The organism is Fibrobacter sp. (assembly GCA_024398965.1).
Classification (GTDB): domain Bacteria; phylum Fibrobacterota; class Fibrobacteria; order Fibrobacterales; family Fibrobacteraceae; genus Fibrobacter.
This window is the reverse complement of record JAKSIF010000010.1, coordinates 1-89,846: the sequence shown is the minus strand read 5'-3', so window position 1 is coordinate 89,846 and position 89,846 is coordinate 1. Positions and strand designations below refer to the sequence as shown.

At 50.0% G+C, this 89,846-nt stretch carries 56 protein-coding genes, 2 tRNA genes and 1 other RNA gene; 31 read left to right on the top strand and 28 right to left on the bottom strand.

Annotated elements, in window-relative coordinates; all coding sequences use genetic code 11:
* The coding region (gene thrH, locus MJZ26_06295; GenBank protein ID MCQ2105383.1) for a bifunctional phosphoserine phosphatase/homoserine phosphotransferase ThrH at positions 1–553 on the bottom strand (553 nt) is incomplete at its 3' end.
* 114 nt (positions 554–667) lie between these two features.
* Positions 668–1,588: an Hsp33 family molecular chaperone HslO gene (locus MJZ26_06290; GenBank protein ID MCQ2105382.1), complete on the bottom strand. Its 921-nt coding sequence runs from the start codon at positions 1,586–1,588 to the stop codon at positions 668–670.
* Between the two features lie 239 nt (positions 1,589–1,827).
* On the opposite strand from MJZ26_06290, the gene MJZ26_06285 reads away from it, so the two are divergent.
* The 5 genes from MJZ26_06285 (at position 1,828) to MJZ26_06265 (ending at position 9,881) form a co-directional block, all read left to right on the top strand.
* On the top strand, positions 1,828–3,630 hold the full coding sequence (locus MJZ26_06285) for an OmpA family protein (protein ID MCQ2105381.1): 1,803 nt from the start codon (positions 1,828–1,830) through the stop codon (positions 3,628–3,630).
* A 244-nt stretch (positions 3,631–3,874) separates the two neighbouring features.
* Positions 3,875–4,732, top strand: a complete 858-nt coding sequence (gene dapF, locus MJZ26_06280; protein MCQ2105380.1) for a diaminopimelate epimerase — start codon at positions 3,875–3,877, stop codon at positions 4,730–4,732.
* Between the two features lie 160 nt (positions 4,733–4,892).
* Entirely contained in the window at positions 4,893–6,101 is a 1,209-nt protein-coding gene (locus MJZ26_06275; protein ID MCQ2105379.1) for an LL-diaminopimelate aminotransferase, read from the top strand.
* Between the two features lie 71 nt (positions 6,102–6,172).
* Positions 6,173–7,693 carry a sigma 54-interacting transcriptional regulator gene (locus MJZ26_06270; GenBank protein MCQ2105378.1) on the top strand — a complete coding sequence of 507 codons (1,521 nt, stop codon included), beginning with the start codon at positions 6,173–6,175 and terminating at the stop codon, positions 7,691–7,693.
* A gap of 139 nt (positions 7,694–7,832) precedes the next feature.
* A complete protein-coding gene (locus MJZ26_06265; protein MCQ2105377.1) occupies positions 7,833–9,881 on the top strand; it encodes an NAD(+) synthase in 2,049 nt (682 codons plus the stop codon).
* A gap of 115 nt (positions 9,882–9,996) precedes the next feature.
* Here MJZ26_06265 and MJZ26_06260 read toward each other — a convergent pair whose 3' ends face one another.
* The gene (locus MJZ26_06260) at positions 9,997–12,537 is read right to left on the bottom strand and encodes a DNA gyrase/topoisomerase IV subunit A (protein MCQ2105376.1); all 2,541 of its coding nucleotides are present in this window, start codon (positions 12,535–12,537) and stop codon (positions 9,997–9,999) included.
* 2 nt (positions 12,538–12,539) lie between these two features.
* The gene (locus tag MJZ26_06255) at positions 12,540–14,390 is read right to left on the bottom strand and encodes a type IIA DNA topoisomerase subunit B (GenBank protein MCQ2105375.1); all 1,851 of its coding nucleotides are present in this window, start codon (positions 14,388–14,390) and stop codon (positions 12,540–12,542) included.
* Positions 14,391–14,648: 258 nt separating this feature from the next.
* Between MJZ26_06255 and MJZ26_06250 the strand changes: the two genes are divergently transcribed.
* From MJZ26_06250 to MJZ26_06220, 7 genes are all read left to right on the top strand, one after another.
* Positions 14,649–15,143: a hypothetical protein gene (locus MJZ26_06250; protein MCQ2105374.1), complete on the top strand. Its 495-nt coding sequence runs from the start codon at positions 14,649–14,651 to the stop codon at positions 15,141–15,143.
* 31 nt (positions 15,144–15,174) lie between these two features.
* Positions 15,175–16,254 (top strand): NAD-dependent epimerase/dehydratase family protein, encoded by a 1,080-nt coding sequence (locus MJZ26_06245; protein ID MCQ2105373.1) that lies wholly within the window; start codon positions 15,175–15,177, stop codon positions 16,252–16,254.
* Positions 16,255–16,271: 17 nt separating this feature from the next.
* Positions 16,272–17,048 (top strand): glycosyltransferase family 2 protein, encoded by a 777-nt coding sequence (locus MJZ26_06240; GenBank protein MCQ2105372.1) that lies wholly within the window; start codon positions 16,272–16,274, stop codon positions 17,046–17,048.
* An 80-nt stretch (positions 17,049–17,128) separates the two neighbouring features.
* Positions 17,129–18,040, top strand: coding sequence for a MoxR family ATPase (locus tag MJZ26_06235; protein MCQ2105371.1), 912 nt, complete (start codon positions 17,129–17,131; stop codon positions 18,038–18,040).
* Between the two features lie 164 nt (positions 18,041–18,204).
* Positions 18,205–19,419 carry a DUF58 domain-containing protein gene (locus tag MJZ26_06230; protein MCQ2105370.1) on the top strand — a complete coding sequence of 405 codons (1,215 nt, stop codon included), beginning with the start codon at positions 18,205–18,207 and terminating at the stop codon, positions 19,417–19,419.
* A complete protein-coding gene (locus tag MJZ26_06225; protein MCQ2105369.1) occupies positions 19,416–21,494 on the top strand; it encodes a transglutaminase-like domain-containing protein in 2,079 nt (692 codons plus the stop codon). The genes MJZ26_06230 and MJZ26_06225 overlap by 4 nt, the downstream gene beginning before the upstream one ends.
* Positions 21,495–21,502: 8 nt before the next feature.
* Positions 21,503–22,273 carry a hypothetical protein gene (locus tag MJZ26_06220; protein MCQ2105368.1) on the top strand — a complete coding sequence of 257 codons (771 nt, stop codon included), beginning with the start codon at positions 21,503–21,505 and terminating at the stop codon, positions 22,271–22,273.
* 132 nt (positions 22,274–22,405) lie between these two features.
* Here the strand turns inward: MJZ26_06220 and putP are convergent, their stop codons facing one another.
* Positions 22,406–23,950: a sodium/proline symporter PutP gene (gene putP / locus MJZ26_06215; protein MCQ2105367.1), complete on the bottom strand. Its 1,545-nt coding sequence runs from the start codon at positions 23,948–23,950 to the stop codon at positions 22,406–22,408.
* 98 nt (positions 23,951–24,048) lie between these two features.
* Between putP and tsaA the strand changes: the two genes are divergently transcribed.
* Positions 24,049–24,789, top strand: a complete 741-nt coding sequence (gene tsaA, locus MJZ26_06210) for a tRNA (N6-threonylcarbamoyladenosine(37)-N6)-methyltransferase TrmO (GenBank protein MCQ2105366.1) — start codon at positions 24,049–24,051, stop codon at positions 24,787–24,789.
* 88 nt (positions 24,790–24,877) lie between these two features.
* Complete coding sequence (locus tag MJZ26_06205) at positions 24,878–25,402, top strand: hypothetical protein (protein MCQ2105365.1); 525 nt, start codon at positions 24,878–24,880, stop codon at positions 25,400–25,402.
* A 71-nt stretch (positions 25,403–25,473) separates the two neighbouring features.
* Here MJZ26_06205 and MJZ26_06200 read toward each other — a convergent pair whose 3' ends face one another.
* From MJZ26_06200 to rpsO, 5 genes are all read right to left on the bottom strand, one after another.
* Complete coding sequence (locus tag MJZ26_06200) at positions 25,474–26,583, bottom strand: hypothetical protein (GenBank protein MCQ2105364.1); 1,110 nt, start codon at positions 26,581–26,583, stop codon at positions 25,474–25,476.
* A gap of 126 nt (positions 26,584–26,709) precedes the next feature.
* Positions 26,710–27,477 carry a hypothetical protein gene (locus MJZ26_06195; protein MCQ2105363.1) on the bottom strand — a complete coding sequence of 256 codons (768 nt, stop codon included), beginning with the start codon at positions 27,475–27,477 and terminating at the stop codon, positions 26,710–26,712.
* 32 nt (positions 27,478–27,509) lie between these two features.
* Positions 27,510–29,216: an HD domain-containing protein gene (locus MJZ26_06190; GenBank protein ID MCQ2105362.1), complete on the bottom strand. Its 1,707-nt coding sequence runs from the start codon at positions 29,214–29,216 to the stop codon at positions 27,510–27,512.
* 166 nt (positions 29,217–29,382) lie between these two features.
* Positions 29,383–31,650 carry a polyribonucleotide nucleotidyltransferase gene (gene pnp, locus MJZ26_06185; GenBank protein MCQ2105361.1) on the bottom strand — a complete coding sequence of 756 codons (2,268 nt, stop codon included), beginning with the start codon at positions 31,648–31,650 and terminating at the stop codon, positions 29,383–29,385.
* Positions 31,651–31,670: 20 nt separating this feature from the next.
* On the bottom strand, positions 31,671–31,943 hold the full coding sequence (rpsO, locus tag MJZ26_06180) for a 30S ribosomal protein S15 (protein ID MCQ2105360.1): 273 nt from the start codon (positions 31,941–31,943) through the stop codon (positions 31,671–31,673).
* 328 nt (positions 31,944–32,271) lie between these two features.
* Here rpsO and MJZ26_06175 point away from each other — a divergent pair, with 328 nt between their 5' ends.
* From MJZ26_06175 to MJZ26_06155, 5 genes are all read left to right on the top strand, one after another.
* Positions 32,272–34,542 carry a carbohydrate-binding protein gene (locus MJZ26_06175; GenBank protein ID MCQ2105359.1) on the top strand — a complete coding sequence of 757 codons (2,271 nt, stop codon included), beginning with the start codon at positions 32,272–32,274 and terminating at the stop codon, positions 34,540–34,542.
* Positions 34,543–34,731: 189 nt separating this feature from the next.
* Positions 34,732–37,071: a carbohydrate-binding protein gene (locus MJZ26_06170; GenBank protein ID MCQ2105358.1), complete on the top strand. Its 2,340-nt coding sequence runs from the start codon at positions 34,732–34,734 to the stop codon at positions 37,069–37,071.
* Positions 37,072–37,315: 244 nt separating this feature from the next.
* Positions 37,316–39,592, top strand: a complete 2,277-nt coding sequence (locus tag MJZ26_06165) for a carbohydrate-binding protein (protein ID MCQ2105357.1) — start codon at positions 37,316–37,318, stop codon at positions 39,590–39,592.
* 93 nt (positions 39,593–39,685) lie between these two features.
* Entirely contained in the window at positions 39,686–41,428 is a 1,743-nt protein-coding gene (gene ispG / locus MJZ26_06160) for a (E)-4-hydroxy-3-methylbut-2-enyl-diphosphate synthase (GenBank protein ID MCQ2105356.1), read from the top strand.
* A 148-nt stretch (positions 41,429–41,576) separates the two neighbouring features.
* Positions 41,577–42,743, top strand: coding sequence for a phosphoglycerate dehydrogenase (locus tag MJZ26_06155; GenBank protein MCQ2105355.1), 1,167 nt, complete (start codon positions 41,577–41,579; stop codon positions 42,741–42,743).
* Between the two features lie 143 nt (positions 42,744–42,886).
* Here the strand turns inward: MJZ26_06155 and MJZ26_06150 are convergent, their stop codons facing one another.
* Positions 42,887–44,659, bottom strand: coding sequence for a long-chain fatty acid--CoA ligase (locus MJZ26_06150; protein MCQ2105354.1), 1,773 nt, complete (start codon positions 44,657–44,659; stop codon positions 42,887–42,889).
* Between the two features lie 310 nt (positions 44,660–44,969).
* Here MJZ26_06150 and MJZ26_06145 point away from each other — a divergent pair, with 310 nt between their 5' ends.
* Positions 44,970–47,444, top strand: coding sequence for a T9SS type A sorting domain-containing protein (locus MJZ26_06145; protein MCQ2105353.1), 2,475 nt, complete (start codon positions 44,970–44,972; stop codon positions 47,442–47,444).
* A 197-nt stretch (positions 47,445–47,641) separates the two neighbouring features.
* On the top strand, positions 47,642–50,413 hold the full coding sequence (locus tag MJZ26_06140) for a CIA30 family protein (protein MCQ2105352.1): 2,772 nt from the start codon (positions 47,642–47,644) through the stop codon (positions 50,411–50,413).
* Between the two features lie 119 nt (positions 50,414–50,532).
* Here the strand turns inward: MJZ26_06140 and tgt are convergent, their stop codons facing one another.
* The 8 genes from tgt to MJZ26_06100 all read right to left on the bottom strand — a co-directional run bounded on the left by tgt (position 50,533) and on the right by MJZ26_06100 (position 55,907).
* Positions 50,533–51,669: a tRNA guanosine(34) transglycosylase Tgt gene (tgt, locus tag MJZ26_06135; GenBank protein ID MCQ2105351.1), complete on the bottom strand. Its 1,137-nt coding sequence runs from the start codon at positions 51,667–51,669 to the stop codon at positions 50,533–50,535.
* Between the two features lie 104 nt (positions 51,670–51,773).
* Positions 51,774–51,857 (bottom strand) — tRNA-Leu (locus tag MJZ26_06130).
* 281 nt (positions 51,858–52,138) lie between these two features.
* On the bottom strand, positions 52,139–53,506 hold the full coding sequence (murD, locus tag MJZ26_06125) for a UDP-N-acetylmuramoyl-L-alanine--D-glutamate ligase (protein MCQ2105350.1): 1,368 nt from the start codon (positions 53,504–53,506) through the stop codon (positions 52,139–52,141).
* Positions 53,507–53,677: 171 nt separating this feature from the next.
* Complete coding sequence (locus MJZ26_06120; GenBank protein MCQ2105349.1) at positions 53,678–53,908, bottom strand: hypothetical protein; 231 nt, start codon at positions 53,906–53,908, stop codon at positions 53,678–53,680.
* A gap of 69 nt (positions 53,909–53,977) precedes the next feature.
* Positions 53,978–54,061 (bottom strand) — tRNA-Leu (locus tag MJZ26_06115).
* Positions 54,062–54,126: 65 nt separating this feature from the next.
* Positions 54,127–54,528, bottom strand: coding sequence for a preprotein translocase subunit SecG (secG, locus tag MJZ26_06110; protein ID MCQ2105348.1), 402 nt, complete (start codon positions 54,526–54,528; stop codon positions 54,127–54,129).
* A gap of 45 nt (positions 54,529–54,573) precedes the next feature.
* Positions 54,574–55,335 carry a triose-phosphate isomerase gene (gene tpiA / locus MJZ26_06105; GenBank protein ID MCQ2105347.1) on the bottom strand — a complete coding sequence of 254 codons (762 nt, stop codon included), beginning with the start codon at positions 55,333–55,335 and terminating at the stop codon, positions 54,574–54,576.
* 131 nt (positions 55,336–55,466) lie between these two features.
* Positions 55,467–55,907, bottom strand: a complete 441-nt coding sequence (locus MJZ26_06100) for a hypothetical protein (GenBank protein MCQ2105346.1) — start codon at positions 55,905–55,907, stop codon at positions 55,467–55,469.
* 81 nt (positions 55,908–55,988) lie between these two features.
* Here MJZ26_06100 and MJZ26_06095 point away from each other — a divergent pair, with 81 nt between their 5' ends.
* Positions 55,989–56,969 (top strand): hypothetical protein, encoded by a 981-nt coding sequence (locus MJZ26_06095; protein MCQ2105345.1) that lies wholly within the window; start codon positions 55,989–55,991, stop codon positions 56,967–56,969.
* On the opposite strand, the gene MJZ26_06090 is transcribed toward MJZ26_06095, so the two are convergent.
* From MJZ26_06090 to MJZ26_06080, 3 genes are all read right to left on the bottom strand, one after another.
* Positions 56,889–57,659 (bottom strand): hypothetical protein, encoded by a 771-nt coding sequence (locus MJZ26_06090; GenBank protein MCQ2105344.1) that lies wholly within the window; start codon positions 57,657–57,659, stop codon positions 56,889–56,891. The genes MJZ26_06095 and MJZ26_06090 overlap by 81 nt on opposite strands.
* A gap of 103 nt (positions 57,660–57,762) precedes the next feature.
* The gene (gene recA, locus MJZ26_06085) at positions 57,763–58,857 is read right to left on the bottom strand and encodes a recombinase RecA (protein ID MCQ2105343.1); all 1,095 of its coding nucleotides are present in this window, start codon (positions 58,855–58,857) and stop codon (positions 57,763–57,765) included.
* 55 nt (positions 58,858–58,912) lie between these two features.
* Complete coding sequence (locus tag MJZ26_06080) at positions 58,913–59,428, bottom strand: CinA family protein (GenBank protein MCQ2105342.1); 516 nt, start codon at positions 59,426–59,428, stop codon at positions 58,913–58,915.
* Between the two features lie 154 nt (positions 59,429–59,582).
* On the opposite strand from MJZ26_06080, the gene MJZ26_06075 reads away from it, so the two are divergent.
* Complete coding sequence (locus MJZ26_06075) at positions 59,583–60,545, top strand: DUF5683 domain-containing protein (protein MCQ2105341.1); 963 nt, start codon at positions 59,583–59,585, stop codon at positions 60,543–60,545.
* Here MJZ26_06075 and MJZ26_06070 read toward each other — a convergent pair.
* Positions 60,542–61,159 carry a histidine phosphatase family protein gene (locus MJZ26_06070; protein ID MCQ2105340.1) on the bottom strand — a complete coding sequence of 206 codons (618 nt, stop codon included), beginning with the start codon at positions 61,157–61,159 and terminating at the stop codon, positions 60,542–60,544. The two genes, MJZ26_06075 and MJZ26_06070, sit on opposite strands and share 4 nt — an antisense overlap.
* Before the next feature lie 181 nt (positions 61,160–61,340).
* An RNA gene (gene ffs, locus MJZ26_06065) (signal recognition particle sRNA small type) lies at positions 61,341–61,437 on the bottom strand.
* Between the two features lie 237 nt (positions 61,438–61,674).
* Here ffs and MJZ26_06060 point away from each other — a divergent pair.
* From MJZ26_06060 to MJZ26_06030, 7 genes are all read left to right on the top strand, one after another.
* Positions 61,675–67,212, top strand: a complete 5,538-nt coding sequence (locus MJZ26_06060; protein MCQ2105339.1) for a cadherin domain-containing protein — start codon at positions 61,675–61,677, stop codon at positions 67,210–67,212.
* Positions 67,213–67,533: 321 nt separating this feature from the next.
* Positions 67,534–77,526 (top strand): cadherin repeat domain-containing protein, encoded by a 9,993-nt coding sequence (locus tag MJZ26_06055; protein ID MCQ2105338.1) that lies wholly within the window; start codon positions 67,534–67,536, stop codon positions 77,524–77,526.
* Between the two features lie 89 nt (positions 77,527–77,615).
* Complete coding sequence (locus tag MJZ26_06050; protein MCQ2105337.1) at positions 77,616–77,945, top strand: stress response translation initiation inhibitor YciH; 330 nt, start codon at positions 77,616–77,618, stop codon at positions 77,943–77,945.
* 89 nt (positions 77,946–78,034) lie between these two features.
* The gene (locus MJZ26_06045) at positions 78,035–79,642 is read left to right on the top strand and encodes a FecR family protein (GenBank protein MCQ2105336.1); all 1,608 of its coding nucleotides are present in this window, start codon (positions 78,035–78,037) and stop codon (positions 79,640–79,642) included.
* A 44-nt stretch (positions 79,643–79,686) separates the two neighbouring features.
* Positions 79,687–82,740 carry a right-handed parallel beta-helix repeat-containing protein gene (locus MJZ26_06040; protein MCQ2105335.1) on the top strand — a complete coding sequence of 1,018 codons (3,054 nt, stop codon included), beginning with the start codon at positions 79,687–79,689 and terminating at the stop codon, positions 82,738–82,740.
* 1 nt (position 82,741) lies between these two features.
* Complete coding sequence (locus MJZ26_06035; GenBank protein MCQ2105334.1) at positions 82,742–83,569, top strand: deoxyribonuclease IV; 828 nt, start codon at positions 82,742–82,744, stop codon at positions 83,567–83,569.
* 180 nt (positions 83,570–83,749) lie between these two features.
* Positions 83,750–85,465, top strand: a complete 1,716-nt coding sequence (locus tag MJZ26_06030; GenBank protein MCQ2105333.1) for a glycoside hydrolase family 9 protein — start codon at positions 83,750–83,752, stop codon at positions 85,463–85,465.
* Positions 85,466–85,477: 12 nt separating this feature from the next.
* Here the strand turns inward: MJZ26_06030 and MJZ26_06025 are convergent, their stop codons facing one another.
* From MJZ26_06025 to MJZ26_06010, 4 genes are all read right to left on the bottom strand, one after another.
* On the bottom strand, positions 85,478–86,329 hold the full coding sequence (locus MJZ26_06025) for a YdcF family protein (protein MCQ2105332.1): 852 nt from the start codon (positions 86,327–86,329) through the stop codon (positions 85,478–85,480).
* A 1-nt stretch (position 86,330) separates the two neighbouring features.
* Entirely contained in the window at positions 86,331–86,765 is a 435-nt protein-coding gene (gene rimI / locus MJZ26_06020) for a ribosomal protein S18-alanine N-acetyltransferase (GenBank protein ID MCQ2105331.1), read from the bottom strand.
* Between the two features lie 18 nt (positions 86,766–86,783).
* A complete protein-coding gene (gene tsaB / locus MJZ26_06015; GenBank protein MCQ2105330.1) occupies positions 86,784–87,428 on the bottom strand; it encodes a tRNA (adenosine(37)-N6)-threonylcarbamoyltransferase complex dimerization subunit type 1 TsaB in 645 nt (214 codons plus the stop codon).
* A 123-nt stretch (positions 87,429–87,551) separates the two neighbouring features.
* Positions 87,552–88,586, bottom strand: coding sequence for a D-alanine--D-alanine ligase (locus tag MJZ26_06010; GenBank protein MCQ2105329.1), 1,035 nt, complete (start codon positions 88,584–88,586; stop codon positions 87,552–87,554).
* 265 nt (positions 88,587–88,851) lie between these two features.
* Here MJZ26_06010 and MJZ26_06005 point away from each other — a divergent pair, with 265 nt between their 5' ends.
* Positions 88,852–89,772 carry an NAD(P)-dependent oxidoreductase gene (locus MJZ26_06005; protein ID MCQ2105328.1) on the top strand — a complete coding sequence of 307 codons (921 nt, stop codon included), beginning with the start codon at positions 88,852–88,854 and terminating at the stop codon, positions 89,770–89,772.
* Positions 89,773–89,846 lie beyond the last annotated feature (74 nt).

The window sequence follows — 89,846 nt, the reverse complement described above, 5'->3', positions numbered from 1 at the left end:
GCTGGGGGAACTGTGCCACGATGGAATCCGGAGCGCAGAAGAAGCAACCCTTGTCGGCCTGCTTCAGCATGCCTGTGTCATTGAAGGAGTCGCCGCTTGCGAAAACCTTGAAGTTCAAATTCTGCAGGGACTTGACCACCTTGGTCTTCTGGTCGTTGAGACGCAGGTGGTAACCCTTGATCATGTCGTCTTCCACAATCAGGTTGTGGCAGAAAATGGTGGGCATGCCCAGGTTCTGCATAATGGGGTAGGCGAATTCCTGGAAGGTGTCAGAAAGAATGATCACCTGTGCTTCGTCACGAAGAGTATCCATGAATTCGCGGGCGCCCTTCAGAAGACCTAGGTTGCGGATTACGTCCTGGATGGTAGAAAGCTTGAGGCCTTCGCGTTCCATGATCTTGATTCGGCCCTTCATCAAAACATCGTAGTCGGGGATGTCGCGGGTGGTGAGGCGCAGGTCTTCGATGCCGGTTTTTTCGGCTACGGCAATCCAGATTTCAGGAGCGAGAACGCCTTCCAGGTCCAGAGTCACGACACATTGCTTAGTAAACATATAAATCCTTCAAAATTAGTGAACAATGAAAAATGAAAAGTGAAAAATTGAAACTAGGCGGCGGAGCCGCGAAATCTAAAATTCTTCATCCTTCATCTTTCATTTTTTTTCATTTTAAACTTCTCTTTCCTTAATCAAATTTCTTAAGTCGTCGATGGTTACAACGTACTTGGTGCGGCAGAAGTCGCAGATCATTTCCAGGTCCTTGCCTTCCTTTTCAAGATCCTTCAAGTCGTTGATGGGCAGGGCTGCCAGGGAACTGATGGTGCGTTCCTTGCTGCAGGGGCAGAATGCCTTGGCGCCGAATTCCTTGATGACTTCGATTTCGTAGGGACCTTCGAACTGGTAGAGCAGTTCGTCCAGCATGGTCTTGCCACCGCTCTGCTGGGTGGCGTACATGTCGGCGAACTTGGGCAGGTTCAGCACCACCTGTTCCAGGATGGTGGTGTCCTTTTCTTCCATTTCGGGGAAGGCTTCCACATAAAAGCCGATGGCGTAGTCTAGTTTGCTCGGGTCCTGCTTGTTGAATTGGGCTTCGATACCAACAGCAGAAAGAATCTGTTCGGACTGGTACAGGTAGGTTGCCAGGTTCTGTCCCATGGAGGCACTGACGGCCTGCACCATACTTTCATGAACACGCTTGCCAAATTCGTTCAGCTTTACCACCTGGTAGGTCTGGGGAATCAGGGCCGGTTCGTCGCCTTTGATTGCCTGCAGGTCGTCATGGGGAATCATGGCGCGTACAAAGTAGTAGGATTCTTCGTCTTCCTTGCGGCTGATGAGCGGACTGGTGTCTGCCTTGGCGTAGGAAATTTCACCGCCGAAGGTGGCGGTTACGCTTACCGTGCCCTTCATCTTGAGGCTGCTGCTCAAGAAAATGGACGAAATTGCCGTTTCTGCCAGCAACTTCAGGGAGTAAGACTGTGCGCCATGCTTTGCGCCGATTTCGTTCATTGTATTGGTGATGTCTACAAGAACTAGGCGGAAGGGTGCCTTCTTACCCGTAGATCGAATAATGCGGTCCTTTAAATTCATGTGGCCAAATGTAGAAAATCTTATAGGATATGTTCAACCAAGGGGGCGTTTTCAAGCATTTGTTGACATTTTGACAAGGAAAATTTCATGTAAGAAGAATAACAAGTCTTTGAAAGAAGGACGTGTTTTTTTAAATTTGGCGCGGAATTATTTAAGAAGGACAATTCTTTATGGTACGTAAGTCCATATTATTCATAGTGTTATGCTTGTCTGTACTAGCATCGGCGCAGACAGGTCTCATGGGTGGATCTGATGGTATCCACCAGCAAAATGCCAAAAGTTTGGGGCAGTGGCGCTTTATCGGTGGTACCGGTGGTAACGTCTCCTTTGACCCTTGGGCCTTGGCTCGAAATGGCGTTTTTTATGATGATGCAGAAAGAAAAAAACTTAAACATTTTAAACTTTCTGCTACGGGTAACTTTTTTGTGGCTGTAGGTCTTTCTGATTATGTAGATGGGGGTGTTGCTTTCAACATCAACTATGACCGTTCCTATGCAGATGGTTACTTGCAGGCGACTAGCAATATCCGCCAGGGCGATCTTGACATCTGGACCAAGGTCAGAGCTCCTTTCATAAGCGATTCCAGCGTGCTTAGCTTGGCTGCTCAATTCGATGTATACCTGCCCATTGGCCGAAAGGCTTTGGGACTTCGTCCTCGCCATGCCTGGTATATTCGCGGTGATGGTACTACCAACGCCTATACCGCAGACGAAGTTGTCGTGGGTGCTACTGCCATCGCATCCTTGGACTTCGGCAAGCTGGACATTCCTATTCGCTGGAATATCAGCGCTGGTATGATGTATGCTAATGAAGGTTCCAATACCTTGGTCTACAGCACAGGTTTTGACTGGGATTGGGCCAAGTGGATTACAGCCTTCCTGGAATACTCCGGAGAATTCCGTGTCGAGAACAACGGCATGCCTCTTGACTTCTTTGAAGATCCTATGCTTGTGACTCCGGGTTTGAGACTTCACTTGCCCTACAATATTGAAATGGCCGGCGGTCTTGACTTGTCTCCCCGTATGATGCGAGTAGGATATAACCGCGACAAGGAAATGGAAAATATTGAGGACTACACCCTTCATTATGTAGACCAGAAGGGTCACCGAAAGTCCTATGGTTATGTTCCCACGGTTACCTATGCCTTTACCGGCTTGCTGACCATTTCCTTCGGTGGTGCAGAAAAGGCTCCGGAACGCGAGTGCCCGCAGGGCTTGCCTGACACCGTTGTTGTTCATGATACTGTTACCGTTACTGCCGCTGATACGGTAGTTGTAAGAGATACCGTTATTCAACAGGTTCTTGACCGAGACGGTGATGGCGTTGTCGATAGCCTTGACAAATGCCCCAACACTCCGGAAGGAATCCAGGTTGGCTCGGATGGCTGTCCCCTTGACTTTGATGGCGACGGAGTTCCGGATTATCAGGATAGGTGCCCCAACACCAAGCCGGGCGTGGCTGTGGATTCCGTGGGCTGCCCTGCCGATGCTGATGGCGATGGCGTTTCTGATGAAATGGACAAGTGCCCCAATACTCCGAAGGGCATTGAAGTCGATACGACTGGATGCCCCATGGATACCGATGGCGACGGAGTTCCTGACTATCAGGACAAGTGCCCCAATACTTTGCCTGGCATCAAGGTGAATAAGAAAGGCTGCCCGCTGAACAAGAAGGAAGACCTGGATAACTTGAAGAAGGGTATTCAGTTCCAGACAGGCTCTGCCAAGATCAACAAGAAGAGCTATAGAACTCTGAATGATATCGTGGCTCTCCTTAAGAAGATTCCTGTGGCCAACCTCGAAATTCAGGGACATACTGATAATGTCGGTTCCGCAGAACTGAATAGAAAGTTGTCTCAGGATCGAGCCCAGGCCGTGGTGGATTATTTCATTGAAAATGGAATTTCTTCTGATCGTCTGAGAGCTGCAGGTTATGGCCCGGATAAACCGGTTGCAGACAACAAGACCAAGAAAGGTCGAGCAATGAACCGTCGTGTGGAACTTATCCCGTTCCAGAAGAACGATGATGATGATGCTCAGTAAAGTATAGCAGGACAAAAAATGAATCCTCCGAAAAAATCGGAGGATTTTTTTATGGCTTGAACAGCATTTTACATTTTGTGTAAAACGAAATCATTGTGTTTACACAAATTGTAAAATCTTTCAAATCTTGAAATTCTGGAATAGGCGCAAGTCGCTGAAATTTTAACGAAATCGCCACTTTTACTGAAAATGTAAAAGTGGCATGTTTTTTGCTTTATTAGGGCGAAAATAAGGATTACAATTTATGTCTTTGAAATTTTCTAAGTGGACTGGCCTGGGAAACGACTTTGTTTTGGTAGAACCGGGTGAATCTTTCGATATGACTCTGGGCAAGGACCTGGAGCAGCGTGTCATTGAACTTTGCGACCGTCGCTTCGGTATTGGTGCCGATGGCGTGGTGGTGGTGACTCCCCTGAAGAGTTCCGAAGAATACGTGGTGGCCGAAAAGGATATTCGTGCAACTAGCGACGGCAAGGGTAACGGCGTCGATTTCGAGATGCGCATCTTTAACGCCGACGGTTCCGAAGCTGCCATGTGCGGTAATGCCACCCGTTGCGTTGCGAAGTTTATTGTGTCTCGTGGCCTCGGCAACGGGACTTCTTTTGTTTTGCACACCAAGAGCGGCCTGATCAAGCCCACCATTCTGGACGATGGCCGTGTCTGTGTGGATATGGGTGCTCCCCGCGATTTTTTGGGCACCATCAAGCTGACTGCAAATACTTTTGACTTTACCGGCGAAACGGTTTCCATGGGTAACCCCCACACGGTGATTTTCGTGGATGACATCGACAAGGTGGAACTGGAAAACTGGGGCCCCGTTCTGGAACATGATAAGCAGTTCCCGGACCGCTGCAACATTGAATTCGCCCAGGTGCTGGAACCGGGCAAGATCCGTATGCGCGTGTGGGAACGCGGTTGTGGCATTACCATGGCTTGTGGCACCGGCAGTTGCGCCACTTTGGTAGCAGCCCAGCGCACAAACCGCGTAGGCCTTGAATCCGACGTGATTCTGGATGGCGGAACCCTCCACATCAAGCACGAAGAAGGCGGCTCTGTCCTTATGACCGGCCCCGCGAAGGAATGCTTTACCGGACTTTATTAAATGAAAGATGAAGTATTAAAAATGAAAAGAATGGCGCCTTCGGCGCGTGGTTAAAACATTCTTCATCTTTCACACTTCATTCTTCATTAAAAACTCTATTATCGAAAGTTTATAAACAAAAAATCCTCGGGCCTCGAGCCTGAAACCTGGAATCTAAATTATGAACGAATCCATCATTAATCCATTTTACGATCGTCTTCCTGGCAGCTACCTTTTCTCTACCATCGCCAAGAAGATCAAGGAATACCAGGGCACCCACGCCAATGCCGACATTATCCGTCTGGGTATCGGCGACGTGACCACTCCCATTATCCCTGCCGCTATTGAAGCCATGCACAAGGCTGTTGACGAAATGGCCTGTAAGGACACCTTCCGCGGTTACGGTCCGGAACAGGGTTACGACTTCTTGCGCGAAGCCATCATCCGTGGCGAATACACTCCCCGCGGTGTTGAAATGGATCCAGACGATGTGTTCGTCAGTGACGGTTCCAAGTGCGACGTGGCCAACATCCAGGAACTTTTTGCCGCCGACGTAAAGATCGCTATTCCCGACCCGGTTTATCCTGTCTACCTGGATTCCAACGTGATGGCTGGCCGTACCGGCTTTATGCAGGACGATGGCCACTTCTCTGAAGTTACCTACCTGGCTTCTACTGCCGAAAACAATTTCCAGCCGGACCTTCCCAAGAACCCGGTGCAGCTGATTTACCTGTGCAGCCCCAACAACCCGACTGGCACCGTGCTTAGCCGCGAAACGCTCCAGAAGTTCGTGGACTACGCCAACGAAACTGGCGCTCTCATCCTCTTCGATGGTGCTTACAACTGCTACATCCAGGATGAATCCCTGCCTCACTCCATTTACGAAATCCCTGGCGCCCGCACTTGCGCTATCGAGTTCCGCAGCTTCAGTAAGACCGCTGGCTTTACCGGCGTCCGTTGCGCTTACACCATCGTTCCTCACGAACTGGGCAAGCTCCGCGCCATGTGGAATCGCCGTCAGTGCACCAAGTTTAACGGCGTGAACTACGTGGTTCAGCGCGCCGCCGAAGCCATCTACACTCCCGTTGGCTGGGAACAGACCAAGGCCGTGATCAAGGGCTACATGGACACCGCTGCCATGATCCGCACCGAGCTCACCGCCGCCGGCTACACCGTATTTGGTGGCGAACACGCTCCCTACATCTGGTGGAAACTGCCCGAAGGCGAAAAGTCCTTTGACTTCTTCGATCGCCTCCTTGGCACTTGCGAAGTGGTGGGTACCCCGGGCTCGGGCTTCGGTCCCTGCGGCGAAGGTTACTTCCGCTTGACCGCCTTCGGCGACCACGAACAGACCAAGGTGGCCTTGAAGCGTATTAAGGAAAAACTTTAAAAATAAGTTGACTTAGAAAAAAACTTATTTTACATTTTATGTAAAATCAGATTCCGAACCAAGAGACTCCTATGAAACAACCAATCGGCCCAGAAATTGCTGTTATTCAGAAGATCAGTGCAGCCATTATCCACGAACGTAACGTGGAAAAGCTCCTGTCCAACGTTCTGTCCATTCTGGATTCGGAACTCGGTATGCTCCGCGGCACCTTTACGCTGCGTTTTGGGGATACCCTGAAGATTGAATCCTCCCACGGGTTGGATGATGCCGAAAAGCAGCTGGGCCAGTATCATATTGGTGAAGGTATTACGGGCCATGTGGCAGAAACTCGCCGCAGCCATGTGATTCCGGACCTGCGCAAGGATTCCCGCTTTTTGAACCGTACCGGCTCCCGTAATTACGATAGCCAGGTGGCCTTTATTTGCGTACCTCTGATTCATGACGAAGATTTGATCGGTACTCTTTCTGTGGACCGCCCGGTGGACGGCGCTACGGATCTGGACCGCGACGTAGCTCTTCTGGAAATTATCGCCAACATCACTGGTGATGCTGCCAACGAATGCATCGAAATGCACGCTGAGCAAGATGCCCTTCGCGAAGAAAACCGCAAGCTCCGCGACATGCTCAGCAACAATCCTTCCGACCTGGTGGGCAACTGCCGCGAAATGCAGATTGTCTACGAACAGGTTCGCCAAGTGGCTCCTTCCGATGCCACGGTGCTCATCCGCGGTGGAAGCGGTACCGGTAAGGAAATGATCGCCCGCGCCATCGTGAATATGTCCGGCCGTAAGGACAAACCCTTCATTACCTTGAACTGCGCCGCCCTTCCCGAGAACCTGGTGGAAAGCGAACTTTTCGGTCACGAAAAGGGTGCGTTCACTGGTGCAGTGAACCGCAGAATTGGCCGTGCAGAGGCTGCAAATGGTGGTACTTTGTTCCTGGATGAAATTGGTGATTTGACCATGCAGACCCAGGTGAAGTTGCTCCGCTTCTTGCAGGAAAAGACTTTCAGCCGCGTGGGCAGTAACGAAGAACTTCATTCCGACGTGCGCTTCCTTGCAGCAACCAGCCGCAATCTCGAAGAATTGATGGAAAAGAAACTGTTCCGCGAAGACTTGTTCTACCGCTTGAACATTTTCCCGATTTCCATGCCGGACTTGGCAAAGCGCCAGAGCGACATTATCTTGCTGGCAGAACATTTCATCGAAAAGATGAACTTGCGCTACAACAAGAAGGTGGCTCGTTTGTCTACAACCGCCATCAACTTGCTCATGAGCTATCATTGGCCAGGTAACGTCCGTGAACTTGAAAACTGCATGGAACGTGCCGTGCTTACGGCAAGCGACGACTGCGTGCACAGCTACAACTTGCCGCCTTCGTTGCAGACAAGCTTGAGCACCGGTTCTGTGATTTCTGCAGAAATGAAGAGCGCTCCGCTGGACGTAATGATGAACAACTACGAACGCGAGCTGATCACCGAAGCCATCAAGCGCCACAACGGAAACCTTTCTGCTGCAGGCCGCGAGCTGGGCGTAAGCCCCCGCATGATGAACTACCGCATGAACAAGCTGGGAATCAAGTCTAGCAAGTAAATGATAGATGGCGCTCGCGAGGATGTCATTCTGAACAAAGCTCTAGAATCAAGAATGTCATTCTGAGCGAAGCTCGTAGAGCGTAGTCGAAGAATCTAGAACGCAAGTTAGTCTTGCGTTCTTTTTTTATATTTAAGCCATGTTCGGATTTTATCGATTTGCTTCTGTCTGCCCCAACCTGAAGGTTGCGGATACTGCTTTTAATACCGCAGAAATTATTCGCTGCGGTAAGACTGCTCTAAATGAGGGTGCCGCCGTTACGGTGTTCCCGGAACTTTGCATTACAGGCTACACCTGTAGCGACCTGTTCCACCAGGAACTGCTGTTGAAGAATGCATATGCAAGCCTGCAGAAAATTGCAGATGCTTTTGCCGATTCCGACATGATTGTTGCTGTGGGCTTGCCCCTCCGCATGTTTGGTCGCCTTTATAACTGTGCCGCCTTTGTTCAGCGCGGTCATTTGATTGCGGTGACCCCGAAAATTCATTTGCCTAACCAGCGTGAATTCTACGAGAAACGTCACTTCAATAGCGGTCGCGATCTGCTGAATTCTGCCGACCGCATTACCTGGGATTTCCCTGGCTTTGGTGAAGTGCCTGTAACCAATTTTATTCGCAGTGGCGTAAGTTCCGTTGGTGATGGTGTTGCTGCAAGTGGATGCTCCGCAGAAAGTGCCGGCTCTGAAATCTGCTTCGGCGTTGAACTTTGCGAAGACCTTTGGACTCCCATGCCTCCCAGTGGTGAACTTGCCCTGGCTGGTGCCAACGTCATTTTGAATCTTTCCGCCAGTGATGCTCTGGTAGGCAAGGGTGACTACCGCCGCAACCTGGTGATGAACCAGTCCGCTCGCTGCATGGCGGCCTACGTCTATGCCTCCGCCGGCGTTCAGGAATCCACCACCGACATGGTGTTCAGCGGTCACCTGATGATTTCTGAAAACGGAAGTATGTTGGCTGAAAGTAAGACCTATGGCCGTGATTCCGAAATCATTTACGCAGATGTTGATGTGCAGCGCTTGAATATGCAGCGCCTGAGCGAAGGTTCTTTCCAGGACTTTGACGCAACGCCTTACTTTGCTACAGCTGCGGAATTTGGTCCGTTGCCGGAAATCGCTGCGGGTGAAAACGTTGATGCGCTCAAGTATCGTTATGTTTGCCCCACGCCCTTTGTTCCGGGAAATATTGAAGCTCGTGATGCCAACTGCAAGGAAATTTTTAACATCCAGTGCGCGGGTCTCGCTAAGCGTATAGAAGCGTCCCATTCCAAGCGCGCCGTTGTGGGCTTGAGTGGCGGTCTTGATTCCACTTTGGCTTTGTTGGTAATTGCCGAAACCTTCAAGCTTCTGAAGCGCCCTGCTTCCGAAATCCTGGTGCTGACTATGCCCGGCTTTGGAACTACCAACCGCACCAAGAACAATGCGGTGGAAATGGCAAACCTTTTGGGCGTTGAACTGCGCACCGTGTCCATCAAGGACGCCTGCATGCAGCACTTCAGCGACATCGGTCATGATCCTGCTGTACTGAACGTGACCTACGAAAATGTCCAGGCCCGCGAACGCACCCAGATCTTGATGGACGTTGCCAACAAGGAAGGCGGCATTGTGGTAGGTACCGGCGACCTTTCTGAAATCGCCTTGGGCTGGAGCACTTACAATGCGGATCACATGTCCATGTATGCGGTAAACTGCGACATCCCGAAAACGCTGGTCCGCCATGTGGTTGCCTGGTACGCCGATCGCGCCCGTAGTTTTATTCCTAAGGAAAAGACGGCTGATGCCTTGGCTGTCGTACTTCGCGACATCTTGGATACGCCTGTTTCTCCGGAACTTCTGCCTGCCGACGCCAACGGCCAGATTGCCCAGAAGACCGAATCCATTCTTGGCGCCTACGAAATCCACGATTTCTACCTGTACCATTTTGCGAAGTACGGTGCGGAGCCTGCAAAGATGCTGTTCCTGGCGAAGAAGGCCTTTGGTGCCACCACGGAAAACGGAGTCGCGGTTCCTGCCAAATATCCAGACGAAGAACTGGAACGCTGCTTGAAACTCTTTGTACGCCGCTTCTTTACCCAGCAGTTCAAGCGTAGCTGCATTCCCGATGGCCCCAAGGTAGGTACCATCAGTTTGTCTCCCCGCGCCGACTGGAGAATGCCTTCTGACGCCAGCTTTGGCGACTGGCTTTTAGACTAGCTGGCTGCAAGCTTCAGCGATTCAAAAAACACCTTGGCTTTTACCAAGGTGTTTTTCTTATTCTAGACGATTTTACGAATTCTGGATTGCGGTGCGAACCGCATCGCCGGAATCCTTACTTGAAGAGATCCGGCTCTTCGCCACTGTCTTCATCGCCGTCTTCTTCTACGGAATCGCAGAACGGATCGGCGGGGGAGATACGGCTGACGCGCTTTACCTTCTTGGCGGTGAACTTGCTGCCCAGAGCCTTATAGCCCTTGACATCGGCCATTTCCGTCAGATCCAGTTCTTCCTTCTGGACTTCGCGGCCAACCTGGTATTCCATCAGTTCGCGGGCGTCGTCGGTTGCGAAGAACTCGATCATCTGGGAATCCTTATGGTCACTGATGAGGCTGAACTCCGTTGTCATGGGGCAGCCTTCCAAATTGAAGCGCTTGACCATGTAGTTGAAGTTCCCGCCTTCGAAGTACAGTATACTGAAGACCTGTGCAGGATCGTACTTGTGAATGTACTTGATGCCTGTACCGATCAGGATCGGGTCTGCCATGTCATGGACTCGTGCAGTTCCGTTTTCCTTCACGATAAGGATCTTGTCCTTTTCGCCGAATTCACCGATGCGGTCGCCCTTCTTCTGGGTGCTGATGATGCCGCTGGGGGCATCGAAGTACAGCACGCGTGCGCCCAAGGTGCTAACGCCCTTGCGGGTGCGCTTGATGCTCTTGATGGGGTACTTGGTGACGATATTGCCAATGGCGCCACGACCCTTCACTTCTACAGAACTGAAATCCACTTCGAAGTTCAGCTTGGTACGGGGGCGGGGCTTCAGGGTGACTTCCACCACTTCGGCTTCGCCGTTTAGGTTGCTGGACAGGTAAAGAATCTTGCTGCCCGGCTTGCCCTTGCCCATGAAGTAGTCCTTGTCGCGGGTAACGCCACCCACGTTGAAGCGCTTGATGTAGGCGGTGCCTTCCTTGCCATCCTGGTGGATGACGTTATAGATATGGCGGTCGTCGTCCTTCTTGAACTTTTCAACAAGGATGATGTCCTTGCCTACGAAGTCCTTGTCGCTGACCTTAACCACCTTGAAGCTGCCATCGGCCTTGAACACGATAAGGTCGTCGTACTCGGACACGTCGAAGAGGTATTCTTCCTTCTTCATGCCGGTGCCGACGAAGCCTTCCTTGCGGTTCACGTAGAGCTTCTGGTTGGCCAGAGCCACATGGACTGCGCTGACGGTGCCAAATTCGCCGATTTCAGTCTTGCGGTCGCGACCTTCGCCATACTTCTTGAGAATGTTCTTGAAGTAGTTGACGGCGTAGTCGGTCAAATGCTCCTTGTTGTAGTTGACTTCTTCAATCTTTGCGTCCAGTTCCTTCAGCAATTCGTCGGCCTTCTTGCGGTCGAAACGGCTGATTCTGCGGACGGGGATTTCTGCCAACTTGAGAATTTCTTCGCGGGTCACTTCGCGACGGAGCTTGCGCACATAGGGCTTCAAGCCGTCGTCGATCAACTGCACCATTTCTTCGTGGGTCTTGGCCTGCTTGATCACTTCATAGACTTCGTGCTCGATGAAGATCTTTTCAAGGCTGGTCATGTGCCACTGGTCCTGCAGGTGCTTGAGCTGGTTATCCAGTTCCCAGTCCAGCAGGTGAACGGTGTGGTCTGTAGAAAGCTTCAGAAGTTCGGTAGTGCTACTGAACTTGGGCTTCTTGTCGATAATGACGCAGGAGTTGGCTGCCAAGGTGGTCTGGCAGTCGGTAAATGCATAGAGGGCGTCGATTGCCACCTGGGGGTCGGTACCAGGCTGCAGATGAACCAGGATTTCCACGTTTTCGGTGGTGTGGTCCACGATCTGCTTCACCTTGATCTTGCCCTTGTCATTGGCCTTGACGATGGAGTCGATCAGGCTGTCCGTAGTGGTTCCGAAGGGGATTTCACGGATGGCGAGAGTCTTGTTGTCCACCTTTTCGATGCGGGCGCGGACCTTGAGGCGGCCGCCGCGACGACCGTCGTCGTATTCGCTGACGTCGATGATGCCGCCGGTAAAGAAGTCCGGGTAAAGAACGAACTTACGGCCACGCAGGTAGTCGATGCTGGCCTGGCAAAGTTCCTTGAAATTGTGGGGGAGGATGGTGGTGGAAAGGCCTACGGCAATACCATCGACGCCCTGTGCAAGCACAATGGGGAACTTGGCGGGCAAGGAAACCGGTTCCTTGGAACGACCATCGTAGTTGGGAATCCATTCCGTAGTTTCCGGGTTGAACATCACCTCGACGGCGAAGTCGGAAAGCTTACCTTCGATGTAACGGGGAGCAGCGGCTTCGTTACCGGTGAGGGGGTTACCCCAGTTACCCTGGGGCTCGATGAGCAGGTTCTTCTGGCCCATGTTCACCAGGGCGCTGTAGATAGAAGCGTCGCCATGGGGGTGGTAATGCATGGTATCACCTACGATACCTGCCACCTTGTGGAAGCTGCCATCGTGCATTTCGAAAAGGGTGTGCAGAATGCGGCGCTGCACCGGCTTGAGGCCGTCTTCGAAATAAGGCACGGCACGGTCAAGGATGGTGTAGCTTGCGTAGTCCAGGAACCAGCCGTTATACAGCTTTTCCAGATGATTTACGTTGGAGAGGCCTAGTGTTTTCTGTTCTTCATCCATGATTACAGCTCCTCAACGGCTTCAGTTCTAAGGTTTTCAACAATAAAGTCCTGACGGCTCTGGGTGTTCTTGCCCATGTAATATTCAAGCATTTTACCCAGGGAAGCGTCGGTAGGCATGGTCACTGTTTCCAGGTGCATGTTTTCGCCGATCAGAAGCTTAAAGTCTTCGGAGTCCATTTCGCCAAGACCTTTGAATCGGGTGATTTCCAGATCCTTCTTGGTGATTTCCTTGGCGGCGCGGTCGCGCTCCTCTTCGTCGTAGCAGTAGAAGGTCTTGGTCTTGTCCTTCTTGTGGCGGACGCGGAACAGGGGGGCCTGCAGAATGTACAGGTGCTTTTCTGCCACCAGTTCCGGGAAGAACTGCAGGAAGAAGGTCATGAGAAGCAGGCGGATGTGCATACCGTCCACGTCGGCATCGGTTGCAATAATCACCTTGTCGTAGCGCAGGTCTTCCAGACCGTTTTCGATGTTCAAGGCTGCCTGCAGCAGGTTCCATTCTTCGTTTTCGTAAACAATCTTCTTGCTCAGGCCGAAACTGTTCAGCGGCTTACCGCGAAGGCTGAACACTGCCTGGGTCTTGGGATTGCGTGCCGTAGTGATGGTACCGGATGCAGAGTTACCTTCGGTAATGAAGATCATGGTTTCGTTCTTCAGCGGGTTCTTTGCATCGGTAAGGTGTACGGAACAGTCACGAAGCTTCTTGTTGTTAAGATTTGCCTTCTTGGCGCGTTCGTTGGCCAGCTTTTTTACACCAGCCAGGTCCTTGCGGAGCTTTTCGTTCTGGTTGATGCGGTCCAGCATTGCCTTGGCAACGGCTTCGTTCTTGTGAAGGTAGTTGTCCAGTTCCTTGGCCACGTAGTCCACGATCCAGGAGCGAAGTGCGGGGCCGTTGGGAGCGGTAGTGGTGCTGCCCAGCTTGGTCTTGGTCTGGGATTCGAAAACCGGTTCCTGGATACGTACGGAAATGGCGCCGATAATGCAGTTACGCACGTCGCTGGCGTCGAATTCCTTCTTGAAATGGTCGCGGATGCCCTTGACCACGCCTTCGCGGAAGGCTGCCTGATGAGTACCACCCTGGGTGGTGTGCTGGCCGTTCACGAAGCTAAAGTAATGTTCACCTTCCTGGTTGGAATGGGTGATGGCGAACTCGATATCCTTGCTCTTGCAGTGGATGACGTCGTAGCGGATGGTGTCGTCGGTACGGCTGTGCAAGAGGTCCAAAAGACCGTTGGGGCTTACGTAGGTCTTGTCGTTCATGATGAGGGACAAGCCTGTGTTCAGGTAAGCGTAGTTCCAGATCTTTTCTTCCATGTAGGCCGGAAGGAACCTGAAGTTCTTGAAAAGGTCGTTGTCGGGCACGAAGTAGATTTCGGTACCGTTCTTTTCGTTGGTAGCCTCGATCTTGTAGTCCTTGGTAAGGATACCCTTGCTGAATTCGGCCTTTTTCACGCGGCCGTCGCGGATACTGCGGACAACGAAAGTGGTGGAGAGGGCGTTCACCGCTTTGGTACCCACACCGTTCATACCCACGGACTTCTGGAAGGCTTCGGAATCGTACTTACCACCGGTGTTCATCTTGCTGACGCAGTCGATGACCTTTTCCAGGGGGATGCCACGGCCATAGTCGCGGACGCGGCAGGCATGGTCTTCCATGGTGATTTCAATCTTCTTGCCGGCACCCATGGCGAATTCGTCGATGGAGTTGTCGATCACTTCCTTTGCGAGAACATAAATGCCGTCATCGGGGCTCTGACCATCGCCAAGTTTACCGATGTACATACCCGGACGCATGCGGATATGTTCGTACCAATCCAATGTTTTAATATTGCTTTCGTCGTATTTTACTGCCATAGCCTAGATAAACCCTTAATTTCGCTAGTAAAATCTATAGTTGAGTCAAATTTTTGGCAATTTTAGGAATTTTTCCGGTATTTCCTGGGACGGAATCACCCTTAAATCCTTGATTCGCGGATAATATATAAAAAATTTTTGTCACTGAGTGACATTTTGTGCAGTATGTTCGGTTTTTTATCACTAGATTTTGCGCTTTTTTGCAGAGATGGTTTGGTTTTTATATATTAACCCCTGTAAAAAAAGATGAGGTTTAATATGAAGTTTACCCGTTCCCTGGTTTTGTCTGTTGGTTTGGCTGCATTTGGTTTGGTCGCTTGCGACGATTCCTCTTCCGCATCTTCCGAAGATTCTCCCAAGTCTTCTTCCAGTAAGGAAATTTCTTCTTCTAGTGAGGAAGGTTCTTCCAATTTGCCTGCTCTGGACTGCTCTGTTTCTAACGGGGTAAAGGTTGTTGCACCTAAGGAAGGTGAATCCTTCAAGATGGGTGAAACCATTACCGTGATTTACGGTTCCGACGTTCAGGGATCCGGCTATCGCTTTGTATTCAAGACCTCCGAAGATGACGAAGGCGTGGATATGCTGGAAGAATCTGCAGGTCCCGAAGAACCGGATGGTAAGACTTGCTACGAACAGAAGGTCAAGCTGACCGAAGATGTGGCTGAACCTACCGAAACCGCCATTATCCGAGTGATTCCCTACGAACAAACCCGTAAGGCCGGCAATTCTGCCACCTTCAAGGTGACCAAGTAACCCTTGCCTTTTGCAGGGTGAATTTGGAAACGTGAATCCCCGTTACCTAAACTTTCAGGATAATTCCATCACCGTGGCTCTTGTGGGCTGCGGTGGTTTTATTGGTAGTCACCTTCTGCAGGCGGTCCTTGAAAGAACCAATTGGCGGGTCTTTGGCGTAGACCTGGAATCCTACCGCATCCAGCAGCACTTGGCAAACCCTCGGGTAGAATTCCTTTGTGCAGACCTGGCGAACCCGCTGGTGGTGGAACGTATAGCACGTTTCCCGCTGGTTGTGAATCTGGCTGCCATTTGTACGCCAAGCCGTTATATGGCTGAATCCGCAGAGGTTATCCGCAGTAACTACGATCATCCGGCACGTCTGGCGGATGCCTGTGCCAAGAGCGGTTCATGGCTCATTCATTTTTCCACGTCGGAAATCTACGGAAAGACTAGCGCTACCTCCGGCCTTCTCGACGAGGACTCTTCCGAACTGACTTTTGGCGCTGTGACGGCTAGCCGCTGGAGCTATGCCACGGCGAAACTTCTGGCGGAACGCTATATCGCAGGCTTGCCCGGCTTGAACTGGACAGTGGTTCGCCCCTTTAATTTTGTGGGCCCCTTCATGGACTTTATGCCCGGAGTTGATGGGGAAGGTATCCCGCGAGTCCTTGCCAACTTCTCTACGGCCCTGGTTCGAGGTGAACCCTTCATGCTGGTGAACGGAGGTGCTGCAAAGCGCAGCTTTACTTCTGTTCACGATGCGGTGGACTTTATGTTTAGTCTTTTTGCCGCAGGTGCCGAAGGCGAAAATCCCGCCCTGGGCCAGGCATTCAATGTTGGCAATCCCGATAATGAGCTGAGCATTGCCGAACTTTCCCAGATGATGAGAAACATTTACGCTCAGATTCGTGGTGTTGATGAAAATTCCATTCCTGTACCGCAAATCGTAGATGGTGTTGCGTACTACGGTGCCGGCTACGAAGATTCCATGCGTCGTCTGCCCAACGTTGAAAAGGCGGAGCGCCTGCTTGGTTTCAGGGCTAGAACTCCCTTGAAAGCTGTGCTGGAAGAATCCTTGCGTTGGTTTGTGAAATACTATTCTGTTGAACGTCATTCTGGAGAGGCGTAGCCTCGATAGAATCTAAGATGCGGTTTGATTCTTTTATCTTCGTTCCCGCCTACAACGTGGAAAAGACCCTGGCGGAGGTTCTTTCGAAGATTCCTGCCGAAGTGTGGGATCGCTCCAGAATACTTGTTGTAAATGATGGCTCAAGGGACGGAACGGAAAAGGCTTTTTACGAGTATGCAAAGCTAGTCCGAGAAAAGTACGGAGACCAGGCTGCTTGCCGTTTGGATTATTTCTGCTTTGAAAAAAACAGCGGTTATGGAGCTGTGGTAAAGAAGGGCTTGACCGAGGGAATTGCCTCTGGTGCAAAGTTCGTTGCCTGCCTTCACGGGGATGGTCAGTATCCTGCAGCTTTGCTGGACAAGTTCTTGGATCATCTGGAAAAATTCAGAGCCACGGATAGACAGGGTAGGGAGTCTGCACCGCTTGCTTTGCTGCAGGGCTCTCGTCACGCGGTTGCCGGCGGTGCCAAGAAGGGAAACATGCCCCTCCATAAACGTGTTGGCGGCGCTTTCTTGACGGCGTTGGAAAACCTGGCGTTCAAACAGAAGTTGACGGATCGTCATAGCGGCTTTATACTGTACCGAACGGATTTCCTGAAAACCTTGGACCTTGAAAAACTGAGTACCAGCTTTGATATTGATCTGGAGCTGATCGCCATTGCGGACGCCCGAGGATTTAAGGTTGGGGAACTTCCCATTCCAACGGTCTATGCCGAGGAAACCTCCAACTTGAATGTGGTAAATTACGGTTTGCGTTGCCTTCGTCTGGTATGGCGGCGCTTATGGATGAAATAAACATAAATCAGTGATAAAACCTATTCCAATCCGTATGGTTGCGTGAACCAGACGGATTTTTTTGAATATATATTTGTGGTATGATCAAGTCTTTAACTTCCGCTTTGAATAATGTTCTTCTTGGCAAGAACGATACCGTTGAACTTTTATTGATGGCCTTGCTGGCTGATGGCCACGTGCTCATTGAAGATGTTCCTGGTACAGGTAAGACTACGCTTTCCAAGGCCTTGGCTGCCGCTGTGGGGGCGGACTTTGCACGAATCCAGTTTACTCCGGATCTGCTTCCTGCTGATGTGACGGGCGGTGCGGTCTATAACGCAAAAACTGGCGAGTTCAATATCAAGAAGGGTCCTGTGTTTACCCAGATTCTTCTGGCGGATGAAATCAATCGTGCATCCCCAAGAACTCAGAGTTCCCTGCTTGAGGCAATGGAAGAACGTCAGGTGTCTTTGGAAGGGGATCGCCACAAGCTGCCGGAATTGTTTATGGTGCTGGCTACGGAAAATCCGGTGGAATTCCATGGTGTGTTCCCGCTGCCCGAAGCCCAGATGGACCGCTTCATGATTCGCATTTCCGTAGGGTATCCTACTGAGGAAACGGAACTGCAGATTTTGCGCAGCCATCGAGAAGGTCGACCCATCGATAAGGTGGTAGCAGTGACTACGCCGGAAGAAATTCTGAAGACTCGCGAAGCTGTGCAAAAAATTCACGTAGATGAATCTTTGGAACGTTATGTGGTTACCCTAGTGCAGGCAACCCGTAATGACGGTGGCGTACGTTTGGCCGCAAGTCCTCGAGCCGGCTTGAACTTGATCCGTATGGCTCAGGCTTGCGCGTTCATGAATGGTCGTGACTTTGTAAATCCCGACGACATCCAGCGGGTGTTCTTCCCGGTGATGGAACATCGCGTGTTTGCCAAGGACAGCGCCAATCCCGAGGCCAGCAAGAATATTCTGCAGAGCATCCTGAAGAAGGTGAATATCCCGAAATAGGATAAAACGGAAAGGATAAAGGATAAAGATTGTTGTGTCATCCTGAGCGAAGCCCGTAAGGGCGAAGTCGAAGGATCTAGAAGATTGCTCCGCGGTATATGAAATCTTTTGCTTCATGGTTTGTAAATAGCGTTCCCCGTGCGCCTCGGCGTGCTGGGCTTTTGATGCATATTTACTACCTGTGGCAAGAATACTTTACTCCGGCTGGTCGCGCTGCTGCTGCCTTGTTCCCGCTGTCCATGGCGCTGGGCATGGTTCCCGGCTTTTGGGCTGCCTGGGTGTTCTGCGGTTTGGATTTTTTGCTGTTTCTAGGGATGATTCTTTCCTTGTTTGCTTCTTGCAAACTGAATTATGTTTCCATTGAAAATGTGGTTGTGACGCCGGCATACGAAGGCGAGGTTGCAACAATCTCTGCAGAGATTGGCGTTGGTGGTGATTCTGCTGTTAATGCAGTTGGAAAAAAGAAGGGCTTCTTCCGTAAGAACAATCGCTTGGATTCCGTTCAGCTTTCGTCTTTCAGAATGGATCCGTCCTTGACGGTAGAGCCGTCGGAACTTGTGCGGGTAACTAAGGCGGATGGTTTCAAGAAACTGGAGTGTTCCATCCAGACAAAGAATCGAGGAGCCTTTCCCTTAAGGAAAATTGCGGCCAACGTTCCCGAGATTATGGGCCTTATGTGCTGGCCTTATCCATACATGGGTTCCGCTGAACTTCTGGTTTATCCTCGCCCTATAAAGGTGGGCGAGTTCCCGTTCCTTACGTCGGGCGCCAGCGGTATGGTGTTTGCACCGCTGCTCATGCCGAGCCTTACCCGCGGTATGAATTTCGTGGGCGTTCGGGAATATCGTGAGGGTGATGCCCTACGAGACTTGCACCATAGGGCCTTTGCCCGATACGGACGTCCTTTTACCAAGGAATTTGAAACAGAACGTGGGGCCGGCGCCATTCTGGTGCTGGACACGGCGGCGCCTTCTTTCGTGGAACGTCAACATTTGGAAAACGCCATCAGGCTTACCGCAGGCATTGGCATTTGGCTTCTGGAACGGAACATCCTGGGACGTTTCTTTATCGACGACGAGGAAATCCCGCTTGCCGGCAGTGGCGCCGCCAATGGCGAAGGCCGCAAGAACTTGCTAGATGCATTGGCTCGAATTCCTGCGGCCAACCTGATTTCCGCGAAGAAACCGGGGCCCTGGTCTCCGGCGGCCCGCCCTATGGATCCGGTGCTTCGCGTGGGCCTTTTTGCAAAGGATGACCCGCTGGTTCACAAGCATATTGTTGTGACCCGCTTCAAGGGCGATGCTCCTGCGGGAGATGCTGCCAGTGATCACAAGACGCTGTTTGTGAATGCGAAAATTTCTGGCGGAGTGTCTCTATGAAAAAAGAAATCGTAGACATCCGCTATATCGCCAAGGTGCTGTTCCTGGTGTTAGCCTCTTTCAATCTGGGGCACACGTTCGACATGACCTGGCTTGGTTTGGTTTTTGCCGTATACTTCGCTGTAATCGGAGTTGTTAACGCAACCAGTCGCCGTGAATTTTCCAAGCGTCCGCGGTACAACAAGATTCCCGCCTATGGCGCCATTGTCCCGCTGGCTTTGTACTGGGTCATGACTCCGGGTGTAGAAAATGGTGTGAATCCGGTTATGGTTTTCTTGCCCGGATTATACCTACTTTTCCTGGCTGCGCTTCAGGAGCGGAGCCGCGGTAATGGAGGCTATGAAACCTTTGTCGCCTTCGATGGTGTGGCAGCCCTTCTGTTTGGAATGTTCATGATTCCTAAGGGTTGGGCTGGCGTTGGAATTGCGGGCCTATTGCTTGCCCTGTTCGCCTACAATCGACGCGGAACTGCCTGGTACAAGTATTTGCTGTTTGGGTTTCTGATTATAGCCTTGTCAGGGATTTCTTACGGAGGTTGGCGTTACTGGCGGGCCCACCGATACGAAAACGGAGCCCGTTGGGCGGAAGATTTTTACCAGCGGGAACGAGTCATGGGTTTTGACCAGGTGGCCGCCTTGGGTAGCTTCGGCAGCAATTACAACGGAAAGTACAACAGCCAGGTGGTACTCCGCGTTTGGGATACACAGCCTTCCCGCTACCTAAAGGCCGCCAGTTATGAAAAGTATGTTGCCGGAATCTGGAAGTTGCCGACTGAAGTTGTAAAGACCTTGATGCCTGCTTACTATCAAGTGGACTATGCTGTTCTTGAAGTGGCGGATTCGTTGACTCGTCCTTTGGATTCTGCCGGCATTGTTCGTAAGCCTCGTCAGGTTTGGGTGCAATCGACACTTAATAATTTCGGCTTTGTCTTTGCTCCCTATGGATCTGTAGGATTTGCCGCCAAGGATTTGGATTCCCTCCATTACTTCGCCGGAGGTATGGTCAATGGTCTAGACAAGAATGGCAAGCGATCCGACTGGCATTATTTCGTTTGCGAGAACGGTTCCGTATCTGTTGGAAAAAATGATTCCGTATCTGCTGAAATATCGACGAATCCCTGTGCAATACCGGACTCCTTGCTGGTCTACAATGAAGGGGACTTGCTTATTGGTTCTCGTTACGAACCTCTCATAGATTCCGTGGTGGATGCCATGGGGTTGGTTCGTCGCGACGTTTCTAGTAGCGATTCAGAAAACCTCCAGCGCATACTCGCCTACTTCAAGGAAAACTTCACCTATTCCCTGCAGATTCCGGGCCTTGAACGTTGGCGTGGTTCTGGCAGCGACGTAAAAAAAGATCCCCTCTCCATCTTCTGGCATGCCAAGCAGGGCTTCTGCGAATATTATGCGACCCTGGCAACTTTAACCTTGCGTCGTGTAGGAATTCCCGCCCGCTATGCCACCGGCTTTGCAAATCCCGAGGTGGTGGAGGGCCGCCCCTACGCCGTCTTCCGCCGTAAGCATTCCCATTCCTGGGTTGAGGCGTTTGTGGATGGTCGCTGGGTTGTCTTTGACCCCACACCGCCTATGCTTACTCCAATGGGCTCTGAACCAAGTTGGCTGAGTGCCAAGTGGGAAAGCCTCCAGGGGCGTGCTGCTCGCCTTATGCACTTCCTTAAGGAAGGTGAATGGCGCCGCACCGTGGACAGCTGGCAGAACTACACGCAAAAGATTACCGATGGTATTGCCATTTACGTGGCTCTTGTAATTGCAATCCTTGCTTTTGTTGGACTGAAGGTTCGCGGATACCTAAAGGGACGTCGTCGCAACATCATTACCCCGAAGAATGCTGCAGCTGCCGAATTGGCCCGTAAGCTGACCAAGGCTGAACTTGTTTTAACAACATTAGGTTATCATCGAGAAGATGGAGAAACCGTAGGTGCGTTTGTTAAACGATTGCAACGGGCGGATGCCGGTACTTTGGGCACGAAGAAGGCCGATCCTTCGGCAAATGAAAAGTTGCAACAGACAATAAAGATTCTTCAGGATTACGAAGAACATAGATGGATGAAATAGGAGGAATCATGAAATATTTATGGAGTTCTGTTGCCGTAGCAGCACTTCTTGCTGCTTGTGGTGATGAGCCTACGAATAATGTGTCGAATGCGGAAGATGTAGAATCATCCTCGTCTATATCTAAGGTGGATTCTGTAGAATCTTCTTCATCGGTATCTAAGGCTGATTCTGCAGGTTCTTCTTCTTCAATATCTAAGGTTGATTCTACGGCAACGTCTTCGTCAAGTAAAGGAACGAAGTATGAAACTGTTGTTTCTTACGGCGAAATGACTGACCCTCGAGACTCAAAAACATATAAGACCATTACCTTGAAATATTTTGATGGCGAGGATTCTATAACCAGCGATACCTGGATGGCCGAAGACCTTGCGTACGATGCAGAATATCCCGATCAAACATTTGCTGGTAGTAAATACTTCTATTATGATGTTGGATCTGCAATGGATTCCTTAAAATCAGGCTGTGGCACGATATGCTCGGATTGTATGTGGTACTGCAACTTACCGGAAAATTTCCAAGGTATTTGCCCTGACGGTTGGCGCTTGCCGTCCTTTGCTGAAATTGAAAAGTTTGCTTCGATATTAGAAAACGATGATGAAGCTATGAAAGCGTTCTATCATTCGTCCCCTTCCGACGAATGTCAGGATGATGAACGTTTCTGGACCAGTACTGAACTCGGATATGGTCTTTTTGCCGGACTTGGAAACACAGAAGCGTGCTTTAGCCCGTATGAATATCCTATAGAATTCTTTGCATCGGTCCGTTGCTTGAAGGACTAAAAAATCCTGTTGCAAAAATGGTAATAAAAGAAACCCGAACCGAGAGGTCCGGGTTTTCTTGTTTAAAATTATCGTCAATTACAAACTATAAATCGTAATTCATAATTCATAATTCATAATTGCGCGAAGCGCTTAAAGCTTCATGTCGGAAAGGCGGGTGTGTTCCACGGCGTCGAATTCGTCCTGGATTTCCTTGCTGGGCTGCTTGGTCAGAAGGCTTACCACGATGATGGTAATCATGCTGAAGACAAAGCCCGGAACCAGTTCATAGATCTGGAAGATTTCTGCGCTAAGGCCAGAGAGGTAGAACTTCCATACGAAGGTGGTGATACCGCCAACCAGCATACCGGCAACGGCTGCGGGCAGGGTGGTACGCTTCCAGAAGAGGGCGAGCAGTACCAGCGGGCCGAAGGTAGCGCCAAAGCCACCCCAGGCGAAGCTAACGAGGCTCATGACCACATCCAGGAAGTTCTTGCCGGTCTTGGCAGCGCCGTCGGCAGAGGGTGCGCCCTGGAGAGCCACGAGAACGGCGATGATAGCGATAACGGCAACCACAATGCGGCTTACCCACATGATTTCCTTGTTGGAAGCGTTCTTGCGGAAGATGTGCTTATACATGTCGTTACTGAAGGCGGAAGCAGAAACCAGGAGCTGGGAGTCTGCGGTACTCATGATAGCGGCAAGGATTGCAGCCATGAGGATAGATGCGATTGCCGGGTGGCAGAGTGCCTGGCAGAGAACCATGAAGATACGTTCAGGGTCGGTAACGGAGAGACCGTTGGCGCTAACGTAGTAGCGGCCCAGGAGACCAATCATGATCACGGCACCAAGGCAGATGATAACCCAGGTCATGGCGATACGGCGAGAGTGGGTGATTTCTTCTGCGTTCTTGATGGACATGAAACGCACCAAGATGTGAGGCATACCGAAGTAGCCAAGACCCCAGGCCAGGCTGGAAATCAGGGAAATGAAACCGATTGCCTTGCCGGTGGATGCGTTGGTGAAGAGGCTCATGAGGTAGGGATTCTGGACATTCACTGCGTCCATGGTAGCGGCAAAACCACCGCCGGAGATGCAGATGATGGTAGGAATCACGAGTACGGCGATGAGCATCATGGATGCCTGGATGAAGTCGGTCCAGCAAACGGCGAAGAAGCCGCCCATGAAGGTGTAGCTGACAACCACAACGGCGCCGATGATAAGGCCGGTGGTGTAGTCCAGGCCGAAGATGGTGCCGAACAGCTTAGCGGAAGCCACAAAGCCGGAAACGGTGTAGAACAGGAAGAATGCCAGAATGAAGAAGGAGGCAATCACGCGGATAACGCCCTTCTGGTCACGGAAGCGGTTGGAGAGGAAGTCGGGGAGGGTAATGGAATCGCCGCAGAAGTGGGAATACTTGCGGAGACGACGGCCCACAATCTTCCAGTTGAAGTAGGTACCGATCACAAGACCGATACCGATCCAAGCTTCGGAGAAGCCGCTGAGGTAGATGGCGCCCGGAAGACCCATGAGCATCCAGCCACTCATGTCGGATGCCTGGGCAGACATTGCCACCACCCACTTATTCATGCCACGGTTGCCCAGGTAATAGGCGTTGAGGCTGTTTGCCTTTCTGGAGAAGTAGGCACCGATGCCCAGCATCATCAGAAGGTAAAGAATAAAGACTACAACAGTCATTTGTTCCTCTTCTTTGTTACGGCGTTGTTCTTGGAATAAGAGACGCCTGTGTTAATAATTCCACTCGGGAAGATAGTAAATTTTCTATATAGTCCTGTGTGAACGAATCCCGCAAAACCCCGTCTGTATACCCCTTCAAGGTCATCGCCAAAATCAAGGGCGATTTCCCAGATAAATTCGGTATTCCCCGCCAAAGCGGTCTCCTGAAGGAACTGCGTTCCGCCATCCGTTTCGAGCCGGAGTTTCGCGTAGCTGACGCCCTGCGAGGGCTTGAAGGTTTCAGCCACCTTTGGATCCTCTGGATTTTTTCAGAAAATGTAAGAATGGGCGAGGATGGCGAAAATCGCTGGAGCCCAACAGTGCGCCCCCCGCGTCTTGGGGGCAACAAGCGCCTGGGCGTCTTTGCAACCCGTAGCAGCTTCCGCCCCAATCCGGTGGCCATGAGTTGCGTCAAGATTGAGGAAATCCGGCTGAACGTTTCCGATGGCGACTACAATGGGCCTGAAATTATCGTCAGCGGCGCCGACATGATGGATGGTACGCCCATCGTGGATATAAAACCCTACCTGCCTTACGCCGATTCCGTTCCCGAGGCTCTCGGAGGCTTTGCGGAGCAGGTTCGCTTTAATACCCTGCAGGTTGATTTCCCGGAGAATCTTGCGGCTAAATTTCCGACAGAAAAACTGAAAACCCTTCAGGAAATCCTGTCCGAGGACCCAAGGCCCGCATATCAGAAGGATCCGGAACGAGTCTACGGCTTTAAATTTGCCGGATTCGAGGTGAAATTCAAGGTGCTTGACCAGATTCTCCACGTAGTGAACCTGGAAAAACTGCGCTAATCCTCTGTTGCCGGGTAAATTATTTGCAAAAATGTTCCTTTGTTTCCAACTTTTTCTTATATTCAAGAAAAAATTAATGAGGTGTATAATGATCAAGAAACTGTCTCTGCTGGCTGGCATCTGCGCTATGGGTCTCATGACCGCTTGTAGCGATGACTCCACTCCGGATCCTACCAAGGCTGAACTTTGTGGCGCAGGCATTACCCATGACTGCCTCGTGGGTACCTGGACAGCAAAGGGTGCCGCAGACAAGAATTCCGGTGCAATGTTTGCAGAAATGGATTATTCCGGCAATCCGGGCTCCCTTATCCTTAACAAAGATGGTTCCTTTGAATTTGATCTGCCTCCCATGAACCCCAATGCAGGATATCCTGACTGCAATCCGGTATATGGTACTTGGACTGTCGAAGGTGCTGTTTTGAACCTGGCTTCCAACATCAACAATATGTGCCTGTATTCCAAGAAAGCAAATTTGACCCCGAAGGTCGAAGTTGTTGGTGCCGAAGTCAAGCTTTCTTTCGAACAGATGTGGTTCTTCTACGGTGATACCGACGAAATGGCTATCCGTAACACCGGTACCGAAATCTTCACAATCAGCGCTTCTGCCAAGTAATCAATCTTGACACAAAGCAAAAAGCCTAGGTTCATCACCTAGGCTTTTTTTTGTATCGATGTGAAATCGGATTACTGGATGCCGCCGTCGATAACGGTGCCGTCAGGCATGACGGAGTCGTTCATGCCTTTGATGGGGGCGTAGCGGACTTCGTTCTTGTCGTTGATGATGATGGCAACGCCTGCCAGGTAGTTAAGCCAGTTACGGGGAGCTTCGGTATTGTGCAGCTTGAGGTCAATCTGCCTACCGGTGGCCCACACGGTAAGGGGCATCAGTACCTGGTCGTGGGAAGCGACTACGGTGTACTTGGGCATTTCGGCATAGTCCTTGATCAAGTAGGTACTGATCAGTTCCTGGCTACGTTCTTCAAGATCGTAGAAGGCTTCTGCGTACTTGCCGTCGTAAGCCCATGCTGCGTACATTACGTTCACGTTCTTGATGGAATCTGCTGCCATGTAGGCGTCTCGGGCGTCCTTGTCTTTCAGGAACCAACCATCCTTAAGGGCCGGAATGGTGTCCGCTGTAAATTCGGGAGAGACAACCGTAAAGTGCTCATTGCCATCTTCGCCTTCTGCATAGGTGATTGTGAAGGTTGCATCGCCGCGGCCTGCAGCAATACCGAGGGCTGTCTGCATGGTTCGGGTCATGCCGGAGTAGATATACTTGAACTGGCCTTCGCCTATAAGCTTCTTGCCTGCGTTGACTGCCGCTTCGAAACCATCTTCGGTAAGGGCTGAAACAGATCCGGTAAATCCTTCACGTTCTGCATGTCGAACGATGAATACGACCTTTTCGTCGCACTGGATGTTCTTGTAGACTTCGCCAATATCGTTGAACTTTGACTGCTCAAAGGCTACAGGTGCAGAAGCTTGTCCTGCTGCACAGCCGGCCTGATCCTGCTGGCCGGGGGTGACTACAGGAGTGTCTCCTGTATTATCGCCTGGCTGTACGGGGGTGTCAATGGGAGTTTCTGCGGGTAATCCGCCTTGACCGTTGTCGTCGGGATTGGTAATCTCGGCACCGTTACCGCTGGGATTTTCAGGAGTAACCTGCCCGTTGGGATTTTCGGGAACAACGGGGCTGGTGCCGGAGGAGGAGTCGTCGCCGCAAGCTACAGTGCCCATTGCTACGAGAGACATCATTGTAGCAACAGTTAATGGCGCAAATTTTTTCAAGTTCATAAAAAATCCTTATACTAGTCATTCCTAATATAAGAATTTTGATGATTTAAAGTTGTAAACTAATATAAAACCGTAACAGCCGTCACCTAGGAAGGCGTGTCACGGGGGCTCTGACCTAAAGCGGTTTTAGCAGTTGTTGTAATTTATGTCGTTACGTCGCTTTAGTTCCTTGTTTAAAAGCATATAGGGCGGCGTAAAAACGGTCCATCCGATAATCAGCACAATCCAGTGATTGAGACCAAACCAAAGCTCCGTGTAGCGCATGATAATGAACATGAACGGCCCCACCATTAGGAATACAGGTAGCTGTCGGCACTGGTCTCCAAGAGAAAATCGACTTTCGTAGCTCACGATGGAATTCATCATGGGGAAGCTGGTGCAGAAGCCCTGCATAAAGCTCTTGATAACCATAAGCCCGCCTACGACGCAAGCGATAGCAGGGGCCTTGATGTACACCGGCAGAGGCGTCTTGTAGCGTACTCCGGACTGGTACTTTTGTTTTTGGAACAGGACGATGCCAACAAGGAAATCAAAAAGGCAGGCTCCCAGAAAAACGCCTTCCCCTTGAGGCAGGTGGGGTAGGGTGAATGTTCCGGCAAAGACCACAAAGGCGAGTCCTAGAATGATGGAAATGACAATGGGGCACTTTAATTTGTAGGTTAAAAAACGGACCAGGTTCGCAAAGAGCATGCAGTAGAACCCTGCAATCACGTTGGGCGTATCGATGATCTTTCCGACAGCAAGGTAGGCAAAGCCAAAGGGGATGGGTATGGTTGCCGTAACGGCCTTGAGCTGGGGGTCCTTAAGGTAGGCGCTCACGGTACCAAGGGCAGTCACCATGACAACCAGTAGCCAGTCGTAAAAAGAAAAATGAAAATTCAGGGCGTCAAACATTTTGGCCCAAATATAAAAAGTTCGCTATAGCCTTATCTGTCGGTATAATCGGAACTTGCCTTGGAGTAATACTCTTCCAGCTTTGCACGGCTGTTGTAGAAACACTTCCATAGCTTCGGGTCGAACTGAGTTCCCATTCCTTCGGTAATGATACCAAATGCCTTTTCGAAGGAGAATTCGTCCTTGTAGTGCCTTTTGCTGACAAGGGCGTCGTAAACGTCGGCTATGGCCATGACTCTTGCTTCGAAGGGAATGTTTTCTCCAGCAAGTCCGCTGGGGTAACCCTTGCCGTCGTAACGCTCGTGATGATAGTTGGCAACGTTCTTGGCAATTTGTACGAAATTCGGGTCCTGTACCTGGGAAAGCAGGTTCTCCACAATGACCGCACCCTTTTGGGAATGGGTCTTCATCACTTCGTATTCCTCGGGGGTAAAGCGCCCCGGCTTTCTTAGAATCTGGTCGTCAATGGCAATCTTGCCAAGATCGTGCATAGGAGCAGCCTTAACCAGTGCGTCAAAGAATTCCTTGGAAAAACTAAGGCTCTTGTCTCGGCGAAGTTCGTTTACCAGGATGGCGACAACATCGCTGGTTCTTTTGATATGGCCACCGGTGTTGCTGTCGCGGCTTTCGACCATGCTGGCAAGGCCAACCATCATCTGCTGTTGCATGGTCTGGATCTTGTTGGCGTTATCCTTGACCATGGTTTCCAGGTGGTCATTGCTGGAACCGAGCATCTGGATATAGCGGTGCAGCTTTGTGTCTTCTTCGATCTTGAACAGGTTAACCGTGACTTGCTTGGATATGGAAATCTGTTTGACTGTCAACTTGTAGTGCTTTCCGGAGAATTCGTAGTTCTTGCTATCAGGAGCTTCGCCGCTATTAATCTGCAGAACCCATTCCAGCAGGTAACCGACAATCCCCTTGGTCGAGATAATCGTATGGTCCACTCGGCAATCTGTAAGTTCGGGGAAGTTGGTGTAGGCGATGTCGTTGCATCCTAAAAATTTCAGGTTTGAGGAAATGGATACGTAACTGTCTGTGTTGTTTTCCTCAAGGGCATCCACCACACTCTGGGTTATGTCGTAACGCTTGATGCGGTTACAGATGTAGAGCATTACGAACTGGTCGAATACATAGACTGCGGGCATCACCAGGGTGTCTCCACCGAGGAATCTTGCTAGGAAGAAGGAAATAATGGTGGCGACTTGCAAAAGGGCAAATGCAATCAGGCACTTGTAGGAAACATTTTTTTTCTTGAGGAAGGCGTAGATAAGCACACCGAGATTGGCACACACATAGAATGCCAGCATCAGGTTGAATAAGGCATGCCCGGGGCCGTAGGTTGCTTCAAAATTTCCGGCACCAAAGGTGAGGATATATTTTGCCGAAGTGTAGTATAGGTCGCTAAATCCTACGGTTGCAGACAGACCGTAAACAACGAATGCAAGCAGAATCAGGACCGTGCCAAGAAGGTTGGGAATCTTGATCTTGCAAATCTGGAGAATAGCAAAGAAGGAGAATAGGGGGAGGAATATGGCGCCAACGTAGTTCATCTTGTTGGCAAGAAGGACCTCGGAAAGGTCCGAGGAAAGAGCCATCAACAGAAAGCCTACGCACGAGACGAAGGCCGACATGAAAATGAGTGCATAGGGGCCGTTCTGCCTAGGGTAAAGGCGGAAGAGGATTATGATGTTCACTGCGGCAAGAACGCACAGCGCTAATAAATATCCGATAACCATACAAAGACCTATTCGCCAAACAGTATGAATAATAAAAATATTTAGTGTGCGCTACGTCACAGATTTGAAAATATCTCGTGATATTTGTTTATTCGATTTTACAAAAAAAGAAAGCCCAACCACCATTGGTGGTTGGGCTCGTGTTCAAAGAACGATTTTGTCGAAATTATGCTTCGGCAGGTGCTTCAGGAGCGGCAGCTTCTGCTGCGGGAGCTTCAGCGGCCGGTGCTTCTGCTGCAGGAGCAGCTTCAGCCGGCTTCGGAGGGAGCAGTGCCTTCATGGAAAGCTTTACCTTGCCCTTCGGATCGACACCGAGGCAGAGAACTTCAACTTCGTCACCGACGTGAACAACGTCTTCGACCTTGTCGACGCGATGGTCTGCAAGTTCGGAGATGTGCACGAGACCGTCGCGACCCGGGAGGATTTCAACGAAGGCGCCAAACGGCTGGATCGTCTTCACCTTGCCCTTGTACTTGCGGCCGGCTTCCGGTTCTGCAGTGAGTTCTTCAATCATGCGGCGGCAAACTGCGGCAGCCTTACCGCTGGGTGCAGCGATATCGATATTGCCGTTGTCGTCGATGTTGATGGTGCAACCGGTCTGAGCCTGCATGCCCTTGATGACGGAGCCACCGGAACCGATCACGTCGCGGATCTTGGTGGTAGGAATCTTCATCTTGAGCATGGTGGGTGCCTTTTCGGAAACCTTGGGGCGAGGTTCTGCGAGACCCAGGGTAGTCATCTTGTTCAAGATGTGGAGACGACCCTGCTTGGCCTGTTCGAGAGCCTGGCGCATGAGTTCCGGAGTGATACCGCGGATCTTGATATCCATCTGGAAGGCGGTGATACCTTCGGCGGTACCAGTCACCTTGAAGTCCATATCGCCGAGGTGGTCTTCAGTGCCGGTAATGTCGGACAAGATTTCGATCTTGCCGCCTTCCTTCACGGAACCCTTTTCGGAGATGAGGCCCATTGCGATACCGGCAACCGGAGCCTTGATAGGAACGCCTGCGTCCATCAAGGAAAGGCAGCCACCGCAAACGGAAGCCATGGAAGAAGAACCGTTGGATTCTTCGATTTCAGAGCAAACGCGGATGGTATAGGGGAAGTCTTCGGGCAGCGGAAGAACTGCTGCGAGAGAACGTTCGGCCAAGTGACCGTGACCGATTTCACGGCGGGAAAGGCCAAGCTTCTTGCATTCACCGACGGAGTACGGCGGGAAGTTGTAATGAAGCATGTAGCTCTTGGAGCCTTCGCCCTGCAAGCTTTCGTAGCGCTGTTCGTCAGCCTTGGTGCCGAGGGTACAGATAACGAGACCCTGGGTTTCACCGCGCTGGAAGATAGCGGAACCGTGAGCACGCGGGAGCACGCCCATTTCGATTTCGATGGGGCGGACTTCGGTAGTGGTACGGCCGTCGAGACGAACATGTTCGTTCAGGATCATTTCACGCATTGCGGTGCGTTCGTAATCGCTGAAGATTGCCTTAGCATCGGCAACGAGCTTTGCATCAGCTTCGTCGCCAGCACCGGTAATAGCGGTAATGCGTTCATCTTCAAGCATGCGCTTGCAGAGGTCTGCCATTGCCGGATAGAAGTCGGTCTTCACCATGTTGGAATGAACGTCCTTGTTCAGTTCTTCCCAAACGACTTCCTTAACGGTAGCGAGGAGCTTTTCGTGTTCTTCGCCCACATGCTGGGGCTTCAGTTCCATCTTGGGCTTTGCGCAACGTTCAACCAGCTTCTGCTGGGCCTTGCACATTTCCTTGATGACTTCGTGACCGGCGAGGATTGCGCCAATCATGGTGTCTTCGGAAACTTCGTAAGCACCACCTTCGACCATGCAGACAGAGTCTTCTGTACCGGCGACCACCAGGTCAAGATCGGCCACAGCGAGCTGGTCGTAAGTCGGCATCACGATGTTCTGGCCGTCGACGACAGCAACGCGCACTGCTGCAACCTGCTGTTCGAACGGAAGTTCGGAAAGGCCGATGGAAAGAGATGCGGCGCTAACACCGAGAACGTCCGGAGCAAAGGACTTGTCGGCAGAAAGAACCTGGACGATGACCTGGACTTCACGGGTGAAGTTTTCCGGGAACATCGGGCGGATCGGGCGGTCGATGATACGAGCGGAGAGGATTTCTTCGTCGGAGGGACGACCCGGTTCGCGCTTGCTGTAGCCACCCGGAAGGCGACCAGCAGCGTAAGACTTTTCGCGATATTCAACAGTCAGAGGGAAGAAGTCTCCATCCTTTTCTTCGCCGTAGCAGACGGTGGAAAGGAGGAAGGCATCACCCATCTTGGCAACAGCAGAACCGCGAGCCTGCTTTGCCAGTCTGCCAGTTTCGAACGTGAGTACACGGCCGTCGGGAAGAGTAACGGACTCTTCCTTCGGATCGAGCATCTTGCCGTACTTGGCCTGGTATGCGTCAATAGACATAGTTTAAATCTCCAGTTGTATTAGCCGCGGAGACCGAGTTCCTTGATGAGAGCGCGCTGAGCGACGATGTCCTTTTCGCCGTAGTACTTGAGGAGGTTCTTGCGCTTTGCAACCATCATGGCCAGACCACGCAGGGAGTGATGGTCCTTCTTGTGCTGCTTGGCGTGTTCAGTGAGGTTCTTGATCTTTTCGGTCAAGAGAGCGATCTGAACGCGGACGTTACCGGTGTCCTTTTCGTTTGCGCCAAACTTAGCGGTGATTTCTGCAGCCTTTTCTTTAGTAATAGTAGCCATTTTACTACCTGTTCCTTTTGGTTTGTTTGTTTTACTTAGTTACACGTTTGCACCCGAGTATTCTACTTGCACTCCCAGTGGAATAAACTGGTCGGGAATACCAAGGTGAAATGACGCTTGGATAAAGATAGGATAAAGTTTAGAGGTTAAAGGTTAAAGAATTGAAAAAGGGGGGTAAAATTTGTGTGTTTTTAAGAAAAGTGAACAAATGTTTACTATTTCGCCTTGGATAATTCGTCCACGGTATTTATTTGTGGTACCATGTTTGCAGGTAAAAAAATGGAATACATTTATGCTAGTGTATGGAATGTGCAATATGGAGTGTCACATGATTAATATTAAAAAGACTGTATTTGGATTGAGCATGCTTGCTGCTGCCGCTATGGCAGAAAATCCGATTTCCTCTTATCACTACCTTGCAGACCCCTCTGCAGCTTCTGATGGCGATACCTTCTACATTCTGACTGATACCGATGATATGTGCGTAAGTGACAATCCGTTTGCTTATAATATTATCGGTCTGTATGCTTTCAGTTCCAAGGATATGGTGAACTGGACTGACCATGGTCTGATTTTCCAGTCTAAGCGCGAATTCGGCACTTATCCGGGTAACACCTGGGCCTCGGGCATTGCCGTTCGTAATGGTCGCCCCTTCATCGTATATCCTGATGGCGCAAGCGGCGTGGGCATGATTACCGCTCCCAGCATCGACGGCCCCTATACCGACCCCATCAAGGAAGCTTATGGCGTAAACTACATTGCTGCCAACTGGGGTAGCAGCTTCCTCGGTAACTGTGACGATATTGACCACTGCTTTGACCCGGGCATCTTCTTTGACGACGATGGTTCCGGCTATGTGATTTTCGGCGGTGGTTCTACCTCCTCCGTAAAGCGTCCCATCGGTAACAACTTTGACATTATCAAGTTCAGCGAAAACAATGGTAAGGTGACCTTGGATAAGAGTTCCCTGAAGAGAATTTCTGCTGAAAAGTCCTTTGAAGCTCCTTACATCCACAAGCATGGCGACTGGTATTACATCAGCTTCAATAATAGCGGTCAGGAAATTGGCTACGGTATGTCTAAGAATCCTGCAGGTCCTTACTCCTATAAGGGTATTGCCATTGGTGCTGTGTGGCAGATTAACGACTGTGAAACTCATAGCTGCGATGGCGGTAACAACCACCAGGGCTTTGCTGATTTCAAGGGCGAGACTTACGCAGTCTATCATGACCGTCGCCTTGTCCGTGCGAAGGAACATCCCGCTTCCCTGGGCATCGTCGATCCGGAACCGGGTAACCACCGTAGCGTAAGTATTGATAAAATTACCTATGCTGCTGATGGTACCATGAACAAGCTGGTGTTTACCAAGGAAGGCCCCAAGCAGGTTGGTAAGTTTGATCCGTTCAATACCTACAAGGCTCTCACCAGTTCCAAGCAGCGTAACGTCCGCAGCCGTACCGACTGGACCAAGGGCCAGGCCGTAAAGCATGTGCTCACTCCGCTTGCTACAAAGGAATCCTGGATTCGCGTGACTGGCGTAGACTTCGGCAATGGTGCTGAAAATCTCCGTATCAAGGCTGCTAGCGTTGGTGACAACAACAAGGTTGAAATCCACAAGGGCAGCGTCACCGGTACTCTGGCTGGTACCTGCACCCTGGCAAAGACCAGCGGCTGGAACGATTACAAGGATAATGACTGTGCCATGTCCGGCCTCGCAGGCGTTGTGGACCAGCTGTTCTTCGTATTCAAGGGTGCCAAGGACTCCACCATGGGCCTTCTGGAATGGGAATTCCAGGGTACCAAGCGTGAACCTGAACCGCAGACCCCGTTTGGCGGCAAGGCCTGGGCAATCCCCGGCACTATTCAGATGGAAAACTTTGACGAACCGGGCTACGGTGCTGGCAACGATTCCTACTTCGACAACGACGAAGAAAATCATGGCGACAGCGACCTCCGTAAGGGTACCGGTGTTGATCTGTACAAGAAGAGCAACAATCGCGTAGTTGTTGGTTACAACCAGAAGGACGAATGGCTGGAATACACCGTGAACGTCACCAAGGCTGGCGACTACACCATGTTCGCCGCAGTGGCTTCCGCTAATGCTACTTCCGGCTTCAAGCTTTCTCTTGACGGCAAGGATATTACCGAAAGCATCGCAGTTCCTGCCGCTAAGGAAGGTGAGGAAAACTACGACGACTATAACAAGGTCTCTGCCAACGTTACCCTGCCTGCAGGCGAACATATCCTTCGCTTCACCGTAACTGGCGACTGGATGGACATTGACTACATCAACTTTGTGGCTGGTAAGGATGCCGAAGATTCTGAACCTCTTCCGGGTGAAGAAACCGAGGTAAATCCTGGCGAAGAATCTTCTGATCCGACTGCAATTGCCGGCAAGATGCAGATGGATGTTTCCAACCAGGCAGACTACGACATTTTCGACCTGAAGGGCAATGTGCTGGCCTCCGAAAAGGCTTCCAGCATGTCCGAAGCTTCCGCAATGTGGCAAAAGACTGCTGCCGACAAGAAACTGCAGGGCCTCTTCCTGATTCGTAACCGTGCAAATGGTATGGTGACCCGGGTTCGCGCAATCCAGTAAAAATTCTTCATAAGTACACGTCAAAATGCTCCAAAAGGGACTCCTTTTGGGGCATTTTTTGTTTTTTGGGCAATTTGGGGTGTGGATATATTGTCCATGACAAGTGAGGAACGGCCCGGTGCAAGTTCCAAATTGGAAGGTAGTTTTAGGTGTATAACTTGGATGGTGTGCCAAGTAAAAGGAGTATGTATGAGATTTTTGGGCTCGGCATTGAAAAAATGCTATGCTTTGGGTTTGATGGCCGGTTTTGGCGTGGGTGCCTTGGCTTACAACCCGATTTCCACCTATCATTACCTGGCTGACCCGGGTGCAGCCGCCGATGATGAATACTTCTATATCATCACGGACTCTGACGATCCGGCTGCATATAACGCCACCGGCTATAACATTAAGGCTCTTTACGGTTTCCGTTCTAAGGATATGCAGAACTGGACCGACTTCGGTATTATCTATGATGCTCGCCAGGTGAGCGGTATCAACGATATTTGGGCTGCAGGCATTGCGGCTGACCCCAAGACGGGTAAACTCTACATCGTGTTCCCCGATGGCGGTGGCGGCGGTATCGGCTACATCAAGGCCGACAGCATGGCCGGTCCTTGGTCCAATGCGGTGGGCCGCGGCTCCGACAAGCTTGTGGGCGGTCGTAACGGCCTTATCGGTTGCGATGGCGTGTCCTGGTGCTTTGACCCGGGTATTTTCATCGATGACGATGGTACTACCTATGTTACCTGGGGTGGCGGCGAAAGCACTAGCCGTCCTAATACCGATAACTTTGACGTTGTGAAGCTGAACGATGCCAAGGATGCCCCGGTGGGTAACGGCACTCACGTGAAGGTGAATGGCCTTTCTACCCGTAAGATGCTGGAAGCCTCCTACATCCATAAGCACAAGGGTACTTACTACTTCTCTTACAGTACTGGCTGGCAGCAGGGTGCACCTACCATCGACTATGGCATGGGCTCTAGCCCTACGGGCCCCTTTACCTGGAAGGGTACAATCCTTGGTGACCCCAGCATGAATGGCAAGAGCATTAACGGCAACAACAACCATCACGGTATTGCCGAATTCAAGGGCCATTCCTACGTAGTTTACCACGACCGCCGTATTGCCAAGGGCCACGACGGCCTGGAAATCATTCCTGCCGATGACGGTAAACCCAATCCGGATCCGGGATATCATCGCAGCGTTTCTGTGGACGAAATGTTCTACAACGCCGACGGCACCATTAAGCAGGTGGTCTGCACCAACGAAGGTCCTAAGCAGATTGAAAACTTCGATCCCTACGATTGGTATCCGGCTCTCACCAGCTCCAAGCAGAAGGGTGTCCGTAGCCGTTCTCTCTATGCTCCGGGCAAGGTTTCCGGTAGCCTCCTGCTTCCGCTGGCTAGCCGTAGCGAATCCTGGATTCGTGTTTCTGGTGTAGATTTCGGTAAGGGTGCAACAGGCTTCACCGTAGAAGCTGCAAGCACTGCCGACAACAACAAGATTGAAATCCGCAAGGGTTCTGCAACGGGTACCTTGGCTGGCACCTGTACCCTCAAGAAGACCGGTTCCAAGAACACCTTCGCAGAAACTTCCTGCGATGTAGATGGCCTCTCCGGCATTGTGGAACAGCTGTTCCTGGTGTTCAAGGGTTCTCAGGACTCCACCATGGCTATCAAGGGCTGGGGTTTCGAAGGTAGCGGCAAGACTCCTCCGGAACCGCAGAAGGCCTTCAATGATGGCAACAAGCCGTGGGCAATTCCTGGCACCATCCAGATGGAAGACTTCGACATTCCGGGCACTGGCCGCGGCGATGAATACGCTTCCTTCAGTGATAACGATGCAGAAAACCACGGCGACAGCGATTACCGCAAGGATACCGGCGTTGATCTGTACAAGAAGTCCAACAACCGCGTTGTTGTGGGCTACAACCAGAAGGACGAATGGCTGGAATACACCGTGAATGTTGCCGCCGATGGCGACTACACCATGTATGCCGCTGTTGCTTCTGCTAACTCGACTTCCGGCTTTAAGCTTTCCATGGATGGCAAGGACATTACCGAGTCTATTGCAGTTCCTGCAGCAACAGCTGGCGAAGAGAATTACGATGACTACAACAAGGTTAGTGCCGACGTAAAGCTTACCAAGGGTGAACACGTCCTTCGCTTTACTGTCACCGGCGATTGGATGGACATCGACTACATCAACTTCGTGAACAAGGGCGAAAAGGATCCGGATCCCATTGTGAAGGACCCGGAAGAAACTCCGACTGATCCTTCCGATCCCGCAGTTGATCCCGTTGATCCTGAAGATCCCTCTGAACCTGATGGCATTATTGGACACAAGATGAACCTTGGTACCCTTGGAGTATCCCACTTCGACGTGTTTGACTTCAACGGTTCCAAGCTTGGTTCTGTAAATGCTCGTTCTCAGGCTGAGGCTACTGCCTTGTGGCAGAAGGCTGCAGCAGCAAAGAGCTTGCAGGGAATCTTCCTGATTCGCAACCGTTCCAATGGTAAGGTCAGCCGTGTTCGCGTCGTTGACTAGCCTCAAACGCAAAAAGTCTCCATAAATACACATCCAAAAAACGTTTCCGGATAGTCGGGAACGTTTTTTTTTGTTAAGGGTAGACCGGCCTTCGAAATGACGTTTTTATTGAAAAAAACGACAATTCTGTTAAATGGTTGTGGATATTTTGTCCATAGGAAGTGTGGCGTTGGCAAGTCTTTTGCCTGTTTTTATGGATAATTTATAGACAGATAAATGGGATTGACTCGTATAAGGAGTGTCTATGAAGTCTCTTTCCTCAACATTGAAAAAGTGCTACGCCTTGGGTTTGATGGCTGGCTTTGGCTTAAGCGCCATGGCTTATAACCCGATTTCTACCTATCATTATCTGGCCGACCCCGGTGCTGCTGCCGATGATGAGTATTTCTACATCATTACCGACTCCGATGACCCGGCCGCCTATGACGCAAACGGTTATTCTATCAAGGCCCTCTATGCCTTCCGTTCCAAGGATATGCAGAACTGGACCGACTTCGGTATCATCTACGATGCCCGCCAGGTAAACGGCATTGGCGATATCTGGGCATCCGGCATTGCCAAGAATCCTAATGATGGCCGCCTGTACATTGTGTTCCCCGATGGCGGTGGTGGCGGTATCGGCCTTATCGGTGCCGACAGCATTGCCGGCCCCTGGACAAACCCCCTTCCCAACAACAAGAAATTGATCAACAACTGGGGCGGTGGCTTTGCTGACTGTGATGGCATTGGCTGGTGCTTTGACCCGGCTATCTTCTACGATACCGACGGCACAGGCTATTTCACCTTTGGCGGTGGTAGCAGCGATTCCCGTCCTGCAGCCGACAATAACAACAACATCTTCAATATCTACAAGCTGAACAAGGATATGAAGGGCTTCGATACAAGGCCGACCCAGCTGAAGATTGGCGGTCCCAAGGCTATGGAAGCTTCCTATATCCATAAGTACAAAGACAACTACTACTTGTCTTACAGTACTGCAGACTTGCGCATTGCATACGGTATGTCCAAGAGCCCCACAGGTCCTTACACCTATAAGGGCATCTTTATGGGCAACCCCAATATCAATGGCCAGAACATCAATGCCAACAACAATAACCATCATGGTATTGCCGAATTCAAGGGCCACTGGTACGTTGTCTATCATGATCGTCGTATTGCTAATGGTTACGATGGCCTTGAAAAGATTCCTGCCGATGATGGTAAGCCGAATCCGGTTCCCGCATTCCATCGTAGCGTAAGCGTGGATGAATTTACCTATGCTGCCGATGGTTCCATGAATAGCTTGACGTTCACAAAGGAAGGCCCCAAGCAGATTGAAAACTTTGACCCCTACGATTGGTATCCGGCTCTCACCAGTTCCAAGCAGAAGGGTATCCGCAGCCGCTCCAACTGGGCTCCGGGCAAGGTGGCTGAACATCTGTTGCTTCCGCTTTCCACCAAGGAATCCTGGATCCGCGTCAGCGGCGTGGACTTTGGCAAGGGTGCAACTGGCTTTACTGTAGAAGCCGCAAGCACTGCAGATAACAACAAGATTGAAATCCACAAGGGCTCTGCAACGGGTACGCTGGCAGGAACCTGTACTCTCAAGAAGACCAGCAGCAAGGGAACCTTTGCGGAAAACTCTTGTGAAGTAGATGGCCTTTCCGGCATTGTGGAACAGCTGTTCCTTGTGTTCAAGGGCTCCCAGGATTCCACTATGGCTATCAAGGGCTGGGGCTTCGAAGGTAGTGGCAAGACTCCTCCGGAACCGCAGAAACCCTTTGGTGGCAAGGCCTGGGCAATTCCTGGCAAGATCCAGATGGAAGACTTTGATGAACCGGGCACTGGCCGTGGCGAAGAATATGCTTCCTACAACGAAAATGATGCAGAAAACCATGGCGATAGCGATTACCGCAAGGATACCGGTGTCGATCTGTACAAGAAGTCCAATGACCGTGTAGTCGTGGGCTACATCCAGAAGGATGAATGGCTTGAATATACGGTGAATGTGGCTGAAACTGGTTCCTATACCATGTTTGCCGCGGTGGCTTCTGACGGTGGCTCCAGCTTCAAGCTGTCCATGGATGGCAAGGACATTACCGAAGATATCGCAGTGCCTGCAGCCAAGAAGGAAGAAGGTGCCGAACAGAACTTTGACGACTACAACAAGGTCTCTGCTACTGTGAACCTGACCAAGGGCGAACATGTCCTTCGCTTCACTGCAACGGCAGACTGGTTCGATATCGACTACATCAACTTCGCAGCAGGCGAAAACGCCAATGATGATGAACCCCTTCCTGGCGACGAACCTTCTGCTGATCCTGCTGATTCTACCGGTACCATTGGCATTGCAATGCAGCAGAAGCTCGCCCTCGATGGCAAGACCACCTACAAGGTCTTCAACATGAACGGTGTGGTTCTGGGTTCTGTTAGCTTCAAGGGCTCTGCAGCCTCCGCTGCACTCTCCGAGGCAGGCTTCCAGCCGGGCATTTACATGCTCCGCAGTGGTAGCAAGAGCTTCATGGTCAAGACCACCAAGTAACTACAACCTCCATATTCAAAAAACGCTCCGAGAAATCGGGGCGTTTTTGTTTTGGAGTGAATCCGAAATATGCTGATTTCCTATATTTTGGGTATGACAAAGTTTTCTGAATTTCCGTATGTTGCAGACCGCTTTAACGCAGTCCGTAGAGAAACTGTACAGGTTCGCGTAGGCGACGCATTGATCGGGGGCGGTGCCCCCATTTTAGTTCAGTCCATGACCACCACCAAGCCTAAGGACGTGGAAAAGACCGTCCAGGAAACCTTGGATCTTGCCAAGGTGGGTTGTGGCTTGGTGCGTATTACCACTCCGACCTTTGCTGATGCCGCTGGCCTTGAAGAGGTCATGAAGCGTGTCCGCGCAGCCGGCTGCAAGATTCCGGTATCTGCAGACATTCACTTCCAGCCCAAGGCTGCCTTTGAAGCTCTCAAGTGGGTAGAGAAGGTCCGCATCAATCCGGGTAACTTCGTGGATACTGGTATCCTTACCTTGGAACAGCAGACCGACGCCATGTTCGATGAAGGCAAGGAAAAGGTTGCCGAACAGTTTACCCCGTTCGTTCAGGAAGCCAAGCGCCTTGGCCGCGCCATCCGTATTGGCGTGAACCACGGTTCTCTCAGCGCCCGTATGATTTACCGCTATGGCGACACCGTGGAAGGCATGGTGGAAAGCGCCATCGAATACCTGGCTGTCTGCGAAGCTGAACATTTCGACCAGGTGGTCCTGTCCCTTAAGTCCAGCAATCCTCGTGTGGCAATTGCCGCCTACCGTATGCTGGCTGCACGTATCAAGCAGGAAGGCTTCAAGCCTTATCCGTTCCACGTTGGCGTGACGGAAGCTGGCGCTGGCGCCGATGGTCGTATGAAGTCTGCTGCCGGTATCGGAGCTCTCCTGCTGGATGGCCTTGCAGATACTATCCGCGTTTCTTTGACCGAAGATCCTGTGGCCGAAGTCCCTGTGGCTCACGATCTGATCAAGGCCTGCGCTCTGCCCGCAGCACCGGTAAGCTATGCGGTTCCTATTTTTGAAAAGGATCCCTACCACTATGAACGTCGTGAAACTACACCTGTGGTTTTGAATGGTGTAGAAATTGGCGGTAGCGCTCCTGTGAAGGTGGGCGTCAAGGCTGACGCAGTAAGCCTCACCGGCGAACGTCGCTCTGCAGAATTCGCTGTGGCCGACCTGAAGTCTAAGCCTGTCGTTGAATTTAAGGACTCCATGGACATTGCTGGCTTTGCCGCAAATCCTGCTTCCGTTCCTGCAGGCTCTGTCTTCTGCTATACTGGCAAGGAAATGGTCATGGGTGTTCGCGCCATGGCTTCCGCTCTTGCTGCCGCAGGTCGCAAGGATCCCATCCTGCTTTACGCAAATATTACTGACTCCGATAACGACATGCTTCGCGTGTCCGCTGATATCGGAAGCCTGGTTACCGACGGTCTCGGTGATGCTGTCGTCATCGAAGGTTACAAGAGTGCCAAGGATTCCGTGCTTCTGGCATTCGATATTCTCCAGGCAGCCTACTGCCGTCGCAGTAAGACCAACTTTATCAGCTGCCCCAGCTGCGGCCGTACCCTCTACAACATCCAGGAAGTCATGGGCAAGATCAAGGCCCGCTTCGGTCACCTGTCCGATATCTCCATCGGCATCATGGGTTGTATCGTAAACGGCCCTGGTGAAATGGCAGACGCCGACTTCGGTTACGTGGGTGGCGGTCCGGGCCGCATTACCTTGTTCGAAGGCAAGACTGCGGTGAAGAAGAACATCCCCGAAGAAGACGCCATCGAAGAATTGGTGGCCCTTATCAAGGAACGTGGCCGCTGGGTGGATCCTGCATAATCGCTTTGCGATTGTGCCGAAATGAACAATGAAAAATGAATGATTAACAATTGGAAAAAATGGCGGCGCAGCCGCGAAACTAAAAATTGTTCATTGTTAATTGTTAACTGTTAATTTTTAACATAAACTAAATAAGGAATAACAAATCATGGCAACTATTAAGACTATGAACAACATTTCCAAGAAGGGTCTCGACCTGTTTGGAAAGTACTATCAGGTTTCTGATACCATCGAAAATCCGGATGCAATCCTGGTGCGTTCTGCTCAGGTTGATACCGACAACTTCGATGGCCTTCTGGCTGTGGCTCGCGCCGGTGCTGGTGTTAACAACATCACCATCGACAAGGCTTCCGCTAAGGGTGTCTGCGTGTTCAATACTCCGGGTGCAAATGCAAACGCTGTTGCAGAACTGGTGATGACTGTTCTCGGTATGGCTGTTCGTAATGTTGCTCAGGCTGCTAACTGGGTTAAGGCTCTCGACCTGAACGACCCGGATATGGCTAAGACTGTTGAAAGCGGCAAGAAGAAGTTCGCAGGTTCCGAACTGGCTGGCAAGACCCTCGGTGTTATCGGCCTCGGCAAGATCGGCGTTCTCGTTGCTAACTATGCTCGTTGGAAGAACATGCGCGTTATCGCTTACGAACCGTATCCTAACGCTCTCAACATGCACGAACTTTCCAACAAGGTTGAAATTGCTGATCTCGACACCGTGATTGCAAATTCTGACTTCCTCACCGTTCATGTTCCGTTCATCAAGGGTGTTACTGAAAACCTCCTGAACCGTAAGAACCTGGCTAACTTCAAGGGCTCTCATATCTTGAACTTCGCCCGTAACGGCCTGGTGGAAATGGACCCGGTTTACGAAATGCTGGCTAACGGTACCCTCCAGGGTTACCTCAGCGACTTCCCGGATGCAAAGCAGATCCAGAACGACAAAATCATGTGCTTCCCGCACCTCGGCGCTTCTACCGAAGAAGCTGAAGAAAACTGTGCAGTCATGGCTGTTGAACAGCTGAAGGACTACATCGAATACGGTTGCGTTCGTAACTCCGTCAACTTCCCGGCCTTGAACGACAAGCCCCACATGGGCGTCAAGAGCCGCGTTGTCGTGATCAACGAAGACGTTCCCAACATGATCGCTGAAATCACCAAGGTGATCGGCGAAGCTGGCATCAACATCGCTTCCTTCTCCAACAAGAGCAACGGCAAGATCGGTTACAACCTGATCGACTCCGAAGCTACCATCGGTGACGAAGTGATTGAATTGCTGAAGAAGCTCCCGAAGGTCATCAAGGTCCGCGTAATCCACTTCTAAGTTGTGAGTCCGGTCGGCTTCGCCTCCCTATGAGGAACGAGCCGGCCTACGGCCTTTGAACAAAATATATCGCCATAGGCGCAAAAATGAAAAATCCGACGAGTTCAACTCGCCGGATTTTTCTTTAACCTTAAACCTTTAACCTACTTGTACATTTCCTCGATGACAGAGGCGTACTTTTCTTCGGCAGCCTTGCGGCGGATCTTGAGGGTGGGAGTCAACAGGCCGGATTCAACGGTGAGGTTATCGCCAATGAGAGTCCACTTGCGGATTTGTTCCCAATGGTTCAGCTTCTTGTTGATGCGGGTGATGTGACGAGAAATCGCTTCGTTGATGCGCTTGGATTCCATAGCGCGGTCGATGTCGAAATCGTCCTTGGTGCGCTGCAGGAAACGTCTTGCGTTGATCGGGTTCAAGAAGACGAGTACGGAAGCGAACTTGCGGTCGTTGGCGATGACAAGAGCCTGTTCCACCAGCGGGTGGCGGCTAATCTCAACCTCAATGGGGTTGGGGCTTACGTATTTGCCTGTACTTGTCTTCAGAAGTTCCTTGATGCGTCCGGTGATGATCAGGCGGCCTTCGTCATCAAAGGTGCCCTGGTCACCGGTCTTGAAATAACCGTCTTCGGTGAAAATCTCCTTGTTCAGGTCGGGTGCGTTGTGATAACCCTTGAATACGCTGTCGCCCTTGGCTAGAATTTCGTTGTTCTCGCCGATTTTTACATCCAGGTAGGAGAGGGGGAAGCCTACGCTACCGGGGCGAACTCTCTTGGGGTCGTTGACGCAAAGCACGGGGGAGCATTCCGTAAGGCCGTAGCCTTCGCAGACTGTAATGCCTACGTTCAGCAGGAAGCGGCAAATTGACTTGTTCAAGGCGCCGCCGCCGGAAACGATAATGCGGAATCTTCCGCCAATGGCTTCGCGCATCTTGCTGTAGACCAACTTGTCGTAAATTCTCTTGCCGATGCTGGGGCGCTTCAGAGGGTCCTCGATCTTCGCAAGCTTGATGGCTCTGTTCAATAGCCAGCGCTTGGGACCGTGGAACTGATCTGCCGCTGCGGTCATGCTTTCGTAGACGCGTTCCAAAATGCGGGGCACCACCATCATGGCGGTGGGGCGAACTTCCTTCATCAGGAGAGCAGTGTTCTTCGGAGTGTCTGCGAAGTACAGCTTTGTGCCGTTCAGAATAAAGAAGTAGACAGTCATGCGTTCAAGAACATGTGCTACCGGCAGGACGACTAGGCCTACGTCAGTAGCGCGGTTCAGCTGGAGAATGTCTCGCCTAATAGTCTGGACCTGAACCAGCATGTTTCTGTGTGACAGCTCGGCGCCCTTGGGGCGGCCGGTAGAGCCGCTGGTATAGATGATGCTGAAAAGATCATCCGGCTCGATGGAATCCAGCTGGTTCTGGATCCACATGGTGGATTCGGGGTCCTTGGAAAGCTCGCGGCCTTCGCGGATCAGGTCGTCCCAGTAAACGCCGTTGTCCGGGCAGCTGGAGTCAGGGTCGATGCAGATGACAGCCTTGAAGCGGGAGAGGGATTCCTGCAGGGCGGGGTCCAGTTCGCTAACGTTGTTCAGAAGCAGAATCTGGACGTCGGAATCGTCGCACTGGAAGTTGAAATTCTCGGAGGAGATGTTTGGGAACAGGGGGACTACGCGGGCGTGATTCAGCTGAGATGCGATGTCCGTCATGATCCACTCGGGGCAGCTGTTTGCCACGATACCGATACTTTGGTTGGCCTTGATACCGCGCTGTCTAAAGGCTAGGGCCAAAAAACGGGTCTGGTCCCTGAGCTGCTGTCTGGAAAAATGAACCCATTGTTCGTGTTTACGGTGATTCCATCCTTCAAAATCCTCTCGCTCGCAGTTTGCAAAAAATAGATGGGCGAGAGACTGGTATTTCAGCGGCTCCATTACAAGCTCCTTAAAAAATCTCTTTATAGGGCTAAAAGTAGATTAGTAAAGCGAAAAAAGGCGTTTTTTTGTGAAAAAAACGAAAAAATGAGAGAAAGAAGCGCGTTATACCCCTTCAAAACAGGAGTTGTTCAGAGTTTCTTCTACGTCTTTGTATAAAAATTGAGAACATCGTTTTGCTAAAAATGTTAAAAATTGATAAAAACTATTGCTTTTTGAATTTTTGTGATGTATATTTTGTGAAAAGATTTGAGAACAATGGTAGGAAGCCTACTTAAATCGAAAAATGTGTGTTTAAAAAGGGATGGATATGAAAAACTCTAAAATCGTTGCCGGAATGAGCCTTGGGCTCTCTCTCCTTGCCGGAATGGCATCCGCCGCCGTTACCGTGAACTCTGCCGAAGGCTGGCTTGAATCCGCCTTTGTTGAATGGGCTCCGGTAAGTGGTGCAACCAGCTACAACGTCTATGCCGATGGCAAAAAGATCGACAACCAGCTGATCCGCAGTTATGGTTCCTATATGCGTGCCGATGTGCCGGGCCTCAAGGCGGGTTCTCACACCCTTAAGGTGGAGGCCAGCAATGGTGAAGTCTCTGCAGAAAAGACGGTGACGGTTCTGGCTCACGATCGCGCCGGTTTTGCCTTTAGCAACAACCGCGTTCCTGGCGCCTACAATGCCGACGGTACTCTTAAGAGCGGCGCCGTGGTGCTTTACATTTCCGAAAATACCAAGGACAAGGTCACCATGGACGTGACCACCTCTTCCAAGGGCACAACTACGACCTGCAAGAGTTTCCAGGGGATTCTCAACTGCATGAAGAAAGGTTACGAAACCCGACCGGTTGACTTCCGCTTTATTGGCAACGTAACGGATTCCGATTCCCTGGTGCAGGGCGACATGCTTATTGACCTGGGTAGTTCCGACAATTCCTATGTGACGGTCGAAGGTATCGGTACAGATGCCGTGGCTAACGGTTGGGGCATCCGCATCAAGAATGCCCAGAACGTGGAAGTCCGCAACATGGGTATCATGAACGTGAATAGCTCCGAAGGCGACAACGTGGGCCTTCAGCAGAACGACCAGTACGTATGGGTTCATAACAACGATTTCTTCTATGGCGATGCAGGTTCCGACAAGGACCAGGTGAAGGGCGATGGCGCCCTGGACTGCAAGAAGTCCACCTACATTACCTTCAGCTACAACCACTTCTTCGATAACGGCAAGTCCAACTTGCTCGGTCTTTCCGAAGGTACGACCGAGGGGCTCTACATTACCTATCACCACAACTGGTACGATCATTCCGATAGCCGTCATCCTCGTGTACGCTTCTATAGCGCTCACGTCTATAACAACTACTACGATGGCAATGCCAAGTATGGTATTGGTTCTACTCTCGGTTCCTCCATTTTTGCAGAAGCAAATTACTTCCGTAACTGCAAGTACCCCATGCTTACCTCCATGCAGGGTAGCGACGTCTATGCCGGTACCGAAAAGCGTGATCCTGCCAACTACGGTACCTTCAGCAAGGAAGCCGGCGGTTCCATCAAAGCCTTCAACAACTACATCGAGGGCGGAACCTTTATTCCCTATGGAGCAAGCAAGTATACATTGAAGGGTGTTGAAACAGCAATTGGTGCGATTGATTCCAAGAAAGATTTTGACGCCTACGTTGTAACAAGCCGTACCCAGGAAATGCCTGCGACCGTTACTTCCTATGACGGGGCAAATAAGCACAACAACTTTGACTTGAACTTGCCCTATAAGTACTCTGTAGACGCTCCTGCCGTTGCAAAAACCAACGTGATGACCTATGCAGGCCGTATCAAGGGCGGTGACTTCAAGTGGACTTTCAACAACGCCGTCGATGACGAAAAGTATGAGGTGGATGAAAAGTTGAAGGCTGCCCTCGTCGCCTACAAGGGAACTCTCAAGAGCATCCAGGGCGATGGCGACATCAAGCCCATTGAAACGCCTGTGGTGTCCAGTAGCTCTGTAGCATCTTCTTCTAGTTCAGTAGCCTCCTCTTCTAGCGTAAATTCCTCCAGTTCCAGCAGCTCCAAGCCGGCGTCCTCCAGCAGTGTCGTTGTTCCCGAAGATGGCTCGGCAACTCTTACCAAGCATGGCTCCGGCAGTGCGAACCAGGCTGTGGCCCAGGGCGCTGCTGTAACGGAATTCTATTACACTGTGGCCGGTGCAACAGGTGCAACCGTTACCGGCTTGCCCGAAGGTCTCAAGGGCGAAATGAGAGGCTCTAACTTCTACATTACAGGTACTGTTTCCTCCACAGCAAAAGTCGGTGAGTACAAGTACACTGTGAAAACAAACCGCGGCGATAGCGGTGACGTAACAAAATCCGGTGTCATTACGGTAACCTCTGGTGGCTCGACTCCTGCCGAGGAATCTAGCTCTAGCGAAACTCCAGCAAGTTCCAGCTCCAGCGAAAAGGTGGATTCCTCCAGTAGTTCCAATGTAAATGGCGACTCCAGCAGTTCTTCCGAAGAAGGCGAAGACGACGGTTCCGAGGCTGACGATGATGCGGCTATCGTTGCTTCAAGTAAGGCTTCCGCTCAGGTTATTCGCTATAATTCTCGTGACTGCCGCCTGGAAATTTCCGGAGATGTCCGCCGCCTTGACATAGTCCGCATGGATGGCCGCAAGGTGAACGTTGCTCAAGTTCCTACGTCTGCAACAAGTGTTGATTTGAACAGCTTGCAGCCGGGTGTGTACTTGGTCCGGGCTGTAATTGACGGTCAGGTGTTCTTGCAGAAAATCTTCAAGAAATAAAGACGAAAAATTCGGTATAATCTCTCTCGGTAATAATTCCCTTTGGACAATTCCAGAGGGATTTTTACTGTAAAAACTTGTTTGCATAATGCCGTTTAAAGGGGCTGGAAAAATGTATCCAAAAATATTACAAGGAACTTGCTCCATATGTATGTATCTTTGATGCGGGATTGGTGAATAATCAAAATGAGGATGATATGAAGAAGATTATCGCTACTGCACTGCTCGCCGCTGCAACTTCTGCAATGGCTGTTAGTGCAAGCCGTGTCGGCCCTGTCAGCACCTATGGTGAACTGAAGGCCAATAGTGGCAAACTGTCTGGTTCTTGCCCCCAGTATGCAAGCTCTGCAGTCCAGGTTAAGGGTATGAGCCTTTTCTGGAGTAATGCTGCGGATAGCTCCACGGTGTTCTACACCGAAAAGGCTGTGAACCGTATGGTGAACGAAATGAACATTGAAGTTCTTCGTTTTGCCATGGGTGTTGATAATGAAAAGTTCCAGGATCAGGGCCGTGGTTACCTGAGCTCCGACAATGGTAAGACTCTTCAGCTGGGTATGTTGAAGAACGTTGTTAACGCAGCCATTGAAAACGATATCTATGTGATTATCGACTGGCACATCGAAAGTGCTAATGGTAAGACTTCTCAGGCTCAGGAATTCTTCGAATACGCAGCCAAGGAATATGGTTCCTATAACAATGTGATTTTCGAAGTGTGGAATGAACCTGTGGGCGCAGACATGGGTACTGTTGCATCCCATGCAAAGTCTGTGATTTCCACAATCCGTAAGTATTCCGACAATCTGGTTTTGGTGGGCAGCCCCGAATGGTCCAGCCATCCGGAACAGTGTGCCGCTGCTGGCATTAACGATAAGAACTACGCTTGTTCTCTGCACTTTTACGCAGCAACTCACCAGGTGGGTAACGGTGGATACAATTCCCGTGCCGAAGAAGCTATGAGCAAGGGTGTTCCTGTGTTCGCTTCTGAATGGGGTACCGTTTCTGCCGATGGTAACGGTGGTGCAAATGAATCTGCAAGCCAGGCTTGGATCAACTGGATGAACACCAATAAGATTTCCTGGGCCAACTGGTCTGCTTCTGCCATTAACGAAGGCTCCGCTGCATTCCAGAACCTTGCCTTTGATAATGGATTGACTTACAAAACCTCCGGAACCATGGTGAAGGGCTGGATGAACGGCAAGACCGGCTATAAGGATTGCGGTCTCCAGAATGGTAACGGTGGTAGTGGCAATTCCGGCTTCTCCACTGGTGTTGCTAACGGCACTTCCACTGATCTTATTGACGACCTGGAAGACGGCGATCATTACGCCTATACCGGTGGCTGGTGGTCTGCGTTCGCAGATTCCGACGACGATGAAGATGGTAAGGGCAACACCTCCATCTCCAACAAGAAGTGGACCTCCGATGACGGCAAGGAAGTTTATGATGTTCTTATGAAGGCTCCGGGTGGCGATAAGAATACTTCCAAGTATGTTGCCGGTATTACCGACATTAAGCTCTCCCAGGGTGCATACAAGTACGCTCCCTACGTGACTATCGGTTTGAATCTGGACAAGAATCCCAAGAAGTCCTACGACTTGAGCGCATGTAAGTCCATTAGCTATAAGTTCAAGGGCGCTAGCCACAACTTCCGCGTGGAAACTGCCAAGGTTACCAACTGGAACTTCCACTATGTGACCAAGGATGGCTCCGATGACTGGAAGGAAGTGGAACTTTCTTGGGACCAGTTCATTCAGGAAGACTGGGGCGATGTTGCATCTCACTTTAGCCTGGACAAGGGCATGGGTGCTGTGACTGCCTTCGGTTGGCAGGTGAAGGGCGCTCTCGACGTTCCGGATAGCAAGCAGAAGACGACTCATCCTTATCTCTATGTGGATGATGTGCGTTGCAATGGCGTTTCCATCAAGGCTATTACCGGTGGCTCTTCTACAACGACATCTTCTTCTTCTAATACTCCTGTTGTTGGTAGCTCTTCCTCCAATACTCCTGTTGTGGGCAGCTCCTCTTCCAACAATCCTATTGCTGGCTCTTCCTCCTCTGGCATTACTCCTGCTGTTTCCTCTAGCTCTGTGATTGCTGGACCCACCACCACGGCTCCGTCTGTAGCCTTCATTATCGATGATATCGAAGATGGCGACCACGTTGCTAACACCACTGGTGTTTGGTATGCATACAACGACAGTGAACCGGGTGGTAAGTCTACCATTTCCAATACCTATGATCCTGTTTTGGGCGGCTATATCGTCAACTTTGCCGGTGGCGACCCGACCAATGGCAGCAAGGGCTTTGTCGGTATGACCGATATTCACTGGGAACAGGCTGAATATGCAGAAGCTCCGTTTGTTGCTCTTGGCCTCAACATGGTTGAAGATACTTCCAAGGGCTTTGATTTAAGTTCCTGCGAAGGTATTGCCTACCGCTATAGAGGTGCTGGCCATAAGTTCAAGATTCAGGATGGCCAGGTTGAAGACTATGCATATCACGAATATAAAGTTGCTGATGCTGCAGAATGGACCTGGGTTGTAATGCCCTGGGATCTTATTGAACAGCCGTCCTGGACTCGTGATCCTAAGGATCTTAACCATGCCGCCATCAAGAAGATGGCTTGGGAAGTTGTGGGCTACAAGGGCTTCGACGATCAGCCGGAAATTCCGTACCTCTTCGTTGACGACGTTGTCTGCGTTGGCAATCCCTCTGCAATCAAGCCGGCACGCGTTGCTAACAGCGGTCTCAAGATTTCTGTCCAGGGTATGACTCTCAACGTTCAGACTTCCAAGTCTGGCGCTCTGAAGGTCCAGATCTTCGACATGATGGGCCACGTAGTCATGAACGTTTCCGAAATGTCTGCCGGTAACCATCAGGTTTCTCTCGCAGGCCTCGCCAGCGGTAACTACATGGTTCGCGTCATGAGCGGCAGCGATGTAAAGACTACTCGCATTGCTCTTCGCTAATCAGCAATCTCAATAGAGATTATCCTCAGAAAGCCTCCGGTTCTTGCCGGAGGTTTTTTAATGGAAAAAAGCCCGGCGGTGAGCCGGACTTCTTAAGTTCGTAGGAAACTTGAGGAGATTTACTGCAGGTCTCGCTGCAGGATCTCGATCTTTTCCTTGGACCACTCCTCGAAGGTGTCGTCGGCGATGTGGTCCTTTGCCTCCTGCATCAGGTGCAGGTAGAAATGAAGGTTGTGAATGCTTGCCAGGGTGAAACCCAGGGATTCGCCAGCGTGGTGCAGATGACGCAGGTAGGCTCGGCTGAAGTTACGGCAGCAGTAGCAGTCGCAATTGGGGTCTACCGGCTTGTCGTATTCTTCCGCATGGCGGGCGGCCTTGTAACGCAGTACGCCTTCGCTGGTGAACAGCATGCCGTTGCGTGCGTTTCTGGTGGGCATTACGCAGTCGCACATGTCGACGCCTCTGCCGATCAATTCCAGCAGGTTCCAGGGGGTTCCTACGCCCATTACATAGCGAGCGTGATCCTTGGGCATGTAGTCGGTGCAGAAGTCGGCGATTTCGTACATGGTTTCGGTAGGTTCGCCTACGGAAAGCCCACCCAGCGCAAAACCGTCGGGTTCCAGTTCGGCGATACGTTCAATAGCCTGCTTGCGCAAGTGCTTGTGCATACCGCCCTGTACGATGCCAAAGAACTTCTGTTCGTATCCGTGGATTTCGGGATTGGCCTTGATCCATTCCATGGCTTCCTTCGTCCATTTCAGGGTGAAGTTCAGGCTGTGTTCCGCTTCCTTTTCGGTGCTGGGGTAGGGAGTGCATTCGTCGAAAGCCATGATGATGTCTGCGCCAATTTCGCGCTGGGCCTTCATGACGGTTGCGGGGCTGAAGAAATGCTTGGAACCGTCCAGAATGCTTCTGAACTCAACGCCCTCGGGCTTGATCTTGCGTAGATCCTTGAGGCTCCATACCTGGAATCCACCGCTGTCTGTAAGCACGGGGCGGTCCCAACTCATGAACTTGTGGATGCCGCCTGCAGCAGCGATCTTAGGCGTGGTTGGGCGCAGGTAAAGGTGGTAGGTGTTTGCCAGGATGATTTCTGCCTTGAGGTCTTTCAGCTGGGCCGGCGTAACCGACTTGACGGTAGCTTCGGTGCCTACGGGCATAAAAATCGGCGTATGGATGTCGCCGTGGTCCGTATGAAGCACACCGAGGCGGGCCTTGGACTTCTTGGAGGTCTTTAAAAGTTCAAAACGATTCATTTAGAAGAAAAATAGCTTTTTTCGTCGCTATTTTTAAGGGGTTTTTCGCTGTTGTTGATTAAACAAAAAAAGAAAAGACTCAGTTTTCACTGGGTCTTTTCTACTGCGGTCGGACAGACTTGAACTGTCATGGGATCGCTCCCACTAGCACCTCAAGCTAGCGTGTCTACCAATTCCACCACGACCGCGAGATCCTTAATGGAACGCCCTCTTTCGAGAGCGACACAAAGATATAAATACTTTTGACACTTGTAAAGGGATAAGGGCGTATTTTCTTTATTTTTTTTAGAAAAAATTAAAAAGCTCGGTAATTGTTCCCTCAAATTCAATCCCGAGCTTTATCTTTGTTCAAATTTTTTTTACGGTTCGAAAATGACGGATGATTTTTTCCGCTATGTTTGAAAGCCTTATAAAAAAGACGGCCTTGAGGTAGACCGTCTTGATTTTTTTGCGATTTCTGTTCAGAGATTTACTTCACGTCGGCGACCAGCTTGTCGAAGACCTGGCCACGGACCTTGTAGTTCTTGAACAGGCCGAAGCTTGCGCAAGCGGGGCTCATGATCACGGTGCCGCCTTCGCCAATAGCGAGGCTGTCTGCAAAGGCTTCTTCCAGGGTGGGGAAGATGGCGGTCTTGATGCCGGCGGCGTCTACACCAGCCTTCTTCAGGTCGGCAAGCATGCGTTCTGCAGTGGCGCCAATGAGGGCTACGCGCTTCAGGTTCGGGCGGTCCTTCACCAGGATGTTGCTAAGTTCCGTAAAGTCGGCGTTCTTTTCGGAACCGCCAAGAATCAGTGCGAAGGGGCGCTTCATGCTGCCGGTGGCTGCGATGGTTGCGTCGGGGCGAGTGGCGTAGCTGTCGTTGTAGAATTCGATACCCTTCTTTTCGCCCTTGAATTCCATACGGAAGGGGAGGGTTTCGTAGCTCTTGAGGGCTTCGAAAGCGTCCGCCACCTTGATGCCCAGGGCGGTGCAAGCCAAGGTTGCTGCAGCCATGTTTTCCAGCTGGTAAATGCCGCGGACCTTGCAATCGCTGAGGAACAGTTTGTCGTTTCCGATTGTAAGGATGGATCCGTCGATAACTGCGTTGCCGTCGTTGCTTCCATTTTCGCCGTCGGCAACACTTACAGAAAGCTTGTTACGGGCGGGGCTTTCACTTGCGATCTTTGCGGAGGGGGCTGCGTCCTTCAGGTAAACGCAAGTGCCTGCTGACTTCTGCCAACGTACCAAATTTGCCTTGGCGTCGCGGTATTCTTCAACAGTCTTATGCCAGTCCAAATGTTCTGTGCTTACGCGGAGAACTACGCCTACATCCGGGGAGATAGACAAGGTCATCAGCTGGAAGCTGGAAAGTTCCAGAATGCTGATGCGGTCTGCGGAATCGTCTTCCAGCAGGTCCAGCGCAGGAACGCCGAAGTTTCCGCCGATGATATTTGCTTTGCCGCACTTATCAAGAATGTGGCTGATCATGCTGACGGTACTGCCCTTGCCCAAAGTACCGGTAACGCCTACGGTCTTTGTTGATTTAGTTTGTTCTAAAAACAACTGAATCTGGCTTGTCATCATGCCGCCATTCATCTGGAAGGCGAACAGTTCTGGACTCATGGGGTAGACGCCTGCGGAACGAACGACTGTTACGCAATCCTTAAGACCATCCATGTATTTTTCTCCGCTGCAAACCTTCACGTTTACGCCTGCAGGAACTTCCGGCAAGTTCACCGGGTTCTTGTCCATTACGACGATTTCCTTGACGCCTTCACGGAATAGGTAACGAAGCGTACTTTGGCCTTCTACGCCAAAGCCAAGAATACCAACGGGAAAAACCAAATTGTTGTTCATGTTAAACCTTTATCTTCAAATGTCATCCCGGCCAATGTTATCCTCGACCAGTCATTCTGGAGGGCAGCAGGTCCGATAGAATCAAGGATCTAGACGGGATTTCCTTTTTAACGGGGTAAAATTTAGCAACCGTCAGTTCTTTTGTTCAGCGGATTGGCTGCGTTGTTCTGGCTAATTACTGCACTTGTAGGTGCTTTGGTCCTTGCAGAATTCTTCAACGTTAGTCATTGCTTTTTTTGAATATTTCTGGATGCAAGTCTTGTAGGCGTCTTCGTCGATGCAGTTGTTTTGTCGGTCGATATCGTAGTCTAGGCAGAAATCTCTGTCTTCTAGGCACTCACGCTCCGAATCTAATGAGCAACCGCAAATGAAGATAGCTGTCGCGAAAAAAAACTTGATCATGAATCGTCCTCCCTCGATAACCGTAGGGCTAAAATAAAAAAATCCGCCCCAAAGGGACGGACCTTTTACTGCGGTCGGACAGACTTGAACTGTCATGGGATCGCTCCCACTAGCACCTCAAGCTAGCGTGTCTACCAATTCCACCACGACCGCGCGGTTGTTGGCTGCGATGCTTGCGCACCGGCAATCAACAACAAAAGCTTCTTTCGAAACCTTAATTACTCGGCAGCCGGTGCGGGAGCAGCGGGAACTTCAGCTGCGGGTGCGGCATCGGTTGCTGCGGGTGCGCCGAAGTTAGTCGGGAGAGCCGGCATTGCCGGAGCCTGCTGTGCTGCGTTTTCGCGGGTTGCCTTCTGCATGGCGGATTCTTCCACAGTCTGATCCTGCTTAGCAACGATAAGACCGAGGCCGATTACCACCAGGAAGAAGATAACAGCAACGACACGGGTCAACTTCTGGATGAAGGTTGCTGCACCAGCGGTGGAGAAGGCGGACTGAGAAGTCATGCCGCCAAGACCTGCAAGGCCACCCATCTTGTCGTTCTGAACCAGAACGAGGAGCATGAGGAACAAGCAGAGGAACACGTGGAGGACGATACCGATCCAAAAGAGAGTTGTCATAGTGTTATATACCTTGAGTAGTTAAAAGTTTCAAATGGCTGGAAATTACTTAGCTTCTGCAGCTGCGATGATTTCCATGAAGGTGTTAGCCTTGAGGCCTGCACCACCAATGAGACCGCCGTCGATGTCCTTCTGAGCGAGGAGGCCAGCAGCGTTTGCGCCCTTCATGGAGCCACCGTACTGGATGCGCATGCCTTCGGCAATTGCTTCGCCGTAGATTTCCTTAACGACGGAACGTACGAAAGCCTGGGTGTCCTGAGCCTGTTCGTCGGTAGCAGTTACGCCAGTACCGATTGCCCAAACCGGTTCGTATGCGAGAACGCACTTAGCAGCGTCTTCAGCGGAAACGCCTTCGAAAGCGCCCTTAACCTGAGTGGAGAGAACAGCTTCGAGCTTGCCACCGTTACGTTCGTCGAGAGTTTCGCCGATGCAGATGATGGGCTTGAGGCCGGCTTCGAGAGTCTTCTTGACCTTGAGGTTTACGGTTTCTTCGGTTTCGTGGAAGTACTGACGCTGTTCGGAGTGACCGATGATGATGTATTCTGCGCCGATTTCCTTAACCATGTCAACGGAAACCTTACCGGTGTATGCGCCCTGGTCCTTCCAGTGGATGTCCTGGATAGCGAGCTTAACGTTGGTGCCCTTAACGACGTCTGCAACCTTAGCAGCAGCGAGGTAGGTTGGAGCGATGACGACTTCGGTCTTCTTCACGTCCTTAACGGCTTCAACGATGTCCTTAGCGAGCTGTACGGATTCGCTAACGGTCTTGTTCATCTTCCAGTTACCAGCAATGATATACTGACGCATAATTAACTCCTTGAGAGGTTTAAAAATTTAACGGGCTAAATTTAGTAAAAATGGACCGCCAGGGGAAGACCGGGCTAAAAAAAACAGCCCCGATGCGTATCGGAGCTGCCAAATTACCGAATCAACTAGGATTAGTAGTTGCTGGAGTGCTTGGACTGAGGAGCCGGAGATCCACCGTAGCGGTCGCCTTCGATCTTTTCCAGAATCCATTCGCCTTCGTAACCCTTCAGACGAGCCTGGTCAGGGTGCTTCCAGATAAGGCGGGTAATGAGCTTGCCTTCGCGAGTGTAGTATTCCCAAACGCAGCTGGAAGAAGTTTCCTTTTCATGGTCGGGAGGTCCCCAAAGAAGGTTAACCATGTCGTTGGTCATGCCTTCTTCAATGTAACCCTGCTTGAAAACGTCCTTCAAGCGCTTGTCGATGCCCATACTTTCCTTGATGGCGAAGTATTCGCGTTCGTATTCCTTGCGTCCTTCACCGCGTTCAATCAGAATGGGGGAGGAATAGCGACTGGCGCAGCCCCAGAACATGAGGGCGCTGATGCCGAGCACGCATAGATGAGAAAGCTTCATATAATCTCCTCTAAATTTGATGACCACAAAATAAGAATTAAATCGGCCAATGGAGGAATTTATTTTTAATTTTACACTGAAATGCTGAAGTTTAGGAACATTTTGCAACTTTTGGGCCTGGTTATGGCCTTCGCCGTAGGCAATCTTCATGCCTTCGGCTTTAACGAAAGTGCGCAAAGCGGATTCCGTTACGGTCCGAATATGTCCTGGGGCTTCAGCGCAAATACCCCTTTTGTCTGGGGTCAGTGGCTACCTCAGGCCGAAGGCGCAGTGAACTTTACGTGGCTGGAACCGCTGGATACCTTGTCCTATGGCGAGCGACTTGGCCGTACACCCACCTATCTGCGCATGGATGCTTCCGTGGATCTTTCTCCCTTCTATGGGGGGTACTCTGCAGGAATCGGTCTTCGTCCCTTCAAGATGAACCCCCAGATCGAGGCCAACTTTACCTATGAGAGTTACCTGTACTTCAAGTCGAACCTTGAAATGGTGACAGCCGATGTGGCTGACGGCGGAAAAATCGCCGATACTTGGAACGCCGACTATATCGTCGACAATGTTTGGGACGATGACGCAGAGTTTGACTATGTTCAGCTTTTCGATATGAATGTGGGCTTGAACTATTCGTTCCCGAGAGGCTCTGTTCTTGGCTTGGTTCTTCACTATATCTTGTCAGACGTCAGTACGGACTATGACGGCAAGAGCTACGACTACAAGTTGAATATCCCTGTGTTCAGCCGTGATTTCCTGGTTGTTCTGGAAACCTACGGACGTTTCCCCTTGAATGAAAACCTTGCCCTTGTCTTTGAAAGTACTTACTACAGGACCGGTTATCTGCGCAGCCACAACACGGTGGAAAAGGAATCCCTTGGATATGGCAAGGGCCTTTTGGGTGCGCATTTCTCCTGGAATCAGGGATTAAGGAATGTTACTGTTGAAGTTGGTGGTTGGCGTAGAACCAGGAAGGATTTCTACGATGGATCACTCGCGCAGAAGTTCCTGATTCAGCTTGAGTATCAGGGGTATTTTTCTTTCCCCTTTCACAGGAATTTTTCTGAATAAGTCAGGCATGGGTGTGGGGGATTTCTTCTCCACGTTGTTTTTTAACGGGTCGGATTCCAAAGCCTGCATAGGGTAGGCGGAACGGATCCAGATTTCACCGCTATATTTTTCGCTTTCCAGCCTTACCAGGGTGGGCAAGCTTTCGCCGGAGTAAATCTTCCACTGACGGATGAAAAATGTTCGAGCTTCCTTGCGGGCGCCTTTCGTGGTTACGCGGGACGGTTGCGGCAGACTGTCGGCAACAAGGCTCCACCACATATTTGAGAATGCGGTCGAAAGAATGTTGGGCTTCTGCTGGGTGCTGTCCTTGCACAGGAACTGCCCGTTTGCAAGAAGTTCCATGTCGTCAAGCTTCAGCGGAGTTTCACCGATGGTTTCCTTCAGGTGGTGCAATCCCAGCTGCCGCTTGATCTTGGCGTCGGGGAACACCAGGTAACGGTACTCACCGGCGGTAATGAAATTGAACCTAGGGCGGTCCGGCAGGTTCACGAAGAAGGTGTCCAGACTTTCGGGATGGTGACGCCATTCCACATCCATCCTGCTCCTGGAATTCTTGGCATTCACGAAGTTGCCCTCGATGTTTACGACCATGGGGGAGCCAATCAGAAACTTGGGACAGGAATTCTGACCGTTTGCATATGCGGCCATCAAGGCGACCGCCATAGCAGGAATGGAAAGACGTTTGAACATGTCTATCAAGATAGTAAAAAAACTTCGGTCTCTCCCAATGGCTAAGAAAGAGAAACCGAAGTTCTTTTTTAAGGAAGAATTCTGTTAAGATCGATGAAGCCTGTTAAACTTCGTCGGCGCTGATTTCCATGTCGTCGTCAGCAGCCAGAGCGTCGCCTTCGTTCAGCTTGAACAGTTCCACATCCTTCATGCTTTCGCGAATCTTTTCTTCGATTTCGTTGCAGAGATCCGGATTGTCCTTCAGGAAGAGGCGGGTGTTCTCGCGACCCTGGCCGATGCGTTCGTTGTTGTAGCTAAACCAGGAACCGCTCTTCTGGACGATGTCCATTTCGGTAGCCAGATCCAGGATGGAGGCTTCGCGGGAGATGCCGCAGCCGTAGAGAATGTCGAATTCGCACTGGGTGAAGGGTGCGGCGACCTTGTTTTTCACGATCTTTACGCGGGTGCGGTTACCGATGACGTCTTCGCCGTCCTTGATGGCGGCGATACGACGGATATCGATACGCTGGGTGGCGTAGAACTTAAGTGCGTTACCACCGGTAGTGGTTTCGGGATTGCCGAACATGACACCGATCTTCATGCGCAGCTGGTTGATGAACAGCATGCAGGTGTTGGACTTGGAGAGAATGCCGGTGAGCTTACGGAGAGCCTGGCTCATGAGGCGAGCTTGGAGGCCTACGTGGTTGTCGCCCATTTCGCCGTTGATTTCGGCCTGGGGAACAAGCGCTGCCACGGAGTCGATAACGATAATGTCGATGGCGCCGGAACGGACCAGGGTTTCGGCAATGTCGAGAGCCTGTTCGCCAGTGTCGGGCTGGGATACCAGGAGAGATTCGATATCTACCCCCAGCTTGCGAGCATAGACTGCGTCGAAGGCGTGTTCCGCATCGATGAAGGCTGCCACACCGCCAAGCTTCTGGGCTTCGGCAATGGCGTGGAGAGTAAGGGTTGTCTTACCGGAAGATTCGGGTCCGTAGATTTCGATGATTCGGCCGCGGGGGAAACCGCCTACGCCCAGGGCCATATCCAGCTGGATACAGCCGGAGGGGATAACGGGGATATCTTCGATAGGTTGCTGACCCAGGGCCATGATGGAACCTTTACCATAATTCTTTTCGATCTGTGCGATGGCTGCTTCTACAGCCTTGGCCTTATCTGCGGAAAGGTTGCTAATGGGGTTTGCGCCTGGTACATTCATCTTCTTAGCCATGATTGACTCCGTATTTTGTTTTATCTGTTTTTAAATATAATAACTAGTGTTCACTTGTGCAAGTGCTTTTTTGTCTATTTAACAAAAAAAGTAACCTGCTCAATATTGTATACACGCATTTTTCACGTACTTCGGACCGGTTTCCAGGAAAAACTTCGCAAAAAACCTCATTTTGCAAACAACTGTTGACACACATCCATACGGTTCCTACGGGTTTGCCGGGTTCGGCTCCACCGGGACCTGCGATGCCTGTGGTGGCCACGGCCCACTGGCACCCGAATTTCTTGCGGGCTCCTTCGGCCATGGCGGCGACAGTTTCTGCACTCACGACGCCGTGCTTTTCGATAATGTCTGCGGGAACATCCAGAAGCTGCACCTTGATATGGTTCTGGTAGGCGACAACGCCGCCGGCAAGAACCGCGGAGGAACCGGGAATGTCTACGATGGTGCTGGCAATGAGGCCGCCCGTGCAGGATTCCGCAGTGGCCATCATTTCGCCCCTGGATTCCAGGGCTTCCTTGACAGCCTTTGCAAGTTCTTGGATGTTTTCGTTTGCCATTATCATTTCCTTTGATGTTACAAATATACAAACAGATAGTGTCATAAAATGACACGGAGTAGACTCCGTCAAAAAAAATAAAAAAATTCCTTCTGGCGGGCATCTTTCCCTGTGGTTTACCTTTATCAAAGTCCATTTATCTATATTTTCGGCAATGTTGTTACGTTCCTTGATGGTCGGTCTAGCGATGGCCCTTGTGCTATCGGTTTCTGCCTATTCTGCAGATCCTCTGCAGAAGGGAGTTACCGGCATTGAGGCGATAGACTCCTTGAAGGTTAACGAGTGGGATATTCCCACGGAACGTAATTCTCTTGCTGTAACCATGCTGCTCAGTATCTTGCCCGGTGGAGGCCAGTACTACACAGAGCATTATGTCCGTGGAGGGTTCATTACAGGTATCGAACTAGCACTGTTCTACGAGGTGGTGTTCAACAAGTCCTACCAGTACGACCGGGTGCTGGAACAGGCCGCGCCGTTCCGGGATTCCGTATCCTACTACACAAAGCTTCTTTTCGACAATCCTCCTAGGGATAGCATTGCCGTGTTTCAGGCTAAACGCAACGAGAACCTGAACCGAGTTCGTGCGTACAACGACAAGAAAATGGAACAGGAAGACTTGCGCAAGGCAGAGACTGCCTGGCTCTATGGCTTGCACCTGTACGGAATGTTCGATGCTTTTGGTATCTGGTACAACAACAATCACCGGAGTGTGGAACTCAAGAGCATGAAGAGTGCTGTGCTTTGGGCGATTCTCCCGGGCTTTGGGCAGATGTACAACAGGGAGTTCGGAAAAGCCGGTCTTTTGTACATGGGCCTGATTGGTTCTGCAACCAGTATCTGGACTTCCCAGAATATGGTGGAGTACTACCTGGATCGCAAACATCTTATGGCGGGGGAGACCACCATGTCCGAGGAATACGAAAGGGTCGAGGAAAGGGTTACCTACTATCGTAAGAATCGAAACCAGTACATATGGGCCATGGCCCTGCTGTATCTGTACTCTATGGGTGATGCCGCGGTTGACGCCCTGCTGAGCGATTTTGACAATCCGCTGCATCTGGCGCTGCTGCCCAATTTCAGGGGTGGCGCGCAAGCTCTGTTTACGCTTGATTTCTAGCCGATCTTCAACGGTACCATCTGGATGCCGTCGTGGATCTTTGTAAAGGTTCCGCGGTAGTGTCCGTCTGCGTTGCGCTTAAACTCGAACTTGGTTACCATGGCGTAGCTGAAGGCTCCCTCTACGAATTGTTCGTTGGGTAGCCCGCATGCGAAGTGCTGCAGTGCGGCGATAACGCCGGCGTGACTCACCCAAAGGAATTCTCCGTCATCATCCAGTGTGTCCAGCAGACGTCCAACGCGTTCGTCTATGTCGAAGAAGTTTTCGCCATTTGGGAAACGGTATCCGCGCAGATCTTCTGCCCAGCTTTTCATCTGGTCCTTGGGGACTTCATTCAGTTTTTGGCCTTCCCAGTCGCCGAAGTTGATTTCGATGATTTCGTCTCGGTACTCAACAGGAAGGCTTACCGCTGCGCCGGCCTTTTCGGCAAGTCGTTTGCAGCGCAGCAGTGGACTGGCGTACAGCTTGGTCGGCTTTGCTCCGGCTTCGATCAGTGCCTTGATGGCGCCGTCGCTTTCTTCTTCGAAGGTGGGGGAGACGTCAAAATCCAGACGGCCGTAGCAGAGGTCGTTGGGATTGTAGGGCTTGGTGTGGCGAATGGTCCAGAGAATCATGGTGAAAAATGAAAAATGAAGAATGAAGGATGAAAGATTAACAATTAACAATTAACAATTAACAATTAACAATTAACAATTAACAATTAACAATTAAGAAAGCGGAGTCGGGGAATCTTTCGTTTCCATGTGCAATTATAAAAAAATAACCCGCGGTTAGAAATCCGGCGGGTTAGTAAAAAAATCCTAGGCTACCTGAGCACATAAAAATCCGCAAGTCCGTTGCTGCTTTCGCCCTGGCGATTTGCCCGCAAATAGTCATTGCGCAGGGCCTAGGAACCAGCAATATAGAAAGGTTTGAACCTTTTTTCAAGACGATTGAGTCTTTTTTTGCTTAGTTGTAACGCAAAATGTGCGTTAAAAATACGTGTGTCATCACAAGAATCTGCAAAATTAGGCTATTATTGTCACTTTATCCATGACTTGTAAATATTTGGTTATCCTTTGGCTTCTTTATAATATATCTTTTGTAAGGATAAATAAACGTTTGAGTCTCCTCAAAGGGGGAGTGTATCATGAAAATATTGAAGAATTACATAAGTCGAACTTTCTTGCCGCTGATGACCCTGCTCTTCGCTGGATCTGCTTTCGCGGCAGATGTGGCTCCGCTATACTTCGAAGGCGTAGATGAAGATTCCCAACAACAGTACTGGGAAGATTTGATGAAGTATAAACTATGGGGAACCGTAGGAATCAACTTTAATAAGGGCAACGTGATTATTGCCGAAGTGAGTGGCTTCAATGGCACCGCCTCCGGTGATATCATATTCAACAATGGTCAGCACACCATTGGCGGCCCACTTCTTGTTGGTGGTAATCTCAACTTCAGTACTGGAAACACAAGTCCTGATCGTGATACATTGTTGATGGGCCCAGCTAGGGTTCTTGGTAATGTTGGTCTTGCCAGTTGGTACAATGCTCCTAGTACTGTTTATGAAGGTGATTATTGTGTCAAGGGTGACGTTGTAATTGCTGGTGCGGATCCCAATAACGTCAATATTTCAACAGTTCGTTGGATGGCTAACGTCAAGGGGGATGTTTACGCTCCTTTTGCCGAAGACGGCTATGAAAAATGCCCCGCAGAAGTTCCCAATGTTGATGTTCACTTGACGGTTCCCAAGTGGGATGTCCCTGCTGGTGTGGAACTGAAACCTGTTATCATGACCGATAACGTGGATGGAGAAGTATTCTACCTGGATGTGCCGCCTATTCTGGATACTACTCAAAAGATTTACGATGAATACCTGAGCGAAATAACATTAGCGCATACAAAGCACAAATATCTCTACATTAGAATGCCCTCTGGAGCGCAGAATGCGGACCATAAGGATGGCCGTCTTTCTCGCTTCTATGTGGAAAATGGAATCAATATTGATGCTTCCGTAAACAGCGGTATTATCCAGGTTGTGTACGTGAATCCCGAAGCGACTTGGAATAGTGCTTCCGGTAGTTGGGAAAATTTCATCCCGGCTAATGCTACGTATGTGACGAATAAGCAGTATGCAGGTAATGTGCTGTTCTATACGAATAAGGACATCGTGTGGGATGCTCTTATAGAACCTTCCTACCAGGGTACGTTCATGACCAGCGGCTCCTTTACCATTAAGGACCACTTTGTTTTGGCAGGTCAGCTGGTTGCAGATAGCCTGCACTTTGAATCCGATATTACTGGCGATTTTCGTTATGTCCCCTTTGATCCTCCTATTTTGGATTTGGATCCCACTGCCCTTGCTCAGGGAACTTTCCCTGAAAATAATGAAGATTCCAAGGTTCCAATTAAACTGTCGGAAAAGGCAAATAGCAATGTCTATTTCAACTATTGCTTTGATCTCGATGAATCTACAGCCTCCTTGGAAGACTTTAATGTAACTGAACTTGCCAAGCTTCCTTTGTGCTTGGCCAAGGATACCGTATATGAGGAAGACAGCGTAACGATTTCCTCCATTAATGAAATCCGTGATTCCGGTATTGTTAAAATTACTGCAGGACATCTGTATCCTGACTCTGCCTTCAATGTGTATATCAATGTGGCTGCAGATACAATTAATGAACTTCCCGAAACGCTTCATTTTAAAGTGTTCAATTTGAGCGGCGCGGTTCTTCCTGGTAACAAACGTGAAGGCTATTTCGAATTGGTTGTAGCCAACTCCAATAACCCTCCTCTTACTAAGGATGCTGCTGTTGTAGCCCAGGAAGATTCTGCCTTTACCTTTAAATCTACAGACTTCTATTACGAATCCACAGCCTTGGCTCCTGTAAGCCAGAAGGGCATTGTCATTCAGGGCAATGTGAATAACGGAGCCCTTCTCTATAAGGGTGATACAGTAAAGGTTTCTAGCACAAAGCATGTGCGGATTCCTGTTGACAGCATTGGCGATTTGCAGTTTGTTGCCGTCAAAGACAAGTATGATGAGGAAGAATATGCTTCCTTTAACTTCGCTGTAGAAGATGTCATGGGTAATGTTTCTGGCTCAGCAACGATTAGTATCGCCGTTACCCCGGTTAACGACCCTCCTTCTGCAAAGAATACTGTCTTCACAGTTGATGAAAATACTCCTGCCGGAGAAACTCTGCAGGGCGCGATCAAGGTCTTTGATGTTGATGACGATGAATTCGTCTATACCTTTGATCCTGCCGATGTAAACTTTGCGTTAGTTGATTCCCTGTTTGCCATGAATCCTGCTACGGGTGTGATTACCATTAAGGACGGTGTTGTCCTTGACTATGAAAAAATGGACAAGACCACCATCGAAATTAAGGCAATCGTTTCCGACAAGAGTGCATCCACTGGTAAGGTGGATGATATTCAGGCGACGTCCTTGACTTTGACCATTGTGGTTAATGATGTCAATGAAATGCCGACCCTTGCAGACCAGAAGTTCGCTTTCGAAGAAAACAAGGGTAAGGGGTATGTTATAGGCTCCATTGAATATGGTGACCTAGATACGGCTGTTGCCCTGACAAATAACATCGTTACTGCAGTACGCGGTGATACAGCTCTGTTCAATGTGTCTGCAGAAGGTGTTATCACAGCAAAGAAGGATTTTGACTTTGAAAAGGATTCGTCCTCCTATACATTGATTGTTCAGGTTGCAGATGCTCATGATCCGAAGCTTTCTGTAACGAAGACCATGACGATTACCTTGGTCAATGTCAATGAAACGCCGACTCTTGCCGATCAAAAGTTCAATCTTGAAGAAAATAGTGGCGAAGGCTTTACCGTAGGTACCATCGTTGCTGGTGACTTGGATAAGGCTGTTGAATTTACCAAGAACAATGTAATTACTGCTGTTGGCGGTGATACCGCTGTATTCACTGTTTCTTCTGATGGTGTTATCAAGACTCGTAAGGATCTGGATTTCGAAAAAGATCCTTCTGTGTACACCTTGACCGTCGCAGTTACGGATACTACCGATCCTACATTGACAGTTACCAAGACCATGACCATTACTCTTGAAAATGTTAATGAAATGCCCACCCTTGAAGAACAGAAATTCGCTATTCCCGAAAATAGTGGTGTTGGTGCAACTGTTGGAACCGTTGAAACGGGAGACTTGGATGATTCCGCAGAATACACTCAGAATATTGTTACTGCCGTAGGTGGCGATACCGACGTATTTTATGTTACTCCGGAAGGTGTAATCATGACCCGTAAGGATCTTGATTATGAAAAGGACCCGCTGGTCTACACTTTGGAAGTTGCGGTGACTGATGCTACTGATTCAGCCTTGACCGTAACCAAGACTATCACAATCAACCTGGAAAACGTGAATGAAAATCCTGTAATCATCACGGACAAAATCTCTGTTAAGGAAACTGCTAAGTCTGGGACCGTTGTGGATACCTTGAAGGCAACAGATGTTGATGCCGGTGATACAAACTTGACTTTCAAGTTGACTGAACCTTCCAAGTTCTTTGAACTTTCTGAAGATGGTGTGGTTACCGTGAAGGACGGAGCAAAGCTAGACTATGAAACCAATCCGACGGAAGTTTTGGTTGTTGAAGTTTCCGATGGCCATGGCGGTAAGTCTACAAAGAAGGTGACCGTTTCTATAGACGATGTTAAGCCCTCTGATATCAAGTTTACCGAGGCTGATAATGCGGACTCTTCCTGGAAGAATCCTGACGTCATTTACACGAATCTTGAGGATATGCAACTATTCTGCTCCTTCAATGGTGCTAAGCAGGAACTCTGTGTCGATACCACCCTTACTGAAGGTAAGAATGTCATTATCAAGGTCTTTGATGATCCAGAATTGGATGGCCCTGCCGCAGATACGGTTATTGTCTATCTGAGTACAGCTGCGCCCATTGTGACTGTTGAAGCAAATGCAGACTCGAACGAGGCTGGAAACATCTACACGATTGTTGAAGGTACTGATGCAAAGGATACAAACATCTACGTCAACAGCACAAAGAACGACATTAAGGTTTCTGTGAAAGATCCGGTCAACGGCAAGGATTCGTCCTTTGTGGTGAAGCTTGATCTTGGTTCCGTGGATGTACCCAGCAAGTCTTTCGAAACCATGAAGTCTGTTGTTAAGGATGGTCCGGTTCTGAACGAAAATCCGAGCTCCGGTATGGTTAAGACTCCTGTGAATGGAACCGATGTCAAGGTAAGTTACGCCGAGAAGATTGGTGGAGTGGATGTAGTCATATCCTATGATACTGACAATGATGGTGAAGTTCGCAAGACTGCGGTTGTCAATGCAAAGGGAAAGGTTGATTCCGTGGAAATCATTACGGTGTCCTATACAACCAAGGTCGATGGTAAGGATGTTGTAGTGTCCTACAAGGCCGATGGCGCAACAGGAGCCCCCTTGTCCGTTGATTCCAATGGAAAACTCTACTCTGACTCAGACACCAAGGAAACTGGCTTGTTTAGTGTCACCTATGATTATGTAGACGCAACAGGAAAGACAGTAACAGTTTCTTATGCAGTGGATGAAAAGGGAAACATGATCAAGAATGGTTCTGGAGACATAGGCTATTCTGTATCTTACACCTTTACCAATAAGTATGGCAACTCCGCTACCCAGTCTGTATTCATTGTTCTTGACCAGGCTCCGCCCAAGGTGGAAATCCTGTCTCCTGTAGATGGTGCTGTTATTCGCGCCAACTTCGTTGAAGTGGTCTGGACTGTGGATGGGGTAGAACAGGATACCTTGACACTCCAGGGCCTTGAAAAGGGCTTCAATTCCATTGTCCGTTTCTACAAGGATAAGGCTGGTAACGAAGCTTCCGATACCATCTTCGTAATCATGAAGGATGGCAAGGATATTGAAGTGTCTGTTGTTAACCCGGTTACTGAAATGGACCAGGACCGCGTAGACAGGTACTATGCATCCAACCCGCCGAAGGAAGGCGAAACCTTTGCTGTAAGCATCAAGAATCCGACCACAGGCAAGGAAGTTGAAACCTTGATCGGTGGCTCGTTCGACACTAAGGATGGAAGCGGTGCGGAACCTTATCCGGGACACCACTCTCACCTTGGCCCGACTTTGGCTATGGATGTGAAGCTCCCTGTGGTTAATTCCATTGGCGGACTTGCTACCCTGGACGACCTCATTGGTCCTGACGGACTTGTTGCCCTGGAAGGTGTGGATGCCAAGGGCAGCCGTAAGGTTTCTGTGGAGAAGTATGCTAGCGAATACTGCGATACCAAGTTCGACTACAAGAACGGCTTTGACAAGGCAAGCCTCTACGATACCAAGATGAAGGTCCATGTATGGATCTATACCACCTTGGGTAACTTCGTGGACTACTACAGCTTTACCCAGCCGCTGAATGATCCGGACTTTACCAACGAGGCTGGTCTCCTGCAGATGTTCTTCGAGATGAAACCGGATAAGGATGGCAATGTGCGCGCCGAATCTGGCAAGCTCTATGCTACTGGTGCCTATCTGTACAAGGTTGAGGTGGACATCCGGTCTAAGCTGCACTGCACCTTGCCCCCGGTGGACGATGCCTCTGGCAAGAAGAAGGGTGATGTGGTTAAGACCAATGATGACCTCCTGAAGCCCTTCGGTTACAAGCGTCCTTCGAAAAAGTGACCGAATTTATACGAAAATATCTTGAAAAACAAGTAAAAATTTGAAAACAGCCTCTTCGGGGGCTGTTTTTTTTGCACGCTCCTAGAAAATTTGCGTGATACGAAAAGTTGTTAAAAAACTTGCACGGCGATGGAAAATACCGTGTTTTTTATCACACATTGTAGTAAATACAACGGTTTTGGGGATTTGCTGTTGATAAATCGTTACAATTGAAAACTTATTTTCTATATTTAAAGTTTGAAAATGTGTAAAAATTAGTACTTGTTTCTTATATTCCAATATGGAATAAGTGCTGATGAATTTCATCGAAGGAGATGAAATATGAGTTTTGGAAAGAATTTGCTTAGAAAATTGACCCTGGCCTTGGCTATGGTGGTACCTGCAATGGCTGCGGATGTAGCTCCGTTGTACTTTGACGGTATCGATGATTCCAAGCAGCAGGGCTTCTGGGAAGACCTGATGAAGTACAAGATGTTTGGTGCCCATGGAATCAACTTCTCTGGTCAGCAAATCCTTGTACCGGATAAGTCTGGTTGGTTTGGTACTGCGGATGGTAACCTTGACCTGCATAATGGTAACAACAAGCATACTATCGGTGGTCCGGTGCTTGTTGGTGGTAACCTGATCATGAGTGATGGAAATGACTCCTTGACCTCAGGTCCGGTTCGTGTCCTTGGGAATATCACCATCAACCAGGAGGCCAACTGGCGTGGTTCTGCAAACCTTATTTTGGGGACGCAGTGTGTAAAGGGGACAGCGAATAATGAATACCTCAAGGCTCATAACGATCCTGACCATCAGTTTGTGGGTGCGGAGTACGAAAACTGTCCTTCAACTGTTCCGCAGATTAACACTGATTTGAGGATCCCGAAGCTTGGAGCTAACGAAGCTGTTGTTTATCCGGCTATCGAGACAAATAATAACCGCGACCAACTCAAGGGTGCTGCATATCCTTTCGGTCATCCGACGATTGATGTTCCTAAGGGTGCTGGCACATACGACATCATTATCGACCATATCCAGTTTACGAACGAGAACCTTCTTGAAGTTCGCATGCCCTATGGTGGTCGTCTGACTAGAATTTTCCTCACCAATGGCTTCAAGGGAGGTATTCCTTCTCATAACCAGATTATCGTGTCTTATATGGACAAGGATGCTGTGTATGATGAAGAAAAACTCCAGTGGGTGTCCGGTTCTGCAACTCCTGTCAAGAATTCCGATTACGCCGGAAATCTTTTGTTCTATACGACGGAAAATATTGACTGGGCTGCAATGCAGAAAGGCGATGTTATTCAGGGAACCTTTATTTCTACGGGCACAATCACTGTAAGGCAGTCCATGACTTTGGCTGGTCAGTTGCTCGCTGACGTCATTGACGTTAATGCTTTCTTTGATGGCTCTGGCTTCCGCTATGTGCCGTTCGATCCTCCTATCCTTGGCTTTACTCCCGAGGTTTTTGCTTCTCTGGTCTTTAAGGAAAACGATACCTTCGTGCCGGTTCCTGTTAAGCTGAGTGAAAAGACTAAGGTCAACGTCTACTTCGACTACTGCTTTGAATATTTGACTAACGAATATTCGAATGTTGCCAGTGCAGCAGATATTACCGTTGATCAATCTGAAGTGAACCCCTATCCGTTCCCGCTTTGCTCCGAAAATAAGGCTGCCCAGGTTGTTATCTGGGCTGGTACCGATTCTGCTGACGTGAATAGCAGAAACGAAAGCATTCACATTAATGTGAAAATTGATGACGTGGTTGAACCTGACGAAATGATTCGTCTTCATGTGATGAACTTGAGTGGCGCCGTGCTTGATGGCAACGTCCGTGAAGGTTATTTTGACTTGAGATTGCAGGATGCTCAGAAAAATCCGTCTACCAAGCCGGCTTCTGTTCGCATGCTAGAGGACCATATTCACGCATTCTCAGCAGAAGATTTCTTCTATAAGGGCATGTATGAACAGAGTGGTATCACCATTACAGTACTTCCTGAAAAGGGCGTTCTCACTCTTGGAGGAGAACCTGTTGTTGCTGGATCCTTTATTGCTTTGGAACGTTTGGCCAATGGTGATTTCAAGTACATCAATGACAAAGATGAGTACAGTCGTGATGGCGTTTACACAACGTTTGTATTTACTGTGATGGATGTGGAAGGAAATTCCTCCGTTTCGAAACAAGATAGTGATTTGGGGTTGATTTCAATTCATGTTGATCCAGAAAACGATCCGCCGGTGTTGAATGAATCTGTAATTCTGGTTGGTGAAAACACTCATAAGGTTGAAGGTTCCATTACCGCAACCGACGTGGAAAAGGATTCTCCTGTTGCAGAAACAGAACCTCGTGATGTAATGAAGTATGAACTCAGCAAGGCCTTCGATGAGGATTATACTGAAGAATACTACAACATTGTGTCTGCTCTGTTTGAAGTCAATGAAGACGGCTCTGTTTCTGTAAAGAGCACTGCTGAACTTGATTTTGAAACTCTGCCTACCTATACACTGAAAGTTACTGTAACGGATGATGCCGCAACCACTGATGGAAACGGCAAGAAGAGCCATACTGGTCTCGTAACAATTTCTCTCGTTGATGAAAATGACGCTCCCGAAGCTGAGGAACAGTTCTTTACAGTTCCGGAAGATGCAAAGGGTGTCCGTGTTCATACCGTCGTACCTGAAGACGGTGATCCGGTTGCAGATGAAGATGATGGTCGTTTTATCGCAACGGATCCGGATAAGAACAGCGCAATTAAGACCTTCGCTGAACTTACCTACTCCATTCATGCTGTGGAAGGTTCCGATGAAGATTTGCCGTTTGTAATTGATGAAAATGGCGTTATCTACGTTAAGGAAGATGCTGAACTTGATTACGAAAAGGATAGCATCTATGTTGTACGTGTTCTAGTTTCTGATGGTGGCGATGGCGAAGATCCTGCTACGATTAAGGGAACTTCTGTTGAGGTGACTATCAAGTTGAGCGATGTCAACGAAAAGCCCGAGTTCGACGATGACGGTAAGCCCAGCTATGTTGTTCGTGAAAATGCTCCTGTAGATACCGTTCTCAAGTCCTGGACTATCATTGACCCGGATAATGCAGAAACTGCAGAAAACATGTCTGTGACCCTGGTCGATAACGGTACTGTAGAAGGTGCTGTCAAGGCAAACGATATCTTTGGCGTCGAGGTCTATAAGGGCGAAGACAATGCTCTGCATGTAAATCTGTTCGTTAAGAACAACGGTGACGAGACTGCCGAGATTAATGAACTTCTTGACTTTGAAGAAATTCTTAAGGCCAATGGTGATTCCGTCTTCAATGTGACCATTACCTTGACTGACCATGACGGCAAGACTGCAACCTTGACCAAGGACATCGTTGTTCTTGATGAAAACGAAGAAAACGTAGTTGCTGAAAATCAAGTATTTAAAGTTGGTGAACTTGCTACAGAAGGAACCAAGGTTCTTCCCGAGGGTTGGGTGAAGGAAGGTGACAAGGAAGGCGTCAGCGCTTCCGACATTGACCGCGATACCGTGCCCAATGGTACCTTGGTTTACACGATTGAAGACAACAGGTACTTTGATATCGATCCTGAAACCGGTGTGATCACCGTGAAGAAGGGTGCTGAATTTGACCACGAAACTCAGCCGACTATTGAGGTGAAGATTACCGTTGCCGATAAGGGCGAACCTTCCAAGTCCTCTAAAGCTGTAGTGACTGTCAAGATTGGTGATGAAAACGAAACTCCTAAGTTCAACGATGACGGTAAGCCTAGCTATGTCATTAGCGAAAATGCTCCTGTTAAAACCATTCTCAAATCCTGGACAATCATTGACCCGGATGAAGCAGAAACTGCAGAAAACGTGTCTGTGACCCTGGTCGATAACGGTACTGTAGAAGGTGCTGTCAAGGCGACCGACATCTTTGACGTCAAGGTCTATAAGGGCGATGACGACTCCCTGCATGTAGACCTGTTCGTTAAGAACAACGGTGACGAGACTGCCGAGATTAATGAACTTCTGGACTTTGAAGAAATCCTTAAGGCCAATGGCGATTCCGTCTTCAATGTGACCATTACCCTGACCGACCATGACAACGAATCTGTTTCCTTGACCAAGGACATTATTGTTCTTGATGAAAACGAAGAAAACGTAGTCGCTGAAGGTCAGGTGTTCGCAGTGAGCGAATTTGCCAAGGGTGGTGACAAGGCTCTTCCCGATGGTTGGAAGAAGGGCGATAAGGAAGGCGTCAACGCCTCTGATATTGACCGCGATACCGTGCCCAATGGTACCTTGGTTTATACTATTGAAGACAACAAGTACTTTGACATTGATCCTGAAACCGGTGTGATTACCGTGAAGAAGGATGCAGAATTCGATTATGAAACTCAGCCGTCTATTGAGGTGAAGATTACCGTTGCCGATAAGGGCGAACCTTCCAAGTCCTCTGAAGCTACAGTGACCATCAAGATTAATGATGAAAACGAAGATCCGACTATCGATGACGATGGCAAGCTGTTCTACGATGTTGAGGAAAACCGTCCTGTTGACTTTGTTATCAAGACCTGGCCGATTCACGACGAAGACGGCTACGATGGCCTTGAACAGCTCAGCGTTTCCTTCGTAGACAACAAGAAGGTTGACGGCAAGGTATCTGCTGAAGATCTGTTCGGTATCCGTCTGGTGTCTGATGACAATGATTCCATGTTCATCGAATTGTTCGTTAAGAACAATGGTGACGAGACCACTGAAATCAATGAACTTCTGGACTTTGAAGCTATCATGGATGCCCGTGGCGACTCCGTCTTCAACATCACCCTTACCCTTAAGGATACTCTTGATGGCGTAGCTTCCTTGACCAAGGATATTCATGTTCGCGACATTAACGAAGCTCCGACCTTCGTCAACAAGGAAGAACTCAAGAAGGATGGCCTTCGTGTTGATGAAAACTCCAAGATTGGCGACACCGTTGGCGTTGCTGTTGCAACCGACCCGGATAAGTGGGCTGAGCTCACTTACACCTTGGTTGATGGCGACGACAAGGACGGCAAGGGCGATGCAGAAATCTTCAAGGTTGATGCAAACGGCGTAATCACCGTTAACAAGGACAATGCCCTCGACTACGAAAAGGATAGCATCTACGTGGTCAAGGTTATCGTAACCGACAACGGTAAGGACCGTGGCTTTGAAAACATGGCCGACACCGTTACTGTGAAGATTACCCTGAACGACAAGAATGAAAATCCGGAAATCATCCCCGACGGTGACGGCGATGGCGATGACGACTCTGATGACAACTGCCTTGAAAATTGCGAAGACGATCCTAACGATCCGTCTGACGACAAGCGTGTTGTTACCGTGGGTATCGATGAAAACTCTCCGACCAATACCGTTGTCTTTGCCTACGTCGTAAAGGACGAAGACAAGGGTGACCTTGAAAAGCTTGCTGCCACCCTGGTTCAGGATGGTACCACCAAGCCTTACATTGCAGACTCTCTCTTCAAGATTGAAGTTGTGCCTGTGGATGAAGCATCTTCCAAGGTCGTGGTTTCTGTACGTGACGGCTCCAAGCTTGATTACGAAAAGATCGATTCTATTTACAATGTGTCTGTCATTGTTTACGACAAGACCGACAAGAATGTTGCCGACACCCTGGTCCGTATTATTAAGGTCAAGGACGTGAACGAAGCCCCGACCTTCGTCAACAAGGAAGAACTCAAGAAGGATGGCCTCCGTGTTGATGAAAATTCCAAGATTGGCGACACCGTTGGCGTAGCTGTTGCAACCGACCCGGATAAGTGGGCTGAACTCACTTACACTCTGGCCGATGGCGACGACAAGGACGGCAAGGGCGATGCAGAAATCTTCAAGGTTGACGCAAACGGCGTGATCACCGTTAACAAGGACAAGGCCCTCGACTACGAAAAGGATAGCGTCTACGTGGTCAAGGTTATCGTAACCGACAATGGTAAGGCTCATGGCTTCGAAAACATGGCCGATACCGTGGTTGTAACCATTACCTTGAACGACAAGAATGAAAATCCGGAAATCATCCCCGACGGTGACGGCGATGGCGATGACGACTCTGATGACAACTGCCTTGAAAATTGCGAAGACGATCCTAACGATCCGTCTGACGACAAGCGTGTTGTTACCGTGGGTATCGATGAAAACTCTCCGACCAATACCGTTGTCTTTGCCTACGTCGTAAAGGACGAAGACAAGGGTGACCTTGAAAAGCTTGCTGCCACCCTGGTTCAGGATGGTACCACCAAGCCTTACATTGCAGACTCTCTCTTCAAGATTGAAGTTGTGCCTGTGGATGAAGCATCTTCCAAGGTCGTGGTTTCTGTACGTGACGGCTCCAAGCTTGATTACGAAAAGATCGATTCTATTTACAATGTGTCTGTCATTGTTTACGACAAGACCGACAAGAATGTTGCCGACACCCTGGTCCGTATTATTAAGGTCAAGGACGTGAACGAAGCCCCGACCTTCGTCAACAAGGAAGAACTCAAGAAGGATGGCCTCCGTGTTGATGAAAATTCCAAGATTGGCGACACCGTTGGCGTAGCTGTTGCAACCGACCCGGATAAGTGGGCTGAACTCACTTACACTCTGGCCGATGGCGACGACAAGGACGGCAAGGGCGATGCAGAAATCTTCAAGGTTGACGCAAACGGCGTAATTACCGTTAACAAGGACAATGCCCTCGACTACGAAAAGGATAGTATCTACGTGGTCAAGGTTATCGTAACTGACAATGGTAAGGCTCATGGCTTCGAAAACATGGCTGACACCGTTACTGTGAAGATTACCTTGAACGACAAGGATGAAAACCCGACGATTGTGGTTGACGATGACGACAATGGTAAGGACGATACTGAAGACGACAAGAAGTGTGTTGCCAACTGCTCTAGCGGTAGCGGCGACAAGGATGGCAAGATCCTGACAGTCGGTGTGGAAGAAAACGTTCCGACCAATACCGTTGTGTTTGAGTATGTTGTTGAAGACCCGGATGAAGACCAGGTTACAAAGCTTGTTCCGACCTTGAAGGACGTCAACAAGACTGGTGTGGATTCCCTCTTCGATGTGAAATTGGCTAAGGATGGCGACAAGTATAAGGTTGTTGTATTCGTCAAGGATAGCAGCAAGCTTGACTACGAAACCATTAATCCGGAACACAAGGTTACCTTGATCGTGACCGACGCAACCGATCGTCAGGATTCCGTTGTCCGTATCATCAGTGTCATCGACGTGAACGAAGCTCCGGTCATTGTAAAGCAGGACTTCGAATTCCCGGAACACAACAAGAAGGGTTCCGTTGTGGATACCATCAAGTGGGGTGACGACCTGGATACAAAGGATCCGAGCTTCCGAGACAACATGGTCATTGCCGTCGGTGGCGATACCACTCTGTTCGCTGTTGACGAAGCTGGTGTTATCACGACCAAGAAGTCCTTCAACTACGAAGATGACAAGGATTCCTACATCCTGGTTGTGAAGGTCCAGGACAAGAAGCAGCCGGAACTCTTTGTGGTGGATACCATGCACATCGCCTTGACCAACATCAAGGAAGATCCGTACATTACTTCTACCGAATTTGAAATCCCCGAAAATCCGGGTAACAAGGACCTGATTGGCACCATTACCTCTGAAGACCTCGATGACCCGGAAAACAAGGAAGAACGTACTTATGCTCTGATCGGCACCAGCGAATTTGTGACTGTTACCGAAGATGGTAAGATCCTTGTTAAGGATAGCACCAAGTTTGATTACGAAACGACTCCGTCCTTCAATATCAAGGTTTCTGTAACTGATCCGACTGGCATCAAGAAGGATACTACCATTACTATTAAGGTTGGTGACGTAAACGAAGCTCCGACTGTTGATGACCAGAAGTTCACCGTGAACGAAAATATCAAGACCGGTGATTCTGTTGGCAAGATCGTAGCTGAAGATCCGGATACCAGGAAGGAATACAGCGAACTGACCTTCACTCCGATTTGCGAAACCGGTTCCAAGGCATGTGAAAAGTTCGATGTCAAGAAGGATGGTACCATCAAGGTTGCCGAACCTCTGGACTACGAAACCGACTCTGTCTACACTATCAAGGTTCAGGTTTCCGATGGTACTTATGCCGATACAGCAACAGTCACCATCAAGGTTAAGGATGTAATCGAAAAGTCTGTGGTTGAAATTACCAAGGTTGATAACTCTGATTCTACCTGGACCAAGAAGGACATCGCAGACCGTCACGACACCCTTTACACCAACATTCCTGACAACACCATTACTTGGACTCAGGATGGGGTAGAGATGTCTATGGATACCACTCTCCATGATGGTCCGAACTGCATCATTATCACCTATAAGGATCCGGCTAAGAACGAAGCTGGCTCTGATACCGTGGTAATCTTCTTTAGCGATGCAACTCCGATTGTTACTGTTACCGCAGGTTCCGATGCAACCGAAGCCGATAACATCTACACCGTTGTTCAGGGAACCGATAAGGCTGACACTAACATCTATGTCAACTCCAACAAGAACGACGTTGTTGTGACTGTGCTGGATCCTGCTTCTGGCAAGACCGATACGTTCACCGTCAAGGTTGACCTGGATACTGTACATGTATCTAAGGACACCTACACGCAGGTCAACAAGGTTAAGGGTGAGCTCATCCTGAATGAAAACCCGAGCTCTGGTGTTTCTCGCGTCCCGATGAACGACGATCAGGTCAAGGTTTCTTACGAAGAAAAGGTTGATGGAAAGACCTATACCGTATCTTACAACACGGACAAGTCTGGCAATCCTGTCAAGGTCCCCGTGGTTGGTAGCAAGGGCAAGATTGATTCCATCGAAGTGATTACCGTTTCCTACGTAACCACTATCGGTGGCAAGGATGTGACCATTTCCTACAAGGCTGACGCCTTGACTGGTGAAGCTCTGGTTACCGATACCGATGGTAACCTGCTGACTACCGCTGGTGTTGAGGCCATTAACAAGGATCCCAGCAAGAACCCCAACAAGAACCCCTCCAGCTCTAGCTCCGGCAGCCACAACTCTAGCTCTAGCAGCGGTTCTTCTAGCGGCTCCAATTCTGGTTCCAAGGTCCCGCAGATTTCCACTGGTGCTTTGACCGTGACTTACGACTATGTTGATGAAACCACTGGCAACACCGTGACTGTTAGCTACGTTGTTGACGAAAAGGGTAACATCATCAAGAACGACGAAGGCGATACCGGTTACAATGTATCCTACACCTTCGTGAACAAGTACGGCAATGCTGCTTCTACCTCTGTATTCATCGTTCTCGACAAGGTTGGCCCGAAGGTTGAAATTCTCAGCCCCGAAGGCGGTGCTGTAATCCGCTCCAACTTCGTGAACGTGGTCTGGTCTGTGGATGGCGTTATCCAGGATACCCTGACTACTCAGGGCCTTGAAAAGGGCTTCAACTCCATTGTCCGCTTCTATAAGGACAAGGCCGGCAACGAAGCTTCTGACACCATCTTCGTGATCATGAAGGACGGTAAGGATCTTGACGTGGCAGTGGTGAACCCGGTTACCGAGATGACCCAGGATCGCGTTGACAGATACTACGCTTCCAACCCGCCGAAGGAAGGTGAAACCTATGCTGTAAGCATTAAGAACCCCTCTACCGGTAAGGAAGTTGAAACCTTGATTGGTGGCTCCTTCGATACCAAGGAAGGCAGCGGCAAGGAACCGTATCCTGGCCACAGCTCTCACCTTGGCCCGACCCTCGCTATGGATGTGAAGCTCCCCATGGTGAATGACGTGGGTGGTATGGCTACCTTGGATGACTTGCTTAGCTCCGATGGCCTTGTTCCGCTGGAAGGCGTTGATGCCAAGAACAGTGAAAAGGTTACTGTTGAAGAATACGTTCGTGACTACTGCTCTGAAAAGTTCCAGAACAAGTTCAACAGCGACTTCAAGGGCAAGATTGACCAGGCTAACCTGTACAACTCCAAGATGGATGTTCACATCTGGATCTACACCAACCTGGGCGGCTTTGTGGATTACTACAGCTTCACTCAGAAGCTGAACGATCCTAGCTACACCAACGACGCTGCCTTGCTGAACGCATACTTCGAAATGAAACCGGATAAGGATGGCAACGTCCATACCGAAAACGGCAAGCTCCTTGCAACAGGTTCTTACCTGTACAAGGTTCAGGTCAACCTCCGTTCTGAACTGCAGTGTACCTTGCCGCCGGTTAAGGACCCCACTGGCAAGAAGAAGGGTGACGTGATCAAGACTAGCGAAGATATGCTGAAGCCCTTCGGTTACAAGCGTCCTCCTAAGAAGTAATCTTCACGAGTATTGAAAAGACCCGGACTTGGTTCCGGGTCTTTTTTTGCATCTGAGTTTAGCTATCTTTGAAGAAAAAAGGAGCCATTATGGGTATGGATGATCGTTACTCGCTGGTTTATTCAACAGAACAGGGCGGCCGCGTCAAGCAGGAAAAGCCTAAGGCCGAAAGACCCCAGGGCGATGGGATTGTCCGTATAACCTTGAAGCGCCTTGGTGGCGGTAAGATGGCTAGCGTTGTAACTGGAGTTCCACTGGATGAACCGGAGCTCAAGGAACTTGGCCGCGTGCTTAAGCAAAAGTGTGGTGTTGGCGGCTCTGTAAAGGACTTTGCCATTGAAATCCAAGGCGACAAGCGTAACGTGCTGAAGTCTGAACTGGAAAAACGCGGATACACTGTAAAACTGGCTGGCGGCTAGTTTTTGATATATATCACCTGTCTGAAAAATCCTTGACCGTTTTCGGGAAAAAAGGGTATTTTCAAAGTGTATATTAGCGGGGATTTACGATGTTCCAGAAACCTTTTCTTCGTGCCATGATTGCTTTGTCCATTGCTCCTGCAATGGCTTTGGCAGCCCAGTCTGTAGGTAAGGTTCGTTCGACTCTTGGTTCCGTCGAACGACTTAAGTTTAAGCAGGGTGAATGGGCTGCCTTGAGTGTTAATGCCAAGGTATATCAGTATGACCGAGTTAAGACAGGTGTTGAGTCCGAAGTGATTTTCAATTTTGTTGATGGCAGTACCATTAGCATTGCTGAAAACACCGAGGTGGAACTGGTCAATGTGTTGACTCCCAACGACAATGGTGGTTACGAAACGGAGCTTAACATCAAGAAAGGCCACTTGAACTTTGCTGTTCCCAAACTTCAGAATAAGAAATCCAACTTTAAGTTCAAGACCGGTACCGCAACTGCATCGATTCGCGGTACAGAAGGCTATGTGGGCGGTGAAGGTGTGTTCTTTGCAGGCTTGAAATCCGGTAAGCTTGAAATTGTTCCTAACGGTAGCTCAGAAAGTGTCTCCATCGTAGCAGGAGAAACTACCTTCGGCCTGGATTCCCTGGTTGTTGTAAAACTGGCTTCTTCCGGTGACGTCCGCTTTGCCAAGCGTCTTGAAAAGATCCTGAAGGAAAAGAAGCCTGTGAGCGAGCTGGTGGCTGATGTGCAGAAGGCGGACTCCGTATACCAGAAGGACTTGAAGGATGAAGCCGAAAAGGCTGCGGCTTCCGTTTCTGCCAACGGCTTTAACCTGTCGACACCCTCCGCGGTTGAAGTGTGCGGACAAGGCTTGAATATCGAAGGTTTCTATCGTACGTCCGACGAAAGCGCCTCCCTGGTTGTAAAGGTGGGTTCCTACCAGTCTGGAAACCTGATCAAGGCTGCCGACGGCGTTTCCCATTCCTTTGCGCATAAGATTGCCCTTACCGACGAAAATGGCCTGTGGAACGCGGACAAGGCGACTATTACGTTTGCTGGTGCCGGCGTTACCGAAACAAAGACGGTGAACCTTCAGGTGAACAAGGCCTGCGTCGAAGTGAACAGTATCGCTCCTGCGGTATCCATTTCTTCTTACGATTCCTTGCGCTGTGCCTCCCACATTTCGGTGAAGAACATGAAGAACGACGCAGGCGTACTTACCATTACCGCCGATGGGGCTCCTGTTTCCGAAGAGGCCATTGTCCGTAATGTCCAGAAGCGAATCAACCTTAAGGAAGGTCGTCATACGTATGTTATCGGAGTCGTGGATCAGGCTGGCAATGCGACCGAGGTCACTGAGTCCATGGGATGCTATCCGATAAAGAGATTCAATATTGATGTGGTGAATGCTCACAAGGAGGTTTTGTCTGTTCCTCCTCCGCCCAGGGATATTCCGGATCATATTTCTAAGACCTTGCAATTTAGGATTAAGCTGCCAGATAACAATCCTGAAGCGCTCTACAAGGTTGTCGTGAAGCAGAATGGCAAAATTATTTTGCAGGAAACTCTGGGGCAGATTCAAGATCTGGATTACCAGATTCCAGTTGAATTGAAGAGGGATGCCTTGAACCGATTTGACATTGAGGCCACCGCCAAGAGTGGTTACAAGGCAAAGGCGCGGAAGGTTTTTGAGGTCCGTTAATGGGATTTAGGTTATTTCTACTGCTTATTTTTATAGCACTCCATGTGAGTGCTTTTGCTGTTGATACGGAGTCTCGCCTAGGTGGCGTTGTTTCTGGATTTATCAAGAAAGACAAGTCTCCGTACATGGTTACCGAGACCATTGTTGTGCCTGAGGACAAGGCTCTTGTGGTTGAAGCCGGTGTAGAGTTTCGCTTTGCTGCTGAAACCGGTATCGATGTCCGTGGCGGTTCCTTGGCCATTGTGGGCGAAGCCAATAATCCTGTGACATTGACGGCTGCCGATGGGTCTCTGTGGAATGGTATTTCTATTACGGGCGTAAAGAGAACCGAAGTCCAGGGTGTTCATCTTTCCAATGCCGAGTTCGGTTTTGCTGTTGAAAGTGGCGCTTTGGAAATTCGTGATGCTGTTATCGAGAACACCAGGCGCGCTGCAGTTTTTGTGAAGAACAGTTCCGTTGATATTCAGTGGTCCAAGCTGCTGAACAACCAGGGTGCCGGTATCTGGACTGGCATTGCCGCCTCTGTGAATGTGGAAGGGTCTGTCCTGGCGCAGAATGAAATCGCCCTTGTTGCCGGGGAGGAGGCTTCCATCAACTTGCGTTATTCCAGACTGATGGAAAATAAAATTGCAATTCTTGATGCTGGCGACAATACCTTTAAGCAGCGCAATACCATTGTGATTGATAACGAGGTTGCCCTTGTATCTGCTGACCTGCCTTCCGAATCGATAAAGCAGTCCTTGGAACACAACAAGAAGGATCTGCAGAAAAATGTAGCCGAAACATTTGCGATTCTTGGTGATGAACCGGAAAATGTACACGCCGATAACACCAAGATTCTTAAGGTAGAGAATGCTGCTCGAGATTCTGTTTGGGAAAAGGCCGGACACATCGGTATGGGCATGGGTTACCATTTGGTGACGACTCGCCACAATCATTCTCATGAAGATTACATCTCGAATAGCGATACGGTTGCCGAGGGCGAACGCTACAAGAACTACTTCCAGACGCCAGGTGCCTTTGCCTACTGGACAGCAAATCTTGCCTTTACCTCTCCGGAAGGCGAAACTTTTGAATTTGCCGGTGATTTGACCAGCGACCGCTGGAACCGACTTGATGTTCGTTTCTTGCAGGCCGCATACACCGATGAAAGACAGAAGATTATTGTGGGCGACCTTTTTGCCAATGCAGGAGAACTTTATCTGAATGGCATCAATCTGTTTGGTGGCTTGTACGAATTGGGCCTGTTCAAGAACGCGGCGGATGAGCCGCTCTTTGTGGGAACAGCCTTTGCTGGTGAATATAAGGCTCCTGTCAAGGAAGGTAGTAGAAATCCCAGTGCCTACAATGACTATACGGAAGATGGCGAAGCCGAGGCCCAGACCATTGTTGTGGGTGGCAAGCTTCGCTGGAACATGCACCGCCGTTTTAATGGAACCCTTGGCTTTGTTGGAAGCAAGGATCTTCTTGATGACCCCCTGCTGAGAGACGGCATGTCTGAAAATACAAACACGGCAAGTCCCTTGGTAACGTCAAGAACATTTTTTGCTGATGGTAACTGGCTTGTATACCCGGGTGATATCAAGCTGAATGGACAGGTTTCTGTTGGTTCTGCAGATACGGCGAATGCAGCAAAGATTCGCGCTGTGAACAGGGAATTTGCCAGCGCTGGCCTGGATGCGTCGAATTTCGCCCTTCTGAATAAACTGATGAAGAATCCAAACGAGGTAAATCGACTTACTTCGGAACAGCTGGAATCCATCTTTGGCGAGAATGTCCAGAAGACCGATCGTGAAAAGCGTGAGGAACTTAGAAGGGTTCTGGAAAGAGCGCGTGAAGTAGCCAAGAAGGATTCTAAGGATGATGAGGTTAAGCCGAACCATAAGGATTTCTGGAATTACGAACACTGGGCTGTTGCTGGTTCTTACCAGTGGTCTAATGCCAATACCTTTATCGAGGGATATCTGAGATACGTTGGTAGTGAATACTATAGCGCCGGATCTCCGGATTTGCTGCAGAATTCAAGAATGGTTGGCGGTAACTTTAGACAGAATATCAGTGATTTCTGGAAGTTCGGTTTTGGCTACGAGATGAATGTCGAAAATGCGGCCGATACTGCTGATGGCTACAACATCTTTGGCATGGGGGAGGGTACCCAGTGGGGCATGTTCTCCGGTGCAGAGGATGAGTGGCTCAAGAAACATGAGCAGGACGAAAACAGAACTCTCTATATTCACGACGCCTATGTGAATAACGAGTTCAAACTGAATGACCGAATTTCCATGTTGGTCAAGTATGCGGTGAACTACAGAACCCGCAGTACAAACCAGCGCCTGTATTCCAACTACAGTCTTTCTTCTGGAATCTATGACGACCCCTGGTTTAATGCTGTCAAGGGTAAGCCTGTGATGCAGGTAGTTGAAGATGGCGATACTGTCGAAATCGACTCCGTACGTTGGGCCAAGTACTACGCCCTTTCCGATGAGGAATATTTGGCCACCCAGTTCAATGAAAACCTGTTGAAGAATATTGTTGAACTTGGTTTTGTGTTCAAGCTTCCGAAGAATGTTCTTAGGGTGTCTGGCGCCTGGACCTTCAGGAATGATCTTTCCAAGTTTGAGCAGGACGACCTGATTGAAGATCTTGACTTTAAGGACGAAACATTTGGAATCCTGGGGTATCATTTCCATGGCGGTGATTACTTCGAACAGCGTTACCCTGTTTCCCTGACGACGCAGGTTGGGGGCTTCCGGAATGTCCTGGCTGTGGTACCTCGCTACAAGATTTACAATCGAAACGAAATGCGTGAATTTGAATGGGCCCTCGCTGAAAACATGACCATTCCACTTTCTGAAGATTTCCTTGACTTGAACCTGACAGGAAATATCCGTCAGAATTTCCTGAATTACGAAATCGACAATGAAAAGTTTGATGAGATGGAATTGGACGTTGATGCAATTGCTGCGCTGACAGTCCATCATTCTCCCCGTCTATACACCATTTGGACCTTGGGCGCCATCTTTAATTACCGCCCCGATAGCAGGGCTGACGAATACAGGGATTTGTACGGCATGGTCTCCTTGAATTACGAGTTCTAGCATGCATATTGGTTGCCATTTGTCTAGCTCTGATGGCTTTTATGCCATGGGACGAACCGCCCTTTCCATTGGGGCGGATACCTTCCAGTTTTTTACCCGCAATCCTCGTGGCGGTTCCGCAAAGCCCTTTGACAAGGCGGATGCCGCCAAGCTTGTGACCTTGCTGGAAGAAAATCACTTTGCCCCGATTTTGGCCCACGCTCCCTATACTTTGAATCCCTGTGCCGCCGACGAGGGGCTTCGTCAGTATGCTTTGGACGTGATGCGGGATGACCTTTTCCGTATGGATCATTTCCCTGGCGCCATGTACAATTTTCACCCCGGCAGCCATGTGAAGCAGGGTGTGGACGTGGGAATTGAATATATAACGGCCATGCTGAATCAATTGCTGAAGCCTGAACACAAGACCACGGTTCTGCTGGAAACCATGGCGGGCAAGGGTTCCGAGGTTGGCCGAACTTTCGAGGAACTGCGACAGATTCTGGACCGAGTGAATCTTTCTGAAAAGATGGGCGTTTGTTTGGATACCTGCCATGTATTTGATGGTGGTTACAACATTGTGGACCATCTGGACGAAGTGCTGGAACAGTTCGACAAGATTGTGGGGCTTGGCCGTTTGAAGGCGATTCATCTGAATGACAGCAAGAATCCGATGGGTAGCCATAAGGACCGTCATGAGGTGATTGGCGGGGGCTTTATCGGTCTTGAGGCTCTTGTAAGGGTGGTAAATCATCCTGTTTTGAAGAATTTGCCTTTTTACCTGGAAACGCCCAATGAACTGCCCGGTTATGCGGCAGAAATTGCCCTGCTGAGAGGCAAGGCTAAGTAGCTTTACGTCGCCAGGATGGCTTCGGAACATCGCCAAGATGGCTTTGGAACGTTGCCGAGGTGGCTTCGGAACGTCGCCAAGATGGCTTTGAAACGTCGCCGAGGTGGTGGTTCCGCCGGTAAACGGAAAATCCCTTGAATTGGGTGGTTTCATTTTCTCTAAATATCTAAATCTTAGGGCATGCAAGATCTTGTCCGTTATCCTGTCCGTTATAACCACGTGGGCTATGTTCCCTGTGGTCCTAAGGTGTTCTTTGTCGTACCAACTTTAATTGATGTATTGAAGTCAGAAAGCTCTGAAAAACTGGTGGCAAAGAATTTTGGTTTTAGGGTGGAAACGGTGGTTGATGGAGCGGTCGCATTTGAGGGACTGCTTCGCGAGGGATCCTTTGAACATTCTGGTGTCTGCGAGTATTCCAACGAAAATCTCTGGAGCGGAGATTTCTCGAAACTGAATGTTTCGGGGGAGTACCGCATCCAGATTGTATTTGACGGCAAGGTTGTATTTACCACAGAAAAGTTTGAAATTTCTGACAGTTGGATTGAACGCCAGCTGAAGGCCAACATCAAGTCCTTCTACTACCAGCGTAGTGGCGTTGAACTGCCCGAGGAATTTGCCGGAAAGTGGGCAAGACCTGCGGCTCATTTTGACGACTGCATTGGATTCCACAAGATGATGAATCGTGAGGGAACCTGGAATGCCCACGGCGGCTGGTATGACGCCGGTGACTACGGCAAGTACATCGTGAATGGCGGCGTTTCCGTAGGGACCATGCTTCTTGCTTGCAGTGTTTGCGATGGACGAGTTGATCCCAAGAAATGCAGTACGGATTTTGTGAACGTGGGCGGCACCTTTGAATTGCCCACTAGCCTGAAGGAAGAGCTGCGCTTTGAACTGGATTTCTTTGCCCGCATGCAGGATTCCGACGGCGGCGTCTTCTTTAAGGTAAGCCCTGAGCATTGGGACGGATTTATCTCGCCTAAGGATTCCGACCTGCTGCAGAAGCGCTTGATCCTTGGAAAGTCCACCACGTCTACGCTGAACTTTGCTGGCGTTATGGCGGCAGCCTGCGGTGTCTTCCGTAGTACTGACGAACGCTTCGCGGGGCAGTGCCTGCAGGCGGCTGAGCGTGCCTACCGCTGGGCCGTGGAACATCCCGACGCGGAATGGCCCCATAATACCGAGGGAAGCGGCGGCTACGGCGACGAACATGTGGATGACGAATTCTTCTGGGCTCGCGTGGCCTTGTTCTGCAACGGTTCCTTCGGGGAACTGAAGGATCAGATTGTTCGCGACATGGAGCAGAATCCGCCTAACTTTGGCGTGGACTGGCGTGACACCCAGAACATGGGCTGGATGTTGCTTGCCTTGCAGGATAAGGACCTTGAATTGCAGCGAAAGGCCAGAGAAACCCTGGAGAAGGTGGCTGCAGAAATTATCCGTCTGCAGAAGGCTGATCCCTATGGAATTTCCATCCGCAGGTTTATCTGGGGCAGTAACGGCGAAATCAGTAATCACGCCTTGACGCTTGCTGTTGTATCAACCTGGCGAAAGGAAGTGGACGGTGAAATCCTGCCGGACTGGTGCCGCGAACAGCTGAACTTTGTGTACGGTCGAAATCCCGTGAACCGCAGTTTTGTAACCGGTTCCGCCTGGAGTTCTCCCATGCACGTTCATCACCGCCTTAGCCATTCCGATGGAGTTAAGGAACCTATCCCTGGGCTTCTTGCTGGAGGCCTGAACAAGGATCGCCAGGACATGCATCGTGCGCCCCATTATCCCAGCTTGCTGGAAGGCCATTCCTATACGGATGAACGCTGTTCCTTTGCCAGTAACGAAACGGCCATCAACTGGAATTCCCCGCTGACAGCCGTGCTTTCGATACTTTGTTTGTAATTTATTTAGGATTTAGTTCTTCTTTGTAGAATCCTTGACTGCGGTCGTATCTGTTTTCACAGAATCGGCTGCAGTTTTTTCGTCTGGTTCTGTTGCTGCAACTTCCTTGATCTTTTCCTGAACCTTGGGAAGCAAGTCCTGTAGATTAACGATGGGATCCTTCTGCCTTTCAAATTCAGCAACAGTGACGATTGGCCTGTAGAAGGTGGAATCAGCTGGAGTCAAAATTCCGGAGGGCCAAAGGTCAATGTACGAGACGGCGAGAGCCGCCCATTCTCGAATCCAGTTCTTGCGGGACTCGCGGTTGGTGTACCAGGAGTCGGCGTCGTACATGTAGTGGTGAATGTCTGCGGTGTAATACACTGGACGTTCTCCAGAAAGTGCGGAGAAGATTCGCTTGACTCTGTGGGTTGCAGGAGCGGATGTCAGCAGCAGAACGGTGTCTGCCTTTCGGGCCTTGAGCCAGGGAATTACGGTGTAGGCTTCACCGATGGTGGAGGCGTCATCGTGAACGGCCATGAATACAGCGTTGCTGTCGAAGGATCCCAGTTGCATAAAGTCGTCTACGTAGAATTCGGCATTGCTACGGTTTCTAAAGTTTCGACGTCCGAGAATCAAGATGGAATCTGCACGGCCTTGGTTCAGCAGGTTTGCGGCAAAGTCGGAACGTTCCATGTCTGCGGATTGTCCATCAAGAACAACAACCCATTTTACATGATCAAATTCATCGTCGTCCACAAGCCAGTGACCGCTCTTGGTCATGACGAGATAAAATGCTGCAACAAGCAGAATCAAGACTCCAGCGGCAATTGCCGTAATTCTCTTGAAGATTTTCTTGTCGTGTGATTTTGTGTTTCTGGACAAATTAAGCCTCTAGCTTGTAAAGTGCGGCGTTCTCACCGTCTGAGTAATAATTCTTGCGGGTGCCAAAAAGCTTGAACCCATGTTTCTCGTAGAACTTGCGGGCCTTTTCGTTATGTTCCTTGACTTCAAGGAAACAGGCGTCCCCTGCGGCAAGGTCCAGATTTTCGAGTCCGGCTTTCAACAACTTCTCGCCAATGCCGGACCGCTGCAGGCTTGCATCAACGGCAATGCTGAGCAGTTCTGAATCTGACCCCATCAGGTGGAAAATGGCGTAGCCGGCAATATTCCCTTCGCCCAGTTCGTCCACGATACAGTAGGCGTAGCTGGCCTTTATTTCAGAAGCGAACTGCTTTTCGTTCCATTCCTGGAAGGCCAGAGCATTCTGGATTTCAAGGATGGCGGGAACGTCCTGGATTTCCATTTTCCGGATGGACATGTAACTCTCGCAGTTGCCCTAGTGCAGCTTCTCGAAGTAGGAGGGCTGGATGTAGTTGGCTTCCTGGATCAGGCTTGCCTTAACCTTGTCAAAGAGGGGAGACCAGGCTGAAAGAGGTTGTGCCTTTTCGTTTGCAATCACGGTGCCTGCGGCTTCCAGGGATTTAACAGTTTCGCTGAGGGCTTCGTCGGCAAGGGCTGCATCGTCGAGGACGATTGCCTTGGGGCTTGCGGCCTTGAGTTGGGCGATTACTTCTTCTGTGGGAATGAAACTTTCGGCTTCGTTCAGACGCAGGTACCAGTAACCGCTACGGGCGCGGATTACAACGGCTGCGTCTTTGTCGTTGGCGGAACCAAAGCAGGCAAGTGCCTGCAAGGTGCTGACACCGTATAGCTCGCGTTTGCCGCTGAAGCAAAGCCCTTGGCAGAAGGCGACACCGGTACGTAAACCGCTGAAGGAGCCGGGGCCGACTGTAACCATGACGCGCTTTACATCGTCAAGAGTTGCTCCGACTCGGTTAAGTAGTTCGTCCATGATTGCAGAGGCGGTTTCGCCACGTGCGGCTCCATCTACGGTTTCTTCGTAAATGGACTTTTCTGCGCAATGCAGAGCCATGGAAATTCCCTTGCGGGAGGTGTCTACAAATAAGTCTAAGTTCATCATAAAATTAACAATGAACAATTAATAATTAACAATTGTCATAATGGCAGCTTCGCTGCTTTTTTATGAGTACGGCAAAGCCGTACCATTATAACCATTGTTCATCGTTCATTTTTTAATTGTTCATTATCTCTTAATATACAGGCTCTTTTCGATGATCATGTCGATGAGCTGGCTGTAGGTAATTCCGTTGCATGCGGCCTGCTGGGGCAGGAGGCTCGTGGGAGTCATGCCGGGCAGGGTGTTGGTTTCAATGGCGTACAGTTCGCCGTCTTTGGTAATACGGACGTCGGTACGGCTGTAGCCTGCGCCGCCCAGAGCGTAGTGAGCGTTCTTCACCAGTTCCTGAATGCGTGCGGTAAGTTCCGGCGCAAATTCTGCGGGGGTCACTTCCTGGCATTCGCCGTTGTACTTGGCTTCGTAGTCGAAGTATTCACGGGTGGTCATGCGCATTTCTGTAGGAGGCAGGGGCTTTTCGCCTTCGATGTAGCCGCAGCTTGCTTCGCCACCGGCGATGAACTTTTCGCAGAGGAGGCGGTTGGAATCCTTGAACAGGTCCTGAGCAATCTTGCCTGCTTCGTCAAGATCCTTGGCGATACCGATACCGATGGAGGAACCGCCCAGAGGATCCTTGATGACCAGGGGGAATCCAAGTTCGTCAGAAACCTTCACCAGGGTGTCGCCAGTAAAGTCGTGCTTCCAGATGACCTTGTAGTCCGGAGTGGGGATGCCGTTTGCGCGGTAGATTTCCTTGGACTTGATCTTGTCCATGGCGAGAGCGGAAGCCAAAAGGCCGCAACCGGTGTAGGGAATTCCCCAGTTTTCAAGCAAGGCCTGGATATGGCCATCTTCGCCCCATTTGCCGTGGAGGGCGAGGAATGCAATGTCTGCATCCGGCAGTTCAGAGAGGGCCGGGTTCTTCTTGGTGTTGGCTGCCGTGCCTTCGAGACCGCGGAAGTAGTTCACGCTGAAGTTGTCCTTCTGGTAGGGGGACAGTTCGCGGGAAGACCAGTGCCAGGTGCCGTCCTTGTCGATAAGCACCGGATGGATATTGTACTTGTCCGGATTCATGGCGCGGACCACACCGGTACCGCTGACCACAGAAACATCATGCTCGGTGGAAGGACCACCCATCAGAACGAGAACGCGCATACGTGCCATATAAAACCTCTTGGAAATCTTACGATAAAAATGTAGCAAAAGATAGGGGAGAGGATAAAGGAGAAAGGATAAAGGTGAAGGATGAAGAATGAAAAATGAAGGATGAAGGATGAAAGATGAAAGATGATCAATTCGTAATTCGTAATTCATAATTCATAATTGAAGTCTCGTGCCTTCGCAAAGTGGTTACGGGGGGAAACTTTTTTGTGTTTAGAGTTGTTGTTTCTGGGTTTTGCTATATATATTTTTAGGAAAAGAGGTTTTTATGAAAGTTTTTGTAACCGGTGGAACAGGTTTTATTGGTCATTATGTGGTCAAGGCTCTTTTGGCCAAGGGTCACGAGGTTGTGATTGCCACACGTCATCCCAACAAGGTCCCTAGCCTTAAGGCTCAGCCCAACGTGAGTTTCGTTGAATGCTCCCTTACCGATTTTGACAAAATCGCCGCCGGTCTCGAAGGCTGTGACGCCTGTATCCATATTGCCCTTGGCTGGGGCGAGACTCCTGCCACCATGCTGATGAATGATACACGCGCTACGGTGAACATTCTTGAAAGTGCTGCCAAGGCGGGCTGCCTGAAGTTCATCTACACCAGTAGTACCGCCGCCATGGGCCGTATGCGCCCGGTGATGCGCGAAGTGACCTCCAACCTTCCCGTAGATCTTTATGGTGCCACCAAGGCTGCCGGCGAGGCCTTCGTCTTGGGCTTTGCCCATGGTTATGGTACAAGCTTCCCCGAAGTGAAGATGACCAGAAACATTATCCGTCCGGGCTATACCTTCGGCAACCCTGCCTATATCGATGGCTGCTGCCAGCCGGACCGTCGCTTCTTTGACATGGCTCGTGCCGTCAAGGAAGGTCGCGATATCAACCTGATCAAGAATGATGGAACCCAGTTTATTCATGCAAGCCAGCAGGCAGAACTTTATGTTCGATTGCTGGAATCCGACAAGAACGAAGAAATCTACCTGGGTCTTGGCGACGTATGGATTGGCTGGAAGGAAATTGCCGAGATGATGCTTTCCTTGAAGCCCGATACAAAGTCCAAGATTGTAGAAACCGACCTGGGCTGGGGCGATACTCCCATGCGCTTTGAAGTCGGTAAGATCAAGGACCAGTTCGGCCTGGTATTCGATGCCCACGACTTCATGATGGATCATGTGAAGTGGACCTTCGACCAGGTGTAGTAAAAAAAGGCTTTCCATTTGATGTGAACCCCGAAAGTTGGACACAACTTTCGGGGTTTTCATGTATAAAGAAT

Excerpts from the sequence above, each read along its gene's own strand:
- MJZ26_06290 (MCQ2105382.1), bottom strand. The coding sequence starts at position 1,588 with ATGAATTTAAAGGACCGCATTATTCGATCTACGGGTAAGAAGGCACCC.
- MJZ26_06285 (MCQ2105381.1), top strand. The coding sequence starts at position 1,828 with ATGGGTGGATCTGATGGTATCCACCAGCAAAATGCCAAAAGTTTGGGG.
- dapF (MCQ2105380.1), top strand. The coding sequence starts at position 3,875 with ATGTCTTTGAAATTTTCTAAGTGGACTGGCCTGGGAAACGACTTTGTT.
- MJZ26_06275 (MCQ2105379.1), top strand. The coding sequence starts at position 4,893 with ATGAACGAATCCATCATTAATCCATTTTACGATCGTCTTCCTGGCAGC.
- MJZ26_06270 (MCQ2105378.1), top strand. The coding sequence starts at position 6,173 with ATGAAACAACCAATCGGCCCAGAAATTGCTGTTATTCAGAAGATCAGT.
- MJZ26_06265 (MCQ2105377.1), top strand. The coding sequence starts at position 7,833 with ATGTTCGGATTTTATCGATTTGCTTCTGTCTGCCCCAACCTGAAGGTT.
- MJZ26_06260 (MCQ2105376.1), bottom strand. The coding sequence starts at position 12,537 with ATGGATGAAGAACAGAAAACACTAGGCCTCTCCAACGTAAATCATCTG.
- MJZ26_06255 (MCQ2105375.1), bottom strand. The coding sequence starts at position 14,390 with ATGGCAGTAAAATACGACGAAAGCAATATTAAAACATTGGATTGGTAC.
- MJZ26_06250 (MCQ2105374.1), top strand. The coding sequence starts at position 14,649 with ATGAAGTTTACCCGTTCCCTGGTTTTGTCTGTTGGTTTGGCTGCATTT.
- MJZ26_06240 (MCQ2105372.1), top strand. The coding sequence starts at position 16,272 with ATGCGGTTTGATTCTTTTATCTTCGTTCCCGCCTACAACGTGGAAAAG.
- MJZ26_06235 (MCQ2105371.1), top strand. The coding sequence starts at position 17,129 with ATGATCAAGTCTTTAACTTCCGCTTTGAATAATGTTCTTCTTGGCAAG.
- MJZ26_06230 (MCQ2105370.1), top strand. The coding sequence starts at position 18,205 with ATGCATATTTACTACCTGTGGCAAGAATACTTTACTCCGGCTGGTCGC.
- MJZ26_06225 (MCQ2105369.1), top strand. The coding sequence starts at position 19,416 with ATGAAAAAAGAAATCGTAGACATCCGCTATATCGCCAAGGTGCTGTTC.
- MJZ26_06220 (MCQ2105368.1), top strand. The coding sequence starts at position 21,503 with ATGAAATATTTATGGAGTTCTGTTGCCGTAGCAGCACTTCTTGCTGCT.
- putP (MCQ2105367.1), bottom strand. The coding sequence starts at position 23,950 with ATGACTGTTGTAGTCTTTATTCTTTACCTTCTGATGATGCTGGGCATC.
- MJZ26_06205 (MCQ2105365.1), top strand. The coding sequence starts at position 24,878 with ATGATCAAGAAACTGTCTCTGCTGGCTGGCATCTGCGCTATGGGTCTC.
- MJZ26_06200 (MCQ2105364.1), bottom strand. The coding sequence starts at position 26,583 with ATGAACTTGAAAAAATTTGCGCCATTAACTGTTGCTACAATGATGTCT.
- MJZ26_06195 (MCQ2105363.1), bottom strand. The coding sequence starts at position 27,477 with ATGTTTGACGCCCTGAATTTTCATTTTTCTTTTTACGACTGGCTACTG.
- MJZ26_06190 (MCQ2105362.1), bottom strand. The coding sequence starts at position 29,216 with ATGGTTATCGGATATTTATTAGCGCTGTGCGTTCTTGCCGCAGTGAAC.
- pnp (MCQ2105361.1), bottom strand. The coding sequence starts at position 31,650 with ATGTCTATTGACGCATACCAGGCCAAGTACGGCAAGATGCTCGATCCG.
- rpsO (MCQ2105360.1), bottom strand. The coding sequence starts at position 31,943 with ATGGCTACTATTACTAAAGAAAAGGCTGCAGAAATCACCGCTAAGTTT.
- MJZ26_06175 (MCQ2105359.1), top strand. The coding sequence starts at position 32,272 with ATGATTAATATTAAAAAGACTGTATTTGGATTGAGCATGCTTGCTGCT.
- MJZ26_06170 (MCQ2105358.1), top strand. The coding sequence starts at position 34,732 with ATGAGATTTTTGGGCTCGGCATTGAAAAAATGCTATGCTTTGGGTTTG.
- MJZ26_06165 (MCQ2105357.1), top strand. The coding sequence starts at position 37,316 with ATGAAGTCTCTTTCCTCAACATTGAAAAAGTGCTACGCCTTGGGTTTG.
- ispG (MCQ2105356.1), top strand. The coding sequence starts at position 39,686 with ATGACAAAGTTTTCTGAATTTCCGTATGTTGCAGACCGCTTTAACGCA.
- MJZ26_06155 (MCQ2105355.1), top strand. The coding sequence starts at position 41,577 with ATGGCAACTATTAAGACTATGAACAACATTTCCAAGAAGGGTCTCGAC.
- MJZ26_06150 (MCQ2105354.1), bottom strand. The coding sequence starts at position 44,659 with ATGGAGCCGCTGAAATACCAGTCTCTCGCCCATCTATTTTTTGCAAAC.
- MJZ26_06145 (MCQ2105353.1), top strand. The coding sequence starts at position 44,970 with ATGAAAAACTCTAAAATCGTTGCCGGAATGAGCCTTGGGCTCTCTCTC.
- MJZ26_06140 (MCQ2105352.1), top strand. The coding sequence starts at position 47,642 with ATGAAGAAGATTATCGCTACTGCACTGCTCGCCGCTGCAACTTCTGCA.
- tgt (MCQ2105351.1), bottom strand. The coding sequence starts at position 51,669 with ATGAATCGTTTTGAACTTTTAAAGACCTCCAAGAAGTCCAAGGCCCGC.
- murD (MCQ2105350.1), bottom strand. The coding sequence starts at position 53,506 with ATGAACAACAATTTGGTTTTTCCCGTTGGTATTCTTGGCTTTGGCGTA.
- MJZ26_06120 (MCQ2105349.1), bottom strand. The coding sequence starts at position 53,908 with ATGATCAAGTTTTTTTTCGCGACAGCTATCTTCATTTGCGGTTGCTCA.
- secG (MCQ2105348.1), bottom strand. The coding sequence starts at position 54,528 with ATGACAACTCTCTTTTGGATCGGTATCGTCCTCCACGTGTTCCTCTGC.
- tpiA (MCQ2105347.1), bottom strand. The coding sequence starts at position 55,335 with ATGCGTCAGTATATCATTGCTGGTAACTGGAAGATGAACAAGACCGTT.
- MJZ26_06100 (MCQ2105346.1), bottom strand. The coding sequence starts at position 55,907 with ATGAAGCTTTCTCATCTATGCGTGCTCGGCATCAGCGCCCTCATGTTC.
- MJZ26_06095 (MCQ2105345.1), top strand. The coding sequence starts at position 55,989 with ATGCTGAAGTTTAGGAACATTTTGCAACTTTTGGGCCTGGTTATGGCC.
- MJZ26_06090 (MCQ2105344.1), bottom strand. The coding sequence starts at position 57,659 with ATGTTCAAACGTCTTTCCATTCCTGCTATGGCGGTCGCCTTGATGGCC.
- recA (MCQ2105343.1), bottom strand. The coding sequence starts at position 58,857 with ATGAATGTACCAGGCGCAAACCCCATTAGCAACCTTTCCGCAGATAAG.
- MJZ26_06080 (MCQ2105342.1), bottom strand. The coding sequence starts at position 59,428 with ATGGCAAACGAAAACATCCAAGAACTTGCAAAGGCTGTCAAGGAAGCC.
- MJZ26_06075 (MCQ2105341.1), top strand. The coding sequence starts at position 59,583 with ATGTTGTTACGTTCCTTGATGGTCGGTCTAGCGATGGCCCTTGTGCTA.
- MJZ26_06070 (MCQ2105340.1), bottom strand. The coding sequence starts at position 61,159 with ATGATTCTCTGGACCATTCGCCACACCAAGCCCTACAATCCCAACGAC.
- MJZ26_06060 (MCQ2105339.1), top strand. The coding sequence starts at position 61,675 with ATGAAAATATTGAAGAATTACATAAGTCGAACTTTCTTGCCGCTGATG.
- MJZ26_06055 (MCQ2105338.1), top strand. The coding sequence starts at position 67,534 with ATGAGTTTTGGAAAGAATTTGCTTAGAAAATTGACCCTGGCCTTGGCT.
- MJZ26_06050 (MCQ2105337.1), top strand. The coding sequence starts at position 77,616 with ATGGGTATGGATGATCGTTACTCGCTGGTTTATTCAACAGAACAGGGC.
- MJZ26_06045 (MCQ2105336.1), top strand. The coding sequence starts at position 78,035 with ATGTTCCAGAAACCTTTTCTTCGTGCCATGATTGCTTTGTCCATTGCT.
- MJZ26_06035 (MCQ2105334.1), top strand. The coding sequence starts at position 82,742 with ATGCATATTGGTTGCCATTTGTCTAGCTCTGATGGCTTTTATGCCATG.
- MJZ26_06030 (MCQ2105333.1), top strand. The coding sequence starts at position 83,750 with ATGCAAGATCTTGTCCGTTATCCTGTCCGTTATAACCACGTGGGCTAT.
- rimI (MCQ2105331.1), bottom strand. The coding sequence starts at position 86,765 with ATGTCCATCCGGAAAATGGAAATCCAGGACGTTCCCGCCATCCTTGAA.
- tsaB (MCQ2105330.1), bottom strand. The coding sequence starts at position 87,428 with ATGATGAACTTAGACTTATTTGTAGACACCTCCCGCAAGGGAATTTCC.
- MJZ26_06010 (MCQ2105329.1), bottom strand. The coding sequence starts at position 88,586 with ATGGCACGTATGCGCGTTCTCGTTCTGATGGGTGGTCCTTCCACCGAG.
- MJZ26_06005 (MCQ2105328.1), top strand. The coding sequence starts at position 88,852 with ATGAAAGTTTTTGTAACCGGTGGAACAGGTTTTATTGGTCATTATGTG.